The sequence below is a fragment of the Candidatus Bathyarchaeia archaeon genome (genome assembly GCA_041447175.1).
Classification (GTDB): domain Archaea; phylum Thermoproteota; class Bathyarchaeia; order Bathyarchaeales; family Bathycorpusculaceae; genus JADGNF01.
Window position 1 is genome coordinate 1,668,876 of record CP166960.1, and the last position, 115,343, is coordinate 1,784,218.

Below are 115,343 nucleotides of genomic sequence, written 5' to 3' on the forward strand. Positions count from 1 at the left end.
AAGCCATCACCTGCTTTGGCGTAGAAACGGCGCATCGGGGGCATTGACAGGGGAAGTAGTCCATTTCGGGAAGACGCCACGTTCCGTTTTCAGTCATGTAACGGTTTTCTCGGGCGTACAAGGCGTAGGCGGCGCTGTCAAAGAGGTCGCATCCTAACGCCACGGCAAGAGCCATCATGTGCGGGTGCCCAGCGCCGAAAAGGTGCAACGGACGGTCAAGGGGCAGGTTCATTTTCGCCGTCATAATCATGTCCACCAGCACGTCGTACCGGTAGCTTTCCATGACTTCGGTGGGGCTGCCCAAAGCGTGAATCGGAAACGGCAGTTTGCCCATGGCTTTGGCGGATTTCGCGACAAGGTCCAGATGCCTGCCGCCTTGGACGGGCCCGACCCAGAGGGTGTCGGGGCGGGTTTTGAGTTTGAAGAAGGCTTCGGCGCGTTTGAGGGTTTCAGCCACTGTTTCTTGGGCTTGCTCTTTGGGGACATGCCAACCGGTGGGTATGTCCAGAATGGTGGCGATGTCGCTGCCGATGCGTTCCTGATAGTCCACGATTTCGGCTTGAGTGACCTCGACGTTGCCGTAAACCAGAATCTGGTATGCACCGGAGTCAGTCATTATGGCGCCGTCGTAGTTGAGGAACTCATGCAGACCTTGCTGTGCAGCTTGGTCGTGGTGGCGTTTCCAGAGGATATAGCTGTTGGTTATTATGGCTTCGAAGCCGAATTCTTCTTTGAGCCGCTTGGGCGGGACAAGTTGGATACGAGGGTTTATCACGGGGAAAAGCAGCGGTGTTTCCACAGTGCAGGTTTTGGTTTTGAGTTTGCCGATTCGTCCCAGCAGGTCTTTTTCTTTAACTTCGAAGCTCATGTAAATCAAAACGTATCAGTGGATGCGGTTATAAAAAACGTTAGTTTCCCGAAAACTAAAACATTGGTTAAGGGAGCAGCCAAGGTTTCCGTGGAGTACAGCAGTGAAGGCTCATTTAAAACTGATTTTGGAATGATTATGGGAAACCATTTAACGGTTAGGCAGCCAAACCCCAAGTAGGGAATTTAGCCACATTTTTAACGGAAAGTTATAAATTTCAAGAAGTAATATTAAGATATAACTCAATATTTGACTTATAGATGTAAAAAAGGGAAGCAACGGTATGAGTACACACGCAGAAGACCTAAAACTCAGGTTAATGACCATTGAGCTATTACGAACAGCAAAGTACAAACGCAACATCACCTACCGCGAATTAGCCAACAAAACAGGGCTCCCCGTAACCGTACTCAGCCGCTACGCCAAAGGCCACGTCCTACCCAACACCACCCGCGCACGCCAACTCTGGCGCGTCCTCACCAAACTTGTCGGCTTAGAAACCGAACTCCGCAACCGCATCAAATTCGACGACACAGGCTACTTTGACAACACCGAAATCGTCGGCGACTACAACATCCTGCAACAAGCCGCCAACCACGCACTGGCAAATTTCGCGGGCAAACGCGTCACCAAAGTCCTAACCGCAGCCACCGACGGCATCCCACTGGCAACCATGGTAGCAAACGCGTTGGGCGTAAACCTCATCGTGGCAAAACGCAACAAAGAAGTGGGCGTAAAAGCCTTCCTTGATGAAACCTTCATCCTCGGCAAAGACAGCGGCGTAACCGTAACACTATACATCCCCAAGGACATAATCAAGAAACGCGACAGCGTTCTCATCGTGGATGACATGATTAAAAGCGGCGAAACCCAAGAAGCCCTCGTCAACCTCGTAAAGAAGGCAAAGGCAGAAATCTCAGGCGTCTTCTCACTCATAGCGGTGGGGGATAACTGGAAGAAGCGGCTGAAAATCGGCGGCGACGCCCCAGTTGAAGTGGTCACGTACCTAAAGTCACCCTTCGACACCTAAACCTACCTTTTCCAACTCTTTTCAGTATAGATTTTAAGAAAATCTTAAACAGAGCCCACCCAAGTATAACCTAAACATCAAACCGTATGAGGCGCTCTGTATGCGAATGATTAAATGGCAAAACGGAACCGTTTTCACCCCTGACCAAACCAAACTTCCCCTCCAAGAAGTAACCCTTGAAATTAAAACTGTGGAGCAAATGTGTGAAGCCATCAAAGTCCTCCGTGTACGAGGCGCTCCTCTGCTTGGGGCTGCGGCAGCCTTCGGATTAGCCTTGGCAGCGTACCATTCCGAGGCGGGCTGTAAGGGTGAGCTTTTGGCTGAGCTTGAAGAAGCCGCCGACCAAATCAAAAGCCAACGCCCCACCGCCGTGAACCTGTTCTGGGGCGCCGACCGCGTCCTCAACAAAGCACGAAACGTTGCAGGCGAAATGCAGGAGGTAAAAGACGTGGTTTTTGCTGAAGCGCAGCTAATCGCCGATGAAGACGCTGCCCAAAACCATGCAATAGGCAAGAACGGCGCGGAACTCATCAAGGACGGCGACACCATCCTGACTCACTGCAACGCAGGCGAGTTGGCAACGGTGGAGTATGGAACGGCTTTGGCGCCAGTTCGGGTTGCGTGGGAGCAAGGAAAAAAAATCAAAGTCATCGCCGACGAAACTCGCCCGCTGCTGCAGGGAGCACGGCTCACCACCTACGAGCTGATGCGCGATGGCATACCAGTGACTTTGATTACGGACAACATGGCAGCCCACATCATGCATCGGGGGCTTGTGGATTTGGTGATTGTGGGTGCGGACCGTATTGTGCAGGATGCGGTTTTTAATAAAATCGGAACCTATGGCGTCGCGGTCTTAGCCAAAGAGCATGGCATCCCGTTTTATGTGGCTGCCCCCAAGTCCACGTTTGATTTGACCCGCAGAGCCGCGGACGTAACAATCGAGGAGCGCAAACCCGACGAAGTAACCCACATCGGCGGGGTTCAGATTGCGCCTACCGGAGTACCTGTGTTTAACCCTGCGTTTGATGCCACACCGCTAAAGTATGTGTCGGGGATAATTTGTGAAACCCAAATCATCTACCCCAAAGACTACGCTCAACTTAAATCCTGAAACTGGGAGCACGTAAGTTAAGCCGTTACTTTCGAGGAAGCAGCAAAATCCACCCGCACATCTGAGCCCTCAGAGGGACCCATTCCTGTTGTAACGGTTTCTTTGATTTTTTCTAAAAGGTTACGGTGAATTTCACCTTCAGCAAGCAGGTCGGTTAGGAGGTTTTCGATGTGTTCCAAGTTGACCCGTGAAAGCGTGCTTTTGGCTTTTTGCCTGAGATCTTTGGCGTTAAGCTGCAAACCCAAGTATTTTTCGGAGAGAGTTTTTTCCAGAACATCCAGCTTGTCCACAAAGGAAAGCAGCATGTCGAGGTTAAATTGGTCTTTTGCGATGATTCTTTGGTAGAGAAGGTCAGTTATGGCGAAGACTTCTTGGACTTCTTTGGCGGATTTGTTGCTTTCAAGGTTCAGGTTATCTTCTTCGAGTCTTTGGCTAACGTTTCGGAGAATCATGGAGCGTTTTTGGCTGTCAGCCGCAACTTCATGCAGGGAAACCTTTGCTCCGTCCAGGTCTGTGCGGTCAGCTAACGCCGTGTATAGCACGGATGCATTGCTTTCCAGAAGGCTCAAGGTTTCTAGGTGGGAATAGAAGGCTTTTGAGTTGTCGCTGTCTGGCGTGTTTTTTATCCCTCAATTGGCGGTTTAGAATTGTTAACCGCATAAAAACGTTCCGACACGTTGCTTGAATTCGGTAAGGAAGACTAACGGGAAATTGTACGGCAAGTTTTAGTTTTAAAAACTAAAATTCACATCCACAGGAAACGGAGAAAAATGTTAATTAATAAACCCCCAGCATTAGAAAGCAGACAGTGAAAACTCGATGACCCAAAAAGAAACCCCCATCCAAACCCCCGAGTTCAACGCAAAAAGCCTCCTCACCAACAAAGGCGTCAAAGTCACCGACCAAAGCAGCATTGACTCGCTAAGCCAACGAGGCTACGGCACATCCGACGCAGAAGGCTTCACACTGACATTTTATGAAGCGCTCTTTTTGCAGGAAAAGGGAATGCTGGAAGTTGAAGACAAAAAAGGCAGCCAACTTGACTTCCAAAGCCTTCTGCAAGCTTACGAGGCAGCCGACGAGAACGCATGGATGCATTACCTTGTTTACCGTGACCTGCGCAGCCGCGGCTACGTGGTGCGTGAGGGGTTTGGGGCGGCGATTGATTTTCGCATTTACGAGCGGGGCAGCTACGGCAAAGGCGCCGCCACCTCACTGGTGCTAAGCACGCAGGAAGGCAAACCCCTGTCCATGGAGGACTTGACCAACGCGTCGGTGCAGACGCAGAGCCTCAAAAAGGAAATGGTGCTGGCGGTTATGAATCGACGGGGCGAAATAGTCTACTACTCCGTGTCGCCACTGACTTTCAGGTAGAGGCTACAAGCCCACAAGGTTTAGCCTTGTTTTGCTTGCTTAGTTTTTTTGTGTCAAGAAATCTTTACAAACAAGCTTTTAGCCGAGTTGCACCAATAATTAACTGCTGAGGGCTATGGGTTACAAAGTAGTCAAGGCAGTAATCATTGTATCCCTAATTTTATTTTCATTACCTATTACCACCTTAACCACAGCCTCCGAAGTTTCAAATGAATGGAACAAGACATATGGCGAAAACGCCACAGCCTCCTCAATCATTCAAACCAACGATGACGGATATGCATTGGCAGGTTCAGTCATTTCTACTGGAACAACTAATCGAAGCTTCTACATAATCAAAACTGACAAAAACGGCAAGTTACAGTGGAATAAAACGTTTAGCGGAGAAGGTAACGAATATGAGTATTCCCTTATCCAAACAAATGATGGCGGCTATGCATTAGCGGGGTCTATTGATGCAGGCGGAGTTGAAAAGAGGGATTGTCTTTTAATTAAAACAGACTCTAACGGCGATGTTGTTTGGAACAAGACTTACGGTGAAGCAGGCATTAATGATTGCCATTCAGTTATTCAAACAAAAGATGGCGGGTATCTGTTGGCAGGTTATATGAGTTTTAGCCCCCAGCTTTGGAGTTGTTGGTTAGTTAAGACAGATTCGGTCGGTAACCAGATTTGGAATAAAACATACACACTTGGAGGAATCTACGAGTCAGTTGTTTATAATTCAGTTATCCATTCAGTTATTCAAACCAGTGATGGAGGATACGTATTCGCTGGGAGTTCAACTGCCGTTGTTTCTTCTGGTTTTGGTGGCAATTCATGGTTAATCAAAACTGATTCAGAGGGTAATCAAGTATGGAGTGAGATGTATGTAGGAAAAGGCATAAGCGCAGCTAGTACAGTCTTGCAGACCAGCGATGGCGGTTATGCCTTAGCTGGAAACACACGTGAACTTAATGGAAGCATTTCTTATTCGTGGTTGGTTAAAACAGATGTTACTGGACATGTTCAGTGGGATAAAACATATGGAGGAGCAGCAATTGATTACGCAGCTTCTTTTGTACAAACAAGGGAACAAGGCTATGCATTGGCGGGCTTCACACTTTCTTCTAGCAACAACAGAAATAATCAAATTGCTTCGCTATCGGAGACTGATGCAAATGGTAACGAGTTATGGCATAGAAGATACGGTGGAACAGGCGATTATGCAGCATCGGCAATTGTGCAAACAAATGACGGCGGATACGCAATAGCTGGAACAGCAAACCCTAACCTTTCAGGCAACTTGGTTTGGTTCATAAAAACGGATGAGAATGGCAATGCTCCATCTACGCCTGCAACTGATTCAATTCAGCCTCAAACTCCTTCACCTTCGCCTACATCAACAGGAAGTTTCTCTCCCAAGCCTTCGCCTTCAATCCCCGAGTTTTCCTCAACATCCCTAACAGCAACATTCCTTGTTGTAATGACGTTACTTGGAGTTGTGGCTCTTGGAAGAAAGAAAAACCTAAGATAGAACTGTTCTTTCTGCGGAACAGAACGTTCTCAGAGGAGAGTTAAATATTGTTAGCGATTTGAGAATAATGGTTAGCATGAAGGGAATATACATAGCAGCAATCGTGCTGTTGATGCTGGTTATTCCGTCATTCGCAGGCGCACAGCCAACTCCCCCAATTGTGTCAACCTTGGGTCCAGCCATAATTTGCTCAACGGGAAACAACGTCAGAATTCTTTCCCCCCAAAACAACCAAAGCTATTCAAGCAATCAAGTTCAACTGAATTTCACGGTCCAAGCAGTTGGAATGTTTGGACAATTTGGCAACATCGGATACAGCGTGGATGATGGAGTGATTTACAGCGTAAACACCTTCATCAACAAAACAGTAGACCACCCCACGGATGCCCCAGACTGGTATTGGAATAGAACAACAGTATTTGCAAGCGTAGTTTTAGCTAATCTTTCTGAAGCAGTTCATAATGTTACGGTCTACTATGGATGGCAGTACTTAGGAACAAACAATCCAAGTTTAGAAAGATTTGAAGTATTTGACTACGAAAGTGCTATTTTCACCGTTAGCACCGAACTTCCACCGATACCAACGCCCAGTCCGCTCACCATAGATTTGGCTGACGGAAATTACCTGAACAATGTTTCCGTTGGTGAAGCTGTGCATTTTTCAGCAGTTGTCACCGACGGAGTACCGCCTTACAGGTATCAATGGTACTTTAGGCCGTACTATGTTGGGTCTGCCATAGGCGACTTCTATCCCACAGGAAACACAACCGAAGGAGCCAACACCCAAGACTTCTCGTTCACACCTAACGCAACAGGACACTACCTCATAACAGTAAGAGTCTGGGACTCCTCGGGAGCGGAAGGGTACTTCATGAGTCTGCCACCGGGAATATGGGTCAACGCACAAGAAGCTACCCCCACACAATCGCCCACAACTATGCCTTCACCTACAATCCCCGAGTTTCCTTTATGGGTGGTTCTGCCTTTGCTGACTGCAGCATCAGCGCTTCTGTTCTTAGGAAAGAAGTGCAAGAAGTGAAACACGGCACAACGGCAACATTGTCGCTGTGGGATGCGTTGTTGCTTTTTATAGGGGGAGGGGTATAGACGGAAACGCACGACAGACCAGAAATGGAAACGCACCTAAAAAGTTGATATACAACAACCCCCTACACTCACACCAAACGGATGAACAGCCATGTCTACGTTTCAGCCTGTGCGCGGAATGCGCGACCAAACCGCCCAAGACGCAGAAACCCTAACCTACATCATTACCCAAGCCCGTCAAACCGCACAGCTATTCGGCTTCCAAGAAGTCATCACCCCCGTCGTCGAGCCCTTAGAGTTGCTTAGCGCAAAGTCTGGGGAAGAAATCCGCCAGCGCATGTTCATCTTTGAAGACATGGGCGGCAGAAAAGTCGCTCTGCGCCCCGAATTCACCGCCTCCATCGCCCGCCTAACAACCACCGCCCTAAAAAACGAGCCTAAACCGCTACGGCTGTTTAGCGTGGGCAGCGTCTACCGATACGATGAACCCCAAAAGGGCAGGTACCGGGAGTTTTGGCAGGCAAACTTTGAGCTTATGGGCTCAGCCAAGCCTGAAGCCGACGCTGAAGTCATCTTGCTGGCTAACAGCCTGCTCAAGAACGTGGGGCTGAAAGACTACGCGCTAAAGCTTGGGCATGTAGGCGTGCTCAAAGGCATCATGACACAGGAAGGCATCGACGACAAAACGCAGAATGCGATTCTGCAAAAGATGGACAAAAAAGAGTACGACGCGGCGTTGGCGTTGGTGGCTTCCGAGAAATGCAAAGCCGCCCTGCAGGGACTAATCGACCTGAAAGGCAGCGACGTGTTTGATACGGTGGAGAAGATGAAGGTGCAGGTGCAGAGTTACGAACAAGCGCTTGCCGCCGTAGAGAACTTGGCTGCGGTTTTGAAGCTGGCTGCGGAAAGCGGCTGTCCCATTGAAACTGTGGAGCCTGCGTTTGCGCGGGGCTTAGAGTACTATACGGGCGTGATTTTTGAGTTGTATGTGCCGCAGTTGGATATTGCGTTGGGAGGCGGCGGACGCTACGACAAGCTTATCGAGGCGTTTGGCGGGGAACCCACCCCCGCGGTAGGCATGGCGTTGGGTATTGACCGTACAGCCTTGGCGTTGCAGGCGCAACAGACTGCCCTCAACAAGCCCGTGCAGAAAAGGGTGCTGGTTGTGCCCATTAAAGCCGAGCAGAAAGCCGAGGCGCTCAAGATTGCACAGATGCTTCGGGATGCGGGTGTTGCGGTGGAGTTTGAGGTTATGGGCAGGAAAATGGCTAAGGCATTGGAAGATGCGGATAAGCGGAAGATGGATTTTGCCGTTATAGTCGGGGAGCGGGAGCTGAAGGCGGGCAAAGTGGTTTTGAAGAACTTGGCGGAACGTACCCAGACAGAAACGGAGATTTCAAAGTTAGCGCAGGAAATCAAGGTTTAAAGGGAAAAAGAAGTTTTGGAGCCTCAAAAGAGGCTTCTTTTCGGGTTTAGAGTCGGTTGATGTATCTTTCGACTTCCCATTCGGTAACCTGTGTTCGGTACAGGTCCCATTCTGAGCGTTTCTCTTTAAGGAAGTTCTCGAAGGTGACTTCGCCGAGGGTTTCCTTCATGAGTTCGCTGGTTTCCATTTCGTCGAGGGCTTCTTTGAGTGATTCAGGCAGGGAGACTATGCCGCGGTCTTTGCGTTCTTCGTAGCTCATGTGGTAAACGTTGAGCTCCACTGGGTCGCCGGGGTCTATGTGGTTCTTCACGCCGTCCAAGCCTGCTGCCAGAAGCACCGCGAACTGTAGGTAGGGGTTGCCTGCGCCGTCGGGGCAGCGGATTTCGCATCTGGCTGCGCCTTTGCGTCCGCCGAAGTTGGGTACGCGGATGAGGGGGCTGCGGTTTTTGTGTGCCCACGCAAGGTACACTGGGGCTTCGTAGCCTGGGACCAAGCGTTTGAAGCTGTTTGGCCAAGAGTTGAGGACGGCACACATTTTGCGTCCGTGAGCGAGTTGTCCGCCGATGAAGTGTCGTGCGATGTCGGAGAGGAAGTCGTTTTTGGCGTCGTCGGCGTAGAAGAGGTTTTGGGTCATTTCTTTGTTCCAGAGGCTTTGGTGAGTGTGCATGCCGCTGCCGTTGATGCCGCCAAAAGGTTTGGGCATGTGAGTGGCGATGTAGCCGTTTCGGGCAGCCACAACTTTGGTGAGCATTTTCATGGTTACCGCACGGTCAGCTGTGACGAGGGCTTCGTCGTATTTGAAGTCAATTTCGTTTTGACCTAACGCGACTTCGTGGTGGCTGATTTCGATTTCTATGCCGAAGGGTTCAGCGGTGTCGGCGATTTCACGTCGGAGGTCGTCGGTTACGTCTCCAGGGTGGAAATCAAAGTAGCCAGCCATGTCGATGGGTGTGGGTAAGCCGCCGGTTTCGCTTTCTTTGACTAGGAAAAATTCAAGTTCAGGAGCACAAAGGTATGAGAATCCTTCTTTGTTGGCTTTACCGATTGCCCTCTCCAAGATGTACCTTGGATCACCGTCGAAGCGTTTATTCTGTGGGGTGAATATGTCGCAGATGAGTCTGCATGACGATTTTTCTTTTGGTCGCCAAGGAAGCACAGCAAAAGTTGTGGGGTCAGGATACAGGACCATGTCGGATTCTTCGATTGGTCGGTATCCGGTGATGGATGAACCGTCAAAGGGTTGACCGTTTTCGAAGATGTTTTCAATGTTTTTGGAGGCAACTGCAAGGTTTTTGATCATGCCGTTTATGTCAGTGAATTGCAGTCTTACGAATTTGATTTCGTTTTCTTGGATTTGCTGGACGACGTCGGTTACGTTCTTATTCCAGACTGCGTCTTTGAAATTTTTCAATTTTGCCCATTCCTCACATTAAATTGTTAATCTTTCTTTTCATATGTTATTAGAAAACACATCTCCCATAAACATATTTAAGTTTATCGCTGAATCGTTTCGATAAACGTTCAGAATATTTTTAAAACTCTGAAACTGTGTGCTGCCTTCCTAAGGGTTACCTGTGCAAGAAAAAACGCAAAAACCTTTCGTTAAGACAAACGAAAAGCCCAAAAAGACTCATCAACCTTCGCGACGCAGAAAATCGCCCACATCCAAAACGTTTCTAACCACAACCTTACCCTCCAAACCAACCAGACCACCCGTAACCACGCCATAACCCAAGCATTCCCCATACTCATTCATCACCAACACATAATCCCCACTACACAAACCACCCCTCGCCTGCACAATGCCTTCACGAAAAATGTCCCTGCCACATATGAAAAGCCAAGCCGCCTTCCGCTTCAAAACCACCTGATTCGCCGCAACAGGAACCAGCATATTCAAAAAGTTAAAACTTGGAAAAAACACCCCATCTTTCACTTTGCCCAAGTACAACCCAGCATAAAAAAAGCCGCCCTTAGCAACCTTTTGCAGCGCAGGGCTCAGAAAGTAAAACCGATGCGCCCGCTCCACAATGAATTGGGGGTTAAGGGCGATTTTTCCGCCAAACCGCGACGCAAACGCCACCAACACTTTCATGGCTGCTCCGCCTTCAGTTTAAGCTTACAAACAAAAAAGCCCTGCGTACTTTCGGGCCAGATTCGCCGGCAAAACGCAACGGACCAGTCAAGGGTTTGCCCAAAAACCTCCGTCAACCCTTCTTCGCCGGCGCAGTCCACGGCTTGAATTTGCACGCCAAGGTTCTGCACGGCCCAATCCATGTTCAACTCGTCCTCTTCCGGCTCCAAAGAACAAGTCGAATAAACAAGCTCGCCGTTTGGTGCTAAGCATTTGGCGGCTTGGGTGAGGATTTCCCGCTGCATCTGAGCATTCCGTTTGATGTCGGTGTGGGCTCGACGGCTAAACCATTGGGGGTCAGAGGCAAAGTTGCCCGAGCAGGGAGCATCCAAAAGAATCCTGTCAAACTTTGTGTCCAACGTGGAAGCCTTCCGCGCGTCCAAAGCGTAAACCACACAGCAACGCACATGACAACGCTCCAAATGATTAGTCAAAGCGGTTAACCGCGTTTTGTTAACGTCCAGAGCCACCACGGCGCCTTTGTTGTCCATTTGGTCGGCGAGCTGCGTGGTTTTTCCGCCCGGAGCCGCACACGCATCCAGCACGGTTTTGTTTTTTAAGCCCCGAAACAGGGTGACAGGAATTTGGGCGGCGGCTTCCTGAATAGAGTACAACCCCAAGAGGTATTCTGCTGTGGCGCCTGCTGAGACGCGGGATTTGCCGACCCAGTAACCCGAGTCAAGGAAGGGTACCTTCTCAAGTTCTACGCCTATGCTGCGGAGGCGTTCGGGAAGGTTTTTGGTTTTGGCGTTGGCTTGGTTTATGCGGATGGCTTGTCTGGCTTTTGTTGGTTTGTATTGCCAGCCGAGTTGTCGGTAGCGGTTGACGAAAAATTCTTTGCCAGACATCAACCCGTACATTGGAGGGCTGCAGATAAAAACCTTTCAAGACAAAGTTGCTACATAGGTTACTCTTATCAGAAAGGTTCACAAGAATATTCTTGGTGAGTTTATGATTACAATTATTGGTGCAGGACGGGTAGGGAGCGAATATGCCTACAATATCCTGCAAGACACCATCGGCGACGTAACCCTCATCGACCTGCAAGCGGACTTGGCGAGGGGTGAGGCGTTGGATATGATGCAGGCGGCGCCCGCCATCGAGTTTGATGGTTTCGTTCGTGGGTCAGGCGACTTCAAGGACATGGAAGGCAGCGAGCTGGTTATTGTTATGGCGGGGCAAGCCCGCAAGCCCGGCATGACCCGCATTGACCTCATGAACGTCAACGCCAAAATCATCCGCAGCATCGTCAAAGAAGTCGCCACATACGCGCCTAACTGCAAACTCATGGTGGTCACCAACCCTGTGGACATCATGACTTACATCGCCCGCAAAGAATCGGGGCTGCCTAAAAACCGCGTTTTCGGCATGGGCAACATTTTGGATACGATGCGGTTTCGCAGCTACATCGCACAGGAGTTGGGGGTTTCCCGCGAAGACACTCATGCATTAGTCATTGGCGAGCACGGCGACAGCATGGTCCCCCTTGCTGAACACGCCAGCGTCTCAGGCATACCCGTCACAAACCTGCTGGGCAAAGAGCAAATCGACAAAATCATCCACCAGACCATAACCAGCGGCGCCGACGTCATCAAACTCAAAGGCGCAACCATCTACGCTCCCGCGGCAGTCATCGCGTTAACGGCAGATGCCATTGTGAAGGACCGTAAACGGGTCATGAGCGTCTCCACCTGTCCAAGCGGGGAATACGGCTGCAGCGACTACTCCATCGGCGTGCCTGCCGTTATGGGCAAGGACGGCGTGGAGAGGATTTTGGAGTTGAAGCTGTCGGCGGAGTCGCAGCAACGGTTCGAGAATTCGCTAAACGCAGTAAAGCAGGCGATTTCACAACTCACGCCATAGCGAACCAGAACCGTATCCTGCCATCTGGCGCCAAACGCTACCTTTCTACGCCTTTTTAAGACGCGAGAAGAAACCAAAGCGGTGCCTAAATCAAAAAAGCAAAAAGAAACGGGCCCCGCAAAAAACGAGGAGGATAGCACACCGAAGGCTTAGGTGTGGTCGTGTTGTTTGAGGCTTTTGGTTGTGGCTTTGGAGAATCTTCGGCTGAAGAACTTGCGGATTTCCTCTGCCAAAACCACCACCACTGCCAGTCCAAGCAGAAACGCCCAGTCGCCCAAACCTAAGGGCATGGTTCCAAAAACCGCCTGCAGCGGGGGAACATAGATCAGCACCGCCAAAATGGAGAGTTGCGCGATGATGCCTATGATTATCCATTTGTTTTGTTTGAGGCTGGTTTTGAAGATGGACTGTTTGCTGGTTCGGCAAGCCAGAACGTTGCCTGCCTGCGCCACAACGATGCCTGCAAACGCCATGGTTACGCCTTTGAGGTAGATTGGGTTGTTGTTGGGCAAGCTTTGTCCAAAGTGCCAGTCAACTGGAACGGGCATGCCAATGGTCCAGCCGCCAGCTGCCCACGCGTTTAGGCACCCAATCATGGCTCCAGCAGCGATGATTACGCCTATGAAAACTGACCGCAGCAGAACACGCCGGGTAAACAGTCGTTCGGTGGTGCTGCGGGGGGGTTCCTGCATGATGCCTGCTTCGGGGGGTTCGCGGCTTAAAGCCAACGACGGAATAACATCGATGGCTAAGTCGATGGCTAAAACCTGAAGCACCAGCAGCGGCAGCGGAATCCCCAAAGCCGCATAGAGCATAAAAGGAATCAGCTCTGCCCAGTTGTGCGAGAACACGTAAACGATGAATTTGCGGATGTTTTCGTAAATTGCCCTGCCTGACTCGACTGCCTTCACTATGGAGGCGAAGCTGTCGTTTAACAGGACAATGTCGGCTGCTTCCCTAGCCACATCTGTTCCAGAAGCCCCCATGGCAACGCCAATGTCAGCTTCCTTCAGCGAAGGCGCATCGTTGGCGCCGTCCCCTGTGACCGCCACAACTTCCCCGCTGCCTTTGATTACCTTCACGATGCGGAGTTTCTGTTCAGGCGAAACCCGAGCAAAAATCACGTTGCCCTTTTTAACCTCGTCAACGACGGTTTGGTCACTTAACTCGGTCAGGTCTACGCCGCGAATGATCTTGCAGGATTCGCGCTCAACAATGCCTACCTCTTTGGCGACAACTTCCGCAGTGGGACCGTAATCGCCTGTTATGATGACTGTTCGGATTCCTGCCTGTTTTGCCTTGGAAACGGCGTCTTTAACTTCTTTTCGGGGTGGGTCACGCATACCTGCTAAGCCGACAAAAATCAAGTCGTTCTCAACATCTTGGTCTTTGTTGTATTCGCCGTCGGGAAGCTTCTTGTAAGCAACCGCGATAACACGCAAACCTTTTTTGGCGAACTCGTCAATTCGGGCTGCAACCAAGTCGTACTTTTCCTGAGTTAAATCCTCAACTTTGCCGTCAATATAGAGCCGAGTGCACAAGTCAAGAATTACCATAGGGGCACCTTTGGTGTAAACGTAAAGGTCGCCCTCGAACTTGTGGAGGGTCGTCATCCGTTTGCGCTCAAAACTAAACGGCAAAACATCCACCGTTGGCTTCTCAACGGAAGCATCCTGCAAGTTCACACTTGATTTAAGGGCAGCAACAAGCAACGCGCCGTCGGTGGGGTCGCCAATTACGCTCCAATTGCGGTTTCGGTCGGAAGGAGGATCAAGTTTAGCGCCGTTGCATAGCCCCGCAATTTCAATGAGCTTATCTAAAGCAGCGGTTTGTCCTTCTTTTAGGGGTTCACCGTTTATTGTGAAGTCGCCTTCAGGCTTGTAACCTATACCCGCAACCCTCACCACATGGTCGTAAAACCACATGCGGTTAACGGTCATTTCACCCTTGGTTATGGTTCCCGTTTTGTCCGTGCAAATCACGGTTACGCTACCCAGTGTCTGCACCGAAGACAGCCGCTTCACCAAAACATTCTGCTTAACCATCTTCACAACGTTGATTGCTAACGCGCTGGAAACGGTGACCTGTAAACCTTCAGGCACACAGCAAACCATAACTCCAATCATGAAGAGGATGCTGTTTCCGATTTCAACGTGCAGCCAGAAAAAGCTTGCCAAAAAGAAAACTGCACCCACAATTACTGCGATAATGAAGTCGTATTTTGCGGTTATGGCGATTTCTTTCTGCAGGGGGCTATCTTCCTCGCGTATGGTTTGGGTTAAACTGGCGATTTTTCCAAACTGCGTTTTCATGCCAGTTGCATAAACAACCGCTTTCCCCTGACCCTTAGCCACACTGGTACTCATGAAAACCAAGTTAGGAGAGTACAGGTATGCTTTCTCCACGGTTTTCACAGTCTGCACCACACGCGGCTGCGGCTCAGATTCCCCAGTCAAAGGAACATTGTTAGTCCACAAGTCAAAAGCTTCAACTAAGCGGGCGTCCGCGGGAACCCGGTCACCTTCCTCCAAAAGGATGATGTCGCCTGGAACCAGCTCCTTCACCAAGATTTTTGCAAGTTCCCCATCCCTTAGAACTTTAGCGTACTCAGGCATCCAGTTTTTCAATGTTTCTACAGCTTTTTCGGCGCGGGATTCCTGAAAGAGGCTAACGAAGATGTTTAGAAAAACAACTGCGAGGATGATGAGGGTTAATTCTGGGTTTCCACTTATGTAAGAGAGAAAACCAGCAAAAAGAAGCAAGATACCAAACAGGTCCCGCAGGTGCCTGACGAATTTATGAACCAGAGGAATTTGCCTTTTCTCGATGAGGCTGTTGAAGCCATACTGTTTTAGCCGGTTTTGGGCTTCTTCGCTGGTAAGTCCGTCAGGCGACGTATTCAAGTCAGCCATAACGTCTTTGAGTTCTTGAGAAGCAGCTTTTTCCAAAATAACTCCGCCGAATCTTGTTAACCTAAGACAAACCTACATACATCTAGTAGGCAGTGGATAATAATAGAATTTGCCGTCTCCTTGATGAGCATTAAGTGGTGCATACAAGTTGGAGCGCACCGAAAATCCATTGACACCGATTTTGACAATGACTATTTTCGCCTTAAGTTATGCCTTAGATTTATTGTTCTCCCTAAAGGTTCCGCTCTGAGATTTAAATCAATCGGAAAACAATAACCCTTCACCTATAAAGCAATACATAACCCGCATCCAATTTAGAACACTTTGTTAATACCTGATTTTCTTTTGACAACTAGCACCAAAACCAAAATAGCAGCTAAACCCACCACCAAAACAGCCAACACACCAACGACAGACGCATCAACAAAGGACACATTCTCGCCCGCAGGCTGCATAGAAGGCACCCCAGACGGCTCAACTGAAACAAAAACATCAGATGGACTCGACTCAGGCGCCTGCGAAGCAAAAGCAGGTGACGCAGGCAAAGACGATTGCGAAGGCAAGCAAGGCAAAGCAGAAGACGCTGGCAAAGAAGCAGGCACAGACTGCAACGGAACCGCCGTTGGCACCGGGGAGGGGGGTACAGAAGCAGACGGCTGGGCAGGTACTACACTTGAAAAGTTTGATTCAACCTCGGGAATGCCAGAGAAACCCGTTGCCTGACAGAAACTAACCTCACCAGTATCCGCCCAAATACCCACTTCAATACCGTCTGCCGTGCCATAAAGCCTATCAAAATAAAGCTGCACCTTCCAAAACGGATACAACACCAAAGGCTCCCTCACAAAATCAAAAAACTCAACACCCACCAGCTCCTCCCGCAACGAAAAATTCATAGCCACATACTCACCACCCTGAAAAATCCGCAACACATACTCACCAGCCTGCTTTCTAGCAATCTCAACCGCATCCTCCCTAGAAACATTCACATCAGAACAACCAACCGAATACAAACCCCAACTATTACCAAATGAGGATAAGAAGCCATTTTCAATTTTGAAACTAACTTTTTTTAGTGAAAAGTCTACGCCATCAACTGAAGCTACCCATTCAAATCGTGTTGCGTTGCCTTGAATAGTGGATATAGTGAGCTTAATGTTGTCGTTTTTTAGTTCGATTGGTGAGGTATTGTTAAGCATATCCAACATCGTGTTCATTGTTTGGGCGTAATCAGCTTTTGAGAAATCCTGATTCTGACGTAAAGCATTCTTCGCTATAGCTAATGTGTTATCGGCTTGGGCAGCACTTAGAATAGGCGAACCTTTGTTCAACCAGACAATGCAGCCACATAATGTTTTATTTACAAAGGTACAAAGTATGTCTAATTCACTTGAATCTTCATGGTTAAAACGGTATTCTATGCGCTCTTCAGCTAGACCACCCAGCCGTGAGGGATACTCAATGCGGTTAGCCATTAGAGTTATGTCATATTTTGTTAGGTCAAGACCAACCACGTCCCCTATAAAAAACAACGCCCGCTGCTGAGCGTTCCATTCGTCAGCATTCACAGGAGAAATTGCCGAGAAAGATAGGAGTAAAACAAAAATGACTACAGTTGAAAGCAGTTTAACAATTTGTTTCAATCAATACCCTCCTTCTTGTGGTAATACCATATCTCCATTACCTAATACAAGCAGTTTACACTTCCAAGTCTCATCACCTGGAAGCGGATGCTCAGGATCATAAACCTCATACCCTTGATATAAATCCAAATCACTGAAGCTTTTCTCATAATCATTTAGTACATATTGTGAAGCGATATCTAAAGCGTCGTTTATTGAATGATTATCGCTTAAGGCTTCTTGGTAGAATTTCATGAGGAAGTCAGTATAGGTGTAGGCTGTTCCCGGGATTGTTCCGTTTAGCCATCTTGAGTGGTTGAGGAAGCTTATGAAACAATAGTCATTCGGTGAATCATTGGCATAGCCATCAATGGTCCACCCATATTCTTCACCATGATGCGTCCAAGCATAAGGCAGCCCAACCGCACCAGTACCACTAACTGAATCCCAATAACCCAACTCTTCTGCCAACACACAAGTCCAAAGAAAAACAAAATAATGCTTTCCTAAAGAAGTCGAACAAAACAACTCAGTATCCCAAACAGAGTCACCGAGACTATCGTAGTAGCCCCAGTGCTTTGTTTGAGGCACCCCAGGCACGTCAGGTAAACTAGTGAAGTTATAATGCCCATAATGGAATACTGTTACATAGGCACAAGTTGCCTCATAAAAACTGGCATTTTGATAAACACGTGCCTTTGCGGTGCTCCCTCCATACTCGTTTGGCGCATAGGCATATACAGTTGATTGCTGCCCGAAAGAACCAGCAATGCTAGAAGCAGCTATTGCGGAAGCAAGATTCGACTCATAGCCCTGATCATAAGTAGAAACATACACAGGAGCAGCCGCAACCATTCTCTCCTCAGCACCCCAACTGCCATGGATAGGTTCAGGAGATACGTATTTTCTCATTAACCCATAATCGCCATAACCCCAATACTCTATCAATCCTAAAGACTGTGTAAAATCTACCCTGGCAATGTTTCCAGAGCCCCCACTCCCCGAATTAATCTCCACAAAATCCCACATACCAACCATCCAATGCGCAATCCAACCATCTCGCAACAACAAGAAAACCGTAACGCTATCACACTGAGCAGAGTCCACATTAACCAAAAACTCAACCTGCCTCCAGACCAAAAGGATAGCCAACAACCTATTCATGATGTTTCATAAATCAACATTCAGCACATTTAGCTTAAAAGTTTATCTTTAAACACCAACAGACAATTGAGTTGTAATTTATTCAGGACTTTTCAATTTCATATTCAACACGACGATTGAGCGACCATAAATCGCGTTACCATGTTAGATTATATGTCGTTCCTTTTTCACCTCAGGTGTGTTGCCAGCTTTGAGTGCTGAAGTAGGGGGCTAAATGGCAAAAACCGGGGGTTTTGTTGACCAAAGCGTTGGTTGAACAGTTGCCATAAAGTTAATAGGTGACAGTCTCAATTTCCCTGTAGCTCACCACTTTAAGAGAGGCATAAATGCTTCAACCAGTTAAAAATGGTACATTACAGGTTGATAATGATTCATAAAAAAAGGAGAATACACAGTTATGGCACGTTATAGACAAACCGAAGAAATCGTCAAACTGATGAATAACCCAAAAATCATAAGGAACACCAGCATCATTGCGCATGTTGACCACGGAAAAACCACTCTTTCCGACAGCCTTCTCGCACATGCAGGCATCATCAGCACCCAGACTGCTGGCCAGAAACTGTTTTTGGACTCATGGGATTTGGAACAGAAACGTCAAATGACCGTTTTCGCATCTAACGTCAGCTTGGTTCACACCTTCAATAACGAAGATTACCTCATCAACCTCATCGACACCCCCGGACACATCGACTTTTCGGGCGCAGTCACCAGAAGCCTAAGAGCCGTTGACGGGGCATTGGTGGTTGTCGACGCAGTTGAAGGACCCATGACACAGACCGAAACTGTGCTCATGCAAGCACTACGAGAACGCGTCAAGCCACTTTTATTCATCAACAAAGTCGACAGACTCATAAAAGAAATCAAACTCACCCCCCAAGAAATTCAACGCAAATTCGCCAAGATTCTACTCCGCGTAAACACCCTCATCGAGAAATACGCACCCCCCGAACATAAAAAGGACTGGCAAGTCAAAATTGAAGACAGCCGCGTAGCATTCGGCTCAGCCCTCCACAAATGGGGTCTAAACCTTAACCACATGAAACTCAAAAAAGTCAGCTTCCAAGACATCATCGACGCATACACAGGCGAATATCAAGAAGTCGGAAGAAAAGTGGACGCCCTCAGCAAAAAAGCGCCCCTGCCAGAACCCATTCTGGACATGTTCTGCGAACACCTTCCAAGCCCACTTCAAGCACAACCATACCGACAATCTCAGATTTGGCCAGGCGACGTTAATAGCCCAACGGGTCAAGGCATGGCAAAAGTTGACCCCAAAGCACCTCTGCTCATGTGCATCTCAACCATCGAAGTTGACCCCCACAGCGGCACAGTCGCCATCGGCAGAATCTTTAGCGGTGAAATCGTCAAAGGCAAAACCGTTCAGCTAGTCAGCGGTCACAGTAAGGGCCAAATTCAGCAGGTCTTCATGAGCATGGCAACCGACCGAGTCATCATCGACCGTGTCCCAGCAGGCAACATCGGCGCCATTTCAGGACTACCAGCCATTCATGTAGGCGAAACCATCGCCGAAGACGGCATCGAAGTCCACTCATTTGAAGGCTTACGTTACGTTTCTGACCCAGTCGTAACCGTAGCCGTTGAACCTGAAGACGTCAAAGACCTGCCAGCATTTGACAAGGTCATGCATAAACTGACCACCGAAGACCCGAACCTGCACTTTGTCATGAACAAGGAAAGCGGCGAATTCCTGCTCTCAGGTATGGGTGAACTTCACTTGGAAATCACTGCTTACCGTCTGCAAGAAGCAGGCTTAAAAGTGAAGCTTAGCAAGCCCATTGTGATTTACCGCGAAACCATCAGCCACGACTACAAAGGCCCAGCAATCATGGGCAAAAGCCCCAACAAACACAACAAACTCTGGATAACCATCGACAAACTCTCTGACGAAGTCATTGAAGCCATCAAAGCCGAGAAAATAACGGACATGCAAAGCAAAGATGAACGAACCAAGACTCTGAAAGAGTTAGGCTGGACACCCGACGACGCCAAAGGCGCAGTCGCAGTGGAAGAAAACAACATCCTGGTTAACCGCATCAAAGGACGCCAGTACGTAGAAGAAATTCTTGACCACATAAAAACTGGGTTCCACGAAGCCGTCCACACCTCGCCCCTGGCAAAGGAGCCAGCTTACGGCTTAAAGATAAACCTGGAAGACATCACCCTCCACGAAGACCCAGTCCACCGAGGCCCCGCACAAGCCATACCCATGACTTGGCGCCCCATATACTGTGGCATTCTGCTCAGCGACCCCAAGTTGCTTGAGCCCCTGCTCAGCTTCGAATGCAAGGTTCCAAGCGAATTCGTCAGCTCCGTCATTACACTGCTCAATAAACGACGCGGCAAAATCATCGACATGCCCAGCGAAGAAGACATGATAACTGTCAAAGCCGAAATGCCCGTTTCCGAAAGCTTCGGCATCGCTGACATTCTCCGCAGCAGCACCCAAGGCAGAGCCTTCTGGGCAACCCAGTTCAGCCGTTGGGCACCTGTCCCAGAACAGATGCAGGCAGACACAATCAAAGCCATTCGCGAACGCAGAGGACTCTCACCGACACCGCCAAAACCCGAAGAATACTTCGAAAGCGAATAAACCCGCACCCCTCCCCTTTTGGGGACCCATTTTTGTTAAGCATCTTGTTTCTTGAAGCGGCAACTTAAGGCAGCCCAAAACCCCGTTTAAAAGAAAGGTAGACTGCTAACATTGAATATTTTTAAGTTTAACTGTGCACGTTATGAGGCGACGGGACATGCGGGACTTACTGGTAATGTGGAAAAACCCGAAAATGGTTGCCATCGTCGCCATAACTGCCCTGCTGTATTTTGGCTCTCTTTTCCCGTTTCGGGGACTCACAGCGTTTGGCGGATACGCTGACTTTGGACGCGTGGGTGTAGGCATACCCGTGGCGTTTTCCTTCCTGTTTGGTCCAGCCGCGGCGTGGGGAGCAGCAATAGGCACCGTTTTACGCGACATCGCCGAAGCACAACTTGACGCGTCAAGCGTTTTCGGGTTCTTTGGAAACCTGATTCTTGGCTACTTGCCGTTCAAGTTGTGGGGTATGTTGACCAAGGAAAAACCTGACTTGCGCAGTGTAAAGAAACTGCTCCTGTTTATGGGCGGCGGGGTTTTGGCATGTGCCGTATGTGGGCTCACGATTGGTTGGGGGCTGTTCTGGCTGGGTTTCACGCCGTTCATGCCCACCGCCGCCATAATTGCCTTGACCAACGCCCTCTGGGTCGTCACTGTAGGTGCATTAGTCTTGGCGTTATCCTATAATTTCGTGAGCAACCATAAACTACGCTACCAAGACATACTCAAACCAGACCAACCCCAAGAAAACGACGAAAAAGGCAAAAAGGCTACAGTTTTAGCATTGGTAGCTGTTTCCGTGTGCTGTTTTCTTTTAGGAGTGGCGTTTGAGTGCAGTCCCCTGATGTTGTTGCCTTTTATCGCCGTAACCCTTGCGTTAACGGTGACAGCAATGCGTTAGCATCCATCGTGGTTGAATGTTAATTTTTAGGGGATAAAAGAGAGAGCTGCTTGTTTGCTTCATCCGGCGCGAAGGGACCTATACGGTAGAGGACTTCTGCTTCGTGCCCGTCATTCTCAAAGTCTTCCTCGGTGAACATCATGCTTCTTTCGCATTTAGCTTTGAGCATTTCGGCAAGGGAACAGAAGCTTTTTTCAGAGGCTTTGTTGGAGGGGTTCACGGTACCTTCAAAATAGGAAACATGCGCCTGACTAATCTGGTGCAGAAGCATACGTTTCTGCAAGCCGCAGCCGCGATAATTATTTTTGACAACTGCTTCCCAACTGAAAAAAGTGTCAGGACGATTTCGCGGGACATACCCCGAAGAGAAAGCCACAATTTTATGTTTGTGCTCCACCACCACACAGGTGTCGGAGAAGTCTTTGGCTAAAAGAAAATAGGTGTAGCGGGAATTCAACCCGACGTAGGGGCGATTTGCAATCAGCAACGCGTAAACATCTTTAACATCTTTACGGGTGAAGCTTCTCACATGGAACTGCAAGTTTTCGTCACTATTAGACATCTACAACACTTTTAGGCGTCTTTTTTTCTCTCCGTTTAAGGCGCTTGTTTCCCTGCGGTATGAGGGAAATCACCTGCTCCGTGTCAGCCAGCAACCTTTCAATACCTATGGGGGGTCGCTCGTCGGCTTCATCTAGTTTCAACTGCAGAACACAATCACGACAGTTGCGGTCACAAAAGACGGGCTCGTAGCTGTCAGGTTCCTTATAGGTGGTGATAACCCCTTCATAGTTGCGCAAAACCACCTTGTTAGTAGACCACGAAATGATATAATTCGGCATAACGGGGATTTTTCCTCCACCGCCGGGAGCATCAATAACGTATGTGGGGACAGCAAACCCGCTGGTGTGCCCAACCAAGCTCTCAATAATTTCGATGCCCTTTCCAACGGGCGTTCGGAAATGAGTCAACCCTTCAGAAAGGTCACACTGGAACAAGTAATAGGGACGCACACGGTTCTGGACAAGTTTTTGGTTTAGTTTTTTGATGATTTGGGGACAGTCGTTAACGCCCGCAAGCAACACAGATTGATTGCCCAGGGGTATGCCTGCGTCGGCGAGTTTTCGCAGAGCTTCCTGCGCTGAGTGGGTGAGTTCGCGAGGATGATTAAAATGCGTGTTCAACCAGAGCGGGTGGTGTTTCTTGAGCATGTTGACAAGTTTGTCGGTTATGCGGTACGGCAAAACAACAGGGGTCCGCGTGCCGATGCGCACAACTTCTACGTGGGGGATTTTTCGCAGTTCGGTAAGGATCCAGTCTAAAAACTCGTCAGGCAAAAGGAAGGGGTCGCCGCCTGAAAGCAGCACATCGCGGATTTGATGGTTTTCTTTGATGTATTGTATGCCTTCTTGGATTTGTTCTTTAGAGGGGATATGGTCGGGGTCGCCGACTTTTCGTTTGCGAGTGCAGTGCCGACAGTACATGGAGCATCGGTTGCTGACCAAGAACAGCACGCGGTCAGGGTAACGGTGAGTGATGCCCGCGACAGGACTGTCTTTATCTTCATGCAAGGGGTCAGCCATGTCGCATTTAGAGATAATCAGTTCCGCGGGGTTGGGAAAAGACTGCTTAAAAATAGGGTCATTAACGTAGTTTTCTCGGTCAATCAACGAAGCATAGTAGGGAGTTATACTCATCGGAAATTTCTTTACGGTTTCTTCGAGTTCTTTGCGTTCGTTTTCGGTGAAAGTGATGCCAGTTAGCTTCTCAAAAGCAGCTATTGTTCTGATTGAATTTTCCAACTGCCACTTGTAATCCCGCCAATTGCTGTCCAAAATTGTTTTGGGCGCATTTACTGTCATAAGTTGAGGATTACGAGCAGAGGTTTTGTTTTTTTGAGGGTTCATAATTACAACTCCAAGTAACACAAGCAAGCAAAAGTAGGCTGTCCCAAAGCCTGCGAGCTTGTTCTTTACACTTTTATCGCTGTTTTGCAGGTATAACTTATCGCATATATAAGTTCCGCAATACGAAAAACAAAACGGCAAAAACAGTTTTTTAGCCGCTTTAAATGGAAGTTTGTTCAAAAAAACTGCAGAAACCAACCAAAAAAATGAACGAGCTATAAACCGCTTTTAAATCCGAACGCTGCAACGATATTACCCTAAAGTCACCAACGTGACGCCCAACACCGTTAAAGCTATGCTGATGAAAAGCTTCGGAGAAACCGGTTCCAGTTCCTTAAGGAAGAGAAAAGTAAAAAGAACCACAAACAACGGCTCAATCGAAATCAACGGCGTAACAACTGTAACCTTCTCCAAGCTAAAGGCGTAAAAAGCCAAAAACCACGCCGCAGCCTGCCCAACGCCTGCTGCCCAAAACCAACGGAAATTCTGTTTGAACGCCAGATTTTTTCGGGTTGCCCTTGAAGAAAACAAGAGTATGCCAAAGGGCAGAAAAGAAAACGCATATGCCACCGCAACTCCCATAACGGGTACATTGCTCAGGTTTAGTGCGTGTTTTCGGATTATATGTGAAACCGCAAAGGTCACCCCTGCCAGTATGGGAAACAGCAGGTACTTCCATGCCGAACTTCGTTTTCTGTTACTGTTGAGGCTGAGGTCTGCAACCACAATGGCAGCCACAATTGCAACAATACCCAGCATGTTCAAAAAGGACAGGGCTTCGTCGAGAAGCAACACTGCGAGCAAAGCACTGTAGAGGGGGTAGGCAGCGTAGACACTGGAATTCACGGTGGCGCCCAGTTTTTTTAAGCCCTGATAGTACAGCAGCCGGATAAGCCCAGGAGAGAGGACACCGCTTATGGCGAAAAAAGCAAACCCAGCCCAAGTAAGTTGGTTAAAGTCAGTGAGGAAAATGGCGAGGGGAAACAGGATAACCATGCCTACGACTGTTACAATGAGGCTGACGTTGAAGGCTGTGGATGAGGCAGAGTTACGTCTGACCAAAACAATTGAGATGCCTGAAGCTAAGGCGGAAAGCAGAGCCAATACTACGCCAATCATGAACTGCCCTTTTTCAGAAAGTGAGCTAAGAAGTATTAAAACAAATCATCTAAACCATGGCGAATATGAGAAAAATGGCTATATTTTTGCCGAAAAAACCTTATACACCCAGCAACCTTCACAGATTATTCCTTACTTATTTCGTGGAGAATGCTGATGCAGTTCCAGCTGACCGCCCCCTTCAAAACTTCACCTGGACAAGAAAAAGCAGTTGATCAAATAGTCAAAAACTTCACAACAAAGGACAAACAGACACTTCTGGGCATCACGGGCAGCGGCAAAACATTTGTCATGGCAAACGTTGTCCAGCGCCTCCAAAAGCCCACCCTCATAATCGCCCACAACAAAACGTTGGCGGCACAGCTTTACGCCGAACTCAAGGAGCTTTTCCCAAATAACCGTGTGGAATACTTCATCAGCTTCTACGACTACTACCAGCCCGAATCGTATTTGCCTGCGCAGGACATGTACATCGAAAAAGATAGCGATGTCAACGAGCAAATTGAAAAAATGCGGATGCACGCGGTCAGCAGCATTGTCAGCCGCAACGACACCATCATCGTCGCCAGCATAAGCTGCATCTACAGCTTAGGCAACCCAGATGATTTTCGCAGCCTTGCGGTGGATTTGGCGGTTGGGAAACCGATGGTGCGGCAACGGCTCATCAACGCTTTGGTGGACATGCAGTACGAACGTAACGACATGGTGCTAGAGCCAGGTAGGTTCCGCGTCCGAGGCGACACCATTGACGTAATCCCCGCCTACGAAAGCGACATCCTCCGCGTCGAACTCGAAGGCGGGACAGTGCGGAAAATTAAGGAAGTTGACCACATCACAGGCGACATGAAAGTCGCTTTGGACCAAGTTACACTTTACCCTGCAAGACAGTATGTGGTGCCTGAGGAGAAGCAGAAACGCGCCTTAGGACAGATTGAGGCGGAGCTGGAGCAGCGGCTGTTGGAGTTGCCGCCGTTGGAGGCGCAGCGGCTTAAGCAGCGGACGCATTATGATTTGGAGATGATTCGGGAACTGGGTTTCTGTGCGGGCATCGAGAATTATAGCCGCCACTTTGACGGGCGTAAAACGGGGGAGCCGCCGTTTACTTTGATGGATTACTTCCCCAAAGACTACCTGCTCATCATCGACGAGAGCCACCAAACCATTCCGCAGGCACGCGCAATGTATAACGGGGACTATTCCCGCAAAAAGAACCTTGTGGATTTCGGGTTTCGCTTGCCCAGCGCCATCGACAACCGCCCTCTGAAGTTTCCCGAGTTTGAGGGGAAAATGGGCAAAACCCTCTTTGTGTCCGCCACGCCAGCTGAGTACGAGTTGGAGAAAAGTGGTCCTGCGGTGGAGTTGATTACGCGTCCAACTGGGTTGTTGGATCCTGAGGTGGAGTTGCGTCCGATTGAGGGACAAATGCAGGACCTCATGCAAGAAGCAAAGAAAACCATCGAGCGGGGCGACCGCGTCTTAGTCACAACGCTCACGAAGCGCATGGCTGAGGACCTCACCGACTACCTTGTGAAAGAGGGCTTTCGCGTCCGTTACCTGCACAGCGACGTTGACAGCCTTGACCGTATCGAACTCATCCGCCAACTGCGCGTGGGTGACTTTGACATTCTGGTTGGCATTAACTTGCTTCGGGAAGGACTGGACATCCCCGAGGTGGCAACCATCTGTATCTTGGACGCGGACAAGGAAGGTTTCCTGCGTGATGAACGCAGTCTCATTCAAACCATCGGACGCGCCGCCCGAAACGTCAACGGCAAAGTCATCCTCTACGCCGACGTAAAAACCCAATCCATCAAACGCGCCATGGAAGTCACCCAGTACCGCCGCAAATTCCAAATCCGCTACAACAAAGTCCACGACATCACCCCCAAAACCATCGTCAAAAGCGTCTCCCACAAAGAAGGCACCATCAAAGGCATCAAGCACCTTGCCAAGTCTGATGTGCGGCGCCAAATCATCGAGTTAGACGCGAAAATGCGGGAAGCCGCCGAGCAGTTGGACTTCGAGAAAGCCATCCAACTACGCGACCAAATGCAGGAATTGCAGCGTACACTGGAGCGGCAAGAAGAAAAACAGCTTGGGTTTAATGAGAGATATCGTGCCCAAGAATCTTAAAGCAATACAAACATTCTTAGATATTAGAATATCCATATACAGCTCTGGCAGAAAAAAGCGTCATTTTTCAACAACAAGGCGCATCAAGAGAAGTAGGTGTGTGTTACTTTTTCCAAAAGTTAAAGCTAATCTTTGTCGTCTAAAGGCATTATTGAGGCCAAGTCTTTTTCAACCTGAATATTGTATGTATTTACAATTTTCTCCAAGTGGATTCCAAAGACACCTCTCAATTCACCAATTGCACCATTGAATTCCCAGCTTGCCCAATGCCCTTGGTGAGAACCGAATCGGATAATATCGCCATCTGGGTCACCAATAGCACTCAGAAATTTTCTACATGCCGCCCTCATGGCTTTTAAAGATGTAGATAAGTCTGTTTTTCCAGGGAGTTCACCAATTTTTGTTGTCAAAAATTCCCTAATTTGCAGAACTGATTGCACACAATGGTTTGGGCATTCCATTTCCGACGATAGATATAGGACTCTTCTATCTTCAAGATAAGAAACTACTTGACGAGCAATCTCGCCTTCAGTAGTTTTCGAATTCTTAAAATGTTCCTTGTCGGGTTGATTCAAAAATATTTTGACGCTTGACTGGTCATGAGACATAACTTGAATTCCGGAGGATTTTTTCTGAATTTGTTTATCATGTGAATCTGATGTGCCTTTGGTTTCAGATAACTGTTCAAAATATTTAGATACAGCAGCCCCAAACGTCTCTGGCTTAAAAAAGCAGCCCACACTTAACCCGCCAAAAACAGCAGTAAAACCCCAGAGTAATTGACCAGTGGTATTCCACGCATTATTAATAGCTAAAAACAAAAGAATAACAAAGCCAAAACCACAGCCTATGCCAGCAACGTATCCGTTTGTTTTCTTATTCATGAACTCTAAATAAATGGAAGTATCCTATTTCTTTTGCTATTTTCATTCACCTAAGCCTCGCCTCATAGTGACGCAAAAAAAACCACCTACAACAAAAGCATATTCCCCCAGAAAACAAGCCGACGCAACACCACCTGCACACCGCAAAAAAGATAACCCCCAAGAAAATGCCACTAACAATACAATAAAGTTCTAATCTCTAGGCTGGAACTCAATATTCCCCTTAAAGAGACTCGAATTTAGGTTAATGCCATGAGAGACAGCATATCCGTTCGAGGTGCGCGAGAGCATAACCTCAAAAACATCGACTTGGACCTGCCACGCAACAAGCTAATCGTGATTACGGGCTTGTCGGGTTCAGGGAAAAGTACGTTGGCGTTTGACACGATTTATGCGGAGGGGCAACGTCGCTATGTGGAGAGCCTCAGCGCGTATGCTCGGCAGTTTCTGGGTTTGATGGATAAGCCCGATGTGGACTCCATTGACGGTTTGTCGCCTGCCATCAGCATTGAGCAGAAGAGTACAAGCAAGAACCCCCGCAGCACCGTGGGCACGGTCACTGAAATCTACGATTACCTCCGCCTGCTTTTTGCCCGTGTGGGCACGCATCACTGTCCCAAATGTGGCAGCAGCATCCGCCCCCAAAGCCCCGAAAACATCACCAGCCTCATCATGGCAGAAAAAGGCAAAACCCTCGTTTTCCTTGCGCCCGTCATCCGCGGCATGAAAGGCACTCATGAGCAGGTTTTGGATGACCTTAAGAAGCAGGGGTTCACCAAAATCCGCGTGGACCAAAAAATCTACGACTCCGACACCGTCAAGGATGAGGTGAAGCTGGTCCGCTACGAGAAGCACTGGATAGAAGCCGTCATCGACACCGTCACAATCGACGATGAGGAACGCAGCCGCATAGCCGAAGCCGTCGAACAAGCACTGCAAACGGGCAAAGGCACCATGATTGTCATTGACGCTGCAGACGCAAACGCGGAGCAGAAACGGGAGCTGGAGCGGTTCCAAGGCGAAAACCTCTACAGCACCTTTGGCGCGTGCCCCAACCACCCTGAAATCGTGTTCGAAAGCCTTGAGCCCCGCATGTTCAGCTTCAACTCGCCCTGGGGTGCCTGCCCAACCTGCCACGGACTGGGAGAAATCAGCGAAGTCTCCGCTGACCTCGTCATCCCCGACAAAACCAAATCCATAATGGACGGCGCATTGGCGGTTTACGGCAAAATGGAGCTCACCTGGCGGGCACAGCAACTCATGGTGGTCGGCGACAAGTACGGCTTTGACCTGTTCACGCCCATTAAGGACCTCACAGAGAAGCAACTGCAAATCCTTCTTTACGGCGACCGCGAACCCATCAACGGCAACTGGTCCAACGGCAGCAACATGTGGATGCGGGAAGGCTGGGAAGGCGTCATCCCCCAGACAATGCGGCTCTACAAGCAGACTGAAAGTGAATGGCGCAAAGAAGACATCGAGAAATTCATGAAAAGCCGCGTCTGCAACACCTGCCACGGCAAACGCCTCCAACCCATCGTGCTGGCAGTGCACATAGCCGGCAAAAGCATCATCGACGTGACGGATTTGTCGATTGAGCAGGCGGTGGAGTTCTTCAAGACGCTCCCCGAGTATTTGAACGAGAAAGAAATGACCATCGCCAAACAAGTCCTCAAAGAAATCAACGAACGTCTGGGCTTCCTCAAAAACGTGGGGTTGGGTTATTTGTCGCTTTCACGGGCAGCACGGACATTGTCGGGTGGGGAGGCGCAGCGCATTCGTCTTGCCACCCAGATTGGCAGCAACCTCATGGGCGTCCTCTACATCCTCGACGAGCCCAGCATTGGCCTGCACCAGCGTGACAACACCAAACTCATCAGCACCCTGCACAGGCTAAGAGACTTGGGCAACACGCTCATCGTGGTGGAGCATGATGAGGAAACCATCCGCAGCGCCGACTACGTCGTCGACATTGGCCCAGGCGCGGGCGTCCACGGCGGACACGTCGTCGCCGAAGGCTCCCCACAAGAAATCATGCAAAACAAACGCAGCCTAACCGGCAAATACCTAAGCGGAGAGCTGCAAATCGAGGTGCCCTCCGAGCGGCGCAACCCCGTGGACTTCATGGTTCTATCGGGTGCCGCAGAGAATAACCTCAAGAACCTCTCCCTTAAGCTTCCTTTGGGTGTTTTGTGTGGGGTGACGGGGGTTTCGGGTTCAGGCAAAAGCACGCTTATGAACCAAACCGTTATGCCGCGGCTTAGGGAGCGGTTTGGGGAACGCGTCGACAAAGTCGGCAAACACGACTACCTCATCACCCCCAGCTTCGTAAAAAACGTCATCGTCATCGACCAAGACCCCATCGGCAGAACACCACGCAGCAACCCCGCCACCTACACAAAACTGTTTGACGAAATTCGCAAACTCTTCGCAGCAACCAAAGAAGCCAAAGCACGCGGCTACAGCCCCGGCAGATTCAGCTTCAACGTGAAGGGAGGCAGATGCGAAACCTGCCAAGGCGACGGCGTTCTGCGCATCGAAATGAACTTTTTGCCCGATGTTTACGTGCAGTGCAGTGACTGCAAAGGCAAGCGCTATAACAAGGAGACCCTCGCCGTCCAGTATAAGGGCAAAAACATCGCCGAAGTGCTGGACATGACGGTGGAGGAAGCCGCCAAATTCTTCGAAAACATGCCCGTCCTGGCACGGCGGCTACAGACGCTGCTGGACGTGGGGCTGGGCTACATTAAACTGGGACAAAGCAGCACGACGTTGTCGGGCGGGGAGAGCCAACGCATCAAAATCACCCGCGAACTCAGCAAAAACAAAAGTGGACACGTGGTGTACATGTTGGATGAGCCGACGACGGGGCTGCATTTTGACGACACCAAACGTCTCATCCGAGTACTCAACCGCCTGGTGGAGAAGGGCAACACGGTCTACGTCATCGAACACAACCTTGATGTCATAAAAAGCTGTGATTACCTGTTGGATTTGGGTCCTGAAGGCGGCGAAGCAGGCGGCAGGCTCATCGCGCAGGGCACCCCCGAGGAAGTGGCGGAGAATGAGGAGTCGTTTACGGGGCAGTTTTTACAGAAAATTCTAAATCCGCCCGTGGTGCAAGTTATGGAAGCAGTGGCGAAGCTGCCTCATGATTCCTATAGCTGATGCCTCCGAGTTCAAAAGCAGTGACATACCCCGATGCCCAGGGGTGTACCTGTACCGCGACGAGCAAGGGGAAATTCTCTACATAGGCAAAGCCAAGAACCTGCGTAGCCGCGTCAAAAGCTACTTCTCCAACGGCGATAAGCCCGCCAAAACGCGGCGGCTGGTTTCGCTTATTCGCCAAATTGACTGGGTGCTGGTCAACAATGAGGTCGAAGCGCTACTGTTGGAGAACAAGCTCATCAAGCAGCACACACCTAAATACAACATTAACTTGAAAGACGCCAAAACCTACGCCTACATCGCCTTCACCCGTGAACCCTACCCCAGAGTTTTGACCAGCCGCAAAGTCAGCCGCAAACTGGAGTCGTTTGGTCCCTACACCGACGGCTACACCCGCCAAGACCTCCAGCGCCTCGTGGTTCGGGTTTTTAAGCTGCGTACCTGCCGCAAAATGCCAAAACGGGCATGCCTAAACTTCCACATCGGTTTATGCTCGGCGCCCTGTATCAGTAACGTTAGCTTGGAGGGGTATGCGGGGCAGGTGGAGCAGGCACGGGCTTTTTTGGGCGGCAACTATGAGGACACCATCAAGGTGCTTTTGGCGCAGATGCAGCAATCCAGCCAAAACCAGCATTATGAGCGGGCACTGGAGCTTCGCAACCAAATCGCCTCCATTCGGCTCCTGACGCAGCGGCAAATCGTGGATAACGAGCGGCGGTTTGACCAGGATGTGATGGTTTTTCGGCGGGTTGGCGAGAAGGTGCGGGCGGTGCAGATGGGGGTGCGCAAAGGCGTTTTGCTGGGTAAGAAGGAGTTTTCGGTGGATTTGCAGCCGCAGGTGGAGCAGGAGCTTTTGAAGGCGTTTTATGCATCGAATCAGATTCCCCGCGAAATCCTGCTCAACGCACCCTGCTGGGAAGGGACAGTGGAGAAGGCGGCGTTAGAGGAGTTTTTGTGCTCAAAGCGAGGCGGCGCAGTTTCGCTTACGGTTCCTAAGCGGGGGGACAAGTTGGGGCTGGTGCGGTTGGCGGAGAAGAACCTTGAATCCACGCTGGAAGAGGACAGCGCATTGGTTGACCTGCAAAACACGCTAAACTTGCCGACGGTGCCGCATGTGGTGGAGTGCTTTGACATCTCCAACCTTGGACAAGAACACGTCGTCTCAGGCATGGTACGCTTCACCGACGCCAAACCTGACCGCAAAAACTACCGCAAATTCAAAATCAAAACCGTCACCGGACAAGACGACTTCGCCTCCATGGCAGAAGTGGTCACCCGAAGATACAAGCGGTTGCAGGAGGAGAATGCTTCTTTGCCTGACTTGGTGGTTGTGGATGGGGGCCCGGGGCAGGTTGCCGCCGCCAAATCCGCCCTCACCACGCTTGGGCTACAGGTGCCGCTTATCGGGTTAGCCAAAGAGCACGAAGAAATCTACGTACCCGACGACCCCGCGCCGCTGCAGTTTAACAAGAACAGCCGTATGATGCTTTTCCTGCGCAAAGTCCGCGACGAAACCCACCGCTACAGCCTAGGCTACAACCTGAAGCGCAGGGAGATGAAGCTACGGGACGAATTTAAAAAATAGGGTTCCTGCACCTAATTCTATCTTGTTCTTAGTCACTTAAAGCGACGCCGTTTCTTAATATCATCAATAGCTATCAGAATCATATTTATAAAGCCGAAAATTTCACAAAAAAGAGTCACTTCTATTAGAGAATTTGAGAATTCTTTGAATGTAAGCTTTGTAGGTTTTAAGGAGTACCTTTGAGTATTGGGAAATAAATCCCAAAACTCAATTTTATCGTCCATATCGTAATATTTGAAATTGCCATGTGCAATTGAATTCCTCAGGTTGCTGTGAATCCCATGGCTAAACTTATCAGGCAAAGTATTTAGGAACGCTTTTTCTTTTTCGAAACTTTCCCCAATTTGTATTCCCAAAGTCTCAGTGATTGAGACATCTTTTCCTTCACTTATTCTTTTCATTGCCAGGAGATTCTTTAAGACATTTTTGAAACTTCCTTCCATTAATATTAAGAAATAGAAGCAAGTCATGTAATACTTGGGCTTATTTTCTAGCTTTTCTGCCACTTTTACAATATCTTCCAATACTTGGTTAGTTTGGATTGTTCGCTCCATAACAGGAATCAAATCTTCTGTTAATTTGTTAAATCTCGAAGCATCAGTAGCAAGTGCACTTGTTACTATCTCCCAAATAAATAAAAAGCAACTATCCTTAAATCCTGAATCTTGATAATAATCTTCCCTATACGTTCGTATTTCTATTCTCAGTGTGTCCAGTAAGTCAAACAAATCTTGGTTAGTTGAGAACTTGTTTTTCAAGGAAAAAACAATCCACTGAGATGTTTTCACTAGTTCTCTCCGTAAAAACAGCTCTGCAACATCTTCTGCACTTATTGGTTTAACATTTTGTTTTACATTATTACGCTTCTTGGAATTCAATTGGTAATCTCGCCTCCTGTGTTTTTTTGCTAAAGCAACTCTTTTTCAGCCACCAACGCTTCAATTGTCTGTCGGTCTCAGTTTATCTTGAAATCTCAACATATGTTTTCCAAACATTCGTCTGGCTGTTAAACATTTAGTTAGGGAGCGTTTCAGATGTTCGTATCTCCTTTTTTTACCGCTCATCGTTCTCAGTCTTAGACAGAAAATCACGACCAATCAATACGGACCAGTTTTTGAAAACATTTTAAGGTCACATGGAAAAATAGGTTGGTGAAATAGTGCCCAAATTTGGTAAGCCAGTCTGGCAACATGTTTTTGAAGCTGCCAAAGATTTGAAGATGCCGACGTTCTCGCCTAATGACATAATTGCAAAGGTGCATGAGACAAATCCCGAAATTCCATCTGTTACGATACGTTCTTACGTTCTTGCTATGGCACCCAATCACCCGTTCAGTGAGCATTGGCATTCAACTCGCAAACTGCACGGCGCGTTTGAATATTTAGGAGACGGGCGATTCCAAATTAAAGAAAAAGGTGAGGCGGGAAAACCTGCAGAAACGCACGAAGCCAAAAGGAGGCTTTGGTATTGCTTCCAGTGCGGCTACATCGCCTACAGAGAAGCCCCGCCGATGGTTTGTCCAGTCTGCAAGGCAAAAAGGAAAATGTTCAAGGAAATAAAAACGCGCGTAGCCCTCACTGGATAGCGGTTGTGGAAAAGCGTAGAGGGGAAGGGATAGGTCGAAAAGGTAGGTTACCTACTCCGAAGCAGCGCGCAGTTTTACATGGAGGTTTGCATAATCCTTAAACCCCCAGAGTGTCCAACTGCTATTGAGGGTTTTCGTTGGATAAAATTGACTACAAGAAAGAGTTCAAAAGCCTCTACAGCCCGCCTTCGAAAGAGGTTGCGGCGGTTGATGTCCCCGCCTTCAACTTTATCATGGTGGACGGCAAAGGCGACCCCAACACCTCACAAGAGTATCGCGAAGCCGTCGAAGCCTTGTTCACCGTTTCTTATGCGCTCAAGTTCATGGTGAAGAAAGGTGAGCCTGCCGTGGATTATGGGGTGTTACCGCTTGAGGGGCTGTGGTGGGCTGAGGAAATGAACAGCTTCGCCACTGGAGATAAGGCGTCTTGGATGTGGACAGCCATGATAATGCAACCCAAATTCGTTACCAACTCACTGCTCCGTGAGGCAGTTAAACAGACCAAGAAAAAGAAGGACCTTCCTGCTGTGGGTAAGCTGCGGTTTGAAGCATTCAAAGAGGGTCTATCAGCGCAAATCATGCATATTGGTCCATATTCCGCGGAGAAAACCACCATCGAAAAAATCCACAACTACATCCAAACCAACGGCTACGAATTCAACGGCAAACACCACGAAATCTACCTTGGCGACCCCCGAAAAGCCGCGCCTGAAAAAATGAAAACCATCCTGAGGCAACCGATAAAGAAAAAATAGCCACCACCCTACAAAGCGGAAAAGACAACTGTTAGAAGTTGTAGTTGGGGCTGGGCTGTTTTGTTTTTTATGCCCTTCTTGGGGGTACTAAACCCAACGGGTTGGGGTTCATCTTAGCTGCAGGCGACATTGAATAAAAACCACCGCTACAACACGATATGCCAGCTGCAATATACCGTACTGGCTGTATTTTAAACGTAACAACAAAAAAGGGAAGCGGATTTAGCTGAGCTTTTCCAGTTTAATGTGAAAAGTCGCGTTCCCGCCGGGTGGGTACACAAAGAAGACGGTGTGGCTTTGGGGGTTTGGTCCGCCAAACACTTGTGAGTAGGGGCTTTCGGTGCTCATGCGGTTCTCTGACGCGGGGATGTCGCTTAGGATGGGGTACATGTCTTGAGCGGTGCAAGTGTGGTTTGTGCCTTCATCCCAGTAGCCTTCATAAAAGTACAGGTCGGTCCAGCCGCCTTGACCCGGCATCTCTAGACACTCCACCGTTAGCTGCCACTGCTCATTTGCGCCTGTTCGAAACGGCACATAAACCTCCTTAACCGTGCGCTCCAAAAACCGCAAACACTCATTGGAGCCGGTTACCGTGAAGTCCAACTCCTGCTGCTCTGGCTCAACACTAAACAAAGAAGGACCAAAGCCAACAACCGCACCCAAGGAAATCGCCACCACCATAACGGCAACCGCCGTAATGATTTTCTTATTCAAACGCGTCTCGCTCCTTAGAAAACACCTGATGGTTTTCCCTCAATTCAACCACATGTTCACCCGCAACCATACTGCCAGAGCGTGCTATTAGAAACTTTTGGAAAAACACAATAACCTAATTGTTGCGCTGTTGGTGCAGTCGGGCAGCCACACACAGTTATTGCCCACAACCGCTAGTCTTGAACTGGTGAGCTTATGTCGGAATGGCCCGGAGGCATAGTCGGCGGTGATTACGACAAACGCGACGTAGCCATACCTGAACCCACCGTAGACTCGGAGGGTGTTTACCGCTGCATCATTTGTGGCCAAGGCTTCTCCTCAAGACAAGACTACGACAACCACTACATCCACGACCACACCAAAGAGAAAACAGAGAAAAGCTACGCCCAACCCTACAGTAAGTAACCCAAAAACTGTCGACCTACAAAAATTTTAAAGAGGGATTTCACTGAAGTAAAGAAGGGGAGACCAAATGAACCCGGTTATAATCTATTTTTCTCGGGGTGGAAACACACGCAAAGTCGCAGAGGCTATGGCTGAGGAACTCAAAATCAGGCCAATTGATGTGAAGAAAGAAACCCCTGACGTAAGCAATACCGATTTGTTGATTATAGGAAGTGGCACCTACGGAGGAAAACCCGGCGAAGAACTTGTCGCATACCTTGAAAACTTGAAGCAAGTTACTGGGAAGCGGGCTGCGTGTTTCTCTAGTTGCGCAGGAGACGCAACAAAAACACTTGCAGCCATGAAAGAAATTTTGAACACGAAAGGCTACACAGTGGTTGACTGCTTCAGCTGTTTTGGAAAATTCGCGGGATTAACAAAAAGAGGGCACCCGTCAGAGGAAGAGATAGCGCAGGCAAGAGAATTCGCCAGACAACTCATCAGTTCAAGCTAAAGCCAAGATGCTCTGGAAAGTTTTGCCTCATGCTCAGCAGGCAGTCGTAGCAGCGGGTGAGCAAAATTTGAAGACGAAGATGCAAGGGTATAGCGAAAAGAAAATAATAAAACTGGTACACAAAACGCAGATTGCTGAATAAACGCAAGGACACACTCCAAAGGTTACTGGAAAAGCAAAAGTTTTTGTGCAGGTTTTTTGTGTCAAGAAACATTTACAAACAAGCTTTTATGAAAACACACCCCGTTTGTTATTTGGTGTGGAGGTTGAGAAAAACTATTGACGCAGGGTTGTTCGTTTTTTTCATGGGAGCGTTGCTGGTTTTTTCCAATGGTAATGTGTTGGTTAATGCCACAGACACCGTAGTTGACCTCAGGTCATATTCAGCCGATTTGGGTTTTGAAGCTCAAAGCCTCACAGAGGAAACCTACGTGGACGATTTCAGCACCGACTCCCCACTGTGGACGCTGTATTGCAACGCATACCGTGACCCCACAAACCAGTATCTTGTCTTAACCGAGCCTAACGGTAATCTAGCTGGTGCGGCGTACTTCAAAATTCCCTTCACCAACGCTTTCACGGCTAACTTTAGCTTCAGTGTGGGAGGCGGAAGCGGCGGAGACGGCTTTACCATGTTTTTCTACAAACAAAACTACACCACCATGGGTGAAGGAGGCAGTTTAGGGTTTAACGATGACACCGCACCCATCCCAGGATACGCAATCGAGTTTGATGGATGGCAAAACATTGGCAGAGACCCATCCCCACCTAACGAGCCCGGCGACCCCTCCAGCAACCACATCGCTTTGATTAAAAATTGGATGGGCAACCACCTTGTCTATGTCAACGACAGCAGAACCGAAGACAACAAATGGCACGACGTTTCGGTTGTGGTTGGCGAATCCTACGTAGGGGTTTTTGTGGACAACGAATTCGTGCTCCGCTGGGACGGAACATTCAACAAAACCTACGGCTGGTTTGGCTTCACCGGCGCAACTGGAAGCGCAACAAACTGGCATCTGATAGACAACTTTACTCTAACCAACACAGTTACGGAGCCACCCCTAACGCCAACCCGCCCAAACGCAGTCAACGCAACACGGTTCCCCTCTACGCTCTCCATCGTAGCTGACGCGTCGTCCTCTGAAGTCGGCTCAACCGTGAACATTAACGGCAGAATCTCTAACGAAGAGTGCAATGCGTTGGGAGCGGGAAAAACAGTGGTCTTATCCTACGCGGTGGGTAGCAACGCGTCGTGGGTTCCGCTTGGTTCAGGGGAAACAAACGCGGCGGGAGAGTACTGTATTCAGTGGGTGCCTTGGGCGTCAGGCACATTCATGCTGAAAGCAGAATGGAACGGAGACCTAAACTACACTGGAGCCTGTAACTCGACGACAGTGTGTTTTCTGCCCGTCCAGAACCAGAAGGTTTTCTGTGTGGAATCCAACAGCACCGTCACAGGCTTAGCGTTCAATGACCCAAACCTCACTTTGGGCTTTACAGTCAGCGGACCCTCAGGAACCACTGGCTACACCAGAGTCGCAGTCGCCAAATCCTTAGTAGCCGACATCAACGCAATCAGGACACTGGTGGATGGAGAAGAGGTAAACTTCACTGCGACGTCGGTGGATGAAAACTGGATGGTAGCCTTATCATACTCGCACAGCACGCACCAAGTAAGCATTGACCTGCAAACACAAGGAAAAGAACGCACCAACTCACAGCCGTCTTCAGCGTTTGAGGTTGCAGCAATCACGACCGTGGTGGTAATTGCTGTTGCATCGGCAATAATTATGCAAAGAAAACAAGCGCCCAAATAACTGCACAAACAGCCACACCATTTTCATCAAGTAACCATGATTATACTGGAGGTTAATTCGTGGCTGGTAGAAACGCTGTTAGAAATTACCCGTTTCTTTCTCACGTCAGAGGCAATTATTCCAAGGCACCACCTCATCACCAATAACAAGAGGATGCCAAGTGATATTTTGGTTGTAATGAGGATTTGCTACGACGTGAGAGATGCCAAAAATCTGCGGCGTATCAAGAGCGAGGTTGAAGCTGCGACCACACTTTTTCCAGAGATTTTAGGTTTGTTATTTTTCGTGGGAAGTTTTTTATGCAGCAGAACAGAGTATTATGTGCAATAAATATGTGCAAAAAGTGGTGTGCATGAGTAACAGTAACATAACGGTAAGAGTCCCTGAAGAACTAAAAGAGCGCATGAAGCACTGCAGAAGCATTAACTGGAGCGAAGTTGCAAGAAGAGCCTTTGAAGACGCCGCACGCAAAGAGGAACGGCAATGTGCCGCAGACGCAATCAAAAATCTCAGGCAAGAAAGCAAGGCAGAATGGGATGGCGTTAAGGAGATACGCAAATGGCGAGACGCCACGAAATAGTTGTAGACTCATCAGTGGTGGTTAAATGGTTCAGCAAAGAGTCAAAATCGGTTGAAGCCCTAAACCTGTTAGACGCCTACACACAAGGCTCCCTTGAATTAGTCGTCGCAGAGATTCTTTTCTGCGAAGTCGGCAACGCCCTTCGATACAAACCCGACTTCGATGCCCAAAAATGGAAAAAAGCCCTCACCCAACTATTCAACCTGAACATGAAAGTTGTCCAACTAACCCAAGATCTTGCATTGAGGACAGGGGAGATAGGCTACGAATGCGAAGTAACGTTTTATGACGCTTTGCCTGTTGTCATCGCGGAAAACAAAAAAACTGTCTGCATCACAGCTGACGAAAAGACGCAGTACAAAAAACTTCAGACAAAAGGGCACCCCGTCGAACTCCTGTGAATGAAGCCAAGTTCTTTCGGTAAACAGATTCAGTTCGCCAAGTCTTGAATAGACGAGGCAGGCAAGTTTGTAGTGTTTCCAAGCCACATCAAAGACCTCAAACCCTGCCTTGTGAAGCCATACAACCTGCCCCATCAAAGAATAAGGTGTGTCTGTTTCATCAAACGGAAACGTGAGGCGCAGTAGCGCGCGGATAATCGGTCATTTGCGCCCTTAACTGCATCAATAAGTAAAAAAACTCCCAGGTTGCAGGAGCCTCCAGACTTCCCTGAAAAGCACTTCTTTCTCAGATAGTGGTGCATTGCAAGAATTGAGTGGACAAGATTAAACGTACTCAGGAGAGGCAGCTTTGAAGGCACATTCACCAACTTAGTTCTCGATTTGAACATGCCCAGTTTTCGACGCGATTGTGCTATAATTTTGGGTAAAACGTCATACCATACCCTAGCTTTTCTGTTCTGTGTCTTTCTTCCCAAGATGCCTTGGGTGACCACCCCGTCTGAAGTGACTCTCAATCTGTTCCAAAGTCAACCCTTTGGTTTCTGGAACCAGACGCAAGGTGAAAACAAACGCGACCACGCCAATTACAGCAAAGAGCCAAAAGGTTCCCGCCTGCCCCAGCACAGCAACCAGACCCAAAAAGACCAGTGTGATAACAAAGTTAGCCGCCCAGTTAGCTATTGTTGCAAAGCTCATTGCGGTTCCACGCACTTGAAGGGGAAAAATCTCAGAGATTAAAAGCCAGAAAACGGGTCCAAGACCAATGGCGAAAAATGAAATGTAAGCAATAAGGCTAACAGCCGTTATGATCCCAACGGCAGAACCACCAATTCCGGAAGCAAAAACAAAACCTGCACCAAGAACAACCAAGGAAACAACCATCCCAAGTATGCCCACCAAAAGCAAAGGCCTGCGTCCTACCCTGTCAACCAGAACCAACGCTACGGCTGTCATGATGAAATTGGCTATGCCTACGCCAGTTGTTGCAGCAATGGCGGCACTTGCTGAAGATAACCCCGCAAACTGAAAAATCGTAGGGGCATAATAGATGATGGTGTTTACTCCAGTGATTTGCTGAAAAATGGCTAACCCAAGCCCAATCATCAAAGGATATTTGACTACGCCAGTTTTGAACAAGCCTAAGCCTTTTGCTTCAGTCTTTACCGAAAGCTCAATTTCCTTCACTTCAGAATTAACGTTAGTTTGTCCTCTGACTTTCTGCAAGACGTTTTGCGCTTTTTCTGTTCGGTGCTTGAAAATGAGCCATCTAGGACTAGGAGGCATGAGTGTTATGCCGATTAGGAGAATCATTGCGGGAATCAACCCAACTGCGAACATGGCCTTCCAGTCGCCGCTTGCCGAAAAAATGTTGTCAACGCCATAGGATACGAGAATGCCTAGGGTTACAAAAAGCTGGTTTAATGAAACTAACGCGCCTCGTATGTGTTCGGGGGCAAGCTCCGAGATGTACATGGGGACAATAAAGGAGGCTAATCCAATGGCGACCCCAATGAGTATTCTTCCGACAACAAATATTCCAAGTCCGCTGGAAAACAGCAAGATAACGGTTCCAAGTATGAAGGCGATTGACCCCGCAATAATGGACCTCTTACGCCCCAAACGGTCCGCCAGTACCCCACCAAGTATTGCCCCAAATATGGCGCCAACCAAAACTGCACTAGTCGCGATGGACTCTTGAGTTGACGAGAGCCCCCAGTCTTGCTGAATGTACAAAATAGCTCCGGATATGACGCCCGTGTCAAAACCAAAAAGAACGCCGCCCACAGCAGCTATCGCAGCGGCAATAAGTAGGATAAAAGTAATTTTTTGTTTGGTTCCGCTCATTTATTTCGCGTTCCGTTAAAAAAAAATGTATGTATACTCTGCTGCTACAGGTACAGTAGAAAGTAGGGTAATAAGATTGTGTGACTTCGACCACACTACAACACTTTGCACGGCAGCTTGTTAGTAAATCTTACTTATTTTCTGCACAGATAAAGCCCCGAGAGCTCCAATTTTTGGCCTGTGACGAGCTGAAGACAAGAATTTGGGAAAGGGAACGCGCAGGGGATTAGGTTTTTTGTCGGTCGTTGTCACGCATCAGAGGGTCTCTTGCAAAACTCTTTAAACAAGTTAAACCAGTAGTTACCTGATGGCAATGGGTAAGAAAGCATGCATAATCGTAACCCTAATGCTCTTACCTTTAGCAATGATTAGTGTAATTAATGCGCAGAATATTCCTAAGCCATCCGTGCCAGTTTCCGCTTTAGCTTCTTTAGCGGACGTCACTACCGCTCAGGGGGCGACTACAACAGACTCAACTACAGGAGCAACTTCAACAGAGCTTGTTGTTAACGGAATTAAAATCAGCGTTATCAATCAACCTTTTTCTTACTCCTTTAATGGCACCACCTACGTCTTGTGCTATGATTACCGCTACAAAGCCCATTCGGCACAGAACTGGGAAAAATCCCCTTACACTCAGAACAATAGTTATCCGCTACAGTCAAATTCAGGCACCACCTGGCTATTGGTTGAAGAAATTAGCATTCCACAACCTGCAGACGATGCCCAAATTGACTTTCAAGTGCAAGCAATTGCAGGACACTACCACCAAACAGAATCAGGCACTTTCATTTTTCCTGACCAAACAAGCGGTTGGACTCCAACCCACACAGTGACCATTTCATATCCAACCCAAACAGTAACCGGTCCGCGCCCTACAATGCACACAGATTCACCGCCCCCTTCGCCTTCTCCAACAATACCCGAGTTGCCAGTCGGGATTGTTCTGCCATTTCTAACCGTCACGGGTTTACTGGTCTACTTAGCAAGCACAAACCATAGAAACTGGAAAAAGACTATTTGATGTTCACTTTGTATATACGCACTTCGCATTCCTCTTCCGCGAGTAAACCTTCCTCAATCAAGACAACACCAAACTATCAAACAGGATGTCTTTTCAAAATCAAGCTCGTCCAAATGGTTTTCGCGGTTAATCTTTTCAGGGAGAAAATTCAGAGCTTTATCGCTCAGTTAATACGCAGATAAAAAACGGGCGCGCAAATTTTGGAAAGCCAAAAGGAAAGGGAAATAACGTTAACTATGGCGGGCGGGGAGGGATTTGAACCCTCGACCCCCAACTTAGGAGGAAAGAAAATAGATGGCTTGGATGTTGACCAATTCAAAGAATACCTATACAACAAGTACTGCAGGTCATATGCCAGCCAAATACTAAACTTTGTCTGCAAAAACGGTAAAGACTTCTTAGAAAACCCCTCAAAGCTGTTAACCATTAAGCCTTCAGTTAGAGGCAATGCACTCAAGTCAATGGTCTGTTTAGCCAAGTACCTTGGATGCTATGAAGAGTACAAAGGCAAGCTGAAAAGTCACGGAATTAAGTGGACTAATGAAGATACAGCGTTCAACGGCTTTCTAAGCATATTCTCAAAGCAACATGACACCTTGCCCCAATGGGTAAAAGAAGCCACAAGAGTTCTGCATGATAATGAGAGATTATTTCTAAGATTCCTTGCAACCACTGGGCTAAGGAAGAACGAGGGTATAACTTCTTTCAATATGGTTATAGAGCTTAACTCAGCTGGGAAACTCTGCGAATACTACAATGAAGAGCTAAACGTGCTGGAGCACTTCAAATATGGTAAGCTATTTCTAAGAGACACCAAAAATGCCTACATCAGCTTTGTAACTAAAGCCCTGATAAAAGAGATTTGTAGAAGTCAGCCAGTCTCTAATTATGCCATTCATTCTAGGCTAGATCGAAAGCACCTGAAGATGAGATTCAAGGAGCTAAGAAGCTATCACAACAGCTACCTACGAAAGCATGGCATAATCTCAGAGCTGGTAGATGTATTGGCTGGAAGAGTGCCTAAGACGGTATTTGTTAGACACTACTTAGGTGAGGAAATGAATGCATTCAGCAACCAAGTTTTGTTTATAGAAAAAGAATTAGAAACGAAATTGCTTTCTAAACTGGTTAAATAATCTTAAATCTTAAAAACTACTACTCTATTTGACTTGCTTTGAGCGGAAAACAGAAGTATCAAAACATTGTTCAAGAAATAAGGAATGACTTAGAATACATTAGAGAATTACATGGGAGATTAATAACTGACCTAAGTCACGCAGAAAACCCTGTTCCAGCACCTCTAGACAAGATTCGTATTTTAAAGCTAAGGCGGTGGATAACTGACATTTTTATAGATAAAATATTTGAGACAACTTTGAAAGTTAAAAACCTGCTAAAAGACCTATCTCTTGGTGTACATTATTGTTTTGACGCTTTTATCAAAGCATCTGGAGAAATAATAGAACACCTCAAAGGCATTGCTTTTTCTCAGACTTTGCGCATGAGTAGTGAGGAAGTTAAAATCGGTTTAAAGAAGCTGGATTTTAATTTAGAGAGTTATGAGGTCAATGCTGAGAGATTGTTTGTAGAAATACGCAGTTTTCTTTACAGTACAGAATGGAAAAGGATGGCCAATGTTAGAGTTGAAGATTATGTTTTACCTACAAAACGTAACTCATATGTTAGCGCCAGAGAGGAACTTGAGAAAGCAAAGCAAGCGGTAAAGGATAATCATTGGGATGAAGTTTTAAATCATCTTAGACCTGCGATTGATTTGTCTATAAAAGAAAAGTTCAGTTTTAAGAAAATAAACCCGATGAAACAATTCTTGTTAGCTGCTAAGGAATCAGGTTTACCCCTCCCTACATATACTATGCTTTATGACTATTTTGATGAAGGTTCTCAGAGAATTCACTCAGGCAAACTTAATACTCCTTTTGAGTGTCAGAAAGCGTTAGAGTTTGTTGCTGGCTTCATAGACCGACTTGAGTTAATAGATGTCTCTGAAAAACAGATTGAAGAGTTTAAGCAGAAATGTAAGTGTGTAGAGTGATCTATCTCTGAAGTCTCTGAAAAAAATTACCTTTGCTGAATTTAAGAAAAGTTGGAAGAGCAAATAGCTAAGATTGAAGCCAGAGCCTTGGATAATGAAGCGGTGAGCAGAATATCATTACATTTCGATTCAGAGAAGGATAATTTTGAAATGCCCTTAGACGAGGAAGTAAAATATACAGATGTACTTTTTGAATTAGAGATGTTAGAGTCTAAGTTACAAATTGCTCTTGAGACTGCTAACAGTCGTTTTAAGTTAGAGAACAGGGGGATATGGGCTAAGGCATTCAATGGCTTTTTTGATAAGTTGGCACAGAAACATGGAAAATAGTTTTTATGGGAATAGGTCTTTTTCTTGACCACTCTTGTTCTATGTCCTCTCAACTTAAAAGCCACGCCACAGCAGGCAAGCGCAGGGTCAATGACCAAAAAGTGTCAAAGAAGGACATTGAGACGTAAGACCATTTGCCCAATATGACATCATGCAGTTCAAAAAAGAATTAAACACAGTCTTGTAGACAAAAAAGAGGTCGTGAAACATGACGAAATATTATCCAATAGATTTTTTCTTTGATGGAACTCCTAAATCTGAACAATACTTTGTGTATGCAGATGTAAACAAACAAGCAGTAGAGCTGCTACTGGATGCTTTTTCCGAGGAATCAACAGCACATAGCCATTCATTAGCGCCAGTTGTTTATTTGTTGAGGCAGTATATTGAGCTGCAACTAAAGGGAATTATAGCATTTAATGAAGAGTGCCATGTTGTTTGGAGGACTCACAACATTCAGTCTCTCTATGAAGAAGCGATGCGCAATGTTAAAAAACAATACGGAACTGACCAAATAGGGCAGGCTAATCCTGAAGTTGAAAAATTCATTTTAGCTTTGTCTAATTTTGACCCGAAATGTGAAGCCTTCAGATACCCAGAAACTGTTGACGGAGAAAGTTTTGCAGAGTTGGCTGAAAAGATGGACCCGTGGCTCTATGAAACCATCACTGTGTTTGAGAAATTTGCTGACATTGCAACCAAAGTTATTGACGACCTAGAAGGAATAGAGGGCTACCTTGATATCATGTGGGCTAACGAACAAGAAGGGTTTGCTAATCAGTAGTTGCTTTCATTTCAACATTCTAGGAAGAGAGAAAAGTTTAGGATATTGCTGAGACAGTTACTACGCCATAGGCGGCTTCTGTGCTCTGTTGTGCCACAACTTCATTCTTTAATAGATCTCTACTGAAGTTTCCCAATTCGTTTTCTGTAGATTAACGCTCCAGCTATTATTGAGATAATTATCAGAGTCAAGAATATAGTTGAGGGAAACTCTGGTATTGTAGGCGACGGTTCAACGCTATGGTTTGTTATGTCTGATGGGTTTGCTGTTGTGATTGTGGTTTGTGGTTCGCGACTTGAAGAAGGTGAGGGAGAGACTGAAATAATTGCACTTTTGTATATTGGGTAATGGTCTATGTTTGCTCCATTGATAACATATGGTGCATTTCCTATGCCAGAGTTTTCAACTTCAGTTGCATTGGGATACAGCACCATATAATCACTCCAGTTGTTTCCTACCTGACCGTTATCCCATAAATTAGACTCATTCCCAGCACTAACATAACATCCAGGAGGATTTTTAATATCTGAATCGCGAGGCAACAAAATATTCTTGTAAAGGAGATTGTCGCCAGAGTTAGATAGCTTGATAGCATAATGCCCTTGTACATAAGGGGTGAAGGTAATAGTGTTGTTCGTTATGGTGTTTTTAGTGGCATTTTCCATTTTGATGCCTCCCTCATTGTTTGCAATATAATTTCCGCTGATAAGGTCATTTTGAGCCGTGAGGTAAAGTCCATAATCAAACTTTCCAGTTATTGTATTATTGGAAATAATGTTGTTTTGCCCACCATAATCTCCAATGGCATTTCCAGATGCATAGTTGTCATCAAAGCTTCTTGTCAAATTATTTCCAATCACAATACAAGAACTGCACTGATTTATTGAGATTGTTCCTTTGAAAGCCAAGCGATTATCAAGTATGCATAGGTTTTTGCCACTAGCAACAAGTTCAACAAAATCATTATCACTAATAGTTAAGTTATTGCCATAAGCGCTAAGAGACGAGACAAGTCCAAAACTGTTATGTATAAACTGAGTATTGCTGCCATTTATTGAAGCGCTAGTACTGATGAGGTTTTTAGCAAAATACGAGTTTTCTCCATGTGCAAGCCAAAGGCTCGGTTGAACTCTATCCCCTTCTTTGTTTGTTATGTTATTGCCTATCACTTTGTTGTAAGATCCAATAAGTCCTAAACCGTTTATGCTGTTGTTTGAAATCAGGTTCGTGGTGCTAAGGCTTTCCAATTGAACACCAACCCCATTACCAGTTATATTGTTTCCAGAAATGCAGCCATTTGTAAGACTTCCTCTTATACCCACATTAAAGTCGGTTATGACTAAATTCCTGATTGACACGTTGCTCAGTTCATTTAGGGTAAGTCCAGTAACTGCATAATAATCATCAAAAGGTGTGGGGTAGTTCCGCGTTTCAGTACCATTAATGGTGAAGCCTGAACCATCAATAACAATATCGCTTTTTTCTATAGCTATTCCGTGAGAATTGTAAATGTTATCCGTAAAAACATAGGTGTCTCCAAAATGTTGAATATTTTCTGTTCCTTCTATACTGCCATCTGCTCTAATGATAATGTTTGCATCAACCATAATGGTTTTTCCTTCAACTGGCTTAATGGATGGGGCAATAAATATGACACAGACTAATGCGGTGGTCAGGCAGCATATGAGGTATTTGTTTGTTCTCATATTTCTCCCGTAGCGCTCTGTATTTGTTTTGTTCCCTTTTTATAATTTGTGGCACCATTTTGTGGTTCGGAAATAATCTTTGTTTGGTTTGGTAACACCAATTTAGGTAACTACAATGCTTGAAGCAGAAGGAAGATTTGTTAACAGACCAACATCTACGGGTGGGAAACTTTACGATAAATTCTTCATTTACGTGCCAACAGAAGTAGCTAGAGACGGATTATTTCCATTTGACACCAATGAGAAAGTTAAAGTGAAAATAGATGCCAACAACAAAAGGTTAATTGTAGAAAAAGCAGAATAGGCTGAGAAAATAATAAGAAACACCAAAAAGCCGTACCGTACGGTTTTTCTTAATCTAACTTTCACACCTTCTGAAAGGGCTATTAAGTAGAATTTAGGGAAAGAGATAGTTTTTCCCTTAACTTTATTTGCATAGCCTTCTCTTCATAGATATCATCAATTGCCTTGTTGGAAATCTTTACGCCTTCTTCAAAGAAGTGTTTCCAACCCCTGCCCAACAGTTTACCACTTAAAGTGTGTTTGTCTTTTGCATAATCGGGAATCTCCAGCTTTCTTTTGTCAGCATAAACAGTAATCAACAAATTATCAACTACCCTACTCTTAGGAGACCTAGCTAAAAACAAAACAGCATAAACTAGAAATAATCTGCAACCATCATCTTCTCTTCCCTTAAAATCAAAATATTGCCTCTCTAACACATCCACAAGCAAAGTCGCATTGGGATTAGCTAAACCAACATCTTCTGACGCTATCACTCTAAGCCTATTCCATAATCCTTTAGGATTTGCAGTCTCTATCTTGGTTGCCCAAAACACAGCCTCATACTCATTCCCTCTTCTAATATCCTTTTGCAAAGCAGACATCAACTCATCCCACTCATAAACCCCATCTATCTTGGGCTTGGATGCGTTGCCACATTTAGAGAAATTAGTCTGTAAACTAGTCATGGCAATCACCCTTCTGTATGGAAGCAAGGAGTCTAACCATAAAAGAATAGTTCAACCTCAACATACAGCTTTTCAGCTTATTTATTCTAATTCTTAATCTAAAATTTCTTAAATACACTATATTACAGGAATCATTAGTTGGAGTTAACAACACCATCATACTACTAGTTCGGTCATTCTGCAAGTGAGTGTTTCCGACACAGTTGATTTTATAGAATTTAAGGTGAGGATTCTCTTCTATGAGTGATGCAATGAGCGCCCATAATTCATCCGAAGTTGGAAGAGTTTCTGTGTGAATATAGATAATGCCCAACTCCTTAGCCTCTTCTATCTGTGATTCACTTCTAGTAGCTCCAAAACTGAAGTGTAATCTAAACTGAATTTTGTCCCCATGTTTAACATAATTCCCAGTTACCCATTCTAATCCATTGTATAGGTTGCTATTTATGCTGGTTATTCTTTCATCACTAAAATAGGTATTAGGTTGCCAATAGTTCACTTCGTAGGCACCAAATTCTACTCCATTTTTTTTAAAAATGCCATCACAGCCACGCTCACTAACATCATGCGATTTTACAAAATAGCCATGTGAAGTAAATGCATACGCAACTAAGTCTTCCGCAATCTTACCTTTCGCTTCATTGTTTTGATTATAAACTATTACCTTTCACCTTTTCCAAAAATATTTTACCTTTATTCATTACAACTCTGACATTCTTAAAATCAGCATTATTCTTCACACGCCACTTAAGAGAAGATAAAATAACCCTAACATTTTGACTAGGAAAGGCTGCTAAGTTTACCTCGTAATAATCACTTTCAGAAGCTAAAAATTCTCGTAATGCTTCATCATATTGTGGAAGTCTTTTAACCTTAGACTTAGGCATTTTATCTGAGGATATTGGTTTACCATATTTTCCCATTATTTCTCCCAACTTTTCCAAAAAACGATTGTCGTAATCTGTAATATATAATAGGTACAACGTAACTTATAAGCGTTGGTCTAGAATTTCAATTGAAGGCAGACATAAGCAAAAAAAATTCAGTTAAGAGCTATATGGGGTGTCTGATGTATTTCTGCATAAGTGGAATTAATCCGTTAGTAACTTCTATCTCAATTAGTTTGGCAGTATCTATGTAGTATAAACGCAGTTTCTGAATATGAGGCGCTGATAATCTCAATAGCTCATCACATTGATTTGGATATCCAAAAGGACCCTTTGGATGCAACCCATTTTCAAACATATCAAATTTTGCTTCAAACAGTTTTTCTGAAAGATTTAGTTTACGCTCATTAAGAAGGTCTCTATATACTCCATGGTCAAGTATCCAATTAGCAATCACACCCGCATCATGAGCATCAATAGAAAATTGTGTGATGTAGGTTTTCCAATCTTCGTAAATGTGACGCCTAGTCTCAGCATTTAATTTGGATAATTCTCTAAATCTAGGGCATATCTGATTGGAAAAAAGAGCTATCTTCTCATAGAGTCTCTTGTCATGAGCCATCATAAACTCAAATAACCCACTTTTTCTGATTCTTTCTAATTCTACAAAGTCTGTTCGCAACATATCAGGTCTTTCTAAAAAATTTTCAAACGTTTCCTTCTTGGTGTGAATTTCTGATAGAAGAGGAATATATGTCTCCTTAACATTACTTATAATGTATTGAGACCGGTATTCCCACTTTCTAACCATAAACAGAAAAACTGCGTTACCAACAACAGTCAAGCTAGCAGCCAAAAGAGGAATAAACAAAGGATTGGCAAATACATCTACAACAGCCATCTGTTATACGCTCAGTCTATTTTAGCTAAAATACTTCTCAGTTGTTTAAAAAACTTCATTTTCCATGGTCCATGGTAAAATATTAATTTGTAATCACCACGCGTAAACATGTCCCTCCATGTCACCTATATCACGATACTATTTAACTACTTTATTCGTTCAGCTAAGTTTCTACGTTGACCAGAGCATCAGCTTTAAGAGATGGAGCAGGCACCAAGACCATTGACCATAAGCAGAAAAGAAGGACTAACACATGGATACAACGTTAAAACCAACATGAAAAACATATTTCGTCACAAAAAGTGGACATACTCTACAAGAGGCATTGGAAAATTGTGTATACACCAAGAAAGGCATTGGTGGCGTATAATATGGGTAAGAAAAAGCCAATCTCTGAAGACACAAAGAAAAGAGACATACAACCAATTCAGAATCTCTGTTTATTAGGCATAACCCACTAAAACCGTACGGGTCATTTAGTAAATATAAGATGTATTGCTCCGTTTCTAAAACTTTAAAGCAAATCAAAGCATCTTTCTTTCTAAGAGGAAGAGGAACGTCACAAAAGAAAAACTACTTCAGATTAATTAGTTCTAAAAAGTGGCACCAAGCAGCCTTTGTAATTGTTATGGGCTTTTTATTTGGAGCCGCTACATCCATTGCTAATCCACCAACACCCTTAGGAATTATTCCAACTTTCTTTTTGATGAGTCTAATAATGATGTATGGTATTTTGTTTTTCTTTGGTGGCTTCGCTGATCAAATGCGCCCAATTTTACCCCACAAAGCTAAAAAGATAGTAAGTTCCAAATCTTTTTTAGGTTGGATTATTTTTACAATTGCGTGGTTAGTGATTGGTGGCTGGATTGTTATAAACAACAATTCAGAGTTCTTAGCCAAGTCTTGGGTGTACACCTTCTTAGGGCTATTCATTGCGTACCCTTGTATAGCATCACTAACAGTCTATGTGTCGTCTTTTCAATATCTTAAGGACTCAAAAGACGATTATAAAAAGAAAAAAACAATTGTTAACTCATTGCTTTTTCTAACAATCGCTCTTGCATTCCCGTGGATTCTCATAATACTTCTAATTTCATATGATTCACTACCAATGTGGGCAAGTTTTATTGTGTCGTTGGCTATTTACGTGAGCATTTTTTTCTGCGCTATTGACTTACCGTATTATCTTTCGATGGAAGAAACTAAGACAAAGAAAGTCAATGGGTTAAAACGTCTAAGAGAAAAATTAATTGAAGAACTCTGCTTTGAAAATAGAATGGACAGAAGATATGCGATGGAACTTAATATTCAACGCATTGATAGAGACAGCCAAAGGAACAAATCTGAATCATCTCACCCCTATTGGGTCTTGAAGCCAATTGCGGGTTTTGTGGTTGTAAGCATTCTAGCCAATCTTCTTGTAGAGATATTAAAGGTTCTTTTGAACATATAACCAAAAGACGTTCTTTCGCTAACTCTAAAGAACTTGCTCTTAGGGGTCTTTAAATCCTAAATTGACCACTCCAGATGACCAAAACTGTAGAGTGGAGACAAAATGAAAATTAAATGCTACAGATTTGAATGCGCCCAATGTGGAGATACAGCCTCTATTCAAGTGTTTTACAGAAAAGACGGAACAATAGGATACACTAGGGCTAGACACAAGAATACTCAAGGATTCTACTACCACCAACTAACAAGGGAATATGTTGAGCAGAAACTTAGAGAATTAAGCACACTTGACCAAGGTCAATCATCTAATGACAAAATCATTGACCCAAAAAACATACAATTAAACCCTAAACAAGGAATCATGGCGGGCGGGGAGGGATTTGAACCCTCGACCCCCAACTTAGGAGGCTGGTGCTCTTTACGTCCGAGAAGGTAAATCCTCACTCGAAATCCGTACTGAGCTACTCGCCCACCGTTTGCAGCAACAAAGTGTAAACATACATAAAAAAACCCTTCTAAAAACCCAGAAAAACCCACACCACTAAACAAAGAAAAAGGTAGTCTACAAGTGGGCGTCGAGTTGAGAGGCGTCGTAGTCATGGATTTCTTTTAGCACTTCCACGTTAAAGCCTGCGCGTTTGAGGCTGTCGCGTATGCGGTTAACGTAGGCGCCGTGGGCTCCCCAAGAAAGCTCCAAAATCCCTGTTGCTCCCGCCCAAGAAATAAGCTCCAAATTGCACTCCGACGCGCCCGCCTCTTTTAGAATCATCAAAACGGCTGCGTTACCGTTTGCCCTGATAAAGTAGGATTCGCCCAGAAAAACTGCTACCCGCCCCGTGGGCGCTTGCCACTGTTCATTGTGGATGTTGCCAAAATACTTGCCCAGATACTGAGCGACCTGCTTAAAGGAGCCGGACAGTTTGCATAACAGGTAGTGAGAAGTCACCCGTTTTCCTCCACGAATACGTGGCTGCGGCGGCTAATTAACTGCTTGCCCACAAAACCGCCATTTCGTTAAGGTTAAGTCAACCGCAAAAGCGGGTTTTGTCCAGAAACATTATAGTCCACCTGCGCCATACCACAACGGTCATCATGTCCAAAGTTTACGTTCAACCCCTCTACCACGCCGCCGTCCCCGAATTGGTCGCCTACGCCAAAGCCGAGGGCTATAACTTGGAAATCGCCACGTTTGCCTACACCAACGTCTACGACATGGATTGGCAACAAGCCCTCAACGACCACCAACAACAACTCGCGAGCTTTAAGGGCAAGGTCTCCTTTCACGGCGTCTTCCAAGACGTAACCATCCACAGCAGAGACCAAAAAATCTCCCAAACCAGCAAGCAACGCATTTTGGAAAGCCTCAAAGTCGCTGACGCTTTGGGCGCGGGGCAGGCGGTTTTTCATGGCAGCCTTAACCCGCTGGTGCGTGATGAGTATTACCGTAAAAACTGGCTGGACTGCAACGTGGAATTCTGGCGGCAAGCGCTTGACCACTTTGGGGGCACGGTGCTGTTGGAGAACGTTTGGGAGCCCAAACCGGAGCTTTTTCGGAGCCTGCTGGAGCTTGTGGGTTCGCCGCGGCTCAAATTCTGCCTTGATGTGGGGCACGCCAACGTTTACTCTCAAGTTCCCATCAAAGAATGGATAGCCACGATGGGCACGGACATGACGTATATGCATCTGAGCGATAACAACGGCGAAATAGACCAGCATATGGATGTTGGGTCAGGAAAAATAAAGTGGCAAACCTTCACCGGCGACCTCAAAAGCCACAGTCTTACGCCTGAGGTCGTTTTGGAAACATGCACCTTGGAGAAAACCCAAGCCTCCATCGCGTACATGAAGGAACATTGTGTGTATCCGTTCTGATTGCCCAATACCTGCCTGTGGCGGGTGCAAAAAACTTAAACTGTACCCTGCAAAGATGTATGGGGTGCTGGTGCAGGGGTACCCGAGCCAGGTCTAAATAGGCGGCCAAATCGCCCCCTAGGACAAGGGGGAGGACTTAAGATCCTCTGACTCAGGTCTTCGTGGGTTCGAATCCCACCCCCCGCACCATCAGGGTAAAACATAGCGGGTACGGCGATTATTATTTAGTATTTGGTGAGAAAACCCAAGCCTAAAGCGACCGCGCTTAGGACGAGGAATTTGATGCGGTGTTTTTGCAGCCAAAAGAAAAACAGCATCATAACCTAGCGCCTAAATCGCAAAGAAATTTCCCTAGGCTTTATGCGCTTGCCGAAGCATGGACATTGCTTAACTTCCAACACAGAGAACGAACACCTGATAACACGTTCATGTAGTCTAACTTAACCGACAAGAAAATGCCAAAAAGTCTATGAACCAACCCTCAAATGCAATGCTCTATGCTTGACACCTGAAGAATTTGCTGTATGGCAAAATCAAGGAAACGTTTGACGAAAACACTCTCTATATTGATACGGGGCTAAGAATACAAGAAGTCCATAATGCATACTTCCATGAAAAGCAAAGAAGATGCTCACGAGCGTTTACGTGGTATGCTGAAGAATTTGCCAGTGTGGGATTGCTGAAGGAAGACAAAGAAGGCGTACTTATCAAGTATTATCCGATAACTCCCAAAGAAACTAAGAAGTCAGGGCTGAGCACTATCCACTCTACCGTTGGAAAAGGTCAAAACTAATCTCTTTTCCAGCGATGAGGCGTACCCACCCTCTATTCAAGAAAAATCAGGAATTGGTGGGGTTAATGATGAATTTGTGCTTGTGGTTGGCTCAATTTTGAGTGGACCTAAAAATGAAATACACCTCTCATCAAAGTCATTGAATTGGCTATTAAGAAAATCTATAATGTCTGTCTTTTTTGTGCTGTCATGCAGATTAACATCTACCCTATTTGTTATTTCGTTTATACCGGTTGCATCGATACCGAATTTTATCATGACTCCATCTAAAGCGTCTTGAACAGCATATAAGCGGGAAAGAGGAAATTTAGCGGTTTCAAAAACTACGTCTGTACCTTTCCCCGTTATATTTAGATAATGATTGATTGCTGTTGCTGTTGCGTTATTAGTTAAAATGATATGAAAGGTACTATACTGGTCTAGGTAGGCTCCTGCAATTTCATCAGCGTTAGTAACCTTTTCTCTAAGAAGGGCATCATGGTTGACGGCAGCCTGATTGTATTCATACACAGCTACTGCTGAACTTGCAACCAAAAGAGCCACTAGTAGAAAAGCAACTGGTTTTAGACCTATCTTGAAGCGTTTATGCCCTTTCTCTTTTACCTCTTTCTTAAGTGACGCATTCTCAACTGTTTGTACAGTTAGCAGGGCATCTTTGCCTTCTTCAGATAAGCAATACTTTCCATATTCGTCTGTTTTTATCAGACCATTGAGTTTACTCAGGTGGTGTTGTAGGTGTCCGCTACTTTCAATGGCTGTCTTTTTCTTCAAGTCTGCAAATCCAAGTGAAACCTCACTTAGGACTTTTAGGATTAGTATACGTGTTGGGTGTCCAAGTGCGTCAAATACTTCTGCCCGTTGCTTGTCTAGTTCTATTTGGCTTTGATCCTCCATGTTCTCTCTTCCTTTTCGGTTGTTTATTCAATGCATAATAGTATATTTAATTCCTATTTTGTAGACCATACGAAAAAGCGCAGAACAGGTGAAGTCTAATTATGTAGACCTCTATAAAACAGACCCTTCCCACGGGTAGGAGGCCCCCACCCTACCCCTATGTGATTCCAACAGACAAAAAAAGAACCCATAAAATAAAACCCACATACACTTAACCAGCTAGCCAACAGATTGACTACTATTCATATAATTTACAAACCAAAATTCAATCACTAACTCCTATAGGTCATATAAAAGGAAGACGCAGTCTTGGTTTATTCTTGGCGCAGTTCAGACTTTGACACAGGTTTTCGCGGTTCAAATGCCACACCCCGCACGCTGAAGGCAGGCAGGTTTTTCGGGGCTAACTAGAAGTATCCGAGGTTTGTTAAAGAAAAAAAGAAAAAGGGGTTACGGGTTTCGGCGCGACATCAACGCAACAGCAACCGCGATAATGATAATCACCACGACCACAATGATTATGACAAAATTAATCATCGACAAACCAAAAATCAAGTCTTCAGCTGGTGTCGGGGTTACTTCTGGATTTAGGGTTGGCATGGTTTCGGTGGGCATGGATGTGGGCAGCTCAGTGGTTGTTGAGGGACTTGTGGGGGCGGCGCCGTTGTCAGTTGGCGTGGAGGCGGGGGTTTCCGACCCGGCGGGGCTTTGGGTTGTGTCGGGGCTTTGAGTTGCTTGGTCGGTTTGGTTTGCCTGCGACTGCGGGGTTGTGGTTGGAAGCGGAGTACCCGAGGCGTTCACGGGGTCAAAGACGGCTTGGTAGGTGTAGTTGTAGCCGTACCCGCATGTTATGGTTACAGGGTTAATGGAGAAAATTAGGCTGTCCACCGTTGGCTGATAAATGTTCTCCGGGATGCTGGGGAACTGTTCGGTTACGCCGGGGACGTAGTTGGGCTGTGCAAGGTGACCAGGCTGGTAGGTTCCGTAGACGAGCCAGTAGTGGAACACAAAGCCCTCATCGGCTGTGGCGCTTAAGGTGTAAGTGGTTCCGTTTTGGTAGCTGTAGTTGCCCGGAGGGGGTGTGGTCGTTCCGCCCACGGAGGGCAAGATGGTGACGCCTGCGGAGTCGCTGGTGGCGTTTTGGGTTTGAGGCTGCGGAGTTTCCATGATGGTGGAGCCGTTAGAGGCGAAAACTGCTTGGTAGGTGTAAGTGTAGCCGTAGCCGCAGGTTATGTTGGCGGGGTTAATGTTGAACACCAAGCTGTCAATGGCGGAGGCGCCAACGGGATTGGGAAGCTGGACAATTGCCCCAGTTTCAGGGTCGGTGTAGAAGCCCCCGGACTGCTGTTCATGCCCAGGTGTTAAGGCGCCTGAGACAATCCAGTAGGCGAAGCTGGTTCCTTCGTTGGGTATGGCTTCCAGATTAATTGTTTCGTTACTGCCGTAAGTGTAGTTTCCAGGGGGAGGATTTGTTGTTCCGCCTGCAGAGGGCAAAATAATCACGATTGCTTCTTGGTCAGCTGGGGGGGTTTGAGCGGTAGCTGAGTTGAGAGCGGCAACGTAGAGGGCTGCAGCCAAGAGAATGACGGTGAAGGCGATTGCTTTTTGAGTTTTCCTGCTCAAATTCAATTTCTCCTTCAGAAAGAGAACTATACCTCAAACACGGAGGACAGGATATAAGATTATGTGACTGTCGCTTCACAGCTACGGTACACCAAACGGGGGTTGCTGACTGAAGGACAGAACGTAGATTCGGTTGGGGTAGGTTCCAAAGCTGGTTTGCAGCGTGAATTTCTGGGAAGCCATAAGCATACTGTAAACTTGGCTCATGGTTAGGTTGGAGTTGTAGTAGGGGTATTCTTGGCCGTACTCGTATAGAAGCAGGTACTGAACGTCATGTTGAATGCATTGGTCTACAAGCTCGGTTACGTTGAAGTCGGGCGGGTATGCGTCCACAGGCAACGCGGGGTAGTCGCCTACGTAGGTGAATCTGCGGGGGCTAGCATACACGTAGAACTTGAGGATGTCGGCGCTGAAAACATTAATGGGACACAAAACCATAAGCGACCCGTCGGCGTCCAAATTGGAGAGGGCATAGGTAGCAGCTTGCTCTAAAGGCAAATGAAACGCACTATCCTTAGCAACCCAGTTGTAGGCATCCACACAACTGTATGCTACGGAAAATCCGACAGCAGCAACCAGAAAAACCGCCGCAATTTTCCGCGCCCCAACCCTGTGGGAAGCGGGATTTCGCGTTTTCCATGTTTTTTGGAGTTTGTTGTATGCTGAGATTATGAGGGTTGAAGCTGAGAGGGCAAGCACGGGGAAAACGGGCACGATGTATCGCCATTGGCGATTGCCGATGACTGTGAAAAAGATGTACATGGCAAAGAACCAGACCAGCAAAAACTTGTCTGCCGCTGTTCGTCTTGTCGCCAAAACCAAAAGCCCCAGCAAACCCAGAACATAAACAAACAGGGACACGGGGTGTACGGCGCCGTAGGGCCAAGTCATCTCGATGAGGTAGAAGAGGGGTGCGGGGAACCGGGCGCTGTAGAGGGATTTCTGGGGGTTACCCGCGCCCATGGCGTAGAGCCATTGGTCAAGCATGCCGGAGGTGTAGGCTTGAAAAGAAAAAAGGACCCAAGGCAAGATTATGCAGATGACAATCAGAATCAGTAAGGGAAAGCGGGACAGTTTTTCTTTGAGGTAGCTTTTGCTTAGCAGAAAAATGCTGGTCAGCATAGCGGGTACGGCGATTATTATTTGGTATTTGGTGAGAAAACCCAAGCCTAAAGCGACCGCGCTTAGGGTGAGGAATTTGATGTGGTGTTTTTGCAGCCAAAAGAAGAACAGCATCATGGAGACGGAGAAAAAAAACACTAGCATCGTTTCGAGCATGGCAAGTCGGGCAAGCCAAATAAATCCGGGCATGTTCGCTAACAAGACGCTGGAGAGGAAGGCAGTTTTGGGTTCGTAGGTTCGTTGAGTGAATTCGAAGAGTACCCAGACGGAGAGGACGGCGAATATGACGCCGATGAGTCGACCAGCCAGCACGCTTGGTCCGGTGATGGCGAAGAACCCGGCGATAAGCAAATCGTCTAAGGGGGGATAAAACAGGCTCGTCGTGGCATATAATTGGATGCGCCCGTGTGCCAGAAGCAGGGCGCCGTTCAGGTGGTTGGCTTCATCCCACTGGATGGTCATGGAATCTAAATTGAAAACCAAAACAATGAAGTAGATGACTATGAAAACGGTGAAGAGCAGTCGCCACTTACTTACTCGCCATTTAGGCTTTGAGGCAAGAAAACGGCGGTCCATGCGTTTTTTGCTCCCTGCCACCTATGAGGTCACTTGGGAAGGGTCAATCAATTTTGAATAAACAAATTATGCCTTGACTATTTCCTTGGAGGTACTCTTAAAATTTGCGGGATTTCACGTTTGCCTGTTCTCCGTGATGGTGCAGCAGGTTTTTTGGGAAACATGGTTTCCTTGAGGAAAAACGGGCGGACTATTTTTATACGACCTAAAACGTAGTTTCAGGAAAGGAAGCATTCTATTTGACAATCACCGTTGATGATGCTGGCAGCGGCGACCTGCTTTTCGGCATAGTAATAGGGGCTTACCGCGATGAGCCTGAAGCATTCCGCTATGACGTTGTTGATGTGAAGTTCTTTCAAACTGAGCTATTCCGCAAAAAAGAGTATCTCACGCAGACTGCGATAATAGTGAATCAACTGCTGAACCGGCTGCAACCAAAGCCAGACGAGGAAATTCACGTTTGCCAAGGCTACATATTTGACGAAGCCGTAGAGGACCTGCGCAAGACGTATGGTGAGAGAGTCCAGCGAATCAAAGTCATCGGAGAACCTCAAAGGCTAATCGAAATTGCCTACCTCGACGAAATCCGAAACCTTGGTTATGAGCCGCTGCCTGAAAGAGATGAGAAGCGAGGCAAAAGCTTTTTCCACATGATGCGTTGGCTCAAAGCCAACCCCAGCATGATAAAATATGCAAAGACAGGGTGGCCTAGGCTTGCAAGGTACCACATGTTTAAGCCATACCATCAAAAAAACGAAAAAAACAAATTTACAGCAGTTTGCGTTAAATGCGGAAAAGAATGTGAGGTCCCATTTAAGCCAGATAGCAGTCGCCCAGTCTACTGTAAGGCATGTTGGGGAAAAAAGAAAAACAACTAGTAAATAGGGTTCATTTTTCTCGTTTTGATTCGTTTCTTAGTCTACAATGGCGTAGGTAAAAGCATAAATTCTAAAAAGACTATTTGAAGTGGGGTTATCATTATGTGTTTGGGACGCGTAGTTATGCGTTGCCCTTACTGCAACCAACATTTTGCGGTCACAAGACCTGACAGCATGCATCCGTGCTGGTCGTTTGAGAAGCCAGCGGCGGATTCTGTTGATAAAAGTGTGATAGAGCAAACTTTTGAATGCGGAAATCCTCAATGTGGAGCTAAATTCACCATTTACTGGTTCGATTCACCGCTGGCTTTGAATCTGGCATAGCTTCGGTGCTGAAAAGCGAATCTCAAACTCCCCTTTTCTTTTTCAAAAAAAGTTGGTTATGTGGAGGAGAATTAGTCTTCTCTCCACTTGAACAGTTTCACTGCCGCCACAAGAATAACGGCTGTAATCGCCGCAACAATGCCAATGTCTATGAGGGCACCGTTCAAGTTGCCGTAGACCATGACGTTGTTTAAGCCTTCCACTATGTAGAACAAGGGCAGGACGTGGGCGATGTTTTGGAGGTATTCGGGCATGATGCTTATGGGGAAAAAGGTTCCTGCCAGAAACATCATGGGGAACGTTACGACGTTTCCGATGACGCCTGCCGTTTCAGGGTTCTTGGTGACTGTACCCACCAGCATACCCAACGCGGCGAAAAGCGTGGGACCTAAAATCAAAAACGGAACCAGCCCAAGGGTCAAGTTTACGTGGGCTCCGAAAGCAAAAATCCCGACTGCAACCATCAGCAGAAAACTTGCGAATGTGAGCACGATGTACCAGAGGATTTTGGAAATCAACCATTCCATCTTGGTCAAGGGCGTGAGGGATAACTGTTTGAAGATTTTGTTTTTCTTATACTCCGAGGAGATGTTGACCAGCGAAAACATGGGGCTGACCAAGATTGAAAAGCCGATAAGCCCCGGAATCAGAAGGTCAACATATTGTGGGTTTTCAAAGCCGATGGTGCTTTGAGTGTAACCTATCACGGGGGTTCCGTTAAAAAGTTGCAGGTTAAACATGTTTGAGACGGCGCTCACGGTTCCCACGATTATGCCGTTTGTGCTGGAAGTGGGGTTACCGTAGATTGTGATGTTAACAGGGTTACCTGCAAGGTAGTTTGCCGAAAAGTCAGCGGGAATTATGATGCCGTCAGAAGTGGCGTGTTCAGCTAAGTAACTGGTGAAGTTGCTGGTTTCCACAGTGATAACGCTTATGGTGTTGGAGCTGTTAAGTGCCTGCAGAAACTGGCTGGATATATCCATCTGAGGAAACGCAAAGGGCCCGGTGTCTTGGTTTTGGGTGTAAACGTTAATTGTATTTGAGCCGCCTCCGGAGAAGATGGAACCAAAAATCACAATCAAAATTACAGGAAAGATTAAGCCAAAGAACAAGCCAACCTTGTTTCGTAGGTAACCTCGGCTGAACACCTTAAAGTCTGAAAGGATTCGTTTTCCACTTGACATGTTACCGACTCCGATTAGAAACACCATGTTGATTTTCGTCTGGGTTTATTATTTCACCTTGTGAGTCCACTTCGCCACTTACCAGCTTAATGAAAACATCATCTAAGCTGTCGCGTCGCGTCTGAATTTCACCCCAAGACAGCTTAGATTCTTCAGCAGCCGCCAACGCAGCCAACGCATCAATTTTCTTCTTCAGAGGGATACATATGATTTCCTGTTTAGCATCATAGCTAACTTCTAGTTCTGTGTTTGCTTTGATGTAGTCGGCAAGTTTTTGGCTGCCTTGAATTTCAAGGCGTTCCCCTGAACCGTGTTGCTGTATGATTTCAGTTGTGGTGCCCATGGCTGCAATGTGCCCGTGATTCATAATGGCAACCCTGTCCGAGAGCTGCTCGGCTTCATCAAGATAATGAGTGGTCAAAATGATGGTTTTGCCTTTAGTCTTCAAAGTCCGAATAACCCCCCAAATTGCCCTGCGCGCATTTGGGTCCAAACCAGTTGTGGGTTCATCAAGAAAAAGCAAATCCGGCGAGTTCACCAACGACAAAGCCAGCCCTGTTTTCTGTTTCTGACCGCCCGAGAGGTTTTCAAACAGGGTTTTTGCGGAGTCTTCCAGCAGAACGTCTCGGAGAATTTGGTCAGGGTCCACTTTCACGTTGAAGAGGTCCGCGTAGTAGAGGATTGCTTCGCGGGGGTTTGTTTTCTCAAAAAACGTGAACTGCTGGGGAATTACGCCGATTTTTTTGTGTAACGTGTAGCCGTCTTTCCACGGGTCTAAACCTAAAACTTTCACGTCACCGCCGTCTCTTTCACGCAAGCCCTCCATGATTTCGATGCTGGTGGTTTTGCCTGCACCGTTGGGCCCAAGCAGCCCAAAAACTTCGCCTTCGTTGACTGTGAAGGATATGTCATCCACAGCGTTTATGGCGCCGTAGGTTTTTTTGAGGTTTGTAACTTCAATTGAAATCATCTTTTGACCCACCTTAGAGTTGGGGAAGCCAGCTTATTCATATTGTTTACTGTTCTCCTACGAAAGGAGGCATGGTTCAAAATATAGCTACCCAACGGCAACTATGAGCAACTATTTAGTTTACCAACAGCTTAACCTTGCTTTGACAAAATCTCCTCTCTTCGAAACAGCTTCATGCCGAAATAGAACACACCTACATCCAACAGCCCAAACAAACCAATCATAACCGCCAGCAACGTAGGACCCAAAATCATTAAGCCTGAAACCTGCCCAAAAACCAGCCCCAAAATAGGCAGCAGAAGCACTACGCTGATTTGTTGAGCTTCTTTGAAGCCTTTCACGCGCGCAGAAATTATAACGGTTAAGCCTATGCTGCATAGGGCAAGGGTGGGAGTGACGCCAAAAATCATAATCAGCCAAACCAAGTTAGGAATCAAAAGCATGCCGCCAAACATGCTAAAAGTTGCCACGTCAATGATGACTGCGTAAACGGCAAAGGACACAAACGTAACCGCCAAGGCAGGAATTAAGCTAACCAAGATTTTGCCCATCAACAACTCTCCATCCGTTAAGGGCGTGGCAAGGAGAGCTTCGATGGTTTTGCGTTCTTTTTCTCCTGCAAAGCTGTCCGAGCCCATCACGCTTGAAGCCATGATGGGGATGATTAGGAAAAACGGTGCAAAGAAGTACACGGACATGATGTAGACCATGATTTGGTCGGGCGTGAAGTTGGCAAGCTGCGCTTGAACATCTGAAGGCAAGTTGGCTATCAAGGGCAAGAAGTCTTGCATGGAGTTCTGGGAGCTGCCGAGGGAAGAGGTGTTGGAAATTAGCAGGACAATTGAGGGAAGCACCACGGAGAATATCAGGGGAACGAGGAGTATGGGTAAAAGGACCTGATTGTTGCGTTTGATTTCAAGCCAGTCCTTCTTGAAGACCAGCCAGACATTGTGGCGGTTCATGCTGTTGCCTCCGCGTTAATCAGCTTAAGGTACGCTTCCTCTAAGGATGGTCTGAGCACGTTAACGGACAGAATCTGCCCTTCCGCCTCCACAATATCGGAAACGATTGCGGGCGTGGCGGCGCGGGCATCGTCCACCTTCACCCTGAGGCTGGCGTCCTGCCGATTCAAAAAGACTTCCACAGCCTGGGGGTTTGCTTTCACCGCCGTCACAATTTTGGGCGTCACCTGCACTAAATCAATCTGCACTGTGGGTTGCCCGCTGATTTTTGCCCGCAACTCATCAGGTGAACCCAAAATCACGCAGGTGCCCCGATTCATAATCAGAACCCGTTGGCACAGTTTCTCGGCGTCCTCTAAGTGATGCGTACAAAGTAGGATGGTGCTTTTTTCCTGCTGGCTAAGCGCCGCCATGAGGTCACGGATTTCCTTTGCGGATTGGGGGTCTAAGCCTGCAGTGGGCTCGTCTAAGAAAAGAATCGGCGGCTTATGCACCGTAGCGCGCACGATGGCAAGTTTCTGTTTCATGCCCTTGCTGAAGGCGCCGACCTTGTCGTTTCGGCGGTCCCATAAATTGAAGAACTCTAAAAGCTCCTTGATGCGGCGGCTGCGTTCCTGCGCGTCCGAAAGCCCGTATGCCTGAGCGAAAAAGTGCATATTCTCCAGCGCCGTCAGCCGCTCATACAAACTGGGGTTTTCGGTTAAGATGCCCACAGATTGGCGCACCTTGAGGGGTTCCTTGTAGATGTCGTATCCCGCGACGGCGGCTGAGCCCGCAGTGGGGGAGAGGAGGCAGGCAAGCATACGCAGGGTGGTGGTTTTTCCAGCGCCATTGGGTCCAAGCAGCCCGAAGACTTCGCCTTGGTTAATTTGGAGATTTAGGCCATTAACTGCCGTGAAGCCGTTGAACTTTTTGGTTAATCCCTCGGTGGTGACGCTGAACATGTAGGCGCCTCTTTCGGATAGGCATGTGTTGGGTTAAGAATTTAAAATTGACGCATACCCACCACGAAAAAAGCCATAATTGTAAGGTATTTCGCTGACTTAGGCTAATTGTTTGTTGCCGAAGGGTTCTTTTGGGCGACTTTTGCGATGGCAAGGGAACCCGCAAAAACCATACTGTTCAGGAAGGTCAATTCTTTACCTGAATCGGTGAGGATGACGGTACGCAGCGGGGAGACCTCAATGACGGTTCCTTCGCCTGCAGCCATAAACGTGGTTATCACTCTGTCGCCTTGCTGGTAAGGAAGCCTGACGTTTGGGGTTTCTTGCCCTTGATGAAGACGTGTAATCACTGCCGCACCCGAACTGATGGCGTTGTTAGGGATGGTAAGCAGCCCCACTTCGGTACGTATCCGCGTAACCAACGCACTTATCTCAACAACAGTCCCAGGCATGTTATTAACTAAAACGGCGTCGCCAACGCGAAACTTGTGCGTAAAAAAGACCAAGGCGCCTGCAAGAATGCCCCCGACAAAAGTGGAAATGAGCAAGCCGATGGTTATGGAGGCAAAGCCTGCGCCTGTGAGTAGGGCTTCGGGCGGAACGTTAAGGACGTTTAGAACCGCAAACAACATAACCAGAACGGCTATGGCGCTCATGAAGTACTGCACGATGGTGCTGGCTTCTTCGCCTAGATGCTTAGCTATTGGGGGTTTGGAGCGGTTGATGAACACAAGGATGGTGAGCCAAAACCCCGCTATGATTGTGATTCTTATGATTTGGCTGGCAAGCTGGGAGATGTCGATGGGTTCCAGCACGAAAGTGTTGAAGAGAAACAGGGCGCCAGCTGCTGTTGCAATCAGAAGGACAAGCCCAATGGCGACGCGTTTGACAGAGTTAAAGATGCTTGGCACGTCATCGTTCCTTTAAATTGGTATTGCAGGGCGGGTTAGTAAGCTTTGTTCTTTCATGCAGGGGCAGGTTCATGCTAAAACCATGCCAAAACCGCATGTGTTACCGCAAAATAGAAAAATACCTAACGCCAAATATGCCAGCATAACTTTGAAGAGGATACGCAGATGAAGCTAAACAAAACCGATGAACAAGTCATAGCCGCCCTTAAAGAAAGCAAAGAGTTAACCCTTGCAGAAATCACCGAGAAGACAGGGGCACCCAGCAAGAAGGTCTTCAAGTCACTGCGCAAACTTTTCGAAAGCGAAATGATTGACTCCAACGCCCGCAAATACCACTTGCTTACGGATAAGCCGCCAAAGAAGGGCAAAGACGAAGCCGCCGAGTAAAATTGAACCGCGTTTTTGTTTAGCGCCATTGTATTTTTTAATCAAATCTAAAAAGACCGTACTTTGGGGATAAAGAGGTTGGAGAGCCTCGGGCGGGCTTTGCTCCCGCGGCCTGCTGCTTACAAGGCAGCCGCTCTGCTGGGCTGAGCTATCGAGGCATCACCGCGTTTTGCCCAGATTACACCAACACATGAAAACATACCCAAATAAAAGTTACTGCCAGAAAGAGGATTTCGCGTTTTCCTTGCTGGAAAAGAGTGTACTTACAGGTTTATGCAAGTATCAATCCGATTCCAATCACAAGCTAAAACTTTAAAGAGAAACTGACTACCCAGAACCAAGGGATGAAAATTTGGCAAAAGTTGTGCATGAAGGTTTTCCACCAAAATGCCATTAATGCGGGGAAAAGGCACTTGTTGTAATACGAGAACGAATATTGGACGTATACGTTTGATAAGAAAACAGGAAAATACACGAAAGAATTAATCGACGTAGAAATCCGTTGCCCAAACTGTAATGCAAAACTGAAAAAGGAATTTCCGGAGGGCTTGTGCAAATTTTCAGATGAAACTTAGCTTTAAAAAGCTAAGGCATCAATATTGATTTTGTAATATTCGTCTTCTTTCTCAACTAAATTTGCAAAAACTAGTTTACTCAGCACATCCTTTAGGTTGATACCTTCATTAAATTCGTTAAACTTTTCCATGAGTTGAGTATAATCTTTTTTTGCGTCTGATAGATAATATAAAATAAGTGCAGAAATAAAGTCATTTTTATCAACTCTATCGCGTCCATAATGAACCATAAGCTTCTTAGTTATTTTGCCTAATTTAATAATAGTCGTTTTTGTATCAATTTCTTTTTGAAGGATAAATTTGGCAAAAAGCGCTCTTACTTCAGGATTAGGACTAAGTCTAAAGGCACCTTTGAAAACATCCTGTACAGTTTTTTCCAATTTTTCGCAAAGCAAATCTTGGATATTGATACTTTTGCCGAAATTTTCCTCAAATCTCCGCTTTGCAACTGAAATCAGATCGGAATCGTGACAAACCAAAATGGATTCCGTATTTTCTCTCCAAAATTTCTTAGTCTTAAAATGCCCCAGATTCATCTTGTTCAAATTAATTGAACTAACAACTAAAGCTTTATCTGTGATAACAAGTTTAGCATGAATTGGACCCACGGGTGTCTTAACCTCAATTTTTTGGGCAATGAGGTCCCTAAACATGTTTTCTAACCTGTCAGTAAAATCTCGGCTTCGTGCCCCAGTCATTATTTTTATAGGGATGCTTTTGTTTATTGCAAGATTGGTCAAGAATTTTGAAAAATCTTGATCAGTGAAACTCTCGGTCGAAATATATATCCATTTATCTGCAGTTTCAATTATACTACTAAGAAGTGTTCGTCCTCTGCAGTCAAAAGGTGTAAGATATAGCTTGTTTTCAGGAGTTGAAACAGGCGGACAAAGCGCTATTGGATAGTGAAGAATCCAGTGGTCTTTATGAATTAAATCAACTTTTTCTGGCAAGTCAAATATTTTTTTCCCATTTTCTTGGACTATATCGAGAACTTTTTTTCTGATTTGACCATCAAAGCCATTCTGGTCTAAGACAAATAGCTGAAGTAAAGTTTCAAATTGCACATTAAATTCATGAAGCTTACTTTCATCACCTCTAAATATTATTGCCGCATCCAGTTCTTCCGCGTGTGTAAAATTTGCTGATAAAGCAATAGCGCTTTTATCTGTAACAATGAATTTTCCATGAAAAGAATACCATCTTCCAAAAGCGGTTCTTGTTTCACGTGGGTCCCCAACATTCCATTTGTTGAAGTATATTGAGGCTCCGCATTCAGCTAGTTGGATAAATCTTTCTTCAACACGGGGTCTCAAGTCATCATTAATGCTGTCGTAAGGAAGAGTCAATATTTCTACTTGAACATTTTTTTTAAGTAAATCAGTTAATACGTCAAATACTTCTTCACGGTGAATCTGGAACATAGCGATTCTTACGTATTTGGTGGCTAACGCAATTTCGTTAATAATAAAAGGAACCGCTTCTGTTCCAAACTCGAATATTGTTTCCAATTGCCCCCGTCCAGTAGAGTCTATTAGGCGGTCTTCGTTAATAATTCTTACAGTGACATCAACGAAGAGGTGACTTCTGAAAAGGACAATTTAAGTTAATTTTTTCTGCGAAGTTGAAATTTTCAATTCAGATTTCCAGATTTTACTGAGATTTGTGGTATGCCCATAATAATTGAATTGTGAGGAAATATCGTCTGAATGCCGTAGGGTTTTGAGCCTATTTCGGATTAATTCAACATGCGCTGGGTCTATTTCCACGCCCACAGAGTTTCGGTTCAGTTGCTTTGCAACAACCAGCGTTGTTCCAGTACCTGCAGTTGGATCAAAGACTACGTCCCCAGGCAAAGTTGAGGACAATATTATTCTTAACAACAATGCGACGGGGGTTTGTTGGGCATGTATTCTATTTCCTTGTTTATCTCTGAGAGCTTCGTCTCCTGCAAAATATCCTGAAGTAAGCTCTCTGATATCATCCCAAACATCTGTCAAATACATGCCATTTTCGCGTTGGTATTTATGTTCAGGCAATGGCGGAGGGTCAATTCTAACCTTGTTAAAGACTCTAGGTTTTTTTCCTTTGATACCATAGGCAATTATTTGGTATTGCTTTGAAAATCTAGTCTCAATTGGGACGGCAGAGGTTTTCTTCTTCCAGATTATTAAATTTTGAAAATTCCAACCTGTTTCCCGCAGAATCTCCAAAACTATTTCTGCGTTTTTTTCTCGGTGCATAAAGTATAGTGCGCCGCCATCGGATGTGGCTTTATAGACCTCTTGAACAACTGTCTTTATCCAACTCCAATATTTCTCACAGGATTGATTGTCGTCAAAAAACCGATATTCTTTACCTTGAAGATATGGAGGGTCAAAGAAAGTCAGATTTACTTTACCCACTATACCCTCATTCATAAGAGTTACACAGTTACCTTCAAGCACTTTTGACCAAGTAGCTCCAGTATTCAACACTGTTTCTGCAAAGGTACTGGTTCTTGGTTTTTCAGTTTCTAAGAGAACCGGCTCTTGTTTTGAGTCAAGTGCTGTAATTTGAAAACCACCATTGTGCCTGCTTATTGTTACCTGCGTTTCCACAGAAAACCTTTGTTTGAGGTAGTCAGACCAGAGTCGTCCATATTTATCGATTTTTGCAGGTAAATCATTTAGAAGTGTATCAAAAGGTGGGTCCATGTCACCAATTAATTCGGGTCTACTCTTCAGCGGTATCTGAACGAATCCCCGTTCTACTTCCATTTTTTTGAGTGCTTTTGTAAGCATGGTTACCAGTTCTGCTATCGTATATGTTGTTGGCTATAAATTTTAAGTTTAGCCAACCCGAGTTCCATATGACGACAACTGGTAAACTGTGAGCCTATTTGGCTTCTATTTGGATGTTAATATTGATTCGATGCAGAAACGATAGAGGGGTAGAGGTAGGTCAAAGGGGTAGTCAGCCTACCAGAATGGGGAAAGGCGCAGGTGGAGGGGATGGGAGGATGGCGCTTGTTGGCAAGGGCAGAACTCTTAAAAGGCAAACATGTGTTACCCTTTTAGGGTAACTGATTGTGAACACCCACCAGCAACCAAAAAAGTCTGAAGGCGACAAAAAAGCAAAACACCACGCCATCAAATTTTGCCCCAAATGCGGCTCCACCCAAGTCTTCTGGGCGCAGGGCATGCCCCAGTTTTGGTCGATTTGGCAGTGCAGCACCTGCGGTTACCGTGGAGCGGTAATTTTGGAGGACGGCAACATGGCTAGGGTGCTGCAGGAAAAATGGAAAAAGCAGAATAGCCCAGCACAACCCAACGAAGGCACCTAACTGGGCAAACGCCTAAAAGAAGGAAAGGTTACTTGCTGGGTTTTGCCAGGTACTTTAAGTGGAACGGCTTAACCAGCACGCCTGGCTTAAGGTCAGCTTGGAAACTTTGGGTCTCCAAAATAAGGTCTGAAAGCTCAGATTGCTGCAGCCTCAAAAACTCAGCGTACCCAGTGTAGTTTTCGTGTAAAGAAACACAGACAGCATCCCAACCCATACCTTGACCATCCAAAACGGTGACGACGTTGGGCTGTTTGAGGTACCATTCTTTGAGTTTGTTAAGCGCTTCTTCTCTTTCGGCGCCTTTTTTGTGATTAAGTTGAGTCTTCATAAAGGTGAAAGCAGCCAACTCAAAACCAATCTGTCCAAACTTGGGGATAACGGTGTATCCTTCGATGGTGCTGTCCTCAAGCATGGCTCTTCTGCGGGTAACAGTTGGCTGAGAAATCCCCAGCGCTTTTGCTAGTTGCCTATCACTTCGATGAGAATCTTTCATGAGCTCAAAGAGCAATTGATAGTCCAATGGTTTCAGTTCTTTCATTTTAATCTGCCTGATTCCAATCTTATTCCGATTCCATATGCATTTCGACATTCATATATAAACTTGGTTGTCAGACTAAATCAATTCACTCCCTAAATCCGCCCAAATTTCAAAAAACCATCCAAAAAATGAAAGACAAAAAAGTCTTAAAAACCGCGCACATCCTAAACTACAGGAACCAAAATGCCAACCCAAACCCCACAAGAAACCCAAACCGAAACCACAAACCTACTAAGCCAACTCATACAACACGACACCACCAACCCGCCGGGAAACGAAACCACAGCTGCAACCTGGCTCAAACAAAACCTAACCAATGAAGGCTTCCAATGCGAACTCATCGAATCCGCACCCAACCGAGGCAGCCTCATCACCAGACTTAAAGGCACAGGCCAAAAACCCCGCCTGCTCCTCTTGTCCCATCTGGACGTGGTTGCCGCCAACCCAAAAGAATGGAGCGTCCCCCCATTTTCAGGCGCAGTTAAAGACGGGTTTGTTTGGGGACGCGGAACCCTAGACATGAAAGGCATGACCGCCATCGAAGCCATGACGCTTAAACTGCTCAAACGCAACCACATCCCCCTGAAAGGAGACGTGATTTTGGCTGCAACCGCTGACGAGGAGGCGGGCGGCGTGATGGGGGCTGATTTTTTGACACGAAACTTCCCCGAGAAAGTGTTTGCCGAGTACGTGTTAAATGAAGGCGGAGGTTCCTCAATGCCGCTTAAGAACAAAAACCTGTTCACGATTAATGTTGCCGAGAAAGGGCTATTGTGGTTTAGGGTTCGCGCAGGCGGCTTTCCGGGACATGGTTCGGTGCCTTCTGCAGCGGACAATGCAGTGATGCGGATGAATCACGTAGTGGATTGCTTGGGTAATTATCGTGCGGAAGTTCGGTTTGTGCCTGCGGTGGAGCAGTTTTTGGTGGAGATTGGCAGGGAAGATGCGGATTTGCAGCCGTTTATTTCGCGGTTGCTTGCAGCTCCAGAGCAAAGCGACGCAATTTTGGCGGAGCTCGATAAGGTGTCTCCCGACATAGCCGAAGAGATTCGCCCACGCATACGCATGACCATCACCCCAACCATAATTCATGGAGGCATCAAAGAGAACATCATCCCTTCGGAGTGTGAAGCGGTTTTTGATTGCCGCGTTTTGCCGGGGCAGTCCACTGCGGAGGCGTTGGAGTTTGTCAAAAAGCGCCTTGCCGATGCAGGGTTAACCAAGCTGTCGTTTGAGGTCATTCAATCGCAGGAGCCATCCGAATCACCAGCCAACACGCCCCTTTACCAAACCATAACCAACGTGCTCAAAGATGCGGAGCCAAACTGCGAGGTTGTTCCGCTGCTCATGCCCGGAGGAACTGACAGCCGCTTCTTCCGCCGACTCGGCAGCGTATGCTACGGTTTCCACCCCTTACGCAGCGAAACCATTTACGGGGAAAAAGCAACCAGACGTGAACATGGCATCGACGAGCGGATTTCAGTGGATAACCTGGTTTTTGGCGTGCAGGTACTTTACGAAACGGTGAAGCGGTTTATGACCTAACCACAAACTAATGCACCTAATTTTTTGTTGGGCGTATTTCAGGTTGCTTTTTGGTTTCTGCGTTTGAAAGGGGGTTTTTCTGCGTCGTTAAAGGGCAAAGAAAGTCGTCGGTTGACGTTTTTTGGGGGTTTAGTTGGGGGCACGTTTTTTTGTATGTGGATGTGCGGAAAACGTTTAAATTCCGTTGGAAACAGCTTATGTAAGGAAGTTTGGGCCCGTAGCTCAGTTAGGTAGAGCGCCAGACTCATAATCTGTTGGTCAGGTGTTCAAATCACCTCGGGCCCACCACACCTTCGTCACAGGCCTAAGAGTCACAGGCGCATTTTCTAAAAGGAAGCGCAAGTTTTTCTGTGCCAAACAGCCGTCAGTTTAGCGACGTTTTCTCTTTTTTGAGCCCTGCTTACGTTGTCGACTTTTTCAGTGGGATAATAGTATGGAACGGTAACGTATGCACTTGAGTTGTTGCGTTTTTTCTTGTCATGTGTTAATCGGTACCATAAACGCTTCAGTCTAAACAACATCAAACCCCGCACTGCTTATGACTTAACACTAATATAAAAACCAATTTTCCACAATCCCCAAGGCATATTCCATAAAAATTGCAAATTCAAGCAGTAAATGATTTATTTTTTCCCAATGCTGATTTCAATAAATTCACGACATCAGGTGTGAAAATCGACAGTGCGGCTATCACGAAGTTTATGGGGAAAACTCCTGCGTATTCAAAGATGTTGCTGCCGTATGGCCCCATGATGGACAGGAAGTAGCCAAAGAATTGGAAAGTCGACCATGCTGCCGTCCAAACCATCGCCCCTGCAAGTCTGCGCCGATGTACCGTCTTCCAGCTTTCAGCTTTGCCCTTGTAGTAGCCGTAGAAGACTTCGCCTGCGATGCCGCCTGCCCCGCCGGGGAAAAACGCGTTAACCAAAACTTTTTCCAGCATATTTCCCGGGATGAAGTGACCTATCCAGAAGCCGGGGAAATTTAAGATGGGGATCACGACGCTGCCGGTGCTGAAGCGGATGGCTACGGGGATGGCGTAGATGATGACGCCGGCGATTTGCCAAAGCCAGAACCTGCGGTTTTTGAGGGTTGCCTTGGCTGCGCTGCACAAACTCATACTGCACAAAAAGGGCGTCACATGTTAAAAGATTTTGGATAGTCATCCCGATGGGGTGGGTGTTGCGTTTTGCTGATTTACTAAAGGGCTTAAATAGTTAAGTAGTAATTAACTATTTTGAGAAAATAGTAAAGTAGTACTTAACTAAAACTGAGGAAAACTAACATGAATCTGGAGAACGCGCTCATAAGATACAGGGATTACTCGAAAACGGTTGAGCTAATCAAAAGAGACGTAACTCTCCACGAAGGGAACTTCATCAATGCTATTGTGGGCCCAAGAAGGGCAGGCAAAACCTCTTTGATGCTCCTCTACATGAAAGGATTAGAAAATGAAGAACGCAACAAGGTGTTCATCAACTGTGAGGATATAGATTTCTTTGGTATAACTGTTGATGACCTAAGCAAACTGGAGGAAACCATTTATCATGTGTATAAACCCAATGAAACAAAGGACATTTACCTCTTCATCGACGAAGTGCAGACCTTCCCAGAATGGTCCAGATGGTTAAGAACTCTTTTTGATGAACATAGATACAAAATTTTTGTTACAGGCTCAACATCAGATTTATCATTGGATAAAATACCGTCGGAGCTACGCGGCAGAAGCAACAATACGCTCGTTTTGCCATTTTCGTTCAAAGAATGCCTGAGAGCAAAGGAAATCACATTCGAGAAATACATGCAAGCTGAAGATACTGGCAAAGTCATAGGAGCATTTTCGGAATTTTTGGATTTCGGCGGCTACCCGGAAGTAATAAAAACTGAGAATCCAGTGTTGAAACAGACTTTACTATCCGATCTGTATGCAACAGTGATACAGCGGGATCTCATAGAGAAATTCAAGGTGAGGAAAGCTGCAGTCTTTAGAGCGTTCATAAATTCACTTTTTGGGTCAGTTTGCCGAAATGTATCTATTCCTGCTTTGGTTAACTGGTTTAGCTCACATGGAGCAAAAATTAGCAAGGTAACCGCGCTTAACTACCTCAACTACGCAGAAGCCACATTTCTTTTCTTCTTGGTGTACCCATACTCCCGAAGAATAAAAGAAAGAAACACTAGACCAAAACTCTACGTTTCTGATTCGGGGATACTGGGGCTTTTTGACTCAGACAAAGGGAAAAAACTTGAGAACACAGTCCTTGTGGAACTGATTCGACGACGCGAACAAATTCACTACTACAAAACCGAAACAGCAGACATTGATTTTGTTCTGACCAAAGAAAACAAAGCGTGCGAACTCATCCAGGTCAGCTACAGCATCAATGAATCAGAAACATACGCAAGAGAAACAAAATCACTCCTTGAAACAAGCGAAAAAATGAACTGCCCCAAGCTAACAATTGTAACCTTTAATGAAGAGAAAAAAATTGAACAAAACGGCAAAACCATTGAGGTAATTCCAGCGTGGAAATGGTTACTCCAAACCCGAGCCTGAACGCGGCTTCATCCGTGCTCAGTTAAGTTGATTAATGAGGTTTGCTACTTTGGCGCCGAGTTCTTCGCAGGCTTTCAAGTCTTCAGGCTGAGGCGCTCCCTTAACTGCTACCCCATAGTGTTGTCCTGAGGCGTTGCCCTGAATTATCATGCCGTGAACAAGCATGGCTTGCAGGATGCTTAGCAAGGTGGTTTCGGCGCCGCTGGCTATTCCGCCGCTGCTTGTGAATGCTGCCCCAACCTTCCCGGTTAGCTTCGTGTGCAATTCAACCGAATCATCAATGACCTGTTTGAGTTTGGCGGACATTTCGCCGTAGTAGGTTGGTGACCCCATGATGATGCCGTCGGCGTCCAGAAAATCTTGGTTAACCGTGTTTTCTGCCCGCTTAACCTCAACGGTTGCCCCTGCATTTTCGGCTCCTTTGGCAACTGCCTGAGCCATCTTTTCGGTGCTTCCACTTTTCGAGTCAAAAACAACAATGATCTTCATAGTTTTTTCCTCCGTAATACAGGTATTGTCATGATATTTTTGGGTTTTTAGTCAAGAAAGGCTTATTTCTCCATCACTTCAATTAATGTTTGAAAAGCTAATGAAGTTTGTAGGTTTACCGTTGCTGATTATTCTGGTTATCGCTCTGGTGGGGGTCCCCGCCACGTACATTTCCTACACGACATGGGGTTCAGGCTCAAACCCAGACTTATACTTCGGCGTCTCCTACGGGCAAAACAGCACCCAAGGGGCAAAGCTGCTCATCGATGAAGTGAAAGGCTACTCAAACCTGTTTCTCATTAACTCATGGGACATAACCATCAACGAATCTGCACTCAACGAAGTTGCAGACTACGCCGCAAATTCAGGTTTACACTTCATGGTTTTCTTTTCATTCATATCTAACCAGACGTATTCGTGGCATCAAACATGGCTGGACACAGCAAAGCAACGTTGGGGAGACATGTTCCTTGGCGTTTACCTCTACGATGAACCAGGCGGATGGCAAATTCAGCAAGGACAATGGAACAACGGCTCATACGTACGGGCACTTTTCCAGAACACATCATCGCCACAAGAAGCCGCAGCCAAATTCGTAAGTTTAGGCACCTCACCCAGCTTTAACAGCATGAACGACCTCAAACGCCGCGGCATCCCCGCCTTCACCTCCGACTTTGCCCTGTACTGGTACGACTACATGGCAGGCTACAGCAGCGTCTTTGTGGAGTTGGGTTGGAACAACAGCCGCACCCAACAAATCGCCCTCGTCAGAGGAGCCGCCCAATCCATGGGCAAAGACTGGGGCGCCATCATCACATGGACATACATGCAGCCGCCCTACATAGCCAGCGGACCTGAAATTCTGCAGGACATGCACCTTGCCTACGACGCAGGCGCCAAATACATCGTCGTCTTCAACTACCCCACCAACCCCGAAGGCAACCCTTACGGCATCTTAAACGAAGAACACTTCTCCGCCATGCAGCAGTTTTGGAGCTATCAACAAAACACCGCAAGAGCCACAGAACAAGCCGCCGCAACGGCAGCTTTGGTTCTGCCGCAGTATTACGGGGGAGGCTTAAGATGGGCTGATGACAACGTTTGGGGACCAGCAAGCCTGTCTTGGCGGGCAGCTTGGCCTGAGGATACGCAGACGCCTCTGATTTGGCACAACTTTAACCTGCTTTCAGACACGTACGGATTAAGGCTGAATGTGGTTTTCGACGGCACCAACGCCATCAACCTCGTCAAACAATACGACAGGGTATACCTATGGAACCAGACCCTAAACTACGCCACACTCTGAGACAGGTTCGGTTTTTTCTTGCGCAGATGCTTAAACCACTCGTAGGCATCTGATTTGCCGACAAGTTCCACCTGTACAGCACCTTTGTCGCATTCAATGTAGCACTCAAAACATTTCGTGCAACGAGCAAGGGAGCCTCCGTCCACCAAGTTTATGCCTTGAGGGCAAACCCTCTCGCAAGCCTTCGCATCCAGCTGCCGACACGTCCCGCAGTATCCCAGATGATAGTCTTCGCAGGTTTTGGGACAGCCCTTCATGATGCATTCCTCTGCTTGTATTTTGGGCTTTAGGAAGGGGCTAATCGACCCCGCAACGTTCAGAACCGCGCCTACAGGGCAAATTTTCCTGCAAAAGAACCGTTTCTCCCTCAAACTGAGCAGAACCGCCACCACTGGGAGCAAATAAAGCTCCAGAAGAATGGGCATCATCTGACCCGTGAGGGAGGTCCACGCTTTGAGGTGAAACATGCCGCGGGTGGCTACGCCAATGGGGCAAACTGCACAGAAAACGGGAAAACGGAAAATCGCCGAGCCAACCACAGCCGAACCCAGTATGCCACTTGCCGCGACGCCGCCAAACTTGCTGCTCAAAAGCCTGCCAAAGGGACAAGCTGAACAAGCCACCGTGCTTAGCGGGGAACCGTTTTTGGCTGTTTCTTTTTCTTTGCTTTGCTGCATTCGTTTTTGGCGTTTCGCATCCAAGCCCCGCATGAAAGTGGCAACTGCTTTGTCAAACCCGTCAATGATTGACCCAAGAGGGCACACCCAACTGCAGAACACATTACCCAACACAAGGACAGGTAGCAAGAAAAGGAGCAGAGCTACAAGGGTGAAAAAAAGGTATTCCATGTCGATGAAGCCCGTGGCTAAAACCTGCAGTCCCCCAACGGGGCAAATTAGCCACGCCCCGGGACCTATCTGGCCGTAGGCGTAGGTTTCGATGCTGCATACCGATTGCCCGAAAGGCAAAGTGAAAAGGGGCGCACTTAACCCGCCAAACGTGAGACTGTAGACGGAAAGTCGGGGTGCCGTGGCGAAGTAAGCGATTGGCGCTATGAAGAAGATTAAAAATACGGCTTTACTGGCCCATCGGGCATACCGAATTAGTTTTCGGCGGTCACCACTCTTCTTTATCAACACGTTCCCCAAACTCTGACAACACAAAGGCAAGAAGCGTTTTTCTTATAGGACATAAGATACTGTGAATAAAAATATCTTTCCAAAACCGTCGAAAAGGTTTGGCGACAAAAAAGGGTTATTCCCGGGTGAGCTTGTAGGGGCCCGCAGTGAATTTTTCCGCGCCCTGCTCCGTCACGAGCACGGTGTCTTCGATGCGCACGCCTCCAAACCCAGGCAGGTAAATGCCAGGCTCAACCGAAACCACATTCCCCGCCTCCAAGGCGTCCTTGCTTTGGGAGGTTAGGTTGGGAAACTCATGCACTTCTAAGCCTACCCCATGACCCAAACGATGCACAAAGTAGTCGTCATAACCAGCGGACGCGATGACTTTTCGGGCGGCGGCATCCACCTCAGCTATCGGCATACCTGCCTTCACGCGTTTAACTGCCGCTGACTGCGCGTCCAATACAACGTCGTAAATTCGCTGCTGCCTCTCTGAATGGTTCCCCGCCACAAACGTGCGGGTCATATCAGAACAGTAATAGTTGAAAGTCGCGCCGATGTCCACCACCACAAGGTCACCCTCACGTATGATGCGGTCGCAGCAGCCACCGTGCGGAAACGCCGAAAACGTCCCCGAAGCCACGATGCTTTCAAACGCCGTCGGACCCCCACCGCGCCTGCGCATGGCATACTCAAGCTCCGCCGCCACCTCAAACTCCCGTACCCCAGGCTTAACGGCTTCAGAGGCGGCTTCCATCGCTATGCTGGTGAGTTCGCCTGCTTTACGCATAAGCGCGATTTCGCCAGATTCTTTGACTGCCCTAAGCGCCTGCACGGGGCGGTTAGTGACTTCAAGCGTCACTTGAGGCTCAAGCTCTTTGACTAAGCTTTGCCAAACGTTTACACTTAAACCGTCCACTGCGAGGCTTTTGATGCCGAGGGTTTTGGCTTGGACGGCAAGTTTTGCGGTCAGGTTCTCGTCGGCGCGAACCAGCTGCACGTCGACGTCTTTGCTTTCGGCTTTTGCTTGCTCGTAATTCACACCGTAAACGTAAGCGGTGGCTTCTTTTTCGGCGGATATGAGAAGGGCGGTGGTTCCGGGGAAGCCAAGGAAGTAAAGCTGGTTTGGCCCGTTAAAGATTAGGTATCCGTCAAAGCTGTTTTGGGCGAAGGCGAGTTTTTTGAGGCGGTTGATTCGGTCCAAGCGTTAGCACCACCAAGATGGTTAGCACACGAGCTTGTAAGGTTTCCGAACCCCGCTTTGGTCAACTGGGGTTATGGGTTTTTGGGAAAACAAACATTGAGCGGTTTTTTCGCAGATTTCTTTTTTATGTTTTTTCTCCCATTGAACAAAAAGAAAAGCGCGCGTAGCGCAAGTTGCAGTAGCGAGGGGGTAACGCAAGTTAAAAGCCAGATACCAAACAGGCGAAGGAGTAGGTGCAAAATAGACAAGCAAAAGCACACAGGATAGTATTACGCCAACAGCAAGAAACATGAAACCTAAAAGAAGCTTTAAGGAAGTGCGTATCTCGCCCGTCTCTTCCAGAAACGTAGTTGTTTGGATGTGTAAAAGTGACTGATAAGAACGCCCCCAACTACGCCTATAATGGTGAGGCCCAAGCGGGAATTATTGGAAGATGATGAACGGAACCAAAAATCCAGCAAACATAAAAAGCAGCAGCCTCCACGAGGAAAGCGGAAACGGTTAAAAATGGGGTTTGGCGGGTCCCGACGAGATAAGGGTCAGAAAGCGTAACCACACTGGCGGGAACCGCGGTTGTTTTTAGGGGAGCAAGACACCGGGGGCAGAACCGCATGTCATCGGTTACGTCTTGCCCACAATTACTCAATACCGTACAGTCACGCCTCAAAGCCCCCTGAGCTTTGTTTAGCGGAATCCATATTTAAGGAAAGAGGAACAAAAATCGCAACAAAACAGGTGTGTTCAATCATCTTTTTGTCAAAGCTAACAAAAAAGAAGCCTGTCATGCATTAGATAATCGTATAAGTGGTCTAAATACAAAAAGTTGGAGAGGTGAAAAGCCCTCTGTTGGATTTATTGGGGTTTTCTGTCTTGGAACAGCTTCTTGATGGCGCTGATTCTTGCCTTCTGCGCCAACACGTCACTTGTCACGAGAGTCAAGGCTTCTTCGGGGCACCACTTGACACATTGGGGCCCATCCTCGTTGTCCTTGCACAGGTCACATGTGTAAACTATCTTGGTTTCAGGGTGTAGCATCATGGCGCCGTAGTCGCAGGCTTCAATGCACCAACCACAACCGTTGCATTTGTCCTTGTCAATATTGACTGTGCCGGTCTCTTCGGACTGCGATAAGGCGTCGCGGGGGCAAGCAGCGATGCATGCGGGTTCCTCGCAGAGTCTGCAGGTGACTGCCATGTTTACAACTTGGTTTTGGCGCACAGCGCGTATGCGGGATTTGAGTGGGTTGAAGGCTTTCTCTTTGTTGTTGGAGCAAGCGTACTCGCAAATTTGGCACCCGACGCATTTTTCGGGGTCGCATGAAACGAATTTCCGTTCGTGTATCTTTACCATCTTTAAGCCTCCTCTTTGGATTCAACTATACTGGTTAACTCTTCCATACCCAGTTCCGCAAGCTTAGCTTTGGTGGGCACACCATCAGGATCCCAGCCGCGAGCTTCGTAGTAGTCGTCAAGCATTAGGTTAAGCTCGTCTTGGGTTACGACGGCACCTTTGACTGGACCATCGTCTGGGATGGGTTCATTCATAACTTTCCATGGAAGCGTGTCGTCAGCGCGGGTTAAACCTTCGCGGATGTTAATGAGTCGAGCTAAAGTGTTAACGCGTTCAGCTGAGGCAGTTAGTTCTTCGGGTGTAATGTCGTAGCCAGTGACTAAGCCGTAGAGTCTTGCGAGGTCTTCGAGTTCTTTGTAGAAGGAACCACGGGAATTCTTGCAGACTATGAAGGAGTCAATTAACGCGTAGGAGTCTTCAAGGTCTTTGACAATTTTGCCTCTGCCTTTTTCGGCTTTGAGGCGGTCCACTCTGCCTTTCATGTCCACGACGTAGGCGCTGCTTCGGTTGTGGTCGGCGCCACGGAAAGAAACCGCATAAGCCAACGCGGCAGTTTTGAGGCATCGGAGGTCGTAGCCTGTAACCTCTAAGCCTTTAATGTGCTGGGCAAGTTTCTCGGTGCCTTTGCCAATCTTTGCTGCTGCAGCTTTCACGCCATCAGCAAGGGTGTCGCCGATGCCTTCACGTTTGCCCATCAATTCGATGAGTTGAAGGAGAGATTCCACGTTGCCAAAGTGGGCGTCCATTCCTAGGTCTTCATGGGTCAGGATTGCTCTCTCGTGAACATCCATGATGAAGCCTATTGTTACACCCGTGCTTTGAGCGTCCATGCCGTAGTAGTTGCAGAGTTCAGCTGCTTTAATGAGGGCGTCAAGTTTGCTTACGCCAGTGTAGGGTCCCAAAGCCCAGAGGGAATCGTACTCCATTCGCGCCATGGTTCCCTTGTAGGGACCTTCGCGGACGACTGCTTCATGCTCGCACCTCATGGGGCAGGAACTGCAGGCGATAATTTTTTGGATGTATTTTGCGTTGAGTGCTTCACCGCTGACTTTCTCGGCGTCTTCAAACTTTGCGCTGCTGTAGTTGCGGGTGGGCATACAGTTCATTGTGTTATTAATCAGAATGTTTTCTACGGTGCCGAGGGTGCGGTATTTCTGGGTAGAAGGACCTTTCATGCGTTCATGGAATTCTTTAACCATTTCCATGAATTCAGTCGGTTTGGCTGTCACGATGTCTTTGGTCCCGCGAACTGCAATGGCTTTGAGGTTTTTGGAGCCCATAACTGCGCCTAAACCAGTTCGGCCAGCGGCACGGGTTTTCTCGTTGATTATGCAGGCAATTTTACTGAGTTTCTCGCCAGCCATACCGATGGCGGCAACACGCACGTAGTAGTCGCCAAGTTCATCTTTGATTGCGTCTTCTGTTTCGCTGGGTGATTTGCCCCAAAGCGAGGAGGCATCCAGCAACTGAATTGAGTCATCGTCAATCCACAGGTAAACTTGCCTGTCAGCTTTGCCTGTGATGATGACGGCGTCATATCCAGCGCGTTTTAGTTCTGAACCGAAGGTGCCGTGGGATACTGCTTCGCCGACGGCTCCGGTTTCGGGTGATTTGGAGATGAAGGCGTGACCGTTTCCACCAGTTGGGAACATTGTTCCAGAAACTGGACCTAACGCTAAAACAAGCGGGTTTTCTGGGCTTAGGGCGTCAACGCCTGCGGCAGAGTTTTCGAGCCACAATTTCATGCCTAAGCCTATGCCACCAAGGTATTTTTTGGCGGTTTCTTCGTTGAGCTTTTCAGTTCTCGTCTTTCCCGTGGTTAAATCGACGTAAAGAACTTTACCTGCATAACCGAGCAAACATGTGTCCTCCATATGTTTGGAAATTATTAGTCATTTGAAAACTATATTAACTTAATGGCTTTCAGGGTTGGAAAAACACGACCAAACGATGATTCTATTTGTCGTCATGAACAAAAATTCATAACGCATCGCGATGAGGTAATGTTGAAATGCGGCGGGCAAAGAGAAAAGAAATATCAGAAGCCCAACCCAATTTCTTACCTGCAGATAGCTGCAACCGACGAGGCGCAGGATATGAAAATAAAAGTCCACTATTTAGGATTGGTGAAGACCTACACAAACAAAACCCAAGACGACATTACGCTGGCAGACAACGCAAAACTCTCTGACCTTATGAACAAGATGGCAACAGAGTTTGGCAAACAATTCACGGCTGACATCTACGAGCCAGGCGAGGCAGACCTAAAAACCATGTTCACCGTCATGATTAACGGCGTTGTTTCAGGGCAACTTGGCGGCTTAGATGCCAAACTGAAAGAGGGCGACAACGTCATTTTGATGCCGCTCATGACAGGCGGATAAACAAGAGAAAGCAAGTTTTAACAAAGAAAAAAATTCTCAAATATTGTTAAAATATCAAAAAACAAAAAGAAAGCGCAAAGCGCTTTTCAAGCCTAACTTATGCGTGTTTACTTTTTGCTTTCGGCAGTTTGGAACAGGTTCTTGATGGCTTTTGCACGTGACTTCTGTGCCAACTGTTCTGCGGTGACGAATGTGAGGGCTTCTTCGGGGCACCACTTGACACATTGAGGCTCTTTTTCATCGGTGTCAGTGCAGCAGTTGCAGGTAAACACAACCTTCTTTTCAGGGTGCATGTTCATGGCGCCAAACTGGCACGCGGCAATGCACCATCCGCACCCGTTGCAGGCGTCTTCGTCCACCCGAATAATTCCCGTGTCCTCTTCCTGAGACAAAGCATCGCGGGGGCAAGCAGCTATACAGGGTGGGTCTTCACAGTGCCGGCAGGTGACAGCCAAATTTGACAGAGGCCCAATTCTCATGGCACGAATTCGGGATTTTGAGGGGTTGAAGGTGTTATCGTTGACCATACTGCAGGCGTATTCACAGACACAGCAGCCGATGCATTTCTCGGGGTCAGCGGAAACGAATTTTCGGTCTTGAGAGCGCACCATTTTAGTTGCCTCCCTGAGCTTTTGCGGCTTCAGCTCTTTCAGCTTCAGCTGCCTTCATGGCGTCTTCTGCGATGTAGGCGTATTCACTTAAGCCCACCTTCTCTAAGCACTCTAAGGTTGGAATGCCGTCTTTGGTCCAGCCGCGTGCAGCGTAGTAGTCGTCTAAACCAATTGCCATTTCCTCATCAGTTACGTGAACGCCTTTGGCGGGTCCTTCATCAGGGACGGGGAAGTGCTTTATCTTGTAGGGGACATCGTCGTATTTGCGTGTGCCTTTGCCTTCGCGGAGGTTAAACAGTTTGGCAAGGTTTTCAATGCGGTCGCCGTCCATCATCATTTCTTCAACGGTGATTGGGATACCAGTGGCAAGGGTGTAGTACTTGACAAGGTCATTCCAGCCGTCGTAGTAGGTGCCTCGGCTGAATTTACAGACAATAAGCGAGTCAATGATGTTATACATGTAGCTTTCAGTGACAATCATCTTGCCGCGTCCAGCCTCAATCTTGAAACGGTTCACTTTGCCCTTCACGTCAGGAGAGTAAGCACCGTTTCGGAGGTGGCAGGCACCACGGAAAGAAACGCTAAAGCCAAGCGCGGCGGTTTTGAGGGTTCGCAAGTCATATCCAGGCAGTTCCAAACCTTTGATGTGGCACGCGTATTTGTAGGCGTCTCCACCAATCAATTCTGCGGCTTTGGCGGTTCCCTCTGCAAGGATGTTTCCAAGCCAACCTTCGCGTTTGCCTATTTTGTGAATAATCTCAATGAGCGCTTCAGCGTTACCGAATCGGAGGTCAATGCCGTCCGCCTGCTCTTTGGTGATGATGCCGTGCTCGTAAAGGTCCATGGCGAAGGCGACGACAACTCCGATACTGATGCCGTCCATGCCGTACTCGTTGACTACACGCATGGCTTCAATAACAGCGTCTAAACGGTCTATGCCACAGAGGGGCCCCATGCTCCAGAGGCACTCAAACTCCAGCCTGCTGGTGCTGCCCTTGTAGGGTCCTTCAGGAACAACTGCAATGTGGTCACAGCGCATACCGCAAGTAGCGCAACCAACAATCTTTTTAACATAATGCTCGTTTAACCATTCGCCACTGACTTTCTGGGCGCCTTCAAAGGTGGCGTTGGTCCAGTTTCGGGTGGCAAGAGCAGAAAGCGAGTTCAAAACAAGAACGTTTTCGGGAGTGCCCAAGGTTTTGTATTTCTTGGTTGAGGGACCTTTCATGCGTTCATGAATAAGTTTGACAAATTCTCTAAAGCCTTTCATGTCGGCGACGTTCACGTCTTTGGTTCCGCGAACTGCGACGGCTTTGAGGTTTTTGCTGCCCATGACGCCGCCCATGCCAGCGCGTCCGATGGCGCGGAATTCATCGTTAATTATGGCGGCGAACCTGCAGAGTTTTTCGCCTGCTTCGCCGATGGCGGAGACGCGGATATAGAAGTCGCCCAGTTCTTCGCGGATGGCTTTGTCGGTGTGGCCGACGGTGGCGTATTTGAGGTGTTCAGCGTCCATTATTTGGACGTTGTCGTCGTCAATCCACAAGTAGCTTAGTTTGGGGGCTTTGCCCGTGATTATGATGGCGTCGTAGCCGGCCCGTTTGAAGTCAGGTCCAAAGAAGCCGTGGGCTTCAGCGTTGCCGATGCAGCCAGTGGCGGGAGATTTTGACACCACAGCGTAGCTGTTGCCGCCTGTTGGACCCATGGTTCCGCTAAGGGGCCCAGTCATGTAGATGAGTGGGTTGTCGGGGTCGTATGCGTCTGTTCCAGGTTTTGAGTTGTCCATAAGGAGTTTGATGCCGAGTCCGATGCCTCCGATGTAGTCTTTGGCCAGTTTTTCGGATAAGGGCTCGGTTTTGATTTCACCAGTAGTCAAGTTTACACGCAGAATTTTTCCCGCGTAGGCATACATTATTTTTCTTGTCCTCCGTACGTCTGTTTGACTAATAGGCTGATATAGTGGATATAAACCTAATGGATTCCGAAGAGAAATATCACCGTGAAACTTGCAATTTTAACAAAGAGACCCGATATGCTTTTGCATGCACATCAAATATGGCACATAAATTACAATAAATCAAATAAAACCAGTATTGTTTTGCATTGATACAAAAACAGCCCCACAAGTAGCAAACAGTTCGTTTTCCAGCATCTACGAAAGAATCTTCAACAGCACCTCAACAACTCGACCCGCCGAAGCCGCAACCACCTCGGTCAAACCCTCCCCAAAATCCGTATTCTTCGGCTCAATAAGCAACAACGCAAGCTTGGTCTGCGCCATCTGGGTAATGTAGTCACAGAACACACGCAGAGGCAACATATGCGTCGTAATAGGCGGCACATTAACCACCTTCGCAGAATCATAAAGACGAACATCCCCAGGCTGCAACCCCAAAAGCGCCGCATCAATCAGCAGTACACGCGAAGGCTTCATCTCCACAATTTCATCCATGAAGCTTTCAGGCACCGTTTCGCACTCAATCAAATGCACTTTCGCCGGAACTTTGTCTTGAAGGTCCTGTACAATTTTAATGCCTACAAAATCATCCATACGAATCGGGTTACCTATGCCCGCAATGACTACGGTTTCTGCCCCAGTAAGCCAGTTTTTCAGTTCTTCTTCAAAGCCAAGGTTTACGTCGCTCAAAAGGTATACACGCCTATAGACAGAAAGAAACAAAAAGGAAAAGGGTTGGGTGGGTTTAGCGTTGCAGAGTCTGAACGCACTGCTTGTTGTTGTCGTAGACTTTAACTGTCAACGGCATTTGCCCGACTGCAAAGTGGGTTGCGCATCCAAAGCAGGGGTCGTAGGCGCGGAATGCCATTTCGACTTTGTTAAGGACGCCTTGGTCGCAGTTGCCGCCTTTGATTAAGCCTTTGGCTGCGTCGCGTATGCTCATGCAGATGGCGGGGTAGTTGTTGGTTGTTGCGACAATCATGTTGACGTCTTTGACAAGGGCATCTTGGTCTAAGGTGTAGTCGTGAATGAGGGTGCCTCGTGCTGCTTCAACGATGCCGACGCCTTGTCCGGGTTCGCCTGGCTTGTTGCGTATGTTGGTGCTGGTGATTTCAGGGTCTTTTGAGAGTTCGACTGCGCGTTCAGCAGCGTAAAGTAGTTCGATAAGTCGTGCCCAGTGGAACGCTAAGGTGCCGTGGACGGGTTTGCCCAAGGTCTTAAACATAGTCTCGTATTCTGCTTGTGCCAGTGGGGTTGCCATGCCGTCAGCAGCATTTAACCTGCCGAGAGGACCAACACGGTACACGCCGTTGTCGGCGCCATAGCTCATGCCGTTCCAGCCGATTTTCTTGAGGTAGGGGAACTTGCTGTAAGTCCAAGGCTCCACGTGTTCGGCGACGTGTTCAAGGTAGTCTTTGGCTTCGAATTTGACGAATTCTTTGCCCGCGGGGTCAACAACGCGGACTTTGCCGTCGTAGAAATTAGCATGGTTGTTGCCGTCGACGGTGCCCATGTAGTAGGTGTTCATTGTGTAGGCGTCGCTCTTAATCATGTCTAAGTATGTGCTGTTGCCTAAGACAAGGTCGTGGAAGGTTTTTAGAGAGAACTGTGCGAATTTGACGGTGGATTCAGACATGTCTTGGATATCTTTGCGGTCTGCTTCGTTTAGGGCTTTGCTGATGCCGCCTGGAAGCCCACTGACGGGGTGAGTTGCTTTTCCGCCAAGGATTGCGGTGATTTTTTGTCCATAAGCGCGGTGCTTGATGACTTCTTTGGCTACGTCCAGTCCTGCCTTCTCGATAACGCCCAAGATGTTACGTTTTTCTGGTGGGGCGTCGGGTCCAACAATGAAGTCGGGACCGCCTAAGAAGTAGAAGTGGAGAATGTGGTCATAGATGAAGTAACCCATGTATTGGAGTTCACGGAGTTTTTTGGCGGTGGATGGTGGGTCTACTTTGAAAGCTTGGTCGAGGGCTTTGGTGGCTGCGTAATGGTGTGCAACGGGGCAGACACCGCAGATTCTTGTGGTAAGTTGCGGCATGAGTTCTGCACGTCGTCCAATGCAGAATTTTTCAAAGCCTCGAAGTTCGGGAATTTTAAGGTAAGCGTTTTCCACATCGCCTTGGTCGTTAAGGAATATGGAGATGTTCCCGTGACCTTCAAGCCTTGTAATTGGGTCGATTAATACTTCTTTCATTTCTTCATCACCTTACGTTTAAGAATTGAAGCAGGCAAACTGTACATGTAGAATGTGCCTACTGGATCCTTAATTTGAGCCATCAGCTTTTCAACATCTTCGTCCGTGTACTGTCCAGGCTCCTTTTCCAAGCCCAGAATTGAAGCCAACGCAGTTATCATACCCGCACCAACCTCAGGCTGGTTAGGAGCAGCTCCGCCGCACCCTGTGCAGGGCATGTCAACTTTGAGGCATTGAGCACCGCAGCCACTGCGAGTAGCCATACCCATGCAGATGATACCTTGCTCCATTAAGCAGCGGTCGGGGTCAGGAGTTACCTCATAAACACGGTGAATTTCGCTGATTTTCTTGTTTGTCCTTGTTCGGGGGCATTCGTCACAGACGGCGGGCATCGGAGCGAGAACGGAGCCTTTAGGCGGCAGTTTCCCTGCGGCGATGGCGTCAATTGCGTTGACGATTAATTTCACTGGTGGAGGACAGCCAGGCAGAATGTAGTCAATGTCGACAACTTGTCCTAGAGTTTTGACGGTGTCGTAGAATTCGGGTATCTTTAGGGTGCCTTCTTTCACGGTGGTTGAGGTTTGGGGTACTGTTGCGTTGGGGTTAACGTTGGATTTGTCTTTGATGTAGACTTGCTCGAAAACTTCGGCTTTATCGTTGAGGTTAGCCAAGCCAGGTACGCAGCCTTCATGGGCGCAGGAGCCAAAGGCAACCAGCGTCTTTGATTTTGCGCGTAGCATTTTTGCCATGTGTTCCTGCTCGGAGTTCCGGATGGACCCGTTGAAGAACGTGATGTCGATGTATTTGTCGTCCATCGCTTCAACGTCCTTGTACTTGATGTCCAAGGCTACTGGCCAGAACACAATGTCGGCGATATTGACTACATCAAGGATTTTCTCGTTGATATCTAATACGGCTATTTCACAGCCGCCGCAACTTGCAGCCCAATAGAAGGCTATTTTCAGCTTATCACTCATTTTATTTTGCTCCCTCATTGAATTGTTCTAATAGTTTTTTAGTACTAACTCTGAGTTCGTTGAAGGCAAGTTCTTCAGGCGTCATGCCTAAGGCTAACCCAAGCAACTGTGGATAGTGCAGAATGGGAATGCCATAGGCTTCTTGGAACATTTTTTCTATACGCAGCTCGTTGGTGTCGTACATGATGTGACAGAATGGGCAGATAGTGATTAGAGCTTGCGCGTCCACCTGCTTTACGTGGCTGAGTTTGTCCCGGGCTAACTGCAGGGCAACTTTGTCGCTAACACCCACGCTTGGAGCACCGCAACATTCAGTCTCATCCATGTAGTCTAAGCAGGTTGCGCCTGTTGCTTCAACAAGGGTCTTAAGAGTCTGAGGGTCTTCAGGGTCGTCGAAACCTATGTACTCTTTGGGACGCAGAATATGACAGCCATTATGCTCAGCAACTTTAAGCATAGTAAGCGGCTTAACAACTGCTTTCTTAATGTTGTCCACGCCAACGTCGTCTTTTAAGACCTGCAACAGATGCTTCGCCTCAATAGTCCCCTTAACTTCTAAACCAGACTCTTTCAGGTGACCGTTAATTTGTTCTTTTAATGCCTTATCTTCCTTTAAAATCTTGTTAACCTTTTTCAAAGTTCCCGCGCAGCCCGGACACAAGGTGAGAATGTTTAAGCCTTGCTGCTCAGCTAACGCAATGTTTCTTGCAGCAAGAATCAGCATAGTTTCGTGGCTAACTGGGTCTAAGGGCAAACCGCAGCAGTTGAATTCAGGCATTTCCACAAGTTCCACGCCTAATTTGGATAGGACTTTGCGTGCAGAAAGCTCGTAGGCTGAAACGCGGTAAGGAATCGCACAGCCCAAGAAAATGAGGTATTTACTGTTTGGCATCTGATTCACCTTTATTTTCCACATGTTTCATAAAGCTGACGCCTTTGAGGCTCTTTTTGATGCTTTCAGGGTCACCTTTAGGCAGGGGGGGCAAACCCAGAGGTTCACGTTTTCTGAGGCGTAAATCGGGTATCTTGTAAGCGTAACCTGACTCCAAAACACTTGCACATTGATCTTTGAAAACTTGCGGCACAATTCCTTCTTCAGCAGCTAGGTTGCGAAGGACACGGATGACACTAGCAACTTCTACGCCTTGGGGGCAACGGTCAGTGCAGGTAAAACAGGCAGCACAGAGCCAGAGGGTGTCGCTTTTCAGAACGCGGTCTTTTAACCCGAGCCGAGCCATGTGTAGAAGAGTACGCGGCCGGTAGGAGTCGCTGTATCTTGCGACGGGGCAGTCGCTGGTGCAGGTGCCGCATTGGAAGCACTTCAGCAGTTTTTCGCCACCGTGCATCTTCATGATTTTATATTTGAATTTCGGGTCGAGTTCCGACGCTTTTATCGGATCCTTGGTTGTGTCTTTGATTGTTGATGCGTTTTCTGCCATTAGACAGTCCCCTTATTATGGTATGGTAACCCAAAGTGGTTGTTAATCCCATGGTCTTCGATGGTTAAGGTTAATAAAGTGGGTGATTGGATACGGCTTGGGATTGCATGTGCCTCAAGTTTTTCAACCAAGGGCAACATTCTGATGCACCATACGCGCATAGAGATTCAAAAAGCCTATTCCCAGTACATAAAGTTTCGGTCACATTTGCTTTTTTCTTTCCATGTTAAATTCAAGATTGAAAGTGCTCAACACCACACATTTAACGCTAAATCCGTTTTATAGGAAAGCATTAAATGTAAACATCACCATAGTAGATTTAATTTATTTGTGTCTTCAAAGCTGAGTTGAAGAATAAATGAAAATACTCTTGAAAGAAGACTTCAACGATTTTGTTAACGCCCTAATAGAAGACGAGGCATGGAACGTCATAGGCGTCAAAGCCAAGGGCACAAAATTCACCTTTGACAACTTGGAATCCGCTAAGGAACTGCGGTTAGACTACGATGTGACTCTTCTTCCTCCAAAAAAATACTTTTTCCCTCAAAGAGAAACCCTCTTCACCTACAACCTATCGGGAGGCTTTTCAGCCAAAAACCCAGCCGAACCCAAACCTATGATCCTCATCGGCGTTCACCCCTACGACATCATTGCATTGTTTCACATGGACGAAATCTTTCGCGAAACCAAATCTGACCCCTACTACTTTGAAAAAAGAAAAGCCGCCGTAATAATCGGAGTAAACATCCAAAAAATGTCAAAATGGAATTTCTCAGCCTACATGGGCTGCGCAACCGTGGATTACGGCTACGACCTCATGCTAACTGACCTTGGAAACAGGTACGCCATCAGCGTCGGCTCCCAAAAAGGCGGGGAACTCTTAGAAAAGTACGCCAAAAACATCACCCAAGCCTACGCCCGGGACATCCAGTTGGTCGGCCAGAAAAAACGCGAAATAATGTACATGTCCCAACAAAAGCTTGAGTGCCCCGTTGAATTGATTCCTGAACTGCTGCACCAGACCTATGAGGAAAGCGGTTTTTGGGAGAAACACTCCGAAAAATGTTTAGCCTGCGGTTCCTGCGTGCTGGTCTGCCCAACCTGCTACTGCTTTGACGTGAAAGATAACCCAGACCTTTCCCTTGACCAAGGCGAAAGAATCCGCACTTGGGATGGCTGTCTGCTGGAGGATTTTGCCAAGGTTGCTTCGGGAGAAAACTTCCGCGCCACCCGCCCCACCAGATACCGACACAGATACTTCAAGAAAGGTAAGTACTTATTTGACCGCTTCGGCTTCATTTCGTGTGTCGGCTGCGGAAGATGCTCCTCCAACTGCCTACCAGACATCGCCAACCCCGTGAACCTCTTCAACGACATGTATAAAGAACACATGGACAAAGGCAACCAAGTCACCGCCGTAGCAACACCCGAAGTAAACATCGAAACCGAGGGAAACATCGACTACGTACCCAAGCTGGCAACAATCACCAAAAAAACGCAGATGACCGACAACGAGATGTTTTTTGAAATAAAACTTGACGATGGCTCCGAACTGGGACATAAACCGGGGCAGTTTGTGGAGTTGTCGGTTTTCGGCGTCGGAGAAGCCCCCATCTCGCTTTCGTCTCCGCCCACCAAAAAGGGTGCGTTTGAAATCTGCGTCCGCAAACTCGGCAACGTAACCACCAAACTGCACACGCTCCAAGTGGGTGACCGCGTCGGCATCCGCGGTCCCTTCGGCAACGGGTTTGACGTGAACTTCTTGAAGGGCAAGAACCTGCTTTTCGTGGCGGGCGGGTTAGGTATTGCGCCTTTGCGTTCGCTGTTTAACTATGTTTTGGATAACCGTAAGGAGTTTGGGCATGTCAGCCTGCTGTATGGCTGCAAGGAACCACGGGAGCTGCTTTTTAGGGACGAGATGATGGCGCTGCAGAGCCGCCCTGACGTTGAGTTCAAGTCCGCTGTCAACTGGTGCCCTGACGGGGAACTTTGGATGGGCAGCATCGGCGTCATAACAACGTTGATTCCGCAGGTCTCCTTTGACCCTGAGAACATCTACGCCATAATCTGCGGTCCCCCCGTCATGTACAAATACGTCATTGGAGACTTGAAAGCCAGAAACGTGCCAGACGACCACATAATCGTATCGCTGGAACGCCGAATGAAATGTGGCGTAGGCAAATGCGGTCACTGCCAAATCAACCAAATCTACGTCTGCAAAGACGGACCCGTGTTTAATTACTCAAAAATTAAAGGCATACCGGAGGCGCTGTAATGAAACCCAAAGTTGCGTTTTTTGATTTTGCGGGCTGCGAAGGTGACCAACTGCAAGTTGCTAACTTGGAGGAGGAGCTTCTGTCGCTTTTGGAGCAGGTGGAAGTGGTGACTTTCCGCGAGGTTATGAAGGAGAGAAGCAGCGACTATGACATCGCGTTCGTGGAGGGCTCATGTACGAGGCTTCAGGATGAGGACAGGCTTAAAGAAATCCGCAAAAACGCCAAAACCTTGGTCGCCATCGGCTCCTGCGCCACCATCGGCGGCATAAATTCTCTGCGAAACTACAAGGACCTTGACCAAGTTCGAAAAACCGTTTACGGCGAAGACGCAAAACTGTTTGACAGCTACGCCGCGCGCCCCATAGACGCGGTGGTGAAAGTGGACGCCTACGTTCATGGATGCCCAATTAACCGCGAGGAATTTTTGCAAGTGGTGAAGTCGTTGCTGCTGGGCAAAAAACCTGACATACCCACCTACCCTGTATGTGTAGAATGCAAGAAGAACGAGAACGTTTGCGCGTTTGAACGCGGCGAATTCTGCGTGGGACCTGTCACCCGTGCAGGCTGCAACAGCTGCTGCATCAACGAAGGCACGATATGTTGGGGCTGCCGCGGCTTAGTGGATAACCCTAACGAGAACAGCCAAAAAGAAGTCCTCATCAAGTACGGATTGACAGTTGACGACGCGATAGGGAAGTTTAAGTTGTATTTTGGTTGGCAGGAGGCAAAAAGATGAGCAAACCAGACTTAGACATCGAGGTTCATCACTTGACAAGGGTGGAGGGCCACGGCAACATCTATGTGAACATAAAAAATGGAGTCATAGAAAGATGTGAATGGCAAATTCCTGAAGCGCCCCGATTCTTTGAAGCCATGGTTGTGGGGCGAAACTGGAATGAACTGCACCACATCACCTCACGCATCTGCGGCATCTGCAGCATCGGACACACATTGGCGTCGTTAAAAGCCACCGAACAAGCCATGGACATAAGCATAAACGAACAGGACTTGAAGCTGAGAAAACTGGCGCTTCATGGAGAAAACATGCAAAGCCACCTGCTGCACGTTGGGTTTCTGGCGTTGCCAGACCTGATGGGTGTGGGCTCAGTCATCCCGTTAGCCTCATCCCATCCTGAAGAGCTTAAAACGGTCCTACGGCTTCACCGAACTGCCAACGAGATGTCTAACCTCATCTGCGGAAGAACCACCCATCCACAAAGGCTAATCCCAGGCGGTTTCTCAAAAATTCCGTCCCAAAGGCAGTTGGAGGGGCTTAAAAAGAAACTTCAAGACAGCATTTCGGACTTGCAAGCGGTCGCCAAACTCATACAAAGCGTAGCTTCAAAGTTCCCAGCGTTTGAGAGGGAAACCGAGTTTATTGGGTTAACCAACCCCGATGAGTACGCATTGTATGATGGGCTGGTGGCGTCGTCAGATACGGGCACCGCACCCGTTAACGAGTACATGACATTCACCAACGAATACATCGTGCCCACATCCACCGCGAAATGGGCAAAACACAACCGCGAATCCTACATGGTCGGCGCCCTTGCCAGACTAAACCTCAACTACAACAAGCTGTCTCCAATTGCCAAGCAGGTGGCAGAAATGTTTGAGCTAAAACCCGTATGCCACAACCCATTCATGAACAACATAGCTCAGCTTGTGGAGGTTGTTCACAGCGTCGAAGACTCACTGCGCCTAATTGACGAACTGGAAGCGGCTGGTTTGCAGCCTCAACCTGACTACTTCAAGCCCGAAGTCAAAGTTAAAGCTGGACGCGGCGTAGGCGCGGTGGAGGTTCCAAGAGGGCTCTTGTTCCACGACTACACCTACAACGCGAAGGGTGTGTGCACCAAAGCCAACTGTGTAATTCCCACCAACCAAAACCACGCCAACATCGACAAAGACCTCAAAGCCCTCCTGCCCACATTGCTGGATAAGCCCGAAAAAGAAATTGAGCTGAGCTTAGAAATGCTGGTTAGAGCTTATGACCCCTGCATCTCGTGCTCCACGCACGGCGTCAGGGTGCAGTTTGTCTAAGGAAAACTGAGAGGTTAAGCGGAGGTAAGTTCGGCTTCCTTCCGTTTCTCTTTGGCGGCGGACTCTTTGGGCGTGAGGGCTGTTTGTTTTTTATCCACAACCGAAAGGTCGGTTTGTTTTTCAGTTTCAGGTTTAAGCAGCAAGCAACGTTTGTCGGGGATTTCCTCGTTGAGGCTGAGGCTGCCTTTGACTGTGCCGTCGCCGAGGTATTCGATGTCAAAGCCCATCTTCTTGGTTAAGCTAAGGGCTCGGTAGTTATCAGGCAGCATTATGGCGTAAACGTTTTCGACGCCCATCTGTGTAGCGATGTCTAAGGCGTAGTCCACCAGCATAGTGCCTAACCCCAAGTTTTGCCATCGGTCACCCACGATAAATGCCATCTCGCCTGTTTTCCCGTCGGGTTCAACGCTGACGCGGCTGACCCCCAAAAGCTTGCGGCGTCCTTCTTGGACAAGCTCAGCGACTATGGCGATTTCGCGGTCGTAGTCGATGTTGCAGTAGCGAACGCGGACTTCATGGGGAGTGTCTTTGAGCATCTGGAAAAAGCGGTAACGGATGGCTTCTTCGCTGAAACTTTGGAACATCTCCAGCCACATGGGTTCATCTTCGGGTTTAATGGGACGCAAAAGAACCTCTTGCCCATTCTTCAAAGCCCACAAACGTTCATACTTTTTTGGGTACGGACTAATCACTAACTGCTCATGGGGAAAAAAAGTCTTGCAGACACTGGCTTTGTCAATTACCAAACGGGCATCAAGGATGCAAGCGTCTCTTTCGTCAATCAACATTGGGTTAATGTCGATTTCCTTTATCTGCGGGAAATCCATAAGCAACTGACTGAATAACAGCAGGGTTTCTTCGAGTTTTTTGAGGTCAGCGGGTGGAGAACCACGGTAGCCTTTGAGGAGCGTGTAGATTTTGGTTTCCTCCAACATTCGCCGAATCAGCGTCGTGTTAAGCGGGGGCAACCCCATCGAGTAGTCTTTGAAAAGCTCCACGCCTACGCCGCCCATGCCAAAAAGCACCACAGGCCCGAAAATGGGGTCGGTTTTTCCGCCGATGATGACTTCGTAGCCTTTCTTCTGCACCATGGGCTGCACGGTAACGCCGATTATTTGAGCGTTGGGGTTGTAGGCTGTGGCGCGTTGAATGAGTTTGTCAAAAGCTTCGCGCACTTCGTTTGCGTCATGCACGTTAAGGATAACGCCGCCTGCGTCGCTTTTATGTATGATTTGGGGGGAAAGAATCTTCATGACCACAGGGAAGCCCATTTGTTTGGCGTATACTATGGCTTCATCAACGTTGTTGGCAACTGCAGTTTTCACAACGGGGAAGTTGTAGTATTTGAGGATGCGTTTTGCTTCGTCTTCAGTTAGGACTTCGCGGTCTTCGAAGGCGGCGTTTCGAAGAATGACGTTTATGGGGCGTTTAGGTGGGGTGTCAAGAAGCACTTCTTCAGGGGTTTCATAGATGAGCTCGACGTTGCGTTGGTACTGGTACATGGTCATGTAGGTTTTAACTGCCTGCTCAGGCGTCGAGTAGGTGGGGATGTTGTTGGCGTTTAGGATGCTGTTGGCTTCCTCCACCGCGCCATAACCCATGAAGCTGGTTAAGATGGTTTTGTTTTGGAACGCTTTGCCTCTAACCAACTCCACAATGCCCTTGGCAATTTCAACCGATTGCGAAACGGCTTGTTGGGTGAAGATAATCAAAATTCCATCGATGTTCTCGTCGTTTAGGCACGCTTCAACTGCCGCCTTGTAGCGGTCAGCTTGTGCATCCCCTAAAACGTCGATGGGGTTGCCGTGACTCCAAAACGGCGGCAGAACCTGATTAAGCGAATCCAACGTGTTCTGGCTCAACTTCGCCAGTTTTCCGCCTTGTTCGATCAATGCGTCGGTGGTCATGACTCCGGGTCCACCCGCGTTGGTTATGATTGCTAAGTTGGGACCTTTGGGCAGAGGCTGAGTACCTAAAACTTCCGCCGCGTTGAAGAGGTCTGCGATTTCGGTGACGCGAACAATACCTGCCCGTTTGAAGGCGGCGTCATAAATGGCGTCTTCCCCCGAAAGAGAGCCTGTGTGCGAGGCGGCGGCTTTGGCGCTTTCACTGAACCTGCCCGATTTCACGACGATAATGGGTTTGGTGCGGGCGAAGTGTCGGGCGGCGCTCATGAATTTGCGGGCTTCCGTGATGCCCTCAACGTACATGAGGATGCTTTTGGTTTTAGGGTCAGTGCCAAAATAGTCAATAAGGTCACCGAAATCCACGTCAATCATGCTGCCCACAGAAACAAAGTTGCTAAAGCCGATGTTTTCGTGAATCGCCCAGTCAAGAATAGCTGAGCCTAGGGCACCGCTTTGGCTGAGAAACGCGATGTTGCCGGGTTTAGGAACTTTATCCACAAAGGTGGCGTTCAGGTTTACGCGGGGGCGGATGATACCGATGCAGTTTGGACCCACAATGCGCAGACCATATTTTTGGGCTGACTCCAAAATCTTTTCTTCCAGCTTTTTGCCTTCGGGACCAGTTTCTTTGAACCCCGCAGAAACGATGATGGCGCCTTTTACGCCAGCTTTCCCGCATTCTTCCACTACATCTGGAACCGTTTTGGCTGGCGTGGCAATCATGGCTAAATCGACGGGTTCCGGGATGGCTGCCACGTTTGGGTAAGTTTTGGTTCCTGCGATTTCGGGTTTGCGTAAATTAACAAAATAAACTTTGCCTGCGTAACCTAGCCGCGTGAAGTTTTTCACGATGGCATATCCGACGGAGCCCTCGGTGTCGCTGGCGCCGATAATAGCTACGCTTTGAGGATTAAAAATTTTGTCAAGGTTTAAAGTACCCATTACTGTGAACCCTCTACAAATAAGGGTCGTTAAAGGGGAAAATTAAAAGCTTATGCATCAACAATCACTCTATGATTGAAGCAACACGCCGAAACTTGGCGATTCGCGTGTTTTGCATGTTTAGGGTGCGCCGTCGCCTATTTTTGGTTTTTGCATCTAAGTCTGTTAAGGGGTTGTTGTTACCTTTGGCAGTCACATGCCCTTAAGAAACCCAGTTAACTGAATGTATGTGGTGAAAAACTTGATTTTAGGTGAAAAACTTTGGGAAGGTAAAGGTAAAACCATGGGTATGGCGGTTAAATCGGTGAGCGCAAATGGAGCAAACCAAGAATTCACTTGGACCGCAACAGTGAAGGGTTCGGACTGCGCTGAAGGCGTAGACGGCAACATCATGATTACGGCGATGGGCATGAAGGAGGCGATTGGGTTGGGCATCGCAAAAGGGCAAGGCATGATGACAACAACCTCGGGAGAGGTTGCGTTCATAAAGTCCTATGACATAAGCAAAATGGAAGACGGAAAAAGTAAAGCAATAGGCATTTGGAGCTTCATGACTGCGGCTGAGAAGCTTTCGTGGATGAATGACCTCATAGCCATCGTATGCACCACCTCTGCGGACCCGATGTGGATGGAATTTGACGTTGAGATTTATGAAACAAAATAGCCAGCAGCAGCTTAACCGAACCCTTTCTTTTGTGTCCCAAGTTTTTCTGAAAGTCTGCGCAGGAAATAGGAGGATAGTTCAGGTCAGGCTGAACAGTCAGGATTTCAAGCTGGGTCGGTTAAAGACAGAATTTTTTGACGAAACATCTATATAACAGCAATTTTATAACATTTCAAGGTTTTTCTGAACATACACTTTAAAAGTTTACGTCAGAAAAGGCATACAGGAAACGTTCAGGAATAATTGTGAACAGATGTCAAAGCAAGTAAAGGGAAGAGATATAACAGAGTGTTTTGTTGTTAGCCGTTAAAGCTGCATCTGGAGACTAAGGCAAACGTCCTAAACATGCCTCCTTCAACAGATGGAGTGCAGATAAATGTGCAACGCGAGAGTGAAACACGCGTGACGATAAAAGCAGTAATATTTGATTTAGACGGAACAATCGCAGCCTTCAATCTGGACTATAAAGCCCTCCGCGCCGAAGCCAAAAGTTACCTAATGAAAAAAGGCGTCCCCGCATCCCTCCTATCAATTAAAGAAAACATTTTTGAGATGCTTACAAAAACCGAGCTTTTCGTACACAACGCCCAGAAACCCGCCGGAACCATGGAGGAAATTCGAAAAGAAGTCTTGCAGTTAGCAGAGAAATTTGAACTGGAAGCGTCAGCGCAGACAAGTCTAATGCCGGGGTCACTAGAAACGTTAAAGGAGCTTAGGGCGATGGGGCTGAAAATTGGGTTATGCACGCTTAACAGCTTAAACTCAACAAAACGTATCCTAAAACGCTTCAAACTTACCCCCTACTTTGACACGGTTGTTACCCGCAATCAGGTGTCAAACTATAAGCCTAATCCAGAGCACTGCAACATCGCCGTTGCAAAGTTAGGTGTTGCAGCTTCAGAAACCGTTTTCGTCGGGGACAGCCCCACCGACATGCAAGCGGCAGCAGAAGCAAAAGCCACCGCCGTCGGGTTATCAACGGGAACCTTCACAAAGAAAGCGTTGATGAATCATGGTGCAAACTTTGTCATAACCTCAATTACGGATTTGCCTTTCCTGATTGAAGGCATAAACAAAGCCGCAGACATGACAGTTTAGGCTATTTTTTTCACTTTTAAACTGAGGGGTTTGTGGCAGTTTTCACATCGAGTAAAAACCAACTCGTATCCGTTTAGGAGGTCAAATTGCCGCTGCTCATAAAACCGATGCAGTGAGTGGTCACAAATTGCCTGACAAACGTCGGTCAACTTTTTGCTGTTCATGCGCTCTTCCCAATATCGTTTAAACGTCTTATAAAAATAACGTTTATGGATGATTCTTCTGTTCAGCTACACTGAACCAACTAGAGTTTTTATCGTGTGTAACCTTCCTCCCTACAGGATTTGTCGATTAATTATGAGTGGTATGAAGAGAATTTTGATTTTTGTAGAAAACGGCGTTGAAGACTCCGAGTTCATTTACCCATTTTACCGTTTCCAAGAAGAAAGCTACAAAATAGATGTTGTTGCCCCCAAAAGTAACGAAGCCTATTTGGGAGAGCACGGGGTACCCTTCACTTCGAACATTTCTCCCCGACAAGTCAACCTTGAAGAATACGACGCCATTGTCATTCCTGGTGGACGAGCCCCCGACAACATGCGCATAAACAGAGAATTAGTCAACATAGTCGCCGAAGCCAACAACAAAGGCAAAGTTATCGCCGCCATATGCCATGGACCCCAAATGCTCATCGAAGCAGGCATCGTTAAGGGCAAAACAGCCACAAGTTGGCCGTCAATTAGAACCGACCTAAAAAATGCAGGCGCAAAAGTCGTAGACCAAGCCGCAGTCGTCGACGGCAACTTGGTTACCTCCCGTGCCCCCAGTGACCTGCCACAATTCTGTAAAGCCACCATCAACCTTCTGGCGCAGCTTCACCGCGCAGCCTCAAAAGTGGCACCCATGTGAACTCAAACAACGTTTAAGCGGGGTGTTTAGCAAAGCCAAAGTATGGCAACAGGCGGTGGTTAGTGGAGCGGCGTGCACCCATCAAAATTTAAAGGAGGAGAGAGGGGAGGAAGAGGAATCCTGGATGCACGCCACACGCGTTGGTTAGATTTGGTCAATATAAAACGCGGTCACAAGTTTGGTTTTCATGCTAAGTTTTCCTTTGTGTTTGGGCGGCTTGATTTTTTGGGCGGTTCGGCTGGTTATGAAAACTGAATCGCCTTTGTCGAGGCGTTCCTGCACGGTTAGGTAGTCAACTTGTCGTACTTCATGGACTTCGACTTCTTGGCTGGCATCGTTCCGTAAGAAGAGCACTTGAAACTTGCAGGGCACCTGTTTCATTTCCAGCATATCTGAGAACATAAGCCGTTTCACCTTGCGCCGATTACTATGATTAAAATAACGGTGAGTGTCTACTGAGTATTTTCTCTTCGAAAATTCTTAAAGCTATGTGACTGCCGCCGCACAGCAACATAAAACCCAAATTAGGGCGTTACTTCAAAATTAACCGAAGAATAGGCGCGGTGTTCTGAAGCGAATCCAGAACCAAATCTGAACCCGCCGCAGAGAGTTCAGCAACGGAATAGGCGCCCTGAGCAACGGCGACGCAGGTCATGTTTGCAGCTTTGGCGGCTTGAACGCCAAAAAGGGAGTCTTCAACAACAACACACGCTGAAGGGGTACTTTCCAAGGTTTGGGCGGTTCTCAAAAAGATTTCAGGGTCAGGCTTAGATTTACTAACTTCATTAACGGTTACAACTACATTGAAGAATTTGCCCAAATCTAAAACGTTCAGCAGGTGCTCAATGATTTGGCGGTTATTCATGGAGGCTAAACCCAGCTTAACTTTGCCACGTAAAGATTCTAAAAGGTCAAGGGCATCAGGGAACAGGTTGACTTTGTCGGTGTTTTCAAGGGCAACCCGAATTTTCGCGGCTACCAAACGCCCAACCAACTGCTCGTCAAAACTTTGCCCTTTTGATTGAAGAATTTCCCTAAACGTCCACGCGGCGCCGATGCCTATGCGGCGTTCGATGAATTCATCGGAAACATCAAAATGGACAACTTCACGTAGCGCCCCATGAAAAGAAGCCAAAATCGCCTCTTTCGTGTCCGCTAACGTGCCATCCCAATCAAAGATAACAGACTCAAACATCCACAAACCTCCCGCTTGCTGGACGTGCGTGGTTTAGTGTTTTTCTTGGGGGGCAACTTTTTCGCGAATCAACTCGCTTTTCTTGGTTGCCTGCTCCACCGCCCGCATCAACGCCTGCCGCACACCGCTGCCCTCCAACTCGCAAATCGCTTCGATTGTTGTGCCTCCGGGTGTGGTGACCATGTCGCGGATTTTAGCGGGGTGCTCAGGCAACTCCAAGATAAGTTTGGCGGTTCCCAGCATGTTCTGCACTGCGGCTTTTTCAGCAATGTTTCGAGGCAAACCAACCTTGAGCCCCGCGTAGGTTAAGGCTTCAGCTATTATGGACAGGTAGCCAGGTCCGCTTCCGCTAAGCCCAGTGATGGCATCCATGTACTTCTCATCCATTTCCTCACAAAGCCCCATCATACCCAACAGCGCCTTGAGTTTTTCTTTGTCTTCAGCGGTTACGTCGGAGTCACAGCAAAACGCCGTATACGAAGCTTGCACCAAAGCTGCAACGTTTGGCATAATGCGCACCACTTTGGCTTCGGGGACCTGTTTTTTGAGGAACCACAGGGGCACCGTGGCAGCGGTGGAAATCACCAGTTTGCCTTTGACTTCTTTGCTGATGCCTTGGAGGACGGCTTTGAGGTCGCCGGGTTTGACGCTGACAAAAACGATGTCGGCTCCTGCGGCGGCTTTGCAGTTGTCGGTTGTCACCTTCACGCCAAGGGCTTCCAGCTCCTGCAGTTTTTGGGTTGCAAAGTCAGCTGCAACTATTTTGCCTTGGTAGTTGCCTTTGAGGAAGCTTTTGATTATGGCGCCGCCCATCATGCCGGTGCCGATTACCGCAATTTTGTCAGACACGTTACGTTCACCCTTTTGCTTTTACCTTTGTGGTTTTGGCTCTTAAACTTTTATTTCAAAATATCCATGTTGTAGTTAATCAAGCTATCAAACCACAATAACAACTTTTACTCAAAGAAGAAGCTGCGGGATTGGGTGGGTTTGGGTCAAGGAGGAGGCATAGCGCCCACATAAAGAGACATTATCTTAAAGGCCTCTACATTTTTTTGTTCAATGGTAAAATACATTTTAAAGGAAAAGGTTTCGCCAGTTTCTAAACTAAAGATAGGAGCGGGTATTTCGGCGGGCACTCTTGGAAGGGGTGGAGTGACGTTCGTCGTATTAATAGTTCTGTTGTCTCCATCATACAGTAAGGCGCTAAGAGATACTTCAGAGGTAGTGGAGTTCGGGAACCCCACAGACAACGAGGAAGGAAGAGGGTAATCGGAACTGTAGTCGCTTCTTACCGTGACATTGATGATAAAGCATTGATCACCCTTGTGAATTTCAGGCGAACCTGAACCAGGATATACCCGGGCATTTTCAAAGGGGTACTCACCATAGCTTGGAATTGCAGATATTAAAAAAATCCTAGTTTCAGTGCCATATAATTTAATGTATTACGACGCAGCAGGTTTAATGTCCGAAGACGATATTTCGCCATCAAAGGTAAGCTTGGTGACCAATAAAGAAGTTAATGAGGCGGCAAACGCGACAACAAGGATTACCAAAACAGCCTCTGCTTTTTGGCGTTTATCCATAAACAGCCCCCACGATAGCAGTAAAAGTTAACCGTATAAAGCCTTTCCTCAACGGGGATTCTATGGGTTCCCCGTCTGAGCAATCGGCCTCTGCGGTCTTGACGGTTTTGCTGGAGCACTTCTCAGAAAACAAAAAAGGAACATTAGCATTCTTATGGGATAACGTAGGAAGGCGCTTCAGGCGATAAGCTATTGGGTTTTTAGAGCCAGGCTCTTCATTATGCGTTGCATTTCTGAGGCGGAGGCGTTGGTTCGGACGCCACGAGGGTTAAAATGCGTTGGCACCGCAAGGTAGCCCGCGTCTGTTAGGGCGCCAAAGAACGCGGCAACTGAGGGCGCGGGCAAACGAAATTTCCCGCTCAGTCTGTCCAACACATGATACATCGGCGGCGCTTCTGCTTCGCCTCGGGTGAGTGTGAGGAGTTTGGCAAGTTTGCGGCTGTTTCGAAAAGCCCGTTGCTGGTTCTCTTGCAACATTGAATCGATGAATGGGGCATCAAAGAGTTTGCCTATCCATAGGGGTCCTGCCCAGTCCATTGTGGCGCCGCATTCGGGGCATTTTCTGCCTGTTTCGGGGAACGGTTTAGCTGTGGTTTCGCGGTGTAGGCAGTTGAAGCAGTGGAGCAGGTAGCCCATCTGTTTGAGGCTGTCGTCGGCTTTCTGGCAGCCATAGCCGATTTGGGTGTAGACGCGGATGTAGTGGTCGCTGCAGTGGCTGAAAAGAACGTGGGTGCCGATGTCGTGTTTGGCTGCTGTTTGGGCGACGGCTCCTGCGAGGAGGCGGATGGCGAGTTCTTGGCAGTATTCGGTGCGTAGGGGTTTGCCGCCGTATTTGCGCAGGCAAGCTTTGGGGTGAACTCCGCAGAGGGGCGCCATGTCTGTGGCGGTGGTGGCAAGCAAGCCCTTGTTGCGTAGCGCCTGCACGGAGGCGTCAAGGTGGGGCGCGGGGGTTCCAAAGGGGTCAATGTCAACTACATCAAACCGGGTCTTGGGGGCGCTGTGCTCGATGAGCAGCCGGTTAGCGTCCTTGTGGGCTATGGATACGCGGTCTTGCAGGTTGTTGAGGGCAACGTTGTGGGTGGCGAGTTGGACGCTGTGCAGGTTTATGTCGCCGCTGACCACTTCGTTGACCCCTTCAATTTCAGAGGCAAACCGCAGCCCCCTGATGCCCGTCGCGGTCAAGGGTTCACATATTTTTATTTCCCTGTCAACCATGCGTTGATAGGCTTGAAACACCAGCACGGAGAGGTCGCGGTTAAACTCCATGACGGGGTTGTAGAAAACGGGGGCTCGGCTGGGGGCGTAGTCGGAGGGGCAAACGCCAAAAGCTGAAAGCTTAGGAACCAAGAGGCAGATTTTGCCTTCGATTACGGTTTCGGAGGGAAAATCAGGTGTGTAGGGGGTACTCATTATTTTTTGCGCCGCTTCGGTTTGTGTTGGAGAAAGGTTTTATGCTCATATTAGACTTCTGGTTAAGCTGAGGCAAAGACTTTGGAAAAAAGGGTTCTGGTTCTGACAGGGGCACCGGGTGTGGGCAAAACCACCGTGCTGGCAAAGACGGTTAGCGAATTGAAAGCACGAGGCATCAGGCGTTGGGGGCATGTTTAGCCGCGAAGTCCGCGAAGGGGGCACGCGGGTAGGGTTTGAGGTGGTGGATGTTGCTAACGCGAAAGTGGGCTGGCTGGCACACGTAAATGGGCAGGGGAGCCCACAGGTAGGCAAGTACCACGTTAACCTTGCAGACCTTGAAGCCATCGGCGTCAAAGCCATCTCGGAAGCCACCGAAAAGCAAGATATGGTGGTTATTGACGAAGCTGGTCCGATGGAGCTGTTTTCGGAAAAATTCAAACAAGCCACACGCAAAGCATTGGAGAGCCAAAAGTTGATTCTTGCAGTGGTGCATCAGAAAGCCCAAGATAAACTGATTACAGAAGTAAAAGGCAGACCTGACACAGAAACCTTCATGGTTACCGTGGAAAATAGGGAAACACTCAACGAGACATTAGCCGAAAAGGCGATGGCGTTTCTGCAGCAAACCTAAAGCCAAGCGGTTTTGATTTCGCCCACACCCTTAAAATGCGGGTCATCAGAAAGACAAGTTGCCTGCAGCATAGCCGCGGTCGCCGCGATGACGCTGTTAGCCATGTTGAGGCGGTATTTGTGGCGGAGTTGGGCGCTGGTTTTGGCGATTTCTGCGTCCACATTTACAATTTTGAAGTCTTTTTCCAGAAGCGTAGCCCTGAGCTCGGCGGTTTCTTGCCCTTCGGTCTCCAGGGTTAGCCAGTAGATTTCGTGCAGGACCATGGCGGAGATGAAGCGTTCTTTGGCGGTGCGGATGGCTTCGCGGGTTTTGTGGAGTATGGTGGCTTCTGGGCTGTAGTAGTGTTCGAGGAAGAATCGGGTGTCGTAGAGGGTTTTAGGCATCTAGGTCCCTGAGTTTCTCGAGCATTTTTTTCATCTGGTCGGGCGTGGCGAACCGTGCGCCTGAGCCTGCCAGGTCGAGGGTGGATTTTTTGGGTCGGAGGAGGATGCCGTCGTTGGTGTCGAGGACTTGGAGGCGGGTGCCTTCTTCGATGTTGTATTTTTCGCGGAGTTTGATGGGGATGGTGGTTTGGCCTTTGCGTGTGACTATGACTTCATCTTCCATACCGATTCACAGTACTACCTATTCTTGGTAGTACTTATAAATTTTATTACACCACATAGGTACTACCCTACCAAAGTACTACCAAATGCAACTCACAAAAACGCAAAAGCAACTCAACTGACGACTTTCCGAAACTGAAACAACGTCGCACTCATCGTAACCACGGCCACCAACCCAATCACCCCCCAAGCAGGAAGAATCGTCGCCCAATCATACCCCACAATCATAAACGCTCGACAAGCCTCCACAGCATAACTAATCGGGTTAAACTGCGACACAAACTGCACCCACTCCGGCAAAAAATCAAGCGGAAACAACGCCGGACTCAAAAACAACAACGGAAAAGTAATAAACCCACCAATCGCAAAAACCGTCTCCGAACTCCGAGTCTTCATGCCAATAGCCAAAGAAATTCCCGACCACGCCAACCCAAAAAAGGCGATAGTAAAGAAAATAAACAGGACCCCAAGCACCCCTGTTACCACGTAGGCGCCCAAAAGGTAAGCCAGCCCCAAAATTATCGCGGACTGAATCACCACCCTAAACGCATCACTAAGCAGTCTGCCCAGCAGAATCGCTGGACGCTGAACAGGCGTCACCAACATCTTCTGCAAATACCCCGAGTCAATGTCGGCAACAATCGAGTTTCCCGACTGCAACGCGCTGCTAAAAGCGTTCTGCAAAAGAATGCCCGCCGTTGCGAACTGCAGGTAACTCACCCCAGGCGGTAAAACCCCCGGAACATTAGCAAGTCTTGTTAGCAGCTGGGTGAACAGAACCAGAAAAACAATGGGCTGAAACAAAGAGAAAAACAGCAGAATGGGGTTTCGAACCAGCTTCTTAAGGAACCGCACAAACAGGTAACGGGTATCAGAAAGCAGCGTCATTATCGTCTCCCCCTAAACGGCGTGGCGCTTTTTGCTCTAACAAGCTCTTCAGTGCGGATTCTTCGCCCCGTATGCTTCATGAAAACATCATCGAGGGTTGGCGAAGAAAACGTGACATAGGAAAGGCGAATGTCGCTGCTATCCAGCGCCCGTACGATGTCAGCTATGAGAATGCCTGCGTGTTTGGCGTACACATTGAGGCATTCTTCGGAGTCGAGGATTTCGGAGACCCCAGTCATGCTTTTGATAAGTTCTTTTGCTCTAATGCGGTCTTTGGCGCAGTCTTCCAAGGCGATTTGAATGCTGTCGGCGCCGATTTCGCTTTTAAGTTGAGCAGGCGAGCCGCTGGCAACAATTTTGCCAAAATCGATAATGCTGAGGCGTTTGCAGAGGCGGTCCGCCTCCTCCAAGTACTGGGTGGTCAAAAAGATGGTTATGTCCTCTTCCTTGTTGAGCCTTTGCAGGTAGCTCCAGATGGTTGAACGTGATTGGGGGTCTAACCCCGTGGTGGGCTCATCCAGAAACAGAAGCTTAGGTTTGTTAATAAGGGCAGTTGCCAAGTCGAGGCGTTTTTTCATCCCACCAGAATAGTTACGAGCACGTTTATCCGCAACCCGCTTCAACTCCACCAACTCCAAAAGCTCATTGACGCGTGTTTTGAGTTCGCTGGTGTTCATTTGGAAAAAATGCCCTTGAAGTTCAAGGTTTTCTCTGCCTGAAAGGTCGCCGTCAACCGTTGTTTCTTGGCTTTGGACGCCTATGATTTTGCGGATTTTGCCGGCGTCCTGATTGATGCCGTAGCCTGCAACTTTGACTTCGCCGCGGGTTTTTTGAAGAAGCGTGGTTAGGATTTTGATGGTGGTGCTTTTGCCAGCGCCGTTGGGTCCCAGAAAACCGAAGAATTCGCCGTCTTGCACGTTGAAGGAGATTTGGTCTATGGCTTTGGTTCCGTCGGAGTAAACAAGAACTAGGTCTTTGACAGAAATTAAATCAGCCATAAAATAGCCTACTATGCTAGGATTTCAGTTTGATATTAGGGTATGTGACTGCGAAATTACACCCACACAGCGTCTTGGGCGGGGGTTAAGTGGCATTCCAGTGGAAATTGTAGTTTGTTGTAGTGTCGATACAGTCACAAGTTTTTATAAGGAAACACCAACACAAGATGTAGTCAGTGTCCTGAAGCCATCAGACGTTGCACCGAGTTTGGCGGGTCGAGCGTTAACACGCATGTAGGTTCCAAGTAAGTCCCCTCATCCCCAGTGAAGGTTTTCTATGCCTATGCGGGTTAACAAAGCAAAACCCGCCAAACACTCCTTTTGGAAAACAAAAGTGAGGCTCTGGCGCTCAGCACCACTTTAAGGATGCAAGCTTGACGTAGGTTTCTTGCAGACAGACCGTTGGTTCAAAAAGGAAACGAGTTTTGAGGTAGAGGAAATGAATCGGCAAGAAGCCACCAATGTACTGCGAGAGTTAATAGTTGAATGCGATGGAATGCTTCTCCTGAGTTGTGTTTCTCTTTCACATGTAAAAACTCAAAATCCGAATAAAACGGAAGATTATGAAATGTACATTTCCTGCGGAATCAACGAAAGGTTACGGAGAACCATGACGGCGGTTCTTGATAGGCACCAATTGGTTATGAAAGAGAAAAACTCGGGAAGCGGGGTGATTATCTTTCGCCCCAGCCACCAAAACGAATAAAAGCCATCAAAAAAACTAGAATAACGTAGATTTTTCATTAAAAATTTAGACAAATGTTGTTGCATTTATACAGTCACAAATTTATATTAACTTTCGTTGGGAAATGTATTTTGTGTCCTGAAGCCATCAAGCGTTGCATCAAGTTTGGCGGGTCAGGCGTAGGCAAAAACGCGGAATCAATTGTCCCCTCATTCCCCAGTAAAGTCCCCTTTTCTTCTCCGCGCCTAACCCACGAACCGAGGCCCGTCAAACCATAATTTTGGGCACCCTGAGGCTTTAGTGAAAAACTTTTGGATTTTGGAGACGTAAGTTTTTGGTTGATTCAGGCAATGTTTGTCCTAAGTGTGGAAGAAACGCAATGGTGACTGAGGTTGATCCGAACTCGGGGCAGATTTTCATAGTCTGCTCCAACAAAGCGTGCCGCACAATAAAAGCAAAAGGCTGGTTCTAAGAAAACAGTTTGTACGTAGCAGAATGTTGAGCCTAATGGTAATCAGGTTAAGCAAAACAACAGACGCGCAGTTCCAAAAACAGAAAGCCATAGACCTATTTGGATGCTAATATTAATTCGATGCAGAACCTATAGAGGGGAGGGTCGGCACTGTTAGATTCCACACGTATCGGAAGCGGAAACTCAAAGAGTCAACGTGAAACCCGCACTCAACTCAAACCACAAAACCACAGATGCCACTCCTACCTCCACGATGGACAACACCGCGCCGACTTTGAGGTACTCTTTGAGGCTAATGTTTACGCCTTTCCGCCGCATGGTTTCCAGCCACATCAAAATCGCCAACGACCCCAACGGGAAAAAATGCGGACCCAAATTGTTCCCTATCAGGTTACTAAAAATCAGCCTTGTCAACTGGGTCCCGGATGCGCCGAGATGGTGAATGCTGAGCATGCCCAGAATCGTCATAGACCAGTTGTTTAGGAAACTGGCTCCCACAGTAACGACCATGCTGGGTACGAAGACGCCCAGCACTGACGGCAACTGGCTCGTTGTCTGCAGTGCTTGGGCTAAAAGGTTGGTTATGCCAGCGGTTTCTAGACCCTGCACCACGATAAAGATGCTAAACATAAAGAGCAATATGTCCCAGTTGATGTCACGGACCAATTGCAAAAGCCCCTTTCTGCTGCCGTTCACGGAGCCAGTATACCTGAGCATAAACCCATAGACGGCACCCAAAAAGACTGCACCGCTACAAATAACCAAAGAAACCGGGAACCTGCCCAGCGAAGTCAACACGTAACCCACATCCACCGCCGCCAACGTGCCAAAACAAATCCGCAGCAAAACCGGCGAAATCACCTGTTTCCCACCCGTCAACACGTCGGCTGCGGCGGGGTTGGAAACTTTAGGGATACTGTGTCGGAAAAACAGGTAGACAATAAGGATGCTACTTGTGATGGTTGCGACGGCGATGGGCGCCATGAATTTGAGGTGGTCAAGGAAGGTGTAGCCGAAGAAGTCGGCGCTTAGGATGTTGATGGGATTACTGGTTATAAGAGGCATGGCGGCGGTGTCAGCGATTAAGCCTGCACTAAAGAGGTAGGCGAGTCTGCCTTTAGCGTCGATGTTGAGGCAGTTGATGATTTCGAGAACTATGGGAATTAGGATGAGAACGGCGCTGTCGTTAGCAAATAGGATGCTGACGACGACGGTGAGAAAGGTCACATAGAAGTAAAGCTTAAGGCCACTGCCTCTTGCTAACTTTACCACGCGCAGCGCTGCCCATTTGAAGAAGCCCATGGCATCTAAAACCACCGAGAGCGCCACGATGCCCAAAAAAGCCAGCGCCGCATCCCAGATGTCAAGAAAAGAAGCTGCCGCCTGACCCATTGTGACGGTGCCCAGCAGAAGCGAAACCACTGCGCCGATGCCTGCCGCGTACCCCAGCCGTAAACCCCGCGGACGTCGAATCATCAAAAACAACGTCCCAGCAAAAACAGCTAACGCAGCAACCGACAGGGTGTCCAAACAGAGCCTCGCATAGCTATAATGGCGATGTGTTCATCTATAAAAACTAATTTGCCTGTTGGGCAGGTTTAGGGTTGCATGTCTTTGATGTGTTGCTCGTATTGGGGTTCCCAAGCGGGGGAAGTTACATAGCCTGCTTAAGCTTGCCTTTATAGTAGAATCGGGTGTTTGGTGGAATAATTAAGGCATCGCCCGATTTAACCTCGTAAGGCATGTCTTTAATGAACCATGTTCCTGCGCCCTCGATGATGTAGAAGATGAAGTAGCTTTGGTATGCAGAAACTCCTCGGCGTGCCCTGTTTCAGTTTCCTGATAGACCACTTCCGCCTGCGGACACATCTCGTTGCTGTTATAATACGCATCTTCACGCCGTACTTCTCGATGGCGAAGGCGTCGTCTTTTCGACAAAACAACCTTTCTCCCTCAAACCTAAAACGCATACAGAAAATAAAAAAGGAAAGGGCGTTTAGCCGCTTAACGGGTTTATTCCTTATTCTGTTTGTGAGGACGTAGTGAACGCACGGTTGCGCCTGCGCGCCAGAGTTCGCTGTTGCCCATGGCTTTGAGTTCGTCAGCAAGTTTCTGTTTGAAGTCGGGTTCTTTGCTGCGTTCCAGCACGATGCTGCTTTCTTCGCCTGCGGCGGTTAACTCGTAGAGGGAGTCAAACACGGGTTTTGTTGCTGAACGAAAGCGTTCTTTCCAGCGGAGTGCGCCGATGCGGGCGGTTTCACTGCAGTTGTTATACATCCAGTCCATTCCGTTTTCGTCGACCAAACGGATGAGACTCTGGGTGAGTTCTTCAACGGTTTCGTTGAAGGCTTCGCTTGGACTGTGACCGTGCTCGCGTAGCGTGGCATACTGGGCTTCGATGATGCCGGCCAATGCGCCCATGAGGGTGCCGCGTTCGCCGGTGAGGTCACTGTAGGTTTCTTTTTCAAAGGTTGTTGGAAACAGGTAGCCGCTGCCAATGGCGATGCCCAGAGCTTTTGTGCGTTCCAGTGCTTTGCCAGTTGCGTCTTGGAATATGGCAAAGCTGCTGTTTATGCCGCTGCCGTCGACAAAGTTGCGTCGCACCGAGGTCCCGGAGCCTTTGGGCGCAACCAGAATAACGTCGACGTTTGGTGGCGGGATGATGCCGGTTTGTTCTTTAAAGACGATGGAGAAGCCGTGAGAGAAGTAAAGCGCGTCGCCATCTTTAAGAGATGCCTTCACTTGGGGCCATTCTTGTTTTTGTCCTGCGTCGGTGAGCAGGAACATTTTGATGGTGCCGCGTTTGGCTGCTTCTTCGGGGGTGAATAGGGTTTCGCCTGGAACCCACCCGTCTTTGACGGCTAGGTCATAAGTTTTGGAGCCTTTTCTTTGGCCGACGATAACTTTGATTCCGTTGTCTCGCATGTTGAGAGATTGTGCGCGGCCTTGGATACCGTATCCGAGGGAGACAACAACCTCGTTTTTCAGGATTTCCTGTGCCTGTTGGACAGTGAATTCGTTTCGGGTGATGACATCTTCTGTGACGCCACCAAAGTCTATCTTAACCATTGGTTGTTCCTCAAAACGGACTAAATGATTAGCAAGGCATAATTAAGACTTGTCCCTTCGGCAAGCAGAATTTAGACGATAGATAAACGGTTGTGCTCAAATTTCGCCCAGTTTGGTGTAAAGCTTTTAAGCGTCATGCATCCACCTATTTATGGTGAATTTGCATGCCTTCACTTGAAAAGAAAAATAAGGCTAAGAAAGCAAAACACGAAGCAAAAACAGGCAAACAGTAACAACGTTTGCTCCTTCCCACGGGATGGCTTCCGCTGCTAACTGCAAACTGTAGGGGTTCGCTTTCAACCCGAGTACCAGTAACCGTTTTTTCGGCTTTTTCTTAGCAAACAAAACAAAGCACGCCATACACTAAGTGAACCGTGTCAATTCTTAAACTTTATAAGCACAAAAAACCCAGTATTTACTGCGGCTTATGTCAACTCAAAAAACCTCTGTCTTTCTGCAGGTTGGAAACATTCTTGCATTCGTCGCCACCTTAATTGTTAACGGGTTAGTAGCCAGCACCACAATTCTGGGCGGAAGAACCACCGCTGAAGTTAGCGACCAATATTTCACCCTAATCACCCCCGCCGGTTACGTCTTCTCCATCTGGAGCATAATCTACATTCTATTGGGGGTCTACGTAGTTTACCAAGCCCTGCCCAGCCAAAAAAACAAGCGATTCCAGACTAAAATTTCAGGGTTATTCATACTCAGCAGTCTCTTTAACATCGGCTGGATTTTCCTGTGGCAATATGACTACATCTCAGTCTCCGTCGTTTTCATGATGGCTTTGCTGGCAAGCATAGTGACGATTTATCTGCGGTTAGGAGTCGGCAAATCAAACGCCCCGCTCAAAGAAAAAGCCGCAGTGCACCTGCCCTTTAGCGTCTACTTCGGCTGGATAACCGTTGCCGCCGCTACAAACGTTGCCACTGCCCTGTCATTTGCGGGGTGGGTACAGTGGACAGCCGCTGACGCCATATGGGCGATTGTGGCTGCCGGGGCGGTTCTTGCCGTCGCTTTGACCGTGATTGTTTCCCGCAGAGACATCGCCTACGGATTGGTCATCGTTTGGGCTTTTGTGGGCATCGCTGTTAATCATGGCGAAGTCCCAAGCGTAGTGTACACGGCTTGGATAGGAGCAGCCGTTGTGGCAGCGGCGGTAGTGGCGGTTTTGATTTTAAAGCTTAAAACAAGGACCCACACAGCCGGCTAAGTTTTGGCGGTTTCGGGCTAAACAAATATCTGCCGCTCATGCTTATACTTCTGCGGGAACAACTTTGGCAAAACCGTCCGTCCCCAAAACAGAGGGATTACCACAACAAATCAGGGTATCCGTCGGCTCAGCCATAGCCATCGGTCTTTTGGAAGGCAAACTGGACGCCCAACCCACAACCGCTTACCTTATGACCTACAAACAAAGCAAATGCACGGCAAACTGCAGCTTCTGCCCCCAAGCCAAAGGCAGCCAAAGCAAAACCGAACTGCTCTCGCGCGTCACATGGCCAGAGTTCTCCACCCAAACAGTCATTTCACACATAAAAAACGCGGTGCAAGCAGGCAAAATCCGCCGCGTCTGCCTCCAAACCCTAAACTACCCTCAAGTTTTTAGTGAAATCTGCCCCTTCATAGCAGCACTAAAACAGCAGGTTGATGTCCCTGTCTCGGTTAGTTGCCAACCGCTTAACAGCGAAAACCTTTGGAGCCTTGTAGCGGCAGGTGCAGACCGAGTGGGAATTGCTTTGGATGCGGCAACAGAGAAGCTGTTTTATGAAATTAAAGGCGCCGCAGCCGGTGGACCCTACAAATGGCAGGACGAGTTTTTGCTGCTGCGAACCGCCATCGGCGTCTTTGGAGAAGGCAACGTCAGCACCCACCTCATCGTGGGCTTAGGAGAAACCGAAAAAGAAGCCGCAAACCTACTGCAAACATGCGTTGACATGGGCGTTTTGCCTGCGGTTTTCGCGTTCACTCCCGTCCGAGGAACCGCCATGGAGAAGAAAAACAAACCTGACCTGCAAACGTACAGACGCATTCAGCTGGCACGTTACCTCATCGTCGAAGGTTTAACGAATTATGGGGATATGACCTTTAGCGCCGAAGGGGAAATTGAAGGCTTTGGTGTGGGAAAGAACATCGTGGCAGAAGTAGTGGAGTCGGGTAAACCGTTTCAAACTTCAGGCTGCCCTGACTGTAATCGTCCCTTCTACAACGAGAAACCCAGCGGACCCATCTACAATTACCCCCAAAACCCCACCTCTCAAGAAACAGCACAAATCAAACAGGAACTCCACAAGTACATTGAATAAAAGGGGATTAGGTTGTGACGGGCGTTAATGATTTGCCTTTGCTTTCCCCAGGCTGAGGCGGCTTAGGCTTTTGCCTTGTCACCTGTTCAACCAGCCGCCAAAATTCAGGCAGCACCAAGCCCTTCTGCAAGTCCCGCAGCAGCTTTTTCACTTGATAAAACGTCATTTGCGCTTCGCCTTTGTCAAGGCTTTCTTGCGGACCTTTTACGTGTCGCAGGATTTCGTCAATTTGCCTTGGAGACGCCCGTACACCTGCCTTTTCCAGTAGTCCCTGTAGGAGCGTCTGCCCGGTGTTTCTGCCTACGAACAAGGCAGTTTCGCGTCCAACAATTTCAGGCGGAAAAGGCTCAAACATGAGGGGGTGAGCTAACATGCCCTCCACGTGTTCGTCAACTTCGTGGGTGAAGGAGTTGTCGCCCACGATTGGTTTGTGGAATTGGATGGGCAACGCGAAGGATTTTTCGGTTAATTGTGCTAAACGGTAAATTCGTTCCAGGTCGATGCCGGTGTCGATGTTGTAGAGCAGTTCGAGGGAGGTGACGACTTCCTCAAACGATGCCAGCCCAGCGCGTTCGCCAAACCCAATAAGAGTGGTGTGCAGGTAGCTTGCGCCTTCTTCTACGGAGGCTAAGGTGTTTGCGGTTGCTAAGCCAAAGTCGTTGTGGCAGTGCACCGAGAGCGGAATGTTCTTTTTGACTTCTTCGGAGAGTCCATCTCTTACGTGGCTCATGAGGTAACGCATTGAGAGAGGTCGGAGAAAGCCTACGGTGTCGGCGATGCCGAGTTTGGAGGCGCCTGCTGCGGCGGTGGCTTCAAAAATGGCTAAAATCTGTTCCAGAGGGGTGCGGCTGCCGTCGGAGAGCACAAAATTTACGGAGACGCCGTGTTTTTTGGCGTACTCGATGCTTTCTACGATGTTTTGGGTGGCTTCTTCTCGGCTCATTTTGAGCCTGTACTGCAGGTTTAAGCCGTTGATGGGGGCTTCGATGTTGATTTCTTTCATGCCTACGTCTATGCATGCGTCGACGTGGGCTTTGGTGGCTGCTGATGAGGCGGTTAAGGTGGAGTTTGTGAAGGATTCGTTCATGAGGCGTTTGACGCTGCGTTTTTCGTCTTCGCTTAAGCCGGGGAACCCGACGTTTATGACTCCCATGCCGGCTTCATCCATCATTTTGGCGAGTTTTAGTTTTTCTACGTAGGTTAGAAAGACCATGGGTGCTTTGAGTCCTTCGCGGAAGGTTTCATCCACCATGTAGACTCTGTCTGGCAGTTTGGGGGGGAGGTTTTTGCGCAGGCGGTTGTAGTTGGCGATTAAGCCTTGAGCCTCGAGCTTTTTGAAGATAGTCTTCCTCATCAGATGCACAGTCCAATCCAAATAAGTCGGAAGTTAGCTATTTGATAGTTCACGGGCACTTATATAAAAATTGCACACCCTAACCAAACACCCAAAAAACTACCAGACCACATCAACACCAAAACTACCACATCTAGCAAACTTGCAACAAATTGCTACAAAATCAGGCTAAGCTGTTCTTTTGCAAGAACAAGGCGTTCCCCACGGAGGGCTAAATAACGTGTCCATAGTTTTACTAAGAGGAACCCCGTGAATATACCTCTTGCACTCACACTAATCCGCATAATCCTAACAACAACATGTACACTCGCGCCCACTCAGAAACTATCTGCAAGCAAACCTGAGGGCAGCCGCCGATGATGTGCTCCTGCTTTTGCACCCGTTATTGGCAAAAAATCTCCCGTCAGTAGCCTGAAGGTTGCCGTTAACGTTTATAGGTGACCAAACTAACCAGAAGGCAACAACTTCAGGTTTGTTTCCGTCATGAACACTTGGCGTATCCTCAAACTCGAAACCCACAACGCAGCCATGAACATGGCCATCGACGAAGCCATCCTGCAAACCCGCGCAGCTGACGCAGTGCCTAACACGCTGCGGTTTTACCGCTGGAATCCCTCCACCGTCTCCATCGGCAGGTTCCAAGACCCCAAAAAAGAGCTCCTGCTGGATAATTGCAAAAAACTCGGCGTGGACGTAATCCGCAGAATCAGCGGCGGCGGCACCGTTTACCACGACGCGGAAGGCGAAGTCACCTACAGCGTAATTGCAAAAACGGAGGATTTGGGAACCCACGACGTAACCCAAGTCTACAGCCGCATCTACGCAGCGATAAGCGAAGCCCTTCGCATGTTGGGAATCGCGTCTGACTACAGTCCGGGCGACGCCAAAAACTGCCCCAACCTCACCGTTAAAGGCAGAAAAATCAGCGGCAGCGCCCAAGCTAACAGAAGCGGCGTTGTTCTGCAGCATGGCACGTTGCTGTTGGAGGTGGATTTACCGCGGATGTTTACGTTGCTGCGGGTTCCGTGGGCAAACAGCTGCATGCAAGTCGTAAACGTTGCGAAGGGCAAAATCACCAGCGTTAAAGAAGAACTCGGACACACCGTGACGCCCGAAACCGCAGTCAACGCCATAGCACACGGGTTTGCCGTGACGCTGAATATGCAGGTTGTGGAGAACGTGCAGTCCATGCCTGATACGTTGACGCAGCATGAAAGGGAGCTAGCAGAGAAACTGTACAAAGAAAGATATGCAACTGACGAATGGAACCTTAACGCCAAAACAACAATGGTCTAATTTAATTGCGAACCAAACACAGAAGAGCAGGTTTAAAGCTGGCTTAAGTCCAGGATTTCTACGGCTGCAACCTTGCCCTGCTTGTCATAGTGTACTATAACTTTTCCGTCTGTTGTTGTTTCGCCCTCAGTGTCTTTAGCAGTTTTGAATCGAATGTACAAGTCCCCGACATCTTCACCATAATCTATGGTTATCACTCTCCGGGGCAGCTTCAAGCCGTATTTTGCTTCAATCTGCTCAAGAACTTTCCTGCCATCTAAGTCTAGGAGGGGTTTAACTTTCTGAATGACTTATACCTTCTTGCTTTTCTCTTAGAACCCGTATAGTATGCCGTTCTTATAGCCTTCACCGTTAACATTGTAAATAACGACAAGAAAATCCGAGATGCCCACTGGTGCATCTTTGGCTATGCATAATAGTGCATGAAATGCACCTGTTGAATCCACATAAACTTCATCAGGAGTCATGACGGCGTCCAAAATTAGCTTTGCAAAGTTCTTCGATTCAGGATGTCTTAAGGCAATATGTTGTAACCGTTCTTCGGTGAGTACGACCTTGGTTCCATCAAAGGCGTAGACGTACATGGGCAAGCCTTGGAAATCAGTTACGGCATTATTAACATATAAACAAATGTTCGGAACTATGCGTTTATGCTAAAAAAAGAAGGGTCAGGTCTTCTCGCGTTTCCATCTTACACCCTGCGCCGTATCCTCAACCACGATGCCCAGGGCTTTGAGTTGGGCGCGGGCTGCGTCGGCGGTTTTCCAGTCTTTGGCTTTGCGGGCTTCTTCGCGTTTGCGGATGAGTTCTTCTGCTTCGGGCGGCAGGGTTTCTTGTGTGGGTTTGGGAATTACGCCCAGAACCTTATCGTAGTCGTCGATTAGTGTGGAGATTTTTTGGGCGTCAGTTTTGCTTAGCTGGTTTGCGTCCAGCAGGTTGTTTATTTCGCGTACAAAGTCAAACAGCG

The 115,343-nt window shown here is 47.6% G+C and carries 112 protein-coding genes and 4 tRNA genes (2 of these 116 cut by a window edge); 51 read left to right on the top strand and 65 right to left on the bottom strand.

Annotation, left to right across the window (positions count from 1 at the left end):
• A protein-coding gene (gene tgtA, locus ACBZ72_08685) for a tRNA guanosine(15) transglycosylase TgtA (GenBank protein XES76250.1) crosses the window boundary here: on the bottom strand, positions 1 to 868 show its 5' portion. The gene continues 764 nt to the left of window position 1, outside the view; only the first 868 of its 1,632 coding nucleotides appear in the window; its start codon is at positions 866 to 868; its stop codon lies off the left edge, out of view.
• Positions 869 to 1,151: 283 nt separating this feature from the next.
• Between tgtA and ACBZ72_08690 the strand changes: the two genes are divergently transcribed.
• Positions 1,152 to 1,898: a phosphoribosyltransferase family protein gene (locus tag ACBZ72_08690; GenBank protein XES76251.1), complete on the top strand. Its 747-nt coding sequence runs from the start codon at positions 1,152 to 1,154 to the stop codon at positions 1,896 to 1,898.
• Positions 1,899 to 1,998: 100 nt separating this feature from the next.
• Complete coding sequence (gene mtnA / locus ACBZ72_08695; GenBank protein XES76252.1) at positions 1,999 to 3,012, top strand: S-methyl-5-thioribose-1-phosphate isomerase; 1,014 nt, start codon at positions 1,999 to 2,001, stop codon at positions 3,010 to 3,012.
• A gap of 17 nt (positions 3,013 to 3,029) precedes the next feature.
• On the opposite strand, the gene ACBZ72_08700 is transcribed toward mtnA, so the two are convergent.
• Positions 3,030 to 3,581 carry a hypothetical protein gene (locus tag ACBZ72_08700; GenBank protein XES76253.1) on the bottom strand — a complete coding sequence of 184 codons (552 nt, stop codon included), beginning with the start codon at positions 3,579 to 3,581 and terminating at the stop codon, positions 3,030 to 3,032.
• Between the two features lie 250 nt (positions 3,582 to 3,831).
• Between ACBZ72_08700 and endA the strand changes: the two genes are divergently transcribed.
• The 4 genes from endA to hisS all read left to right on the top strand — a co-directional run bounded on the left by endA (position 3,832) and on the right by hisS (position 8,375).
• Positions 3,832 to 4,386, top strand: coding sequence for a tRNA-intron lyase (endA, locus tag ACBZ72_08705; protein XES76254.1), 555 nt, complete (start codon positions 3,832 to 3,834; stop codon positions 4,384 to 4,386).
• 115 nt (positions 4,387 to 4,501) lie between these two features.
• Complete coding sequence (locus tag ACBZ72_08710; protein XES76255.1) at positions 4,502 to 5,902, top strand: hypothetical protein; 1,401 nt, start codon at positions 4,502 to 4,504, stop codon at positions 5,900 to 5,902.
• A 76-nt stretch (positions 5,903 to 5,978) separates the two neighbouring features.
• Positions 5,979 to 6,941, top strand: coding sequence for a PKD domain-containing protein (locus ACBZ72_08715; protein ID XES76256.1), 963 nt, complete (start codon positions 5,979 to 5,981; stop codon positions 6,939 to 6,941).
• Positions 6,942 to 7,100: 159 nt separating this feature from the next.
• Positions 7,101 to 8,375 (top strand): histidine--tRNA ligase, encoded by a 1,275-nt coding sequence (gene hisS, locus ACBZ72_08720; protein ID XES76257.1) that lies wholly within the window; start codon positions 7,101 to 7,103, stop codon positions 8,373 to 8,375.
• Between the two features lie 46 nt (positions 8,376 to 8,421).
• Here the strand turns inward: hisS and ACBZ72_08725 are convergent, their stop codons facing one another.
• The 3 genes from ACBZ72_08725 to ACBZ72_08735 form a co-directional block, all read right to left on the bottom strand.
• Positions 8,422 to 9,786, bottom strand: a complete 1,365-nt coding sequence (locus tag ACBZ72_08725; GenBank protein XES76258.1) for a glutamine synthetase family protein — start codon at positions 9,784 to 9,786, stop codon at positions 8,422 to 8,424.
• A 222-nt stretch (positions 9,787 to 10,008) separates the two neighbouring features.
• Positions 10,009 to 10,470, bottom strand: a complete 462-nt coding sequence (locus ACBZ72_08730) for a PUA domain-containing protein (GenBank protein ID XES76259.1) — start codon at positions 10,468 to 10,470, stop codon at positions 10,009 to 10,011.
• Positions 10,467 to 11,357, bottom strand: coding sequence for an RsmB/NOP family class I SAM-dependent RNA methyltransferase (locus ACBZ72_08735; protein ID XES76260.1), 891 nt, complete (start codon positions 11,355 to 11,357; stop codon positions 10,467 to 10,469). The genes ACBZ72_08730 and ACBZ72_08735 overlap by 4 nt, the downstream gene beginning before the upstream one ends.
• A 103-nt stretch (positions 11,358 to 11,460) precedes the next feature.
• On the opposite strand from ACBZ72_08735, the gene ACBZ72_08740 reads away from it, so the two are divergent.
• On the top strand, positions 11,461 to 12,372 hold the full coding sequence (locus tag ACBZ72_08740; protein XES76261.1) for a malate dehydrogenase: 912 nt from the start codon (positions 11,461 to 11,463) through the stop codon (positions 12,370 to 12,372).
• A 149-nt stretch (positions 12,373 to 12,521) separates the two neighbouring features.
• Here ACBZ72_08740 and ACBZ72_08745 read toward each other — a convergent pair whose 3' ends face one another.
• From ACBZ72_08745 to ACBZ72_08755, 3 genes are all read right to left on the bottom strand, one after another.
• A complete protein-coding gene (locus ACBZ72_08745; GenBank protein ID XES76262.1) occupies positions 12,522 to 15,320 on the bottom strand; it encodes a cation-translocating P-type ATPase in 2,799 nt (932 codons plus the stop codon).
• 278 nt (positions 15,321 to 15,598) lie between these two features.
• Positions 15,599 to 16,759 (bottom strand): hypothetical protein, encoded by a 1,161-nt coding sequence (locus ACBZ72_08750; protein XES76263.1) that lies wholly within the window; start codon positions 16,757 to 16,759, stop codon positions 15,599 to 15,601.
• A gap of 168 nt (positions 16,760 to 16,927) precedes the next feature.
• On the bottom strand, positions 16,928 to 18,022 hold the full coding sequence (locus tag ACBZ72_08755; protein ID XES76264.1) for a hypothetical protein: 1,095 nt from the start codon (positions 18,020 to 18,022) through the stop codon (positions 16,928 to 16,930).
• A gap of 445 nt (positions 18,023 to 18,467) precedes the next feature.
• Here ACBZ72_08755 and ACBZ72_08760 point away from each other — a divergent pair, with 445 nt between their 5' ends.
• Positions 18,468 to 20,684, top strand: a complete 2,217-nt coding sequence (locus ACBZ72_08760) for an elongation factor EF-2 (protein ID XES76265.1) — start codon at positions 18,468 to 18,470, stop codon at positions 20,682 to 20,684.
• A 142-nt stretch (positions 20,685 to 20,826) separates the two neighbouring features.
• Positions 20,827 to 21,582 (top strand): QueT transporter family protein, encoded by a 756-nt coding sequence (locus ACBZ72_08765; GenBank protein XES76266.1) that lies wholly within the window; start codon positions 20,827 to 20,829, stop codon positions 21,580 to 21,582.
• Between the two features lie 19 nt (positions 21,583 to 21,601).
• Here ACBZ72_08765 and ectA read toward each other — a convergent pair whose 3' ends face one another.
• The 3 genes from ectA to ACBZ72_08780 form a co-directional block, all read right to left on the bottom strand.
• Positions 21,602 to 22,144, bottom strand: coding sequence for a diaminobutyrate acetyltransferase (gene ectA, locus ACBZ72_08770; protein XES76267.1), 543 nt, complete (start codon positions 22,142 to 22,144; stop codon positions 21,602 to 21,604).
• Entirely contained in the window at positions 22,137 to 23,444 is a 1,308-nt protein-coding gene (gene ablA / locus ACBZ72_08775) for a lysine 2,3-aminomutase (GenBank protein XES78672.1), read from the bottom strand. The genes ectA and ablA overlap by 8 nt, the downstream gene beginning before the upstream one ends.
• 297 nt (positions 23,445 to 23,741) lie before the next feature.
• The gene (locus ACBZ72_08780) at positions 23,742 to 24,608 is read right to left on the bottom strand and encodes a DMT family transporter (protein ID XES76268.1); all 867 of its coding nucleotides are present in this window, start codon (positions 24,606 to 24,608) and stop codon (positions 23,742 to 23,744) included.
• A 150-nt stretch (positions 24,609 to 24,758) separates the two neighbouring features.
• Here ACBZ72_08780 and uvrB point away from each other — a divergent pair, with 150 nt between their 5' ends.
• On the top strand, positions 24,759 to 26,741 hold the full coding sequence (gene uvrB / locus ACBZ72_08785; GenBank protein ID XES76269.1) for an excinuclease ABC subunit UvrB: 1,983 nt from the start codon (positions 24,759 to 24,761) through the stop codon (positions 26,739 to 26,741).
• Positions 26,742 to 26,866: 125 nt separating this feature from the next.
• On the opposite strand, the gene ACBZ72_08790 is transcribed toward uvrB, so the two are convergent.
• Positions 26,867 to 27,625: a DUF6650 family protein gene (locus ACBZ72_08790; GenBank protein ID XES76270.1), complete on the bottom strand. Its 759-nt coding sequence runs from the start codon at positions 27,623 to 27,625 to the stop codon at positions 26,867 to 26,869.
• 252 nt (positions 27,626 to 27,877) lie between these two features.
• On the opposite strand from ACBZ72_08790, the gene uvrA reads away from it, so the two are divergent.
• Together uvrA and uvrC are read left to right on the top strand one after the other, a co-directional pair.
• Positions 27,878 to 30,793 carry an excinuclease ABC subunit UvrA gene (uvrA, locus tag ACBZ72_08795; GenBank protein XES76271.1) on the top strand — a complete coding sequence of 972 codons (2,916 nt, stop codon included), beginning with the start codon at positions 27,878 to 27,880 and terminating at the stop codon, positions 30,791 to 30,793.
• Positions 30,777 to 32,378, top strand: a complete 1,602-nt coding sequence (uvrC, locus tag ACBZ72_08800; protein XES76272.1) for an excinuclease ABC subunit UvrC — start codon at positions 30,777 to 30,779, stop codon at positions 32,376 to 32,378. The genes uvrA and uvrC overlap by 17 nt, the downstream gene beginning before the upstream one ends.
• A 32-nt stretch (positions 32,379 to 32,410) precedes the next feature.
• Here uvrC and ACBZ72_08805 read toward each other — a convergent pair whose 3' ends face one another.
• On the bottom strand, positions 32,411 to 33,256 hold the full coding sequence (locus ACBZ72_08805; GenBank protein ID XES76273.1) for a hypothetical protein: 846 nt from the start codon (positions 33,254 to 33,256) through the stop codon (positions 32,411 to 32,413).
• 281 nt (positions 33,257 to 33,537) lie between these two features.
• Between ACBZ72_08805 and ACBZ72_08810 the strand changes: the two genes are divergently transcribed.
• Together ACBZ72_08810 and ACBZ72_08815 are read left to right on the top strand one after the other, a co-directional pair.
• Positions 33,538 to 33,963: a rubredoxin-like domain-containing protein gene (locus ACBZ72_08810; protein XES76274.1), complete on the top strand. Its 426-nt coding sequence runs from the start codon at positions 33,538 to 33,540 to the stop codon at positions 33,961 to 33,963.
• A 137-nt stretch (positions 33,964 to 34,100) separates the two neighbouring features.
• Positions 34,101 to 34,718 carry a GyrI-like domain-containing protein gene (locus tag ACBZ72_08815; GenBank protein ID XES76275.1) on the top strand — a complete coding sequence of 206 codons (618 nt, stop codon included), beginning with the start codon at positions 34,101 to 34,103 and terminating at the stop codon, positions 34,716 to 34,718.
• A gap of 222 nt (positions 34,719 to 34,940) precedes the next feature.
• Here ACBZ72_08815 and ACBZ72_08820 read toward each other — a convergent pair whose 3' ends face one another.
• The gene (locus ACBZ72_08820; GenBank protein ID XES76276.1) at positions 34,941 to 35,432 is read right to left on the bottom strand and encodes a hypothetical protein; all 492 of its coding nucleotides are present in this window, start codon (positions 35,430 to 35,432) and stop codon (positions 34,941 to 34,943) included.
• Positions 35,433 to 35,627: 195 nt separating this feature from the next.
• Between ACBZ72_08820 and ACBZ72_08825 the strand changes: the two genes are divergently transcribed.
• From ACBZ72_08825 to ACBZ72_08845, 5 genes are all read left to right on the top strand, one after another.
• Positions 35,628 to 35,837 (top strand): hypothetical protein, encoded by a 210-nt coding sequence (locus ACBZ72_08825; protein XES76277.1) that lies wholly within the window; start codon positions 35,628 to 35,630, stop codon positions 35,835 to 35,837.
• A 67-nt stretch (positions 35,838 to 35,904) separates the two neighbouring features.
• On the top strand, positions 35,905 to 36,330 hold the full coding sequence (locus ACBZ72_08830; protein XES76278.1) for a flavodoxin domain-containing protein: 426 nt from the start codon (positions 35,905 to 35,907) through the stop codon (positions 36,328 to 36,330).
• 266 nt (positions 36,331 to 36,596) lie between these two features.
• Positions 36,597 to 38,150, top strand: a complete 1,554-nt coding sequence (locus ACBZ72_08835; protein XES76279.1) for a hypothetical protein — start codon at positions 36,597 to 36,599, stop codon at positions 38,148 to 38,150.
• Between the two features lie 352 nt (positions 38,151 to 38,502).
• Entirely contained in the window at positions 38,503 to 38,730 is a 228-nt protein-coding gene (locus tag ACBZ72_08840; protein XES76280.1) for a hypothetical protein, read from the top strand.
• Entirely contained in the window at positions 38,709 to 39,131 is a 423-nt protein-coding gene (locus ACBZ72_08845) for a type II toxin-antitoxin system VapC family toxin (protein XES76281.1), read from the top strand. The genes ACBZ72_08840 and ACBZ72_08845 overlap by 22 nt, the downstream gene beginning before the upstream one ends.
• Before the next feature lie 444 nt (positions 39,132 to 39,575).
• On the opposite strand, the gene ACBZ72_08850 is transcribed toward ACBZ72_08845, so the two are convergent.
• Positions 39,576 to 40,976, bottom strand: coding sequence for a sugar porter family MFS transporter (locus ACBZ72_08850; GenBank protein ID XES76282.1), 1,401 nt, complete (start codon positions 40,974 to 40,976; stop codon positions 39,576 to 39,578).
• A 313-nt stretch (positions 40,977 to 41,289) separates the two neighbouring features.
• Here ACBZ72_08850 and ACBZ72_08855 point away from each other — a divergent pair, with 313 nt between their 5' ends.
• From ACBZ72_08855 to ACBZ72_08875, 5 genes are all read left to right on the top strand, one after another.
• Positions 41,290 to 42,000 carry a hypothetical protein gene (locus tag ACBZ72_08855; GenBank protein XES76283.1) on the top strand — a complete coding sequence of 237 codons (711 nt, stop codon included), beginning with the start codon at positions 41,290 to 41,292 and terminating at the stop codon, positions 41,998 to 42,000.
• A gap of 200 nt (positions 42,001 to 42,200) precedes the next feature.
• Entirely contained in the window at positions 42,201 to 43,136 is a 936-nt protein-coding gene (locus ACBZ72_08860; GenBank protein ID XES76284.1) for an integrase, read from the top strand.
• A gap of 38 nt (positions 43,137 to 43,174) precedes the next feature.
• Positions 43,175 to 44,053 carry a hypothetical protein gene (locus ACBZ72_08865; protein ID XES76285.1) on the top strand — a complete coding sequence of 293 codons (879 nt, stop codon included), beginning with the start codon at positions 43,175 to 43,177 and terminating at the stop codon, positions 44,051 to 44,053.
• A 51-nt stretch (positions 44,054 to 44,104) separates the two neighbouring features.
• Positions 44,105 to 44,383: a hypothetical protein gene (locus ACBZ72_08870; GenBank protein XES76286.1), complete on the top strand. Its 279-nt coding sequence runs from the start codon at positions 44,105 to 44,107 to the stop codon at positions 44,381 to 44,383.
• A 208-nt stretch (positions 44,384 to 44,591) separates the two neighbouring features.
• Positions 44,592 to 45,167 carry a hypothetical protein gene (locus ACBZ72_08875; protein XES76287.1) on the top strand — a complete coding sequence of 192 codons (576 nt, stop codon included), beginning with the start codon at positions 44,592 to 44,594 and terminating at the stop codon, positions 45,165 to 45,167.
• A gap of 119 nt (positions 45,168 to 45,286) precedes the next feature.
• Here ACBZ72_08875 and ACBZ72_08880 read toward each other — a convergent pair whose 3' ends face one another.
• Positions 45,287 to 46,873, bottom strand: a complete 1,587-nt coding sequence (locus tag ACBZ72_08880) for a NosD domain-containing protein (GenBank protein ID XES76288.1) — start codon at positions 46,871 to 46,873, stop codon at positions 45,287 to 45,289.
• 115 nt (positions 46,874 to 46,988) lie between these two features.
• On the opposite strand from ACBZ72_08880, the gene ACBZ72_08885 reads away from it, so the two are divergent.
• The gene (locus tag ACBZ72_08885) at positions 46,989 to 47,177 is read left to right on the top strand and encodes a hypothetical protein (GenBank protein ID XES76289.1); all 189 of its coding nucleotides are present in this window, start codon (positions 46,989 to 46,991) and stop codon (positions 47,175 to 47,177) included.
• A gap of 82 nt (positions 47,178 to 47,259) precedes the next feature.
• Here the strand turns inward: ACBZ72_08885 and ACBZ72_08890 are convergent, their stop codons facing one another.
• The 3 genes from ACBZ72_08890 to ACBZ72_08900 form a co-directional block, all read right to left on the bottom strand.
• The gene (locus tag ACBZ72_08890; protein XES76290.1) at positions 47,260 to 47,844 is read right to left on the bottom strand and encodes a hypothetical protein; all 585 of its coding nucleotides are present in this window, start codon (positions 47,842 to 47,844) and stop codon (positions 47,260 to 47,262) included.
• Between the two features lie 650 nt (positions 47,845 to 48,494).
• Entirely contained in the window at positions 48,495 to 48,767 is a 273-nt protein-coding gene (locus ACBZ72_08895) for a hypothetical protein (protein XES76291.1), read from the bottom strand.
• Positions 48,768 to 48,897: 130 nt separating this feature from the next.
• Positions 48,898 to 49,632 carry a hypothetical protein gene (locus tag ACBZ72_08900; GenBank protein XES76292.1) on the bottom strand — a complete coding sequence of 245 codons (735 nt, stop codon included), beginning with the start codon at positions 49,630 to 49,632 and terminating at the stop codon, positions 48,898 to 48,900.
• A gap of 490 nt (positions 49,633 to 50,122) precedes the next feature.
• Here ACBZ72_08900 and ACBZ72_08905 point away from each other — a divergent pair, with 490 nt between their 5' ends.
• A complete protein-coding gene (locus ACBZ72_08905) occupies positions 50,123 to 51,085 on the top strand; it encodes a hypothetical protein (GenBank protein XES76293.1) in 963 nt (320 codons plus the stop codon).
• Between the two features lie 361 nt (positions 51,086 to 51,446).
• Here ACBZ72_08905 and ACBZ72_08910 read toward each other — a convergent pair.
• A tRNA-Arg gene (locus tag ACBZ72_08910) sits at positions 51,447 to 51,555 on the bottom strand.
• A 91-nt stretch (positions 51,556 to 51,646) separates the two neighbouring features.
• Positions 51,647 to 52,030: a hypothetical protein gene (locus tag ACBZ72_08915; GenBank protein ID XES76294.1), complete on the bottom strand. Its 384-nt coding sequence runs from the start codon at positions 52,028 to 52,030 to the stop codon at positions 51,647 to 51,649.
• Between the two features lie 146 nt (positions 52,031 to 52,176).
• Here ACBZ72_08915 and ACBZ72_08920 point away from each other — a divergent pair, with 146 nt between their 5' ends.
• The 3 genes from ACBZ72_08920 (at position 52,177) to ACBZ72_08930 (ending at position 53,749) form a co-directional block, all read left to right on the top strand.
• The gene (locus ACBZ72_08920; protein XES76295.1) at positions 52,177 to 52,956 is read left to right on the top strand and encodes a sugar phosphate isomerase/epimerase family protein; all 780 of its coding nucleotides are present in this window, start codon (positions 52,177 to 52,179) and stop codon (positions 52,954 to 52,956) included.
• 72 nt (positions 52,957 to 53,028) lie between these two features.
• A tRNA-Leu gene (locus ACBZ72_08925) sits at positions 53,029 to 53,145 on the top strand.
• A 481-nt stretch (positions 53,146 to 53,626) separates the two neighbouring features.
• Positions 53,627 to 53,749 (top strand): hypothetical protein, encoded by a 123-nt coding sequence (locus ACBZ72_08930; GenBank protein ID XES76296.1) that lies wholly within the window; start codon positions 53,627 to 53,629, stop codon positions 53,747 to 53,749.
• Between the two features lie 36 nt (positions 53,750 to 53,785).
• Here ACBZ72_08930 and ACBZ72_08935 read toward each other — a convergent pair whose 3' ends face one another.
• From ACBZ72_08935 to ACBZ72_08945, 3 genes are all read right to left on the bottom strand, one after another.
• Complete coding sequence (locus ACBZ72_08935) at positions 53,786 to 54,643, bottom strand: hypothetical protein (protein ID XES76297.1); 858 nt, start codon at positions 54,641 to 54,643, stop codon at positions 53,786 to 53,788.
• 450 nt (positions 54,644 to 55,093) lie between these two features.
• Complete coding sequence (locus tag ACBZ72_08940; protein ID XES76298.1) at positions 55,094 to 56,266, bottom strand: hypothetical protein; 1,173 nt, start codon at positions 56,264 to 56,266, stop codon at positions 55,094 to 55,096.
• An 81-nt stretch (positions 56,267 to 56,347) separates the two neighbouring features.
• Complete coding sequence (locus tag ACBZ72_08945) at positions 56,348 to 57,964, bottom strand: ArnT family glycosyltransferase (protein ID XES76299.1); 1,617 nt, start codon at positions 57,962 to 57,964, stop codon at positions 56,348 to 56,350.
• Between the two features lie 239 nt (positions 57,965 to 58,203).
• On the opposite strand from ACBZ72_08945, the gene ACBZ72_08950 reads away from it, so the two are divergent.
• Both ACBZ72_08950 and ACBZ72_08955 read left to right on the top strand, forming a co-directional pair.
• Positions 58,204 to 58,842 (top strand): CxxC-x17-CxxC domain-containing protein, encoded by a 639-nt coding sequence (locus ACBZ72_08950; protein ID XES76300.1) that lies wholly within the window; start codon positions 58,204 to 58,206, stop codon positions 58,840 to 58,842.
• A 102-nt stretch (positions 58,843 to 58,944) separates the two neighbouring features.
• Complete coding sequence (locus ACBZ72_08955; GenBank protein ID XES76301.1) at positions 58,945 to 59,166, top strand: hypothetical protein; 222 nt, start codon at positions 58,945 to 58,947, stop codon at positions 59,164 to 59,166.
• A 71-nt stretch (positions 59,167 to 59,237) separates the two neighbouring features.
• Here ACBZ72_08955 and ACBZ72_08960 read toward each other — a convergent pair whose 3' ends face one another.
• From ACBZ72_08960 to ACBZ72_08980, 5 genes are all read right to left on the bottom strand, one after another.
• The gene (locus ACBZ72_08960) at positions 59,238 to 60,350 is read right to left on the bottom strand and encodes an ABC transporter permease (GenBank protein XES76302.1); all 1,113 of its coding nucleotides are present in this window, start codon (positions 60,348 to 60,350) and stop codon (positions 59,238 to 59,240) included.
• Position 60,351: 1 nt separating this feature from the next.
• Positions 60,352 to 61,320 (bottom strand): ABC transporter ATP-binding protein, encoded by a 969-nt coding sequence (locus tag ACBZ72_08965; GenBank protein ID XES76303.1) that lies wholly within the window; start codon positions 61,318 to 61,320, stop codon positions 60,352 to 60,354.
• Between the two features lie 131 nt (positions 61,321 to 61,451).
• The gene (locus tag ACBZ72_08970) at positions 61,452 to 62,282 is read right to left on the bottom strand and encodes an ABC transporter permease subunit (GenBank protein XES76304.1); all 831 of its coding nucleotides are present in this window, start codon (positions 62,280 to 62,282) and stop codon (positions 61,452 to 61,454) included.
• Positions 62,279 to 63,226: an ATP-binding cassette domain-containing protein gene (locus tag ACBZ72_08975; protein XES76305.1), complete on the bottom strand. Its 948-nt coding sequence runs from the start codon at positions 63,224 to 63,226 to the stop codon at positions 62,279 to 62,281. Before ACBZ72_08975 ends, ACBZ72_08970 begins: the two co-directional genes overlap by 4 nt.
• Before the next feature lie 104 nt (positions 63,227 to 63,330).
• Positions 63,331 to 64,137, bottom strand: coding sequence for a mechanosensitive ion channel family protein (locus ACBZ72_08980; protein XES76306.1), 807 nt, complete (start codon positions 64,135 to 64,137; stop codon positions 63,331 to 63,333).
• A gap of 165 nt (positions 64,138 to 64,302) precedes the next feature.
• On the opposite strand from ACBZ72_08980, the gene ACBZ72_08985 reads away from it, so the two are divergent.
• Positions 64,303 to 64,524: a helix-turn-helix domain-containing protein gene (locus ACBZ72_08985; protein XES76307.1), complete on the top strand. Its 222-nt coding sequence runs from the start codon at positions 64,303 to 64,305 to the stop codon at positions 64,522 to 64,524.
• 84 nt (positions 64,525 to 64,608) lie between these two features.
• Here the strand turns inward: ACBZ72_08985 and ACBZ72_08990 are convergent.
• From ACBZ72_08990 to ACBZ72_09000, 3 genes are all read right to left on the bottom strand, one after another.
• Positions 64,609 to 64,682: transfer RNA gene (locus ACBZ72_08990), tRNA-Thr, on the bottom strand.
• 419 nt (positions 64,683 to 65,101) lie between these two features.
• Entirely contained in the window at positions 65,102 to 66,610 is a 1,509-nt protein-coding gene (locus ACBZ72_08995; GenBank protein XES76308.1) for a phosphatidylserine/phosphatidylglycerophosphate/cardiolipin synthase family protein, read from the bottom strand.
• A 90-nt stretch (positions 66,611 to 66,700) separates the two neighbouring features.
• Entirely contained in the window at positions 66,701 to 67,882 is a 1,182-nt protein-coding gene (locus ACBZ72_09000) for a site-specific DNA-methyltransferase (protein ID XES76309.1), read from the bottom strand.
• Between the two features lie 287 nt (positions 67,883 to 68,169).
• Between ACBZ72_09000 and ACBZ72_09005 the strand changes: the two genes are divergently transcribed.
• Positions 68,170 to 68,424 carry a hypothetical protein gene (locus ACBZ72_09005; GenBank protein XES76310.1) on the top strand — a complete coding sequence of 85 codons (255 nt, stop codon included), beginning with the start codon at positions 68,170 to 68,172 and terminating at the stop codon, positions 68,422 to 68,424.
• Between the two features lie 28 nt (positions 68,425 to 68,452).
• Here the strand turns inward: ACBZ72_09005 and ACBZ72_09010 are convergent, their stop codons facing one another.
• On the bottom strand, positions 68,453 to 68,962 hold the full coding sequence (locus ACBZ72_09010) for an Lrp/AsnC family transcriptional regulator (protein XES76311.1): 510 nt from the start codon (positions 68,960 to 68,962) through the stop codon (positions 68,453 to 68,455).
• Between the two features lie 183 nt (positions 68,963 to 69,145).
• Between ACBZ72_09010 and ACBZ72_09015 the strand changes: the two genes are divergently transcribed.
• Positions 69,146 to 70,507: a M20/M25/M40 family metallo-hydrolase gene (locus ACBZ72_09015; protein XES76312.1), complete on the top strand. Its 1,362-nt coding sequence runs from the start codon at positions 69,146 to 69,148 to the stop codon at positions 70,505 to 70,507.
• Between the two features lie 211 nt (positions 70,508 to 70,718).
• Positions 70,719 to 70,795, top strand: a tRNA-Ile gene (locus ACBZ72_09020).
• A 319-nt stretch (positions 70,796 to 71,114) separates the two neighbouring features.
• Here ACBZ72_09020 and ACBZ72_09025 read toward each other — a convergent pair.
• The gene (locus ACBZ72_09025; GenBank protein XES76313.1) at positions 71,115 to 71,621 is read right to left on the bottom strand and encodes a hypothetical protein; all 507 of its coding nucleotides are present in this window, start codon (positions 71,619 to 71,621) and stop codon (positions 71,115 to 71,117) included.
• 171 nt (positions 71,622 to 71,792) lie between these two features.
• On the opposite strand from ACBZ72_09025, the gene ACBZ72_09030 reads away from it, so the two are divergent.
• Positions 71,793 to 73,064, top strand: a complete 1,272-nt coding sequence (locus ACBZ72_09030; GenBank protein ID XES76314.1) for an ATP-binding protein — start codon at positions 71,793 to 71,795, stop codon at positions 73,062 to 73,064.
• An 18-nt stretch (positions 73,065 to 73,082) separates the two neighbouring features.
• Here the strand turns inward: ACBZ72_09030 and ACBZ72_09035 are convergent, their stop codons facing one another.
• The gene (locus tag ACBZ72_09035) at positions 73,083 to 73,553 is read right to left on the bottom strand and encodes a flavodoxin family protein (GenBank protein XES76315.1); all 471 of its coding nucleotides are present in this window, start codon (positions 73,551 to 73,553) and stop codon (positions 73,083 to 73,085) included.
• A gap of 100 nt (positions 73,554 to 73,653) precedes the next feature.
• On the opposite strand from ACBZ72_09035, the gene ACBZ72_09040 reads away from it, so the two are divergent.
• Entirely contained in the window at positions 73,654 to 74,859 is a 1,206-nt protein-coding gene (locus ACBZ72_09040; GenBank protein ID XES76316.1) for a hypothetical protein, read from the top strand.
• Here ACBZ72_09040 and ACBZ72_09045 read toward each other — a convergent pair.
• From ACBZ72_09045 to ACBZ72_09065, 5 genes are all read right to left on the bottom strand, one after another.
• A complete protein-coding gene (locus ACBZ72_09045; GenBank protein ID XES76317.1) occupies positions 74,844 to 75,995 on the bottom strand; it encodes a 4Fe-4S binding protein in 1,152 nt (383 codons plus the stop codon). The two genes, ACBZ72_09040 and ACBZ72_09045, sit on opposite strands and share 16 nt — an antisense overlap.
• 118 nt (positions 75,996 to 76,113) lie before the next feature.
• On the bottom strand, positions 76,114 to 77,184 hold the full coding sequence (locus ACBZ72_09050; GenBank protein ID XES76318.1) for a M24 family metallopeptidase: 1,071 nt from the start codon (positions 77,182 to 77,184) through the stop codon (positions 76,114 to 76,116).
• A gap of 397 nt (positions 77,185 to 77,581) precedes the next feature.
• A complete protein-coding gene (locus tag ACBZ72_09055) occupies positions 77,582 to 77,830 on the bottom strand; it encodes a zinc-ribbon domain-containing protein (GenBank protein XES76319.1) in 249 nt (82 codons plus the stop codon).
• A 206-nt stretch (positions 77,831 to 78,036) separates the two neighbouring features.
• Positions 78,037 to 78,534: a 4Fe-4S dicluster domain-containing protein gene (locus ACBZ72_09060; protein ID XES76320.1), complete on the bottom strand. Its 498-nt coding sequence runs from the start codon at positions 78,532 to 78,534 to the stop codon at positions 78,037 to 78,039.
• Between the two features lie 2 nt (positions 78,535 to 78,536).
• Positions 78,537 to 80,393: an aldehyde ferredoxin oxidoreductase family protein gene (locus ACBZ72_09065; GenBank protein XES76321.1), complete on the bottom strand. Its 1,857-nt coding sequence runs from the start codon at positions 80,391 to 80,393 to the stop codon at positions 78,537 to 78,539.
• 144 nt (positions 80,394 to 80,537) lie between these two features.
• On the opposite strand from ACBZ72_09065, the gene ACBZ72_09070 reads away from it, so the two are divergent.
• Positions 80,538 to 80,918, top strand: coding sequence for a MoaD/ThiS family protein (locus ACBZ72_09070; GenBank protein ID XES76322.1), 381 nt, complete (start codon positions 80,538 to 80,540; stop codon positions 80,916 to 80,918).
• A gap of 107 nt (positions 80,919 to 81,025) precedes the next feature.
• Here the strand turns inward: ACBZ72_09070 and ACBZ72_09075 are convergent, their stop codons facing one another.
• The 7 genes from ACBZ72_09075 to ACBZ72_09105 form a co-directional block, all read right to left on the bottom strand.
• Positions 81,026 to 81,529 (bottom strand): 4Fe-4S dicluster domain-containing protein, encoded by a 504-nt coding sequence (locus ACBZ72_09075; GenBank protein ID XES76323.1) that lies wholly within the window; start codon positions 81,527 to 81,529, stop codon positions 81,026 to 81,028.
• Position 81,530: 1 nt separating this feature from the next.
• A complete protein-coding gene (locus ACBZ72_09080; protein XES76324.1) occupies positions 81,531 to 83,441 on the bottom strand; it encodes an aldehyde ferredoxin oxidoreductase family protein in 1,911 nt (636 codons plus the stop codon).
• Between the two features lie 240 nt (positions 83,442 to 83,681).
• Positions 83,682 to 84,176, bottom strand: a complete 495-nt coding sequence (locus ACBZ72_09085) for a hydrogenase maturation protease (GenBank protein ID XES76325.1) — start codon at positions 84,174 to 84,176, stop codon at positions 83,682 to 83,684.
• A gap of 55 nt (positions 84,177 to 84,231) precedes the next feature.
• A complete protein-coding gene (locus ACBZ72_09090; protein XES76326.1) occupies positions 84,232 to 85,683 on the bottom strand; it encodes a Ni/Fe hydrogenase subunit alpha in 1,452 nt (483 codons plus the stop codon).
• Positions 85,680 to 86,660: an oxidoreductase gene (locus ACBZ72_09095; protein XES76327.1), complete on the bottom strand. Its 981-nt coding sequence runs from the start codon at positions 86,658 to 86,660 to the stop codon at positions 85,680 to 85,682. Before ACBZ72_09095 ends, ACBZ72_09090 begins: the two co-directional genes overlap by 4 nt.
• A 1-nt stretch (position 86,661) precedes the next feature.
• Positions 86,662 to 87,552: a CoB--CoM heterodisulfide reductase iron-sulfur subunit B family protein gene (locus ACBZ72_09100; protein XES76328.1), complete on the bottom strand. Its 891-nt coding sequence runs from the start codon at positions 87,550 to 87,552 to the stop codon at positions 86,662 to 86,664.
• Positions 87,539 to 88,099 carry a 4Fe-4S dicluster domain-containing protein gene (locus tag ACBZ72_09105; protein ID XES76329.1) on the bottom strand — a complete coding sequence of 187 codons (561 nt, stop codon included), beginning with the start codon at positions 88,097 to 88,099 and terminating at the stop codon, positions 87,539 to 87,541. Before ACBZ72_09105 ends, ACBZ72_09100 begins: the two co-directional genes overlap by 14 nt.
• Positions 88,100 to 88,457: 358 nt before the next feature.
• Between ACBZ72_09105 and ACBZ72_09110 the strand changes: the two genes are divergently transcribed.
• Genes ACBZ72_09110 through ACBZ72_09120 form a run of 3 tightly spaced genes read left to right on the top strand, consistent with a single transcriptional unit; the run spans position 88,458 to position 92,418 of the window.
• Entirely contained in the window at positions 88,458 to 90,374 is a 1,917-nt protein-coding gene (locus ACBZ72_09110; protein ID XES76330.1) for a 4Fe-4S dicluster domain-containing protein, read from the top strand.
• A complete protein-coding gene (locus tag ACBZ72_09115; protein XES76331.1) occupies positions 90,374 to 91,111 on the top strand; it encodes an NADH:ubiquinone oxidoreductase in 738 nt (245 codons plus the stop codon). The genes ACBZ72_09110 and ACBZ72_09115 overlap by 1 nt, the downstream gene beginning before the upstream one ends.
• Positions 91,108 to 92,418, top strand: coding sequence for a Ni/Fe hydrogenase subunit alpha (locus ACBZ72_09120; protein ID XES76332.1), 1,311 nt, complete (start codon positions 91,108 to 91,110; stop codon positions 92,416 to 92,418). The genes ACBZ72_09115 and ACBZ72_09120 overlap by 4 nt, the downstream gene beginning before the upstream one ends.
• 14 nt (positions 92,419 to 92,432) lie before the next feature.
• On the opposite strand, the gene acs is transcribed toward ACBZ72_09120, so the two are convergent.
• Positions 92,433 to 95,267 (bottom strand): acetate--CoA ligase alpha subunit, encoded by a 2,835-nt coding sequence (gene acs, locus ACBZ72_09125; protein XES76333.1) that lies wholly within the window; start codon positions 95,265 to 95,267, stop codon positions 92,433 to 92,435.
• A 241-nt stretch (positions 95,268 to 95,508) separates the two neighbouring features.
• On the opposite strand from acs, the gene ACBZ72_09130 reads away from it, so the two are divergent.
• Both ACBZ72_09130 and ACBZ72_09135 read left to right on the top strand, forming a co-directional pair.
• Complete coding sequence (locus ACBZ72_09130; protein ID XES76334.1) at positions 95,509 to 95,931, top strand: hypothetical protein; 423 nt, start codon at positions 95,509 to 95,511, stop codon at positions 95,929 to 95,931.
• 402 nt (positions 95,932 to 96,333) lie between these two features.
• Positions 96,334 to 97,029, top strand: coding sequence for an HAD family hydrolase (locus ACBZ72_09135; protein XES76335.1), 696 nt, complete (start codon positions 96,334 to 96,336; stop codon positions 97,027 to 97,029).
• On the opposite strand, the gene ACBZ72_09140 is transcribed toward ACBZ72_09135, so the two are convergent.
• A complete protein-coding gene (locus tag ACBZ72_09140; GenBank protein ID XES76336.1) occupies positions 97,026 to 97,193 on the bottom strand; it encodes a hypothetical protein in 168 nt (55 codons plus the stop codon). The two genes, ACBZ72_09135 and ACBZ72_09140, sit on opposite strands and share 4 nt — an antisense overlap.
• Before the next feature lie 154 nt (positions 97,194 to 97,347).
• Here ACBZ72_09140 and ACBZ72_09145 point away from each other — a divergent pair, with 154 nt between their 5' ends.
• A complete protein-coding gene (locus tag ACBZ72_09145; protein ID XES76337.1) occupies positions 97,348 to 97,878 on the top strand; it encodes a type 1 glutamine amidotransferase domain-containing protein in 531 nt (176 codons plus the stop codon).
• A 144-nt stretch (positions 97,879 to 98,022) separates the two neighbouring features.
• Here the strand turns inward: ACBZ72_09145 and ACBZ72_09150 are convergent, their stop codons facing one another.
• The 5 genes from ACBZ72_09150 to ACBZ72_09170 form a co-directional block, all read right to left on the bottom strand.
• Positions 98,023 to 98,280 (bottom strand): hypothetical protein, encoded by a 258-nt coding sequence (locus ACBZ72_09150; GenBank protein ID XES76338.1) that lies wholly within the window; start codon positions 98,278 to 98,280, stop codon positions 98,023 to 98,025.
• Positions 98,281 to 98,410: 130 nt separating this feature from the next.
• A complete protein-coding gene (locus ACBZ72_09155; GenBank protein XES76339.1) occupies positions 98,411 to 99,073 on the bottom strand; it encodes an HAD family hydrolase in 663 nt (220 codons plus the stop codon).
• Between the two features lie 33 nt (positions 99,074 to 99,106).
• Positions 99,107 to 99,922 (bottom strand): pyrroline-5-carboxylate reductase, encoded by an 816-nt coding sequence (gene proC / locus ACBZ72_09160; GenBank protein XES76340.1) that lies wholly within the window; start codon positions 99,920 to 99,922, stop codon positions 99,107 to 99,109.
• Between the two features lie 599 nt (positions 99,923 to 100,521).
• Positions 100,522 to 100,662, bottom strand: coding sequence for a hypothetical protein (locus tag ACBZ72_09165; GenBank protein XES76341.1), 141 nt, complete (start codon positions 100,660 to 100,662; stop codon positions 100,522 to 100,524).
• Positions 100,663 to 100,851: 189 nt separating this feature from the next.
• The gene (locus ACBZ72_09170) at positions 100,852 to 102,072 is read right to left on the bottom strand and encodes a tRNA (guanine(10)-N(2))-dimethyltransferase (GenBank protein ID XES76342.1); all 1,221 of its coding nucleotides are present in this window, start codon (positions 102,070 to 102,072) and stop codon (positions 100,852 to 100,854) included.
• An 81-nt stretch (positions 102,073 to 102,153) separates the two neighbouring features.
• Between ACBZ72_09170 and ACBZ72_09175 the strand changes: the two genes are divergently transcribed.
• Entirely contained in the window at positions 102,154 to 102,270 is a 117-nt protein-coding gene (locus ACBZ72_09175; GenBank protein ID XES76343.1) for a nucleoside-triphosphatase, read from the top strand.
• Positions 102,263 to 102,703, top strand: coding sequence for a nucleoside-triphosphatase (locus tag ACBZ72_09180; GenBank protein ID XES76344.1), 441 nt, complete (start codon positions 102,263 to 102,265; stop codon positions 102,701 to 102,703). Before ACBZ72_09175 ends, ACBZ72_09180 begins: the two co-directional genes overlap by 8 nt.
• On the opposite strand, the gene ACBZ72_09185 is transcribed toward ACBZ72_09180, so the two are convergent.
• The 4 genes from ACBZ72_09185 to ACBZ72_09200 all read right to left on the bottom strand — a co-directional run bounded on the left by ACBZ72_09185 (position 102,700) and on the right by ACBZ72_09200 (position 105,194).
• The gene (locus tag ACBZ72_09185; protein ID XES76345.1) at positions 102,700 to 103,086 is read right to left on the bottom strand and encodes a PIN domain-containing protein; all 387 of its coding nucleotides are present in this window, start codon (positions 103,084 to 103,086) and stop codon (positions 102,700 to 102,702) included. The two genes, ACBZ72_09180 and ACBZ72_09185, sit on opposite strands and share 4 nt — an antisense overlap.
• Positions 103,079 to 103,309 carry an AbrB/MazE/SpoVT family DNA-binding domain-containing protein gene (locus ACBZ72_09190; protein XES76346.1) on the bottom strand — a complete coding sequence of 77 codons (231 nt, stop codon included), beginning with the start codon at positions 103,307 to 103,309 and terminating at the stop codon, positions 103,079 to 103,081. Before ACBZ72_09190 ends, ACBZ72_09185 begins: the two co-directional genes overlap by 8 nt.
• 113 nt (positions 103,310 to 103,422) lie before the next feature.
• Positions 103,423 to 104,196, bottom strand: coding sequence for an ABC transporter permease (locus ACBZ72_09195; protein ID XES76347.1), 774 nt, complete (start codon positions 104,194 to 104,196; stop codon positions 103,423 to 103,425).
• Positions 104,196 to 105,194: an ATP-binding cassette domain-containing protein gene (locus tag ACBZ72_09200; protein XES76348.1), complete on the bottom strand. Its 999-nt coding sequence runs from the start codon at positions 105,192 to 105,194 to the stop codon at positions 104,196 to 104,198. The genes ACBZ72_09195 and ACBZ72_09200 overlap by 1 nt, the downstream gene beginning before the upstream one ends.
• 388 nt (positions 105,195 to 105,582) lie before the next feature.
• Between ACBZ72_09200 and ACBZ72_09205 the strand changes: the two genes are divergently transcribed.
• Positions 105,583 to 105,900 (top strand): hypothetical protein, encoded by a 318-nt coding sequence (locus ACBZ72_09205; GenBank protein ID XES76349.1) that lies wholly within the window; start codon positions 105,583 to 105,585, stop codon positions 105,898 to 105,900.
• A gap of 634 nt (positions 105,901 to 106,534) precedes the next feature.
• Here the strand turns inward: ACBZ72_09205 and ACBZ72_09210 are convergent.
• Complete coding sequence (locus tag ACBZ72_09210) at positions 106,535 to 107,881, bottom strand: ArsB/NhaD family transporter (protein XES76350.1); 1,347 nt, start codon at positions 107,879 to 107,881, stop codon at positions 106,535 to 106,537.
• A 124-nt stretch (positions 107,882 to 108,005) separates the two neighbouring features.
• Positions 108,006 to 108,140, bottom strand: coding sequence for a cupin domain-containing protein (locus ACBZ72_09215; protein XES78673.1), 135 nt, complete (start codon positions 108,138 to 108,140; stop codon positions 108,006 to 108,008).
• Between the two features lie 14 nt (positions 108,141 to 108,154).
• On the opposite strand from ACBZ72_09215, the gene ACBZ72_09220 reads away from it, so the two are divergent.
• Positions 108,155 to 108,394, top strand: coding sequence for a hypothetical protein (locus ACBZ72_09220; GenBank protein XES76351.1), 240 nt, complete (start codon positions 108,155 to 108,157; stop codon positions 108,392 to 108,394).
• Here the strand turns inward: ACBZ72_09220 and ilvC are convergent.
• Positions 108,365 to 109,420 (bottom strand): ketol-acid reductoisomerase, encoded by a 1,056-nt coding sequence (gene ilvC, locus ACBZ72_09225; protein ID XES76352.1) that lies wholly within the window; start codon positions 109,418 to 109,420, stop codon positions 108,365 to 108,367. The two genes, ACBZ72_09220 and ilvC, sit on opposite strands and share 30 nt — an antisense overlap.
• Before the next feature lie 427 nt (positions 109,421 to 109,847).
• On the opposite strand from ilvC, the gene ACBZ72_09230 reads away from it, so the two are divergent.
• Entirely contained in the window at positions 109,848 to 110,633 is a 786-nt protein-coding gene (locus tag ACBZ72_09230) for a tryptophan-rich sensory protein (GenBank protein ID XES76353.1), read from the top strand.
• 64 nt (positions 110,634 to 110,697) lie between these two features.
• The gene (locus tag ACBZ72_09235; GenBank protein ID XES76354.1) at positions 110,698 to 111,726 is read left to right on the top strand and encodes a radical SAM protein; all 1,029 of its coding nucleotides are present in this window, start codon (positions 110,698 to 110,700) and stop codon (positions 111,724 to 111,726) included.
• 7 nt (positions 111,727 to 111,733) lie between these two features.
• Here the strand turns inward: ACBZ72_09235 and ACBZ72_09240 are convergent, their stop codons facing one another.
• Positions 111,734 to 113,080 (bottom strand): hypothetical protein, encoded by a 1,347-nt coding sequence (locus tag ACBZ72_09240; protein ID XES76355.1) that lies wholly within the window; start codon positions 113,078 to 113,080, stop codon positions 111,734 to 111,736.
• Between the two features lie 483 nt (positions 113,081 to 113,563).
• Between ACBZ72_09240 and ACBZ72_09245 the strand changes: the two genes are divergently transcribed.
• The gene (locus ACBZ72_09245; protein ID XES76356.1) at positions 113,564 to 114,376 is read left to right on the top strand and encodes a biotin/lipoate A/B protein ligase family protein; all 813 of its coding nucleotides are present in this window, start codon (positions 113,564 to 113,566) and stop codon (positions 114,374 to 114,376) included.
• A 32-nt stretch (positions 114,377 to 114,408) separates the two neighbouring features.
• Here the strand turns inward: ACBZ72_09245 and ACBZ72_09250 are convergent, their stop codons facing one another.
• The 3 genes from ACBZ72_09250 to cysS form a co-directional block, all read right to left on the bottom strand.
• A complete protein-coding gene (locus tag ACBZ72_09250; protein XES76357.1) occupies positions 114,409 to 114,591 on the bottom strand; it encodes a DUF2283 domain-containing protein in 183 nt (60 codons plus the stop codon).
• Between the two features lie 96 nt (positions 114,592 to 114,687).
• A complete protein-coding gene (locus ACBZ72_09255) occupies positions 114,688 to 114,960 on the bottom strand; it encodes a hypothetical protein (protein XES76358.1) in 273 nt (90 codons plus the stop codon).
• An 84-nt stretch (positions 114,961 to 115,044) separates the two neighbouring features.
• Positions 115,045 to 115,343: the 3' portion of a cysteine--tRNA ligase gene (gene cysS, locus ACBZ72_09260; GenBank protein XES76359.1), read on the bottom strand. Its footprint extends 1,123 nt past the window's final position; the window shows 299 of its 1,422 coding nt (coding positions 1,124–1,422); the start codon falls outside the window, past its right edge; it ends in the stop codon at positions 115,045 to 115,047.

Coding starts and splice junctions, on each gene's coding strand:
- ACBZ72_08690 (XES76251.1), top strand. CDS start 1,152: ATGAGTACACACGCAGAAGACCTAAAACTCAGGTTAATGACCATTGAG.
- mtnA (XES76252.1), top strand. CDS start 1,999: ATGCGAATGATTAAATGGCAAAACGGAACCGTTTTCACCCCTGACCAA.
- endA (XES76254.1), top strand. CDS start 3,832: ATGACCCAAAAAGAAACCCCCATCCAAACCCCCGAGTTCAACGCAAAA.
- ACBZ72_08710 (XES76255.1), top strand. CDS start 4,502: ATGGGTTACAAAGTAGTCAAGGCAGTAATCATTGTATCCCTAATTTTA.
- ACBZ72_08715 (XES76256.1), top strand. CDS start 5,979: ATGAAGGGAATATACATAGCAGCAATCGTGCTGTTGATGCTGGTTATT.
- hisS (XES76257.1), top strand. CDS start 7,101: ATGTCTACGTTTCAGCCTGTGCGCGGAATGCGCGACCAAACCGCCCAA.
- ACBZ72_08730 (XES76259.1), bottom strand. CDS start 10,470: ATGAAAGTGTTGGTGGCGTTTGCGTCGCGGTTTGGCGGAAAAATCGCC.
- ACBZ72_08735 (XES76260.1), bottom strand. CDS start 11,357: ATGTCTGGCAAAGAATTTTTCGTCAACCGCTACCGACAACTCGGCTGG.
- ACBZ72_08740 (XES76261.1), top strand. CDS start 11,461: ATGATTACAATTATTGGTGCAGGACGGGTAGGGAGCGAATATGCCTAC.
- ACBZ72_08750 (XES76263.1), bottom strand. CDS start 16,759: ATGGCTAACCGCATTGAGTATCCCTCACGGCTGGGTGGTCTAGCTGAA.
- ACBZ72_08760 (XES76265.1), top strand. CDS start 18,468: ATGGCACGTTATAGACAAACCGAAGAAATCGTCAAACTGATGAATAAC.
- ACBZ72_08765 (XES76266.1), top strand. CDS start 20,827: ATGAGGCGACGGGACATGCGGGACTTACTGGTAATGTGGAAAAACCCG.
- ectA (XES76267.1), bottom strand. CDS start 22,144: ATGTCTAATAGTGACGAAAACTTGCAGTTCCATGTGAGAAGCTTCACC.
- ablA (XES78672.1), bottom strand. CDS start 23,444: ATGACAGTAAATGCGCCCAAAACAATTTTGGACAGCAATTGGCGGGAT.
- ACBZ72_08780 (XES76268.1), bottom strand. CDS start 24,608: ATGATTGGCGTAGTATTGGCTCTGCTTTCCGCCTTAGCTTCAGGCATC.
- uvrB (XES76269.1), top strand. CDS start 24,759: ATGCTGATGCAGTTCCAGCTGACCGCCCCCTTCAAAACTTCACCTGGA.
- ACBZ72_08790 (XES76270.1), bottom strand. CDS start 27,625: ATGAATAAGAAAACAAACGGATACGTTGCTGGCATAGGCTGTGGTTTT.
- uvrA (XES76271.1), top strand. CDS start 27,878: ATGAGAGACAGCATATCCGTTCGAGGTGCGCGAGAGCATAACCTCAAA.
- uvrC (XES76272.1), top strand. CDS start 30,777: ATGATTCCTATAGCTGATGCCTCCGAGTTCAAAAGCAGTGACATACCC.
- ACBZ72_08825 (XES76277.1), top strand. CDS start 35,628: ATGTCGGAATGGCCCGGAGGCATAGTCGGCGGTGATTACGACAAACGC.
- ACBZ72_08830 (XES76278.1), top strand. CDS start 35,905: ATGAACCCGGTTATAATCTATTTTTCTCGGGGTGGAAACACACGCAAA.
- ACBZ72_08840 (XES76280.1), top strand. CDS start 38,503: ATGAGTAACAGTAACATAACGGTAAGAGTCCCTGAAGAACTAAAAGAG.
- ACBZ72_08845 (XES76281.1), top strand. CDS start 38,709: ATGGCGAGACGCCACGAAATAGTTGTAGACTCATCAGTGGTGGTTAAA.
- ACBZ72_08850 (XES76282.1), bottom strand. CDS start 40,976: ATGAGCGGAACCAAACAAAAAATTACTTTTATCCTACTTATTGCCGCT.
- ACBZ72_08855 (XES76283.1), top strand. CDS start 41,290: ATGGGTAAGAAAGCATGCATAATCGTAACCCTAATGCTCTTACCTTTA.
- ACBZ72_08875 (XES76287.1), top strand. CDS start 44,592: ATGACGAAATATTATCCAATAGATTTTTTCTTTGATGGAACTCCTAAA.
- ACBZ72_08880 (XES76288.1), bottom strand. CDS start 46,873: ATGAGAACAAACAAATACCTCATATGCTGCCTGACCACCGCATTAGTC.
- ACBZ72_08885 (XES76289.1), top strand. CDS start 46,989: ATGCTTGAAGCAGAAGGAAGATTTGTTAACAGACCAACATCTACGGGT.
- ACBZ72_08890 (XES76290.1), bottom strand. CDS start 47,844: ATGACTAGTTTACAGACTAATTTCTCTAAATGTGGCAACGCATCCAAG.
- ACBZ72_08895 (XES76291.1), bottom strand. CDS start 48,767: ATGGGAAAATATGGTAAACCAATATCCTCAGATAAAATGCCTAAGTCT.
- ACBZ72_08900 (XES76292.1), bottom strand. CDS start 49,632: ATGGCTGTTGTAGATGTATTTGCCAATCCTTTGTTTATTCCTCTTTTG.
- ACBZ72_08905 (XES76293.1), top strand. CDS start 50,123: ATGTATTGCTCCGTTTCTAAAACTTTAAAGCAAATCAAAGCATCTTTC.
- ACBZ72_08920 (XES76295.1), top strand. CDS start 52,177: ATGTCCAAAGTTTACGTTCAACCCCTCTACCACGCCGCCGTCCCCGAA.
- ACBZ72_08935 (XES76297.1), bottom strand. CDS start 54,643: ATGGAGGATCAAAGCCAAATAGAACTAGACAAGCAACGGGCAGAAGTA.
- ACBZ72_08945 (XES76299.1), bottom strand. CDS start 57,964: ATGGACCGCCGTTTTCTTGCCTCAAAGCCTAAATGGCGAGTAAGTAAG.
- ACBZ72_08955 (XES76301.1), top strand. CDS start 58,945: ATGTGTTTGGGACGCGTAGTTATGCGTTGCCCTTACTGCAACCAACAT.
- ACBZ72_08960 (XES76302.1), bottom strand. CDS start 60,350: ATGTCAAGTGGAAAACGAATCCTTTCAGACTTTAAGGTGTTCAGCCGA.
- ACBZ72_08965 (XES76303.1), bottom strand. CDS start 61,320: ATGATTTCAATTGAAGTTACAAACCTCAAAAAAACCTACGGCGCCATA.
- ACBZ72_08970 (XES76304.1), bottom strand. CDS start 62,282: ATGAACCGCCACAATGTCTGGCTGGTCTTCAAGAAGGACTGGCTTGAA.
- ACBZ72_08975 (XES76305.1), bottom strand. CDS start 63,226: ATGTTCAGCGTCACCACCGAGGGATTAACCAAAAAGTTCAACGGCTTC.
- ACBZ72_08985 (XES76307.1), top strand. CDS start 64,303: ATGAAGCTAAACAAAACCGATGAACAAGTCATAGCCGCCCTTAAAGAA.
- ACBZ72_09000 (XES76309.1), bottom strand. CDS start 67,882: ATGCTTACAAAAGCACTCAAAAAAATGGAAGTAGAACGGGGATTCGTT.
- ACBZ72_09010 (XES76311.1), bottom strand. CDS start 68,962: ATGAAAGAACTGAAACCATTGGACTATCAATTGCTCTTTGAGCTCATG.
- ACBZ72_09015 (XES76312.1), top strand. CDS start 69,146: ATGCCAACCCAAACCCCACAAGAAACCCAAACCGAAACCACAAACCTA.
- ACBZ72_09030 (XES76314.1), top strand. CDS start 71,793: ATGAATCTGGAGAACGCGCTCATAAGATACAGGGATTACTCGAAAACG.
- ACBZ72_09035 (XES76315.1), bottom strand. CDS start 73,553: ATGAAGATCATTGTTGTTTTTGACTCGAAAAGTGGAAGCACCGAAAAG.
- ACBZ72_09040 (XES76316.1), top strand. CDS start 73,654: ATGAAGTTTGTAGGTTTACCGTTGCTGATTATTCTGGTTATCGCTCTG.
- ACBZ72_09060 (XES76320.1), bottom strand. CDS start 78,534: ATGGTAAAGATACACGAACGGAAATTCGTTTCATGCGACCCCGAAAAA.
- ACBZ72_09070 (XES76322.1), top strand. CDS start 80,538: ATGTTGAAATGCGGCGGGCAAAGAGAAAAGAAATATCAGAAGCCCAAC.
- ACBZ72_09075 (XES76323.1), bottom strand. CDS start 81,529: ATGGTGCGCTCTCAAGACCGAAAATTCGTTTCCGCTGACCCCGAGAAA.
- ACBZ72_09080 (XES76324.1), bottom strand. CDS start 83,441: ATGTATGCCTACGCGGGAAAAATTCTGCGTGTAAACTTGACTACTGGT.
- ACBZ72_09090 (XES76326.1), bottom strand. CDS start 85,683: ATGAAAGAAGTATTAATCGACCCAATTACAAGGCTTGAAGGTCACGGG.
- ACBZ72_09095 (XES76327.1), bottom strand. CDS start 86,660: ATGAGTGATAAGCTGAAAATAGCCTTCTATTGGGCTGCAAGTTGCGGC.
- ACBZ72_09100 (XES76328.1), bottom strand. CDS start 87,552: ATGCCAAACAGTAAATACCTCATTTTCTTGGGCTGTGCGATTCCTTAC.
- ACBZ72_09105 (XES76329.1), bottom strand. CDS start 88,099: ATGGCAGAAAACGCATCAACAATCAAAGACACAACCAAGGATCCGATA.
- ACBZ72_09110 (XES76330.1), top strand. CDS start 88,458: ATGAAAATACTCTTGAAAGAAGACTTCAACGATTTTGTTAACGCCCTA.
- ACBZ72_09115 (XES76331.1), top strand. CDS start 90,374: ATGAAACCCAAAGTTGCGTTTTTTGATTTTGCGGGCTGCGAAGGTGAC.
- ACBZ72_09120 (XES76332.1), top strand. CDS start 91,108: ATGAGCAAACCAGACTTAGACATCGAGGTTCATCACTTGACAAGGGTG.
- acs (XES76333.1), bottom strand. CDS start 95,267: ATGGGTACTTTAAACCTTGACAAAATTTTTAATCCTCAAAGCGTAGCT.
- ACBZ72_09140 (XES76336.1), bottom strand. CDS start 97,193: ATGAACAGCAAAAAGTTGACCGACGTTTGTCAGGCAATTTGTGACCAC.
- ACBZ72_09150 (XES76338.1), bottom strand. CDS start 98,280: ATGTTCTCAGATATGCTGGAAATGAAACAGGTGCCCTGCAAGTTTCAA.
- ACBZ72_09155 (XES76339.1), bottom strand. CDS start 99,073: ATGTTTGAGTCTGTTATCTTTGATTGGGATGGCACGTTAGCGGACACG.
- ACBZ72_09165 (XES76341.1), bottom strand. CDS start 100,662: ATGGATAAACGCCAAAAAGCAGAGGCTGTTTTGGTAATCCTTGTTGTC.
- ACBZ72_09170 (XES76342.1), bottom strand. CDS start 102,072: ATGAGTACCCCCTACACACCTGATTTTCCCTCCGAAACCGTAATCGAA.
- ACBZ72_09180 (XES76344.1), top strand. CDS start 102,263: ATGTTTAGCCGCGAAGTCCGCGAAGGGGGCACGCGGGTAGGGTTTGAG.
- ACBZ72_09185 (XES76345.1), bottom strand. CDS start 103,086: ATGCCTAAAACCCTCTACGACACCCGATTCTTCCTCGAACACTACTAC.
- ACBZ72_09190 (XES76346.1), bottom strand. CDS start 103,309: ATGGAAGATGAAGTCATAGTCACACGCAAAGGCCAAACCACCATCCCC.
- ACBZ72_09195 (XES76347.1), bottom strand. CDS start 104,196: ATGACGCTGCTTTCTGATACCCGTTACCTGTTTGTGCGGTTCCTTAAG.
- ACBZ72_09200 (XES76348.1), bottom strand. CDS start 105,194: ATGGCTGATTTAATTTCTGTCAAAGACCTAGTTCTTGTTTACTCCGAC.
- ACBZ72_09220 (XES76351.1), top strand. CDS start 108,155: ATGCAGAAACTCCTCGGCGTGCCCTGTTTCAGTTTCCTGATAGACCAC.
- ilvC (XES76352.1), bottom strand. CDS start 109,420: ATGGTTAAGATAGACTTTGGTGGCGTCACAGAAGATGTCATCACCCGA.
- ACBZ72_09230 (XES76353.1), top strand. CDS start 109,848: ATGTCAACTCAAAAAACCTCTGTCTTTCTGCAGGTTGGAAACATTCTT.
- ACBZ72_09240 (XES76355.1), bottom strand. CDS start 113,080: ATGAGGAAGACTATCTTCAAAAAGCTCGAGGCTCAAGGCTTAATCGCC.
- ACBZ72_09245 (XES76356.1), top strand. CDS start 113,564: ATGAACACTTGGCGTATCCTCAAACTCGAAACCCACAACGCAGCCATG.
- ACBZ72_09255 (XES76358.1), bottom strand. CDS start 114,960: ATGTACGTCTACGCCTTTGATGGAACCAAGGTCGTACTCACCGAAGAA.